The sequence below is a fragment of the Pseudomonas sp. GM17 genome, assembly GCF_000282175.2.
Taxonomy (GTDB): domain Bacteria; phylum Pseudomonadota; class Gammaproteobacteria; order Pseudomonadales; family Pseudomonadaceae; genus Aquipseudomonas; species Aquipseudomonas chlororaphis.
The window spans coordinates 3,029,659-3,143,351 of the sequence record NZ_CP124732.1 but is presented as its reverse complement, the minus strand read 5'-3'; the positions used below and the strand labels follow the sequence as shown (position 1 = coordinate 3,143,351).

Genomic DNA, 113,693 nt, shown 5'->3' with positions numbered 1-113,693 from the left:
TAGGCCCGCGGCGGACGGTCATGGGCCCCGACCGAGAGATAGACCTGCTTGCCGGCGCGTTGCAGTTCATCGGCGATCTGCACCCCTGACGAACCGGCGCCCACTACCAGCACTGCGCCTTCGGGCAGCTGTTGCGGATTGCGGTAGGCCGCCGAGTGCATCTGCAGCACACGCTGATCCTGCGGGGCGATCGGCGGGATCACCGGGCACTGGAACGGACCGGTGGCCACCACCACTTGCCGGGCTTCGATCACCCCGTCGCCGGTGTCCACGGTGAAGCCCGGGCGGGCGGTGTTGCGCACCACCTTCCTGACTTCGACGCCAGTGCGGATCGGTGCGTTGAATTTACGGGCGTAGGTTTCGAAGTAGTCGGCGACCTGGTCCTTGCCGGCGAAGGCATCGGGGTCCAGGCCTTCGAATTCCAGGCCCGGAAAGCGGTCGTGCCAGGCCGGGCCGTTGGCCACCAGCGAATCCCAGCGCCCGCTGCGCCAGGCTTCGGCGATGCGGTTGCGCTCCAGCACCAGGTGCGGCACGCCCAGGCGGCTCAGGTGTTCGCTCATGGCCACGCCGGCTTGGCCGGCGCCCACTACAAGCGTGTCGATTATTGTTTTATGGGTTGTCATATCTGCGCCCTGTTGAGTGATCCCACGTAGGCAGCCGTGGGAGGTGTAGGACGCATTCTGGGAGAAGGCGGGAAATGCCGAAATTATGATTTTTGTGGTTGCTAGAGAGTAAAAAACTGTCTGGCGATCTGGGGGGCTCTGCATCAGCCCTACAACCGAATCAGCCACTGCCCAGCCTCTTGCAGAATCCTCCTGAATCCCTGCCCCAGCATTCCCGGTACGGTTTCCAGCGCCCCTTTCGCTTGAACCAGGACCCGTCATGGCCAGCAACGGACCCGGGCCGATGCCCAATCTTCTACGGCCCGCCAATCCCAACCAGAGCCCCGCCGAAGGCGCCGCCGAAACCGACCAACCGCATTGTCCAGGTCTGGGTAAGAGATGAATGTCATCACCCGATCAAAGTCACTCGCATCCAAGCCGAAGTTGAGCCTTTAGGGCCGAGCCAAGGCAAAACCAATGGCCGTTACGCCTACCCGATCAGTGAAGAGTCCAAACGCTATATAGAGAAGTACGGCATCCCCTATGGCAGTTGGTAATGAAAGCACTCACCTCCCTGCCGGGCAGACCGCAACCAGGACAACAATCCTTGCGATAACGCCTTATGCCGTCACCGCCCTCGCCGCCCGACCCTTGCAATCGCGGAAACAATGAAATTCCATTTAAGTAATTGATAGCACCCTAACGAAAGGTGCATGCTAGAGGGCTTTCATCGCGCTTATATCATTCCGAATGATAGTTACCTTCGGCTCATTCGATTCGTGCGATACAACCCTGCCGAGCATCATCCGCCCATCTCAAATACATTGGCGGATGATCCATGGAACAGTCACTCAAACACTTACGCTTCCCTCTCGCATTATTGGCTGTGCTGGTGATGAGCGCCTGTGGCAAGGCGCCGCAAACGGCCGCCAACATGCCCGCCGCCAAAGTCAGTGTGGCCAAGGTGCTGGAGCAACCGGTCAACGAATGGGACGAGTTCACCGGGCGCCTCGAGGCGCCGGAAACCGTAGAGATCCGCCCACGGGTTTCCGGCCAGATCGACCAGGTGGCCTTCACCGAAGGCGCCCTGGTGAAAAAAGGCGACCTGCTGTTCCAGATCGACCCACGGCCGTTCCAGGCCGAAGTGCGCCGCCTGGAAGCCCAGCTGCAACAAGCCCGCGCCACCGCCACCCGCAGTGCCAATGAAGCCCAGCGCGGCCAGCGCCTGCTGACCAGCAACGCGATCTCCGCCGAGCTGGCCGACACCCGCACCAGCGCCGCCCAGGAAGCCCGTGCCGGGGTCGACGCAATCCAGGCGCAACTGGACGTGGCCAAGCTCAACCTGAGTTTCACCCGGGTCAGCGCGCCCATCAGCGGTCGCGTCAGCCGTGCGCAAATCACCGCCGGCAACCTGGTGACCGCCGATGTCACCCCGCTGACCAGCGTGGTCTCCACCGACAAGGTCTACGCCTACTTCGACGCCGACGAGCGTGTGTACCTCAAGTACACCCAGCTCGCTCGCCAGGGCCAGCGTGGCCAGACCACCCCGGTCTACCTCGGCCTGTCCAATGAAGAAGGCCACCCGCACCTGGGCCAGATGAACTTCGTTGACAACCAGGTCAACCCGCAGACCGGCACCATCCGCGGTCGCGCGGTGTTCGACAACGCCGACGGCAGCTACACCCCGGGTCTCTATGCGCGCCTGAAACTGGTGGGCAGCGGCACCTACTCCGCCGTGCTGATCAACGACGAAGCGGTGGGGACCGACCTGGGCAAGAAGTTCGTGCTGGTGATGGACGCCGACAACAAGCCGGCGTACCGCGCCGTCGAGCTGGGGCCGAAGATCGAAGGCCTGCGCATCGTGCGCAACGGCCTGAACAAGGACGACACCATCATCGTCAAGGGTCTGCAGCGCGCCCGTCCGGGCGCACCGGTCAGCCCTGAAGTGGTGCCGATGGCCAGCAAGGAAACCCTCGCCGCCCTGGCGCAACAAAGAAAGGCCCTGGAAGCCAGCAACCTGCCTCAAGTCGCCCCCGCCAAGGGCGCGTCTGAAGCAGCTGCGAAACTGGCCAGCGCTGCGACTCCACGCGGTTAAGGGAAAAGACTCAAGATGAATTTCTCCCAATTCTTCATTTCACGGCCGATCTTCGCAGCGGTGCTGTCGCTGCTGATCCTGATCGCCGGCTCCATCTCGCTGTTCCAGCTGCCCATCAGCGAATACCCGGAAGTGGTACCGCCGACCGTGGTGGTGCGCGCCAACTTCCCGGGCGCCAACCCGAAAGTCATCGGTGAAACCGTGGCCGCGCCCCTGGAGCAGGCCATCACCGGGGTCGAGAACATGCTCTACATGTCCTCGCAGTCCACCGCCGACGGCAAGATCACCCTGACCATCACCTTCGCCCTGGGCACCGACCTGGACAACACCCAGGTGCAGGTGCAGAACCGCGTGACCCGCACCGAGCCCAAGCTGCCTGAAGAGGTGACGCGCATCGGCATCACCGTGGACAAGGCCTCGCCCGACCTGACCATGGTCGTGCACTTGACCTCGCCGGACAAACGCTACGACATGCTCTACCTGTCCAACTACGCCATCCTCAATATCAAGGATGAGCTGGCGCGCCTGGGCGGCGTCGGCGATGTGCAGCTGTTCGGCATGGGCGACTACTCGCTGCGGGTCTGGCTCGATCCGAACAAGACCGCTTCGCGCAACCTGACCGCCACCGACGTGGTCACCGCCATTCGCGAGCAGAACCGCCAGGTCGCCGCCGGTACCCTGGGCGCCCCGCCCGCGCCGAGCGCCACCAGCTTCCAGCTGTCGGTCAACACCCAGGGCCGCCTGGTGACCGAGGAAGAGTTCGAGAACATCATCATCCGCTCCGGCGACAACGGCGAGATCACCCGCCTGAAAGACATCGCCCGGGTCGAGCTGGGTTCCAACCAGTACGCCCTGCGTTCGCTGCTGAACAACCAGCCGGCGGTGGCGATCCCGATCTTCCAGCGCCCTGGCTCCAACGCCATCGAGATTTCCAACGAAGTGCGGGCCAAGATGGCCGAGCTGAAACAGAGCTTCCCGCAAGGCATGGACTTCAGCATCGTCTACGACCCGACCATCTTCGTGCGTGGCTCCATCGAGGCAGTGGTGCATACCCTGTTCGAAGCGCTGATCCTGGTGGTGCTGGTGGTGATCCTGTTCCTGCAGACCTGGCGCGCCTCGATCATCCCGCTGGTGGCAGTGCCGGTCTCGCTGATCGGTACCTTTGCCGTGATGCACCTGTTCGGCTTCTCGCTCAACGCCCTGTCTCTGTTCGGGCTGGTGCTGGCGATCGGTATCGTGGTGGACGACGCCATCGTGGTGGTGGAAAACGTCGAGCGTAATATCGGCCTCGGCCTGAATCCGGTGGAAGCCACCAAGCGCGCCATGCGCGAAGTGACCGGGCCGATCATCGCCACCGCCCTGGTGCTCTGCGCGGTGTTCGTGCCGGCAGCCTTCATCAGCGGCCTGACCGGGCAGTTCTACAAGCAGTTCGCCCTGACCATCGCGATCTCCACGGTGATCTCGGCCTTCAACTCCCTGACCCTGTCGCCGGCCCTGGCCGCGGTATTGCTCAAGGATCACCACGCACCGAAGGACGGCTTCTCCAAGTTCCTCGACAGGTTGCTGGGTGGCTGGCTGTTCAAACCCTTCAACCGCTTCTTCGACCGCGCAAGTGGTGGCTACGTTGGCACCGTGCGCCGGGTGATTCGTGGCAGCGGCATCGCCCTGTTCCTCTACGCGGGCCTGATGGTGCTGACCTGGTTCGGCTTCGCCCACACGCCGATGGGCTTCGTTCCGGCCCAGGACAAGCAATACCTGGTGGCCTTCGCCCAACTGCCGGACGCCGCGAGCCTGGACCGCACCGAGGACGTGATCAAGCGCATGTCCGACATCGCCCTGAAGCAACCGGGCGTGGAAAGCGCGGTGGCCTTCCCGGGCCTGTCGATCAACGGTTTCACCAACAGCCCGAACAACGGCATCGTGTTCGTGACCCTCAAGCCCTTCGACGAGCGCAAGGACCCGAGCATGTCCGCCGGGGCCATCGCCGGCGCCCTGAACGGCAAGTACGCCGATATCCAGGAAGCCTACATGGCGATCTTCCCGCCGCCGCCGGTACAGGGCCTGGGGACCATCGGCGGGTTCCGCCTGCAGGTCGAGGACCGCAGCGGCATGGGTTACGAAGAGCTGTATAAAGAAGTGCAGAACGTCATCGCCAAGAGTCGCAGCGTGCCGGAACTGGCCGGGCTGTTCACCAGCTATCAGGTCAACGTGCCCCAGGTCGATGCCGCTATCGACCGGGAAAAGGCCAAGACCCACGGCGTGGCCATCAGCGATATCTTCGACACCCTGCAGGTCTACCTGGGCTCGCTGTACGCCAACGACTTCAACCGTTTTGGCCGTACCTACCAGGTCAACGTCCAGGCTGAACAGCAGTTCCGTCTCGAAGCCGAGCAGATCGGCCAGTTGAAAGTACGCAACAACAAGGGCGAGATGATCCCGCTGGCGACCTTCATCAAGGTCAGCGATACCTCGGGGCCGGACCGCGTGATGCACTACAACGGCTTCGTCACCGCGGAAATCAACGGCGCGGCCGCACCGGGCTACAGCTCCGGCCAGGCGGAAGCGGCGATCGAGAAACTGCTCAAGGAAGAACTGCCCAACGGCATGACCTACGAATGGACCGAGCTGACCTACCAGCAGATCCTGGCCGGTAACACCGCGCTGTTCGTCTTCCCGCTCTGCGTGCTGCTGGCCTTCCTGGTACTGGCCGCGCAATACGAGAGCTGGAGCCTGCCGCTGGCGGTGATCCTGATCGTGCCCATGACCCTGCTGTCGGCCATCGCCGGGGTGATCCTGTCCGGTGGCGACAACAACATCTTCACCCAGATCGGTCTGATCGTACTGGTGGGCCTGGCGTGCAAGAACGCGATCCTGATCGTCGAGTTCGCCAAGGACAAGCAGGAAGAAGGCCTCGATCCGCTGGCCGCGGTCCTGGAAGCCTGCCGCCTGCGTCTGCGGCCGATCCTGATGACCTCGTTCGCCTTCATCATGGGTGTGGTGCCCCTGGTGTTCTCCAGCGGCGCCGGCGCGGAAATGCGTCATGCCATGGGTGTCGCGGTGTTCTCCGGGATGCTCGGGGTGACCTTCTTCGGCCTGCTGCTGACCCCGGTGTTCTACGTCCTGATCCGCAACTATGTGGAGCGCAGCGAAGCCCGCAAAGCGACCCGAGCCCTGAAACTGGAGGCGCAACAATGAGCCTGAAAGTCTTCCTGCCGAGCTTGCTGGCACTGGCCCTGAGTGCCTGTGCCGTGGGCCCGGACTACCAGACCCCGACCACCGAGGCGGCCCACATCACGGCCGCCGCCGATGGCGCCGCGGGCCAGAAGAATTTCGACCGCGCGCGCTTCGAAGGCATCTGGTGGCAGCAGTTCGACGACCCGGTGCTCAACCAGTTGGTGACAAAGTCCCTGCAGGGCAACCGTGAATTGCGCGTGGCCTTCGCCCGTCTGCGGGCCGCCCGGGCGATCCGCGACGACGCCAGCAACGATGCGATGCCGACCATCACCAGCCGTGCCAGCAGCGACCTGGCCAAGGGTCAGATCCCCGGCCAGACCACCCGCCGGGTCAACAGCGAACGCTACGACCTGGGCCTGGACATGGCCTGGGAGCTGGACCTGTTCGGCCGCATCCAGCGCAACCTGGAAGCCAGCGAAGCCGACCAGCAGGCCGCCGAGGCCGACCTCTACCAGCTGCAAGTCACCATGATCGCCGAGCTGGTGGACGCCTACGGCCAGCTGCGCGGCGCCCAGCTGCGGGAAAAGATCGCCCTGGCCAACCTGGACAACCAGCAGGAGTCGCGCAAGATCACCGAAAGCCTGCGTGACGCCGGCGTCGGCGACCAGCTCGACGTGGTTCGCGCCGACGCGCGCCTGGCCGCGGTAGAGGCCAGCGTGCCGCAACTGCAGGCCGAACAGGTGCGCCAGCGCAACCGTATCGCCACCCTGCTGGGCGAGCGTCCGGACAAGCTCAGTGTCGATCTCAAGCCCGCGCAGTTGCCGGCGATTGCCAAGGCCCTGCCGATCGGCGACCCGGGCGAACTGCTGCAGCGCCGTCCCGACATCCTCAGCGCCGAACGCCAGCTGGCCGCCGCCACCGCGCGGATCGGCGTGGCCAAGGCCGACCTGTTCCCGCGGGTCAGCCTCAGCGGCTTCCTCGGCTTCACCGCCGGCCGTGGTTCGCAAATCGGCTCCTCGGCCGCCAATGCCTGGGCCCTGGGCCCGAGCATTACCTGGGCGGCCTTCGACCTGGGCAGCGTGCGCGCCCGCCTGCGGGGCGCCAATGCCGACGCCGACGGCGCCCTGGCGACCTACGAACAGCAAGTGCTGCTGGCCCTGGAAGAGTCGGAAAACGCTTTCAGCGACTACGGCAAGCGCCAGCAACGCCTGATCTCGCTGATTCGCCAGAGCGAGTCGAGCCGCGCCGCCGCCGACCTGGCAGAGATCCGCTACCGCGAAGGCACCGTCGATTTCCTGGTACTGCTCGACGCCCAGCGCGAACGCCTGGCCGCCGAAGACTCCCAGGCCCAGGCCGAGGTCGACCTGTACCGTGGCATCGTCGCCATCTACAAGGCCCTGGGTGGCGGCTGGCAGCCTGAGACGGTGGCCAGCAAGTAAGGCTTCAACCGAGCTCCTTTGGTTGGCCGCAACCAACCAAATTTTTGCCCCGTGTTCTCATTCGGTCACGGGGCTTTTTTTCGCCCATAGAACAGCATCGCGAGCAAGCTCGCTCCTACATGAGCGTGCACGGCTCATGTAGGAGCGAGCTTGCTCGCGATAGGCGCCCTCGCCGGCACCGCCATTTCCCGACCTACTCCAACACCGTCACCGTCGCCGTGGTGCCAGCGCGCAACCTGTCCTTGCCCGGGTAATCGGGGTCGATGGCGATCCGCACCGGCACCCGCTGCGCCAGCTTGACCCAGGTGTAGCTGGGGTTGATGTTGGCCAGCAGGCGGCTGCCCTGGGAGTTCTCGCGGTCGGTAATGGCGAAGGCGATGCTCTGCACCTTGCCGCCGAAGCTCTCGCCGCTCATCAGCTGGATGCGCACCGCGCTGCCCTCCTCGATCCGCGGCAGCTTGGTCTCCTCGAAGTAGCCGCTGACATAGAAGGAAGCGCTGTCCACCAGCGCCAGCAAGGCCGCGCCGGCAGCGGCATGGTCGCCCTGGCGGGTCTGCAGGTTGGTCACGTAGCCGCTGACGGGGGCTTCGACCCGGGTGCGCTGCAGGTCCAGTTCGGCCTGCTTCAGCGCGGCCTGGGCCAGGTGCACGTTGGCCTGGGCCAGGCCGAGGTTGGCCTGGTCGCGCAACAGGTCGGCCTGGGCCACCGCCACATCGGTATTGGACTTTTCCCACTCCTCGCCGGAAATCGCAAAGCCCTGCTTCAGGGTCCGCCGCCGGCGCTCTTCGCTTTGCCGCTGCTTGAGCTGCGCCGCGCTGGCGGCAATCGCCGCCTCGGACTGGCCGAGGGTGGCGACCGCCACTTCCACCGAGCGCTTGGCATGTTCCACGGCCAGGGCATATTGCGCCGGATCGATCTCCAGCAACAGCTGGCCCTTGTCCACGTGCTGGTTGTCCTGCACCCGCAGGCTGACAATGCGCCCGGCGACGTCCGCCGACAGGGTCACCACATCGGCCCGCACCCGTGCGTCGCGGGTCCAGGGCGCGCGGGTGTAATGCTCCCAGGCGAACCAGCCCAGCACCAGCGCCAGCACTACCGCCACCAGGGTGATCGAACGGGCCAGGGTGTTTTTCAGATTCATAGGCTTCCCATCAACAGAATGACCGTGGCGCAGACGCAGGCATACAGCGCCCCTTCGAACAACGCTTCGTGCCAGACGAAACGCAATACACCGAGGCGCCGCAGCCCCCAGTCGAGCAGCAGGAAAATCGGCAAGGCCAGCAACAGGGCCTGGGCAATGGGCGGCAGGTAGACGCCGCCGAATTCGAAATCAATGGGCAAGGGCCGGTTCTCCTGTTTCCGTGGGTTGCAGCATGGGGTGGTAGCGCTCCAGGAAGGCGCCGACGATCAGCAGCGAAACGCGCATGCGGAACACCGACCACAGCTGTTCGCGGGCCTGGGGCCGGTCGTCGCCGTGCAGTTGGTCCAGGTGGTCGCCTAGTTCCCGCAGCCGCGCCAGCAGTGGGTCCACATCCAGCCCCGGGCGCCCCGCCACATACCGCCCGACCCACCGCAGCAACTGCTGCAGGTCGGCGTTGGCCGCGCCGCTCAGCCAGGGGTTGTCCAGGCTCTGCTGCTTGAGCTGGTTCATCGCCACGCCCAGGGTCATGCAGGCCAGGCTGGTCTCGAAACGCTCGGCGCAAACCCGGTCGCCGGCGGCGGGCAACAGCCCGAGCATCTGGGTCAGGCGGTCGACCATGCGGCTCTCGAAGACAAACTGCTCCTCATCGCTGGCCGTGGTTTTCTGCAAGGCGTACACCTGCTCGCGGGTGTCGCGGAACAAGCGGCGAATGCGCAGCACCGGGTTGAACGGGAAAATGAACGCATAGACCAGCAACGACAGCACCCCGCCGCTGACATAGGCCCCGGCGAACTCGAACCACTGAGCGGCGTTGTTCTGCCAGGCGCCGATGTTCTGCGGGCCGATCATCAGCAGGCTCGACAGCCCCAAGCCCATGCCGATGCCGGCGGTCATCGGGCTGGCCAGGCCCACCGCGACCGTATACAGCAGCGGCACCAGCAACAGCGCCAGCCATTCGAAATCGCCGATCAAGGGCACCAGGGCGAAGACGTAGACCGCCGAGACCAGCAGCGCCAGGGCCTGGCCGCGCATATAGCTTTGCGCCGCCGCCAAGGGCCGTGGGAAGGTCGCCATCAGCGAACAGAGAATGCCCACCAGGACCATGCTCGAACGCGCACCGTCCCAGGCGGTTTCGATCCAGATCAGCCCGGCGACCAGCAGCGCGGTGAAGGCCCGCAGCGCATTCATCGCCGCCAGCGGCCAGTCCAGGTGCAGTGGGTTTGAGCGGCCCTGGCGGTACAGGCAACTGGCTTGGCGACCGTCCTGGATGGCATCGCTGAATTCGAGAATGTCTTCGAGCTGCTTGAGCATCCGCGCCTGTTCCCAGCGCAGGGCCCAGGCCAGGGAGCGCAGGGTGGCGGGCAAGGCATCGGCCTCGCGCTCGGCGCGCCGCGCTTGTTCGTCGAAACGCTGCTGCAAGTGCGCGAACTGCTGCCGCGAGGCGGCGGGCAAGGCACGCCCGTGCTGCGCCAGTTCATCGAGAAACGCCAGCTCGTCGGCGCGCAGTTGCTGGATCGCCTCCGGCAGCTCGCCGACCCAGCGCGCCCGCAGCAGTTCGCGCTGGTGGCGCAGTACGGTGAGGCGCGAGGTCAGCAGCACCAGCTGGTTGCCCAGCAGTTGCACCAGGCCATCGGCGCTGCGCAAGCGCGGCGCGTCGAAATACAGGTGGCGGCGCAAACCTTCCAGGGCGCTGATCTCGCCCAGCAACTGCATCTGCCGCTTGTGGAAGTCGGCCTCGCTTTCGTCGGTGCGAATCGCCGCCGTGGCGTGGGTCGCCAGCAACTTGAGCACCTGGTCGATCTTGGCGAAGTAACCATCGGCCACGGCCTCGGGCCGCGCCGTCAGCAGGCTGACCACGCAGACGCAGGCCACCGCCAGCAGGGTTTCGGTGACCCGGGTAATGGCCAGCATCAGGGTGTTGCCTTGGTCGGGGATCGCCAGCATCGCCACCACCACCGCAGTGTAGCCACTGAGCACGAACGCCTGGGAGCTGGTGTAGCGCAGCAAGGTGCCGCCGGCGGTGCACAACGCCAGCCACAGGCCCAGGGTGACCAGGAACGGCAGCGGCGCCTGGGGGAAGATCGCCATGATCAGCACCGCCACCGCGGCCCCCAGGGTGGTGCCGACCACCTGGCCGAAACTGCGGGCCAGGGCCATGCCGGCCAGGGGCTGGCTGACAATGATCACCGCCATCAGCGACCACTTGGGCTGGTCGAGGTCGAAGATAAACGCCAAGTACAGGGTCAGCAGGCCGGCGGCGATGGTACGCAGGGCGAAGCGCAGCACCGCGCCCCCCGGCTGGATCACGACCTTGAAGTAATTGATCAGTGGCTGCATGAGTGGGTTCTGGACAAAGGGGCACCTGCGGCTAGCGTAGTCAGTCTGCGGCCGGGAAAGCTTATCGTCCCGGCCTTCCCGGCAGGAAGGCAATTTTTTCCGAACTGTCGATCCTTCGCGCCAATCGCTTGGTCAAGCAGAATGATTGGACCAACCGGCGCCGCTCTTCCAGCCTTGCCCGCCGCAAAAACCCGAGTCGTGCCCGCCGCCCCGCAAGCGGGTTTGACTCCGAGGGGAACCTGACCGAAGCTTGCGCCTTCGTAAAGCCGCCCCCGCCATGGATGCCTGCATGACCAAGCCCCGCCGCACCCTGTTGATCAGCCTCCTCGTCGTATTGGCCCTGGGCCTGGCGTGGCTGTTCCTGCGTACTACGCCACCGGCGGTGCCGGATGCGATCAGGCACGGTTACGGCAAGGCGCTGGAGCAGGCGCGCAACGGCCAGCCCGGCGCGGCGCGGGTGCTGTATCAGCAGCTGGGGCGTCCGGACCTGTCGGACAGCCGCCGCATCCGCCTGCTCGCCGAGCTGCACAACTACCCCAGCCCACAGGCGCTGAAACTGGCCGACGCCGGCCTGCACCACACCGAGCCCGAGGTCCGCGAGGCCGCCATCCAGGCGGTGCTCGGCCTGGTCCCGGCGCGCCAGCGCAGCCTGCTGATCGGCCCGCTGCTGGACGATGAAGTGCAAAGCGTGCGCTTCGCCGCCGTCACCGCCCTGCTCGGCCTGTCGCCGGATGAACAGGGCCTGTATTTCGGGCCGCTGCAGCAAGTGATCGATGAGTACACCCAGGTACTCAAGGCCCAGCCGGAGAACGTCGAGGCACAATACCAGCTGGCGCGCCTGTACCTGCACAACGCCAACCTGGACCAGGCCCAGCAGACGCTGGAGCACGCCTTGAGCCTGCAACCGGACAACCTGCAAGCGGTGATCCTGCAACTGGAGGTGCTCGACCGCCAGGGCCGCAGCGAAGCCGCCCGCCAGTTGCTGGCCAAACAGCTGCAGGCGCAACAGGATTCCGCCTACCTGCAACACGCCCTGGGCATGTGGCTGCTGCACCACGACCAGAGCGAGTTCGCCCTGCTTGGCCTGTCCCGCGCCGTGGAACTGGAGCCGAACAACGCCGACTACCGCTATGACCTGGCCACCACCCTGCACAGCGAAGAAGAGCTGGAAGCGGCGCAGAAACAGCTCGAGGAAATCGTCCAGCGCCAACCCGCCAACCGCAAGGCGCGGGTGCTGCTGATCAAGTACTGGAAGGAAAGCGGCCAGTTGCAGAACGTGCAGATCCTCCTGGCCCAGCTGGAGCAACAGAACCCTGACGATCCGGCCTTGCAGCAAGGCCTGTAAAGGCTATTCCCCTGTAGCCGCTGCCGAGCTTGCGAGGCTGCGATCGACAACGCAGTTGTCGCAAAACCTGATTCTGCGGTGGACCAGGTGGAGTGCGCGGCCTGGATTTACGCCTGCTTTGCAGGCGAGCGCAGCCTCGCAGGCTCGGCAGCGGCTACAGGAGCGCGGCAGACTTCGCGTAGCCGCTGCCGCAGGCGCAAGTCCTGAACATGCATGTTGTCTGATACGCCGCGAGGATCGATTGACGATCTTGCTGGCGGCTACATGCCCGCTGCCGGCCGCGGGATGTCACGCCAGCAGGCGCTGGATCTGCTCTTGCAGGCTGTCGAGGTCGAAGGGTTTGGCCAGGATCGGCGCGCTTCTCGCGATGGGGCTGCCGGATTCGAGAATCTCGGTGGGATAGCCGCTGATGAAAATCACCTTGAGGTCGGGGCGCAGTTTCACCGCGGGCTCGGCGATCATCACCCCGGTAATCCCGCCCGGCAGCCGGTAGTCGGTGATCATCACATCCAGGTGCGGTTTGCTGGCGAGGATCTCGAATGCCTGCTCGCCGTTTTCCGCCTGCAACACCCGATAGCCCAGGCCCGACAGATAGTCGGCGAGCAACATCAGAATCACCGGTTCATCTTCGACGATCAGTACGACGTCTTGTGCATCTTCACTCATGAGAAGCCTTTGTTCGGTCAATAGCTGCTGATACGACCATCCGGTCATCCAGAAGGTTGCGTGGGAGCCGGTGTTTTCCTACAGCGGCAGACAAACGCGAAACAGGGCACCTTCGCCGATCCTGCTGTCGACTTCGATGGTGCCGCCATGGGCGGTGACGATCTGCTCGGAAATGAACAACCCCAGCCCGAGCCCGGCCACCGCATGATTGACAGAGACGCGCTCGAACTGCTGGAAGATACGCGCCTGGTTTTCCTCGCTGATGCCAATCCCGTGATCGCGCACTTCGACCCGCGCCTGCCCGTCCGCGCTGTACACCCGTACTTCGATCGGGCTCTTGGCGCCATAACGCAAGGCATTGGTCAGCAGGTTGGAGATCACCTGTTCGATGCGGAACTCGTCCCACTGGCCGAGTACCGAGTCTTCGGCGCTCAGGGCAATCGACGACTCGGCGGCCTCGACCTGGGGCGCGAAACTCTCCAGCAGGCCGCGCACCAGCTGCACCAGGTCGACCCGGCTCGGGCGGATCGACAGCTTGCCGGTACGGATCCGCGAGATGTCCAGCATGTCCTCGATCAGGCGGATCAGGCTTTTGATCTGGCGCTCGTCGCGGTCGACCATGGCGTGCATCTTGTCCAGGGTGAAGGCGGCGGCGTTGTCGCGGGCCAGGTGCATCTTGCGCAGCTGGGTTTCCAGGATCAGGCCGTTCAGCGGCGTGCGCACCTCGTGGGCGACGATCGACATGAAATCGTCACGCATGCGCACCGCCTGCTCCAGCTCGTTCTGGGTCGCCTGCAACTGCTTGAGCAACGCCTCCTGCTCGCGCCGGCTCTGCTCCAGGGCTTCGACCTGCTGCTTCATGGCCTTGCTCTGCCGGTACAGGTCGACGAACACATTGACCTTGCTCTTCACCGCATGGGTATCCAGCGGCTTGTGTAAAAAGTCCACCGCGCCGCTTTCGTAGCCCTTGAAGGCATAGTCGAGCTCGCGCCCGGCGGCACTGACGAACACGATGGGAATGTTCTTGGTCTTCTCGGTGCCGCGCATCAACTCGGCCAGCTCGAAGCCGTTCATGCCGGGCATCTGCACATCGAGGATGGCCATGGCGAACTCATGCTGGAGCAACAGCGACAATGCCTCGTCCGCTGACAGCGCCTTGTACACCTGGCGATCCTCGCGCTTGATCAGCGCTTCGAGGGCCAACAGGTTCTCTGGCAGATCGTCGACGATCAGCAGCTTGGCTTGGATATTACTTAACATGCGATTCGTTCCAGCTCGACAAGCAGACGGCTGATGCCGTGCAAAGGGAGAATGTAATCCGGTCGGTGCAGCGCGATGGCCGCCTCGGGCATGGTCGCCACCTGGGCCTCGGCCGGGTCCTGGACAATGCTCAGGCCGCCGCGTCGCTTGACCTGGGCCAGGCCTTGCGCGCCGTCCTGGTTGGCCCCGGTCAGCAGCACCGCGGCCAGGCGCGGGCCATAGGCATCGGCGGCGGAGTCGAACAGGTAATCGATGGCGGGACGCGAATGATGCACGCGCTCCTCCTGGCTCAGGGACAGGCTGCGGTCCTGTTCCACCGACAAGTGATAACCGGGCACGGCGAAATACAGGGTGCCGCGCTCGATGGTCTGCTTGTCGCGGGCCTCTTTCACGGGCAGCGCCAGGCGCTGGGCGAACAGCTCGGCCAACTGGCTGCGATGCTCTTCGGGCAGGTGCAGCACCACCACTATCGGCAGGCTGAAGCCCTCGGGAAACGCCGTGAAGATTTTCAGCAACGCCTCGACGCCGCCGGCCGACGCGCCTATCACTATGGCCTCGACCCGCGGCAAGGCGGATTGCCCGTTGGCGTCATCGTTCATGATTTGCGGTAGACCCGTTCTTGTTTGACCAGCGGCTCGAAATGCTCGCCGTAGGTCGAGAAGTCCAGGGTTTCCTTGCTGCCCAGCACCAGGAACCCACGGTGGCAGAGCGACTCGTGGAACAGGCCGAAGGCCCGGTCCTGCAACTTCTTGTTGAAATAGATCAGCACGTTGCGACAGGAAATCAGCTGGGTTTCGGAAAACACGCTGTCGGTCGCCAGGCTGTGATCGGCGAAGGTCACGTTCTCACGCAAGGTCTTGTCGAAGATCGCGTAGTCGTAGGCCGCCGTGTAGTAGTCGGCAAAGGAGCGCAAACCGCCGGCCTGCTGGTAGTTCTGGGTATAGGCGCGGATGTTCTCCAGGGAAAAGATGCCCTGCTTGGCCTTCTCCAGGGAGCTGGGATTGATATCGGTGGCGTAGATGATGGTGCGCTCCAGCAACCCTTCCTCGCGCAACAGGATGGCCATGGAATAGACCTCTTCGCCGGTGCTGCAGCCGGCGATCCAGATCTTGATCGAGGGATAGGTCTTGAGCAGCGGCACCACTTCCTGGCGAATCGCCAAGAAGTGCGACGGGTCGCGAAACATCTCGCTGACCGGGATCGTCAGGAACTGCAGCAGCTGCATGAACGCGCCCGGATCGTGCAGCACCCGCTCCTGCAGGGCGGAAATGGTCTTGCATTCGAACTGGCGCAGCGCATGGTTGATCCGGCGCTTGATCGAGGCGCCGGAGTAATCGCGGAAGTCGTAGCTGTACTTGAGGTAGATAGCTTCGATCAACAGGCGCAGTTCAATCTCGGTATTGCGCTCCACTAGATTCTTTCCATCTTGGGTAACCAGACTCGAATGAGGGAAAACAGCCGGTCGAGGTCGATCGGCTTGGCCAGGTAATCGTTGGCCCCGGCCTGCAGGCAGCGCTCCTGATCGTCCTTCATGGCCTTGGCGGTCACCGCGATGATCGGCAGCTTGCGCCAGCGCGGCTGCTTGCGGATTTCCTGGGTGGCTTCGTAGCCGTCCATCTCGGGCATCATCACGTCCATCAGCACCAGGTCGATGTCCTCGACTTCGTTGAGCTTGGCGATCGCCTCATGGCCGTTGCGGCCGATGACCACGATCGCGCCTTTCTGCTCCAGGGCGCTGGTGAGGGCGAAGATATTGCGCACATCGTCGTCCACCAGCAGGACCTTGCGTCCCTCGAAGACCTTGTCGCGGCTGCGGGCGGCCTTGAGCATCTTCTGCCGCTCGTGGGACAGCTGCGACTCGACCTTGTGCAGGAACAGGGTCACTTCATCCAGCAGGCGCTCTGGCGAGCGCGCGCCCTTGATGATGATCGAGCGCGAATACTTGCGCAGCTCCGCCTCTTCGTCGCGGGTCAGGTTGCGCCCGGTGTAGACGATCACCGGCGGGAACGAGCAGATGTCCTCGGTGGACATGCGCTTGAGCAGGTCGTTGCCGAGCATGTCCGGCAGCTTCAGGTCGATGACCATGCAGTCGTAGAGGTTGTCGCGCAGCAGCTCCAGGGCCTCCTGGGCCAGGCCGACGGCGGTGATCTCGATGTCGTCGTCGCCGATCAGCCGGGCGATGCTGTCGCGCTGCAGGTCGTCGTCCTCCACCAGCAGCACACGCTTGACCTTCTGGGTGAGCTTGGCTTCCAGGCGGGCGAACACGTCCTTGAGCTCTTGCCGAGTGGTGGGCTTGACCGCGTAGCCGATGGCGCCCATGTGCATGGCGGCCTCGACCCGGTCTTCCACGGAGATCACATGCACCGGGATATGCCGGGTGGCGGCATGCGCCTTGAGGCGCTGCAACACCGTCAGCCCGGAATGATCCGGCAGGCGCATGTCCAGCAGGATCGCGTCCGGCACGAACTGCTCGGCCAGGCTGTAGCCCTCGTCGGCGCCGTGGGCCACCAGGCACTGGTAACCCAGCTCGTGGGCCAGGTCATACAGAATGTGGGCAAAGTTCGGTTCGTCCTCCACCACCAGGATGCAGCGGGTGGCGAACGGCACCTTGTCGCGATCGTCGGCGAAACGCGCAATCTCCACCTCGGGCACCGGCGGTGCAGCCGGTTTGCTCGGCGCCGGCGCCACCCGCACGGCGGCGGGCCTGGTCGCCTCTTGCGGCTCTGGTGCGTGCTCGACGTATTGTTCCGGCAGCACCAGGGTGAAGACACTGCCCTGCCCCGGCTCGCTGGCGACCGTGATCGAACCGCCGAGCAATGCCGCCAGGTCGCGGGAAATCGACAACCCCAGGCCCGTGCCGCCATAACGGCGATTGGTGGTGCCATCGGCCTGGCGGAAGGCTTCGAAAATGCTTTCCTGCTGTTCCGGGGCGATGCCTATCCCTGAGTCGCGCACAGCAAAGGCAATGCCCGCCTCGGGCTCGCGCGACACGGTCAGGCTGACCTGGCCCTTCTCGGTGAACTTCACCGCGTTGGACAGCAGGTTCTTGAGAATCTGCTCGACCCGCTGGCAGTCGGTGAACAGCATCGAAGGCGCGCCGGGCTGCAACTCGACACGAAATTCCAGGCCCTTGTCCGCGGTCAGCGGCTGGAACAGCCCGCGCAGGCCTTCCACCAGGCGCGCGACGCTGGCGTTTTCCGGGCGTACTTCGAGCTTGCCGGCTTCGACCTTGGAAATATCGAGAATGTCGTTGATCAGGTTGAGCAGATCGTTACCCGCCGAATAAATCGACTCGGCGAACTGCACCTGTTCGGCAGTGAGGTTTTCCTCGGCGTTTTCCGCCAGCAGCTTGGCCAGGATCAGCGAGCTGTTCAGCGGCGTGCGCAGCTCGTGGGACATATTGGCGAGGAATTCGGACTTGTACTTGCTCGAACGCTGCAGCTCCTCGGCACGCTCCTGCAACTGCACCTGGGCCTGGTTCAGCTCGCCGTTCTTGCGGTCCATGGCGTCGCGCTGCTCCGCCAGCTGCTCGTTGGTCTGCTCCAGTTCCACCTGCTGGGCCTCCAGGTGCACCTGGGACTCCTTGAGCACCCGCGACTGTTCCTCGAGCTCCTCATTGGCGGTCTTCAGTTCTTCCTGTTGCACTTGCAGCTCTTCGTTGAGCTGCTGGGTTTCGGCCAGCACGTCCTGCAGGCGCTGGCGATAACGCGCGCCCTCGATGGCGGTGCCGATATTGCCGGCGATCAGTTCCAGCAGCTCGACATCACGCTCGCTGAGGGCCCGCAGGAAGCCCAGCTCGATCACCCCGTTGACCCGGTCGTCGTCGCTGGTCGGCACCACCAGCACGCTGCGCGGCACGCCTTCGCCCAGGCCGGAGCTGACCTTGAAGTAATCGGCGGGCACCTCGTCCAGGCGGATCAGCCGGTCCTGCTGGGCCGCCTGGCCGACCATGCCTTCACCGAGGAAAATCGACTGTTCGCGCTCTTCCTGCTCGCGGGAGAAGCCGTAGGCGGCCACGCGCTTGAGGCCGCCGTGCTCTTCACGCACGTACAGCGCCGCCACCACGCTGCCCAGGTATTGCGCGCAGAACTGCAGGAGGTTGCGCCCCAGCAGGTTCAGCGTCAGTTGCCCCAGCAACTGCTCGGCCAGTTCGGTCTGGCCACTGCGCAGCCAGGCCTGTTGCGCCAGGCTCCGGGCACTTTGCTGCTGGGCCTCGAGGTTGGCGCTGTAGCTCTTCGACAGGTTGAGCAGGTCGCGGCGCCCGATATAGGCCAGCAGGCCGCTGATCACCACCACGAACAGCAGGTACAGGACCACGCTGAGGATCGTGGTGCGTGTGACATTCTCGTTGCGATCGACCCGCAGTTGCTGCTCCATCGCCACCGCTTCGTCGTATTCCTTGCGCATCTGGTCGGTCAGGCGCTTGCCCCGGCCGGACTGCACCGAGCGGCGATAATCGCCCTCCTGGCGGCGCATCTCAATCATGTTTTTCGCGTGCAGGCCCCACTCTTCCTGCAAGGCTTCCAGGCGCTTGAAGCGGTCCACCTGCTGTGGGTTATCCGCCACCAGCCCGCGCAGCTCGCGCAATTCGCTGAAGATCTGCGGCTTGGCCACTTCATACGGGTCGAGAAAATGCTCGTCGCCGGTGATCAGGAAGCCGCGCATGCCGGTTTCCAGGTCGACCGTCAGCTTGGCGGCCTGGTTGATGCCGTTGATCACCCGATCGCTGTGCTGGACCCACTGGATCGCCGAGAGCAGATAGCTGATCAGGGACACGAAGACCACCGCGCTGAGCACGCCCACGCCCAAGGGAAGCGCGATGTTGCGGCTTAGCAGCTTACGAAAACTCTGTTCATCGACCGAAGACGAAGAGATCATTGAAAGGCCTTGGTAGAGGGTCAAAAACCATGGAGTTTGCCCCAAAGGAGGGCAGCGTATCTATGCTTGCGACAAGCTCGGTGGCAATTTTTCATCCTGCACTGCCCACCCTCGATCAGACAGGTTATTCTGGCACAACTTGTACAGAATTACTTTTTTGTACAGCCTTGGGAACTTGTCATTGCGCGTTATTTACTGATGCAAGAGACAAGCACTTTTTTCCGCTGCCGTCCTTTTTTTCCATTTATTTTCGAGAGCCTTGCCATGTCCCCCACCGATTCCACCATCCTGGTCGTCGAAGACGATGCCATCGTGCGCATGCTGATTGTCGATGTGCTGGAGGAGCTGGAATTCAAGGTGCTGGAAGCCGCGGGCAGCGAAGAGGCCCTGGCCCGGTTGCAGGACCACGCGCTGCGGATCGACCTGATGATGACCGACGTTGGCCTGCCCGGCATGGACGGCAAGGAACTGGCGGCCAGCGCCCGCGCCTTGCGCCCGGAGTTGCCGGTGCTGTTCGCCAGCGGCTACGCGGAAAACATCGAGGTGCCCGCCGGCATGGCGGTGATCGGCAAGCCCTTCTCCATCGACCAGTTGCGCGACAAGGTCCGCGCCATCCTCGGCTGAACCCTCGGTAACCCGCGCCGACCCGACGAGCACCTCGGCCATGGGCGCCAGGGCGGCCGCGCCAGCGCCCTGCTGTGGTTTAATGGCGCCCCCCGCAGACACCCCCGCGCTTTTCAGGAATACCCACTCATGAGTCCGACCGCCGCCACCAAAGTCCTGGTCATTGGTTACGTCTGGCCCGAACCCCGCTCATCGGCGGCCAGCGGGCACCTGATGCAGATCCTCCAGGTCTTGCTCGGGCAAGGCTGGGATATCACCTTCAGCAGCCCGGCCAACCCCGGCGAGCACAAGGAAGACCTGAGCGCCCTGGGCATCCGCGAGTGCCCGATCGAACTGAACAACAGCAGTTTCGACCGCTTCATCGCCGAACTGGCGCCGGATATCGTGCTGTTCGACCAGTTCATGATGGAGGAACAGTTCGGCTGGCGCGTCGAACAACAGTGCCCCGGCGCGCTGCGCGTGCTCGAGACCTCCGACCTGCAGAGCCTGCGCCACGCCCGCCATCAGCGCCTCAAGGAGCACCTCAAGGCCAGCGACGACAACGATGACTTCAGCGCCCTGTTCGCCCCCGCCGCCGCGCAGGAGTTCGCCGCCATGGCCGACACCGACCAGGCCCGGCGCGAAATCGCCGCGCTGTACCGCTGCGACCTGAGCCTGATGATCTCCGAGTTCGAGATCGAGCTGCTGGTCGGGCAATTCGGTTTGCCGCCGGCCTTGCTGCACTGGTGCCCGCTGATGCCCGAGCACATGCCGCACAGCTATGTGCCCTTCGCCGAACGGGCGCACTTCCTGAGCATCGGCAACTTCCGCCACGCGCCGAACTGGGACGCGGTGCTGTGGATGAAGAACGCCGTGTGGCCGCTGATCCGCCAGCAGCTGCCGGGCGCGCAGTTGCATCTCTATGGCGCCTACACCCCGCCCAAGGCCGCGGCCCTGCACAACCCGGCCCAGGGTTTCCTGGTGATGAACTGGGCCGAGGATGCCTTGCAAGTCATGTCCGCCGCGCGGATCTGCCTGGCGCCGCTGCGCTTCGGCGCGGGCATCAAGGGCAAGCTGCTGGACGCCATGCTTTGTGGCACGCCGAGCGTCACCACCCCGGTCGGCGCCGAAGCCATGCACGGTGACGCGCCCTGGCCGGGAGCGATTGCCGAGTCGGCCAGCGCCATCGCCGCGGCGGCGGTGCGCCTGTACCAGGACCAGGCGCTGTGGAGCGCGGCCCAGGAACAGGGGCGCCAACTGTTGCTTGCGCGCTATCGGCAACAGGTCCACGGCCCGGCCCTGATCGAGCGCCTGCAGTACTGCCGGGCGAACCTGGCGCAACTGCGCCGCGATAACTTCACCGGCGGCATGCTGCGTCACCATCACCACAAGAGCACCCAGTACATGGCGCAGTGGATCGAAGCGAAAAACCGCCTGGCCTGAGGCACGCCCGCCGATCCCCCGGACACCCGACCCTGTAGCCGCTGCCGCAGTCTGCGATCGACCCCGAAGGGGGCGCCGCTCTTGCGGGCCCTGAAGGTCCTGCGGACCTTGTCGCAGGCTGCGCCAGCGGCTACAGGTGTTACGGCCGGCACTGGTGCTGAGGGTTTGAAGGAGGCATGATCGGGCGCAACAACGATAAAAGCGCAGCGCCATGAGCCGATCAGCAAGAGTCACCGACCCTTCCTACGAATTGATGGACGACCATAACGGCCTGTCGATCATCTATCGCCAGCACGGCTTCCCCTGCCCCCTGGTGCGCTGGCACTTCCACAAGGAGTACGAGCTGCACCTGATCGTCGCCAGCTCCGGCAAGGTGTTCATCGGCGACTACATCGGCAACTTCTACCCCGAATCGCTGTTCCTCACCGGCCCCAACCTGCCCCACAACTGGATCAGCCAGGTGGCCGAGGACGAAGTGGTGGCCAAGCGCGACATGCTGGTGAACTTCACCGACGAGCTGTTCGAAAGCGGCTATCAGGTGTTCGCCGAACTCAAGAGCCTGACGCCGCTGCTGGAGCGCGCGCAGTACGGCATCGAGTTTCGTTGCAAACGCACCATCGCCCAGGCCATGGAGCTGATGCAGCGCATCGCCGACTCCAGCGGCATCACCCGCCTCGGGCACTTTTTCATCCTGCTGGAACTGCTGGCCGCCTGTGACGATTACCAGTTGCTGTCCGGCGCCACCAACGTGCAACTGGCCGACGAGCACAACGTCGACCGCACCAACCGCGCGGTGGACTACATCTTCGCCCACTACGCCCGCGAACTGCCGCTGGAGGAAGTCGCCGACTACCTGGGCATGAAACCCACCTACTTCTCCCGGGTGTTCAAGCAGGCCACCGGCCGCTGCTTCGTCGAGTTCGTCAACCGCCTGCGCATCAGCAAATCCTGCGAATTGCTGGCCGACGGCGACAAGCCAGTGACCGACGTGTGCTTCGAGTCCGGCTTCAACAACATCTCCAATTTCAACCGGCGCTTCCAGCAACTCAAGGGCATGACCCCTTCCCACTACCGACGCCTGGCCGTGCAGCGCCTGACCGAACAGAACCTGGCCTGACCCCACAAACACCGCCGCCCCCTTCGTAGGAGCGAGGCTTGCCCGCGATGCAGGCACTGTGGTGTGTCAGGCATTGTGCGGCGTGGCTATCGCGGGCAAGTCGGATCGCCGCCCGCTCGCTCCTACAGACACAAACACGCGCCCCGCGAAACGCGCTCCGTTCAGCTGACGTTCAGCAAATAGCAACCATAGTCATTTGCGAATACGTATCAACATGTTACAACTTAGCTCCCTATCTATCTCCCCGCCGGTGCTGAATGCTCGTTCCATTTCTGATCATGCTGCGCGAAGGGATCGAAGCCGCGCTCATCGTTGGCATCATCGCCAGTTACCTGCAACAGACCGGGCGCGGCCAGTGGATGCCGGCCGTGTGGATCGGCGTGTTTCTCGCCGCGGCCCTGGCGCTGCTGGTGGGGGGCGGCCTGGAGCTGATGAGCGCCGAGTTTCCGCAAAAGCAGCAGGAACTCTTCGAAGGCATCGTCGGCCTGGTGGCCGTGGGCATCCTCAGCTCCATGGTGTTCTGGATGCGCAAGGTCGCGCATTCGCTCAAGCATTCCCTGCAAGCCTCGCTGGACCAGGCGCTGACCGGCTCCCGGCACCAGGTCACGGCGCTGATCGCCATGGTGTTCTTCGCCGTGGCCCGCGAAGGCCTGGAAACCGTGTTCTTCCTCCTCGCGGTGTTCCAGCAGAGCCAAGGCCCCGCCGCGCCCATCGGCGCCCTGCTCGGCCTGGTACTGGCGATCGTCGTCGGCTGGCTGATCTACAGCGGCAGCATGCGCCTGAACCTCAGCGCGTTCTTCCGCTGGACCGGCCTGTTCATCCTGGTGGTGGCCGCCGGCATCCTCGCCAACTCGGTGCAGGCCCTGCATGAAGCCGGGGTCTGGAACCACCTGCAGACGGTGCTGTTCGACTTCAGCGCCAGCCTGCCGATGGACGGCCCGCTGGGCTCGGTGCTGGCCGGCATGTTCGGTTACCAGGACGCGCCGACCGTCAGCACCCTGGGCGCCTATCTGATCTACGTGCTGGTGACCCTGGTGCTGTTCTTCATGCCTGGCGCGGCACCCGCCGCCAGCCCATCGTCTTCCGTTTCCAGCCAGTAAGGCCTTTCCATGACCCAGCAAGCCTCCCCACAGCCCCCGACACCGAGCGTCCTGCGCTGGGCACTCGCCGGCTCCGTGATGGTGATGATCGCCGCCGGCGGGCTGTTCTATTACGCCTCGCAGCTGGCCGCCAGCAAGCGCCAGGCGCACCAGGACGAAATCACCGTGACCATCCACCCCCGCAGCTGCGAGCCGAACGCCCTGAGCGTGCCGGCCGGGCCAGCGAGCTTTCGTATCGTCAACCGCTCGGACCGCGCCGTGGAATGGGAAATCCTCGACGGCGTGCTGGTGGTCGAAGAACGGGAAAACATTGCGCCAGGCCTGAGCCAGGTGATCAACGCCAGGCTGCAGCCCGGCGACTACGCCATCACCTGCGGCCTGCTGAGCAACCCGCGCGGCACCCTGCATGTGACCCCGACCGCCGAGTCCGACGCCCAGGCCAAGGCCCGGCCGTCGATGGTCGCCTTTATCGGCCCGCTGTCGGAGTTCCGGGTCTACCTGAGCCGCCAGAGCAGCGCCCTGATCAAGGCCGTGAGCGAGCTGGAGCACGCCATCCAGGCCGGCGACCTGGCCCAGGCCCAGGCCTTGTACCTGCCGGCGCGCGCGGCCTACCAGCGTCTTGCTCCGGCCGCCCAGCGCCTGGGCGAGCTGGACAACAGCATCAACGCCCGCGCCGACTATTTCGAAAAACGCGAGCAGGACCCCGCCTTCGTCGGCTTCCACCGCCTCGAATACGCGCTGTTCCAGCAACGCGACCTGAGCGGCCTGGCGCCGATCGCCCAGCGCCTGCTCAGCGATGTCACCACGCTCAAGCAACAACTGCTGGCCCAGTCGCTGCCACCGGAGCAACTGGTCAGCCTGGTCGCGCGCACCCAGCGCAGCATCGCCGAGGTGCGCGCCGCCAGCGGCGAGGAAGAACGCTACAGCCACAGCGACCTCAACGGCTTTGCCGCCAACCTGGAGACCACGCGCAAGGTCGTAGACCTGCTGCGACCCTTGCTGGCCAAGCCCTCCACCCCGCTGCTGGCGCAGATCGACAGCGCCCTCGGCGCCCTCGACAGCCAGTACGGCGCCTTGCGCAGCACCGAGGGCTATGCCTCCTACGACAGTGTCGGCGCCGATCAGCGCAAGCGGATCGCCGACCAGGCCAAGGTTCTGGCCGATGCACTCGATGGAATCGATCCCGCCCTTGGCCTCTCCGGCCTGTAAGCAGAAGACCTCCGCCCGATGAACGATTCAGACGCTTCCAATCCAGATTTCTCCGCCCAACGCCGTCGCGTGCTGCTGGGCATGGGCGCCGCCGGTGTGGCTCTGGCCGGCAGCAGCCTGAGCTGCCCGGCGCTAGCAGCCCAGACCGGGAAAGCCGCCGCCCAGGTCACGCAAGCACCGAGCAGCGACCAGACCCAGGACCGCCATGACTTCCATGGCCAGCACCAAAGCGGCATCGTCACCCCGCGTCCGGCGGCCGGCATGTTGGTGGCGTTCGACGTGCTGGCCAGCGACCGCGAAGACCTGGAGCGGCTGCTGCGCACCCTCGACCAGCGCATCCGCTTCCTGATGACCGGCGGCCCGGTGCCCCAGGTCGATCCGAAACTGCCGCCGCTGGACTCGGGCATCCTCGGCCCGGTGGTGACCCCGGACAACCTGACCATCACCGTCTCGGTGGGCGCCTCGCTGTTCGACGAGCGCTTCGGCCTGGCCGCGGCCAAACCCAAGCGCCTGATACGCATGGTCGGCTTCCCCAACGATGCGCTGGAACCCGACTGCTGCCACGGCGACCTGAGCCTGCAGTTCTGCGCCAACACCACCGACACCAATATCCACGCCCTGCGCGACATCGTAAAAAACCTGCCAGACCTGCTGCTGGTGCGCTGGAAGCAGGAAGGCAGCGTGCCGCCCCAGGCCCCGGCGCGTCCTGGCGAGCCGGCGCAGAGCGCGCGCAACTTCCTGGGTTTTCGCGACGGCTCGGCCAACCCCGACTCCAACGACCGCAAGGCCATGGAGCGGATCGTCTGGGTCCAGCCCGGCAGCGACGAACCGGCCTGGGCCGCCCACGGCAGCTATCAGGCGGTGCGCATCATCCGCAACTTCGTCGAACGCTGGGACCGCACGCCCTTGCAGGAACAGCAAAGCATCATCGGCCGGGTCAAGGCCTCGGGCGCGCCCATGGACGGCCAGCAGGAACATCAGGTGCCGGACTACCGCAAGGACCCGCACGGCCAGCTGACCAAGCTCGACGCCCACATCCGCCTGGCCAACCCGCGCACCGCCGAGACCCAGCGCAACCTGATCCTGCGCCGGCCGTTCAACTACTCCAATGGGGTGAACAAGAACGGCCAGCTGGACATGGGCCTGCTGTTCATCTGCTACCAGGCCGACCTGGAGCAAGGCTTCATCGCGGTGCAGACCCGCCTCAACGGCGAGCCCCTGGAGGAATACCTCAAGCCGGTGGGCGGCGGTTATTTCTTCAGCCTGCCCGGTGTCAGCGGCGAGCAGGACTTCCTCGGCCGCACGCTGCTCGAGGCCACCCAAGCGAAAACCCGTGCCTGACCACCCTCCATCCCCCCACGGAAACGTCCCATGAAAAAGTCGCCCCTCGCTGTGTTGCTGACCCTTGGCCTGCTGCATGTTCCGCTGTCGGCGGTTGCCGCCACCTCGCCGCTGGAGCTGGTGGGGCCGATTTCCGACTACAAGATCTACGTCACCGAGCAGCTCGACGAGCTGGCCAGCCACACCCAGGCCTTCACCGACGCGGTGAAGAAAGGTGATTTGGCTACGGCTAAAAAACTCTACGCACCGACCCGGGTGTACTACGAGTCGATCGAGCCGATCGCCGAACTGTTCAGCGACCTCGACGCGGCCATCGACTCGCGGGTCGACGACCACGAACAAGGCGTCGAGGCCGAGGACTTCACCGGCTTCCACCGTATCGAGTATTCGCTGTTCGCCCAGAACTCCACCCAGGGCCTGGACGCCCTGGCCGACCGTCTGAACAAGGACGTCAAGGACTTGCAGGCCCGCGTCGCCGGCCTGACCTTCCCACCGGAAAAAGTCGTCGGCGGCGCCGCCGCCCTGCTGGAGGAAGTGGCCGCGACCAAGGTCTCCGGCGAGGAAGACCGCTACAGCCACACCGATCTCTACGACTTCCAGGGCAACATCGACGGGGCGAAGAAAATCGTCGACCTGTTCCGTGCGCAGATCGAGCAGCAGGACCCGGCCTTCGTCGCCAAGGTCGACAAGAACTTCGCCACGGTGAACAAGATCCTGGCCAAGTACAAAACCGCCGACGGCGGCTTCGAGACCTACGACAAGGTCAAGGAGAACGACCGCAAGGCGCTGGTGGGCCCGGTCAATACCCTGGCCGAAGACCTCTCGACCCTGCGCGGCAAGCTGGGGCTGGACTGATCTCCGGGTACCCGGCCCGATCTTGCGTAGGAGCGAAGCTTGCTCGCGATAAGTTCGCCAGGACAACACGGTGAAATTTGACGACCGCCGCTGCGCGGCTATCGCGAGCAAGCTTCGCTCCTACAGGCAAGCGTCCGGCCGGCGTGCCGATGACTCGCCCCGTCACCCGCCCTGCTGGGCTACCATCACCTGCGCCAATAACCCTGGGCGCGGGCGCGTTTTGTCTATAACGTCCCGCGCACTCCCGACTTTCATGGAAGACCCTGCATGTCCACTGCCACGGCCCAATCGCCGCAGACCGCCGCGCCGTTCAAACTGCTGCCGCTGATGCTCGCCTACATGGCCTGCACCATGTCGATGATGGCCTTCGTCTCGCTGATCGGTCCGATCGTGCGCGTGCTCGGCCTGGCCACCTGGCAGGCCGGCGCAGCGGTGACCGTCTCCGGGGTGATCTGGATGCTCCTGGCACGCCCCTGGGGCCAGGCCAGCGACCGCTTCGGGCGCCGTCGGGTGCTGCTGCTCGGCACGGCCGGCTTCACCCTCGCCTACTGGGCGCTGTGCCTGTTTATCGATGTCTCGCTGCACCTGCTGCCGGGCATGTGGCTGGCCTTTATCGGCCTGATGCTCGGGCGCGGCCTGATCGGGGTGTTCTACGCGGCCATCCCGGTGGGCGGTTTTGCCCTGATCGCCGACAACGTCGAGCCCGAGCATCGGGCCCGCGCCATGGCCACCCTGGGCGCCGCCAACGCCGTCGGCCTGGTGTTGGGGCCGGCCGTGGCCGCGCTGCTCGCCCGGGTCAGCCTGAGCCTGCCGCTGTACGCCATGGCCGTGCTGCCGCTGGCGGCGTTCCTGGTGCTGCTGTACAAGCTGCCGCGCCAGGAACTGCACCTCAAGCAGGCGCCGCGCTCGGTACGCCTGAGCGACCCGCGGCTGCGCCGGCCGATGGCGGTGGCCTTCGTCGCCATGCTCTGTGTGTCCATCGCGCAGATCACCGTGAGCTTCTACGCCCTCGACCGCCTGGGCCTGGACAGCGCCGACGCCGCCCAGGCCGCTGGTATCGCCCTGGCCATGGTCGGCGTGGCGCTGATCTGCTCGCAACTGGTGGTGCGCAAACTCGAATGGCCGCCGCTGCGGATGATCCGCGCCGGCGCGCTGCTGGCCGCCAGCGGTTTTGCCGGCTGCATGCTGGTGGAAAGCGCCTGGGGACTGTGGCTGGGGTTCTTCGTCTCGGCGGCGGGCATGGGCGCGATCTTCCCGTCCTTCTCCGCCCTGGCGGCCAACGCCGTGGACGCCTCGGAACAAGGCGCCACCGCCGGTTCGATTGGCGCGGCCCAGGGGTTTGGCGTGGTGATCGGCCCGTTGGCCGGCTCGCTGATCTACGCCGTCGAACCGCGCCTGCCCTACCTGATTGCCACGCTGTTGCTGCTGTTGGTGGCGGTCTGGCCGGCGGCGAAAAGCCCCAGCTGATCCGGCCGCTGATACAGCTGTAGCCACTGCCGCAGGCTGCATACGTCCCGAAGAGGCGCGACGATCTCAAGATCGATGAAGGCCCTGCGGGCCTTGTCGCAGCCTCGCGGGCTCGGCAGCGGCTACAGGATCGGGGCCTGGCTTCGTGTAGCCACTGTCGCAGGCTGCGTACGTCCCGAAGGGGCGCGGCGATCTCGAGACCGATGAAGGCCCTGCGGGCCTTGTCGCAGCCTCGCGGGCTCGGCAGCGGCTACAGGATCGGGGCCTGGCTTCGTGTAGCCGCTGCCGCAGGCTGCGATAAGCCCCGCAGGGGCTTCAGGGCCAGCAAGAACGACCCCATCGTGGATCGTTCGCCGCGGACCTCAGAGGATGCGGTAGAGCAACCGCTCGATGCGCACCCGGCTGACCCGGCGCAGGAACTTGCCGACGGCCGCCGGGTAGTCCACCAGGGTTTCCAGGCGCTGGAAGTGCTCGATGCGCCGGGTGTGGCGGAAGATCGTTTCCAGCTCCTGGCGCCGCGGTTCCAGCAACTCGCCCTTGGGGTCGTCGAGCAGCAAGGCGTTTTCCAGGTCGAGGCGGAAGGCCCGCGGGTTGAGGTTGTTGCCGGTGAGCAAGGTGTAGCGCTGGTCCACCCACATGCCCTTGAGGTGGTAGGTATTGTCGCCATCGCGCCACAGGTGCAGGTTCAGGCGGCCGCTGTCGATGGCCTTCTGATGCCGCTTGGCGAAACGCCGCAGGCTGATCTCATAGAGGTACGGCAGCGCAGCGATGACCTTGAACGGCTCGCTCGGCGGAATGTAGAAGTCGTTGGCGGTCTTGTCGCCGACGATGATGTCGATCTTCACCCCGCGCGCCAGGGCGCGGTTGATTTCCCGGGTCACCGCCAGCGGCAGGTTGAAGTACGGCGTGCAGATCGTCAGTTGCTGCTGGGCGCTGGCGATCAGTTCGCAGATGACCCGGCTCAGCGGGTTGTTCTTGCCCACCCCGAGCAGCGGGCTGACCGACAACTGGTCCTTGAGCACCCCGCCGGCACTGGTGTCGTAGGCCGCGTGCTTGAGGCGGCTGCGCAGGTCGCCGATGTCGTTGCGCAGGCTGCGGGTGGTCGGCAGGTTCGGCAGGTCCAGGCGATGCACCGCCCGCGACGCCACCAGGCCATGCTGGACCAGGTGCTGCATGGAGTCGGCCAGCTCGCGGTTGTGCAACAGGTGATAGCGGTCGAAGCGGTATTTGTCGAACTTGTGCAGGTACACGTTGTTCAGGCTGGCGCCGCTGTAGATCACGCAATCGTCGATCACGAAACCCTTCAGGTGCAGCACGCCGAACAGTTCGCGGGTCTGCACCGGCACGCCGTACACCGGCACTACGCTTTCGTGGGTGCGGGTCATTTCCTGGTACCAGGCCGAGTTGCCCGGCTGCTTGCCGGCGCCGATCAGCCCGCGCTGGGCGCGCAGCCAGTCGACCACGACCACCACGTCCAGCTCCGGACGCGCGGCCTTGGCGGCGTGCAAGGCATCGAGAATTTCCTGGCCGGCCTCGTCCTGTTGCAGGTACAGCGCGACGATATAGATGCGCCGGGTGGCCTGGGCGATCTTCTCCAGCAGGCAACGGCGGAATTCGGCGGCGCCATTGAGGATGGACAGGTCATCGGCAGCCAGCGGGAAGCTGCGCAATTTTGGCAGCAGGGAACGTTTGAAAAGCGACGGCATAGGGCTCGCAGAAGGTCGAATCCAAAAGAGCGCAAGAGCTTACACCAAGGTGCCGGCCCGGGTCTTGCGGGGCGCTGTGAAGATTTGTCGCCTGCCCTCTGGCGCCTGCCGCGCAAGCGCGGGTGACGGGATGGGTCGCGACAATAAATTCATCGATCGAAAATAACTTGTTGACCAAGGAGAACGATCGTTCTACTGTACGTCACATGAACGAAATCACTAGCAACGACACACGCGATATCATTCTGGATGTCACCGAAAAGTTGATCTATAAAAGTGGCATCGCCGCCACGGGCATGGATCTTCTGGTGAAGACCGCCGGCGTCTCCAGAAAGAGCATCTACCGCTACTTCACCACCAAGGACGAACTGGTGGTGGCCGCCCTGCAACGCCGCGACCTGCGCTGGATGCACTGGTTTCGCAGCGAAGTGGACAAGGCCCCGACCGCGGCCGCGCGCCTGCTCAACCTGTTCACGGTGCTGGGCGGCTGGTTCGCCTCGGAGGACTTTCGCGGCTGCGCCTTCATCAATACCAGCGGCGAGACCGGCGACCCGCAGGACCCGGTACGGGTGGTGGCCAGGGCGCACAAACAGAAACTGTTCGACTACGTGTTCGAGCTCTGCAAGGAACACGCCTCGGAAAAACCCGGCACCGAAGATCCGGAGGAGCAAGCCAGACAGCTGCTGATCCTGATTGACGGGGCCATTACCGTTGCACTTGTGATGGGTGATCGCAGTGCCGCCGATAATGCGCAATGCATGGCGCGAAAGTTATTGGACCTGTAATCGTTTAAAACAAGTTCGACACTGCTGAACCTCAACTTTCATTGGAGACTTTAAATGTCATCTAACGCTGAAGTTCGTCCGCCACTTCCCCCTTTCACCCGCGAATCGGCCATTGAAAAGGTCCGCCTGGCCGAAGACGGTTGGAACTCCCGCGACCCGCAGCGGGTGTCCCTGGCCTACACCCTGGACACCCAATGGCGTAACCGCGCCGAGTTCGCCCACAACCGTGAAGAAGCCAAGGGGTTTTTGACCCGCAAATGGGCCAAGGAACTGGACTATCGCCTGATCAAGGAACTCTGGGCCTTTACCGACAACCGCATCGCCGTGCGTTATGCCTACGAATGGCACGACGACTCGGGCAACTGGTTCCGCTCCTACGGCAACGAGAACTGGGAGTTCGACGAGCACGGCCTGATGTCCAACCGCTACGCCTGCATCAACGACATGCCGATCAAGGAAAGCGAGCGCAAGTTCCACTGGCCGCTGGGCCGGCGCCCGGATGACCATCCGGGGCTGTCCGACCTGGGCCTGTAACCCCTTGTAGGAGCGAGCTTGCTCGCGATGCCGGCACTGCGGTCTGTCCGACAGACCGCTATCGCGAGCAAGCTTCGCTCCTACAGTCCACCTCAAGCCGCGGCATCCTCGTGCTTCAGCGCCGCCTTGGCTTCCAGCTCGCGCACCAGTGGCAACACCCGCTTGCCGAAGTACTCCACCTCTTCCTGGAAATGCAGGAACCCCGCCAGCACCAGGTCCACGCCCACGGCCTTCAAGGCGACGATGCGCTCGGCGATCTGCTGCGGCGTGCCGATCAGGTTGGTCTTGAACCCGTCGTTGTACTGCACCAAGTCCTCGAAGGTGGATTTGGCCCAGTTGCCCTCGCCTTCCGGCGAGGCCTTGCCCGCCTGTTTCGCCGCGTCGCCAAAGGCGTTCACCGCTTCCGGATCGGCCTGGTCGATGATCTCGGCCAGCACCGCGTGTGCTTCCTCCTCGGTATCGCGGGCAATCACGAAGGCATTGACCCCGACCTTCACCGAATGCTTGTTCGCCGCGGCCTTGGCACGGATGTCGTCAACCTGGGCCTTGATGCCTTCCGGCGTGTTGCCGTTGGTGAAATACCAGTCGGAGACGCGTGCCGCCATGTCCCGCGCGGCGCGGGAACTGCCGCCCTGGAACACTTCCGGCTGACCCAGCGGCTTGGGCTTGAGGCTGTAGTTGTCGAAGCGATAGAAGTCGCCACGGAAGCTGAAGTTGTCCTGGCTCCAGATGCCCTTGAGGGAACGGATGAATTCTTCGGAACGCCGATAACGCTCGTCGTGCTCCAGCCAGTGTTCACCGATGGCCTGGAATTCGCCCTTGAACCAGCCGCTGACGATATTCACCGCGATCCGGCCATGGGTCAGCTGGTCGATGGTCGCCAGCTGCTTGGCCGCCAGCGCCGGTTGCCAGGGGCCGGGCAGGATCGCCGCGATCACCTTGAGCTTGTCGGTGGCAGCCAGCAGCGCATGGCTGAACGCCACGGACTCATGCTGGAACTCGGCGCCGTAACCGGCGGTGAAGCGGATCTGGGTCAGGGCGTACTCGAACCCGGCGGCCTCGGCCAACTGCGCCAGCTTGCGGTTGTAGTCGATGCCCCAGTGGGTGCGCTGCTCGATCTTGCTGACCACCAGCCCGCCGCTGACGTTCGGTACCCAGTAGGCAAATTTGACGGCTTGCTGACTCATTGGCGTGTCCTCGCGACTGAAGTGTCCGGGGAACAGAGCAGCAACCGTGCCAGCCGGAAAACTCCGGGGCCGCGCGCCCCTGTAGCCGCTGCCGCAGGCTGCGAACGGCTGCGAACGGCTGCGCAGCAGACGCTGCCTGTGCCGACGCAGGAAGGCCCTTCGGGCCTTTTCGCAGCCTGCGGCAGCGGCTACAGGTAGACCGTCGAACCCTGCGTGAACAGGTCGATTTGTTGATGCGCTGTTGGCTGGGCAACAGTTGCCGACCAGCCGCCCTGCGCCCGGCCCGCTGATTACAGCCACCCGCCTCCCGGCACGGACCGTGCAATCCCGTCCGCGCAAACCACGCTTTCACTGCCGACTCAAGGAGCTGTGCCCATGACCGAACACCAGGTGATCAATCCATTGTCCGTAGGCGTCGACTACGAAGCCCTGGCCGGGCGCTTCCGCCCGATCTTCAAGCGGATCGCCGCTGGCGCGGTGGAGCGCGAGCAATCGCGCAGCCTGCCGTACGAGGCGATCCAGTGGCTCAAGGAGGCCGGTTTTGGCGCGGTGCGGGTGCCGGTGGAATACGGTGGCGGCGGCGCCTCCCTGCCGCAGTTGTTCCAGTTGCTGATCGAACTGGCCGAGGCCGACTCCAACGTGCCGCAAGCCTTGCGCGGGCATTTCGCCTTTGCCGAGGACCGCCTCAACGCTGCCCCGGGACCGGCACGGGACCTGTGGTTCAAGCGTTTCGTCGAGGGCGACATCGTCGGTTGCGCCTGGACCGAGATCGGCAGCGTGGCCATTGGCGAGGTGATCACCCAGGTCTCGCCGGCCGGCGACAAGTGGCGGCTCAACGGCGAGAAGTTCTACAGCACCGGGAGCATTTTCTCCGACTGGATCGATGTCTACGCCCGGCGCAGCGACACCGGTGGCGACGTGATCGCCGCGGTGCGCACCCGCCAGCCGGGCATCGTGCAGAGCGACGACTGGGACGGCTTCGGCCAGCGCACCACGGGCAGCGGCACCTCGCACTTTGTCGATGCCGAGGTGGAGGCGGAAAACCTTATCGACTTCGCCACCCGCTTCAAATACCAGACCGCCTTCTACCAGTTGGTGCTGCTGGCGACACTGGCGGGCGTCGGCCGCGCCGCGGTGCGCGATGTGGCTCACGAGGTGCGCACCCGCAAGCGCATCTACAGCCACGGCAACGCGCCCCGGGTCAGCGAGGACGCCCAGGTGCAGCAGGTGGTCGGGGAAATCTCGGCCCTGGTGTACGCCGCCGAGGCCAGCGCGGTGCGCGCGGCGGAACCGGCGCAGCAGGCCTACCTGGCACGTTTTGCCGGTAACGACGAGGCGGAGCGGGCAGCCAATGTCGCGGCGGAAATCCAGTCGGCCACGGCCCAGGTGGTGGTCACCGAGCTGATCCAGCGCGCCACCAGCGAACTGTTCAATGCCCTGGGCGCTTCGGATATCCGCCAGGGCAAGGCCCTCGATCGTCACTGGCGCAACGCCCGTACCCTGTCGTCGCACAACCCGGTGATCTACAAGGCGCGCATCGTCGGCGATTGGCTGATCAATGGCAGCGAACCGCCGTTCGTGTGGCAGATCGGTAACGGGCCGCAGCGCCAATAGCAGCCTCACCGGCTCTCCCGTAGGAGCGTCGACCGGCCGCTCCTACAGAATTGGGACGGTCGCGGTCGTGAAAGGTTATGGGTAAGATACCGACCTTTCGCGCAGCTCTTCTGCGCCCCGCCGAAATAAGTCGATCCCATGCCTTTCGAACTCAGCGTAGATTTGACCACCCTCGCCATTCTGGCTCTCGTCGCCTTCATTGCCGGCTTTATCGATGCCATTGCCGGCGGCGGCGGCCTGCTCACCACCCCGGCGCTGCTCACCGCCGGCCTGCCGCCGCACCTGGTGCTGGGCACCAACAAGCTGAGTTCGACCTTCGGCTCGGCCACCGCCAGCTTCACCTTCTACCGGCGCAAGCTGTTCCACCCGCGACAATGGACCCACGCGATCGTCGGCACCCTGGTGGGTGCGCTGAGCGGCGCGGTGGTGGCCCATTACCTGCCGGCCGAATGGCTGAACAAGATGCTGCCGGTGATCGTCTTCGCCTGTGGCGTGTACCTGCTGTTCGGCGGCACGCCAAAAGCGCCGCTGGACAGCGAAGCGCCGATCAAGAAAAAGTGGCAATCGACCCAGGGCTTCAGCCTCGGTTTCTACGACGGCGTGGCCGGCCCCGGCACTGGCGCCTTCTGGACCGTCAGCAGCCTGCTGCTCTACCCCATCGATCTGGTCAAGGCCAGCGGCGTGGCGCGCAGCATGAACTTCGTCAGCAACGCGGCGGCGCTGTCGATCTTCATTTTCTCCGGCCAGGTGGATTGGGCCATCGGCCTGAGCATGGGCCTGTCGCTGATGGTCGGCGCCTTCTTCGGCGCCCGCACCGCCATCAGCGGTGGCGCGAAATTCATTCGCCCGGTGTTCATCACCGTGGTCCTGGGCCTGACCGTGCGCCTGGCCTGGCAGCACTGGTTCAGCGCCGTTTGACCCACTGAAACGACAGCGGGCGAACCCAGTGGATTCGCCCGCGCTGTTTGTTTCCAGCTCCTTCCAGCTTGCTTCCAGCCGGGGCTCAACCCGGCAATACAGGCGCCGCCAAGCCCAGGCGCCGCGCCACATACAGATCGATCAGGTAACGGGCAATCGAGCGTGACGCCGGCAGCGGCGGCAACGCATGTACGTTGAACCACTGTGCATCCTCGATCTCGTCTTCCTGCGGCACGATCTCGCCGCCGGCGTACTCGGCATGAAAACCCAGCATCATCGAATGCGGGAACGGCCAGCACTGGCTGCCGATGTACTGGATATTCTTGACCTCGATCTGCACCTCTTCACGCACCTCGCGCACCAGGCAGTCCTCGGCCGATTCGCCCGGTTCGGCGAACCCGGCCAGGGTGCTGTAGACCCCGGGGACGAAACGCGGCGACCGCGCCAGCAACACCTCGTCGCCGCGAGTGATCAGCACGATCATGCTCGGCGAAATCCGCGGGTAGCTGCGCAGGTCGCAGGGCTCGCAGTACATCGCCCGCTCGCGCATCACCTGGGTCATGGGCTGGCCGCAGTTGCCGCAGAAGCGGTGCTCGCGGGCCCAGGTGCCGATCTGCGCGGCATAGCCCAGGACCTTGTACAGGGTGTGATCGCCGTCGAGCATGAACGCCCGCAGGCCTTTCCAGTTGCAGCCCGGCACCTCGGAAACGCTCTTGAGCTCCAGCAGGTAGACCGGCTCGCCATCCAGGTGGCCGATGCCGTGCTCGGCGAGGATCGGCAGGTCCTGGCGCTTGAGCCATTCGCGGGGGAACAGCGCGCCGTTGTCGTCGAACAGAAAGCCCTGCGGGCCGCGGGCCACGGCCCAGCCGCCGGGAAGGTCGATATCCAGTACTGCGGTGGTCCAGCGTGAAGTCATGTTCAATCAGTCCAGAAATTCAGGTTTCTGTTTGCTCATATGGGCGGCCATGGCCACGCGCAGGTCGGTGGATTGCAGCATGGCGGCGTTCCAGGTAGCGATGTATTCCAGGCCGTCGTCGATGCGATGGTCGCGCATGTAGCTGATCATTTCCTTGGTACCGCTGACGGCGATCGGCGACTTGCTGGCGATTTCCCGGGCAATGCCCATCACGCCGTCGAGCAGGCTTTCGCTGTCGGCGTAGGTGCGATTGACCAGGCCGATGCTGCGCGCCTCCTCGGCGCCGAAGGTGCGCCCAGTGTAAGCCAGTTCGCGCAGCATGCCGTCACCGATGATACGCGGCAAACGTTGCAACGTGCCGACATCGGCAGCCATGCCGATATCGATTTCCTTGATCGAGAATTGCGCGTCCGCGGCGGCGTAGCGCATGTCGCAGGCGGCGATCAGGTCGATGGCGCCGCCCAGGCAGTAACCCTGGATCGCCGCCAGCACCGGCTTGCGGCAGTTGTCGACGGCATTGAACGATGCCTGCAGCTGCAGGATCTTGCGCCGCAGCAGGCGCGCGTTGCGCCCGACGTCCTTGCCCAGTTCGTTGGCCACGCCGGCCAGCATCATCAGGTCGATGCCGGAAGAAAAGTGCTTGCCGGCGCCGCTCAGCACCACCACGCGGACCGCGTCGGTGTCGTCAATCCAGCGGAAGACCTCGATGATCTCGCTCCAGAACGCGGCGTTCATCGAGTTGATCTTTTCCGGCCGGTTGATCTGCACATGGGCGATGTTGTCAGCAAGTTCGACGCGAAAGGCTTGATATTCGGACATGGCAGCATTCCTTACCGGGCAAAAAAATGAGGCCCGAACTATAGCAAGGGCCTGTGCCGCGCAGTAAGGCAGCGCATCGGCCAAAACCGGGACTGGCCACACAACGGCCTATCTATTCTCTATGGGTTGCGGGCAGGAGGATTGGCGGATCACGGGATTTTATGGGCCCAGAACGCCGCGGTTTCGTAAGGCACGCTGACCACGCATTTATCCCGCAGCTCCGGTTCTTCGGCGATCAAGGCGGCGATCTGCCGGTCGACCTCCGCCCTCTGCGCATCCGGCAAGGCCGCAATAAAGCTGGTGGAGCGCACCCGATCGAAAATCACGTTCTGCGGCGCGCCGCTGTGGCTGTTGCGAAAGTGCTGCTCCTGCAAGGGCGTGAAACTCGGATGGGGAAAGGCCTGGCGCCAGGCCCCGGTGTAATAGCGCGGCGTATCGCCTTGCAGGGCGTTGACGATCCGATCGAGGCGCTGGACCCACGGCACCCGCGCATCGCGCAGGTTCCACACCAGGCCCAGGCGGCCGCCCGGCTTGAGCACCCGGGCGATTTCGCTCAACGCCTCATGGCTGGCGAACCAGTGAAAGGCCTGGGCGCAGACCACGGCGTCCACCGATTCGTCGGCCAGCGCAATAGCAGTGGCGGTGCCGCTCAGGGCTTCGGCCTGGGGATAGCTGGCGGCGAGCCTGGCGCGCATCTGCGCCACCGGCTCCACGGCAATCACCCGCGCCCCGGTGGCCAGCAGGCGCCCGGTGAACTTGCCGGTGCCGGCGCCGAGATCGACCGCCACCTGGCCGGCCTGCAAGCCCAGGCTTGTGCGCAGCCACTGGTCCAGCGCCGGCGGGTAGTCCGGGCGGCCACGCACGTAGGTGTCGGCCGCGCCCTTGTAGCCGTCGGCGGCAGCATGATGGATCGCAGGTTGCGGGTCTTTCATCGGTCGGCTCCAGATCATTGGCCAGTGCTGCCCAGCATAGCCCCGCCCAGGCGACTGACGGCATGAAAAATCTGTCAGTTTAGGCAGCGCGGCCAGGGCGATGGACCTTTAATGGGGGGGGACCGCTATCCGCATGGAGACCGCGCGATGAACCTCCCTCCCCTCGCCTTCGGCGCCCCGCTGCTGCTCGCCGGCAGCCTGCTGACGACCTTGCTGGCGGTCGCCGTCAACTGCCCGGACGGCCAGGTCTGGGACAGCAAGAACCAACGCTGCATCAGCCAGCGCACCACCCGGCTACCGGACGCCGACCGCACCGACCAGGCCAGTGGCCTGCTCCCCCATGACCGCTACGAAGAGGTCATCGCCGCTGGCGGCAAGACCCAAGGTCAGTCGATTCCCACGCCCTGACCGGCGGAACGGCGCCATGGAACGGGCACGCTATGCTCTGGGAGAATGGACTCATTGCTCAACCCAGGGAGCTTGCACATGCCTACTGCCAAAACCGCCAGCAGCCGTCGCTCACGCAAGGCGCTGCTGGTCATCGACGTACAGAACGACTTCATCCCCGGTGGCGCGCTGGCCGTGCCCGGAGGCGACCAGATCGTACCCTTGATCAATCGCCTGGGCAGCCACTTCAAGCAGGTTGTGATCGCCCAGGACTGGCACCCGGCCGGGCATATTTCGTTCGCCTCCAGTCACGACGGCCACGCGCCCAACGACATCATCCAATTGCCCTATGGTCCGCAGATGCTGTGGCCGGACCATTGCGTGCAGGCCAGCCGTGGCGCCGAACTGCACCCCAAGCTCAACCTGCCCCACGCCCAGTTGATCCTGCGCAAGGGCTGCAATCCGGATATCGACAGTTACTCGGCCTTCGTCGAGGCGGACCGCAGCACCACGACCGGCCTGGCCGGCTACCTGAGCCAGCGCGGCATCGACACGGTGTATCTGGTGGGGCTGGCCCTGGACTACTGCGTGGCCTGGTCGGCGCTGGATGCGCGGGCGGCGGGGTTCAATACCTTCGTGATCGTCGATGCCTGCCGGGCCATCGACCTGGACGGCTCGCTGGACAAGGCCACCCGGCAGATGCGCGCGGCGGGGGTAAACCTGATCAAGGCCAGCGAGCTGCAGCCGACCGCATTGTGCTGATGCAACACCTTCCCTAAACGCCGGTTTACCGGGCATTCCCCGTCGCCGGGTGTGCCCGGCAAGGCTCAGGCCGGCATCGGCAGCCACAGGCGGAAACGCGCGCCGCCCAGCGGTGAAGCTTCGACGGTCAGGGTTCCGCCCTGGGCTTCCAGGGCCCGGCGGCTGATGGCCAGGCCGAGGCCGAAGCCGCCGGTGGCGCGATCGCGGCTGCGGTCCAGGCGGTAAAAGGGTTCGAACACCCGCTCGCGCTCGTCGTCGGGAATGCCGATGCCATCGTCGTCGACCCAGATTTCACAGCCGCGCTCGCTGACGTGCACCCCCACCTGGATACGCTTTTCGCAATAGCGCGTGGCGTTGCGCAGCAGGTTCTGGATCGCCCGGGCGGTCAGCCGCGGGTCGAGGCTGAAGCGCTCCAGGCTGCCGTGCAGCAGCACATCGATGACGATGTCCGGGGATTCCAGTTCGTCGTCGACGCTGCCGAGGATGCTGTCGATGAACTCGTCCAGCGACACCTCGACCTGCTCCGGCAACTGCGCCGGGATCTGCAGACGGCTGTAGGACAGCAGCTCGAGCACCAGTTCGTCCAGCTCGCGAATATGCGCCACCAGCCCTTGCAGGCGCTCGCGGCTGGTGGCCGGCAGGTCGTCGGAGAGCGCCAGCGCCAGGCCGAAGTCGAGCCGGGTCAAGGGCGTGCGCAGCTCGTGGGACACCGCGTTGAGCAGGTCGCGTTGCTGGTTCAGCAGGTTCTCGATGTCGCCGGCCATGGTGTCGAAGACATTGGCCAGGCTGCCGATATTGGAGCTCGAGGGGATCTGCGTGCGCTCACTCAAATGACCCTTGCCGAAACGCTCGGCGGCGTGTTTCAGACGCTCCAGGTCGCGCCAGTGCGGCCGCAGCCAGAGCAACAGGCAGGCGAGCATGGTCGCGCCGATCAGCACGTTGATGCTCCAGTACAGCAGGCTGACGTCGATCGGGTCCGGCGGCACCACCATCTGCACTGCCATCTGCTCGTCCAGCGGCGCCACCGCGAGGGTGCGCCAGCCCCAGTCGCCGACCCGCACCACGTTCTCGCCGCGTTGCAGGCGTTCGCGCTCGTACAGGGTGAAATCGGCATCGTCGTTGCGGGTCAGGACGATGTGCAGCGGCTGGAATTCCTGGTCCATTTCCGCGGCCAGGGCCGGCCACTGCTCTGAGGGCACGCCGCGAAACTGCTTGACGATCAGGGTCTGCAGACCCCGGGAATAATCCAGGTTGTAAGTGACGAAACGCTCGTGGAAGACCTTCACCACCAGCTCCGGCACCAGGTAGATCGCCGCGCTGAACGAGACGATGGTCACCAGGTACAGGCGAATCAGGATTCTCAGCATCGACTCAGCATTCCCATTCGGAACGGCTGAACAGGTAACCCTTGCCCCACACGGTCTTGATCTTGCGCGCCTCGCCGGCATGGTCGTCGAACTTGCGCCGCAGCTTGGAAATTGCCACGTCCACCGAGCGATCGGTGCCGTTGAACTCGATGCCCCGCAGGCGTTGCAGGATCTGGTCGCGGCTCAGCACCTCGCCGGCATGCCGGGCCAGCACCACCAGCAGGTTGTATTCGCCGCTGGACAGCTCCACCAGCTGGTCGCGCCAGCTCACGGTGCGCTCCGACAGGTCGATGCACAGGTTGCCCATGAGGATCCGGTCGCTGGCAGTCTGCGGCTCGCCGAGGCTGCTGCGGCGCAACAGGGTGCGCACTCGCGCCAGCAGCACCCGCGGCTCGCAAGGCTTTGTCACATAATCGTCGGCGCCCATTTCCAGACCCAGCACCTGATCATGGCTATCATCACGGGCGGTCAGCATCAGGATCGGCAGCGACGCCGAATCGGCCCGCAGCAGGCGGCAGACCTGCAGGCCGTCCAGGCCGGGCAGCATCAGGTCGAGAATCACCAGATCCGGCGGGTTGACCCGCGCCCGTTCGCGCACCTGGTCGCCGCGGCTGATGACATTGACCTGATAGCCGTTGCGCTCCAGGTAACTGGCGATCAGTTCGGAGAGCGCGGGGTCGTCTTCGACCAGAAGGATGTTGGGCATGGGGATTGAAGTCTTTGAGTGAAGAAAAACACAGCGACAACGTTCCTTAGAGTGTTCCCTGGGAAGCCGTCGCCCGATCAGCGAGGCACAAAGGATATACAACCTCGCGCCCGCCCGAGCATTCGTTTCACACTTTTTCACACAGCACCTACACAGCTTCACAGCGGTCCTGGCGGCATGCCCTTAGCATGCCGCAGTCATCATTGGGGTATCAGCATGTCGAAAAACCTGTTTGCGCCGTTCTGCCTGTTGTTGCTGGCAGCCGCGCTGAGCGCTTGCGACCAGGCCTCCACCGCCGAAGAACAGGCGCCGTTGGCCAAGGTCCGGATCGAAACCGTCGAGACTCGCCCGCTGTCGATCAGCAGCGAACTGAGCGGGCGCATCGCCGCGCCGCGTATTGCCGAGGTGCGCGCACGGGTGGCCGGGGTGGTGCTGCAACGGACCTTCCGCGAAGGCACCGACGTCAAGCAGGGCGACGTGCTGTTTCGCATCGATCCGGCGCCGTTCAAGGCCGACCTCGACAGCGCCCTGGCCAGCCTGCGCAAGGCCGAGGCCAACGCCTTCCAGGCCCGCTTGCAGGAGCAGCGCTACGCCCAGTTGATCGCAGACCAGGCCATCAGCGCCCAGGAATACGACAACGCCCGGGCCAATGCGCGCCAGACCGCCGCCGACGTAGCCGCCAACCAGGCCGCCGTGCAGCGCGCCCGGCTGAACCTGGGCTATGCCACCGTCACCGCGCCGATTTCCGGGCGCGTCGGCCGCGCCCTGGTCACCGAAGGCGCACTGGTGGGCCAGAACGAAACCACGCCGCTGGCGCTGATCCAGCAACTGGACCCGATCCACGCCGACCTCACCCAGTCGACCCGCGAGCTCAACGACCTGCGCCGGGCCTTCCGCGCCGGCCAGTTGCAGCAGGTCGGCCAGGACCAGGCCAAGGCCACGCTGATCCAGGACGACGGCAGCCTCTACCCGCTGCCGGGCAAGCTGCTGTTCGCCGACCTCAGCGTCGACCCGAGCACCGGCCAGATCATCCTGCGCAGCGAGTTCCCCAACCCGGACCTCGACCTGCTGCCCGGCAGCTTCATTCGTGTACGCCTGGAGCAGGCGGTGAACCGCCAGGGCATCAGCGTGCCGCAGCGGGCCATCCAGCGCGACAGCGCCGGCATCGCCCAGGTGCTGCTGGTGGATGCCGAGCAGCGGGTGGTGCAGCGTCCGGTGCAACTGGGCGCCGTGCAACAGGACCGCTGGATCGTCAGCGACGGCCTCAAGGCCGGCGACCGTATCGTCGTCGAGGGCCTGCAGCACGCCCGTCCGGGCGAAAAGGTGCAGATCGACGACAGCCCTCTTCCCCTTGCCCAGACCACTGGACAGTAGGTAGGAACCCTCATGCCGCAATTCTTTATCGACCGTCCGGTGTTCGCCTGGGTGGTCGCCCTGTTTATCCTGCTGGCCGGCGCCCTTTCCATCCCGCAGTTGCCGGTGGCGCAGTACCCCAACGTCGCCCCGCCGAGCATCGAGATCTACGCCGTGTACCCGGGCGCCTCGGCGCAGACCGTGGACGAAAGCGTGGTCAGCCTGATCGAGGAAGAGCTCAACGGCGCCGACCACCTGCTGTACTTCTCGTCCCAGAGCAGCCTGGGCAGCGCCACCATCACCGCCACCTTCCAGCCGGGCACCAACCCGGAAATGGCCCAGGTCGACGTGCAGAACCGCCTCAAGGTGGTCGAGCCGCGCCTGCCGCAAGCGGTGACCCAACAGGGCCTGCAGGTGGAAAAGGTCTCGGCCGGTTTCCTGCTGCTGATCACCCTCACCTCCAGCGACGGCAAGCTCGACGACACCGCGCTCAGCGATTACCTGGCACGCAACGTGATGAACGAGATCCGCCGCCTGGACGGGGTCGGCAAGGCCCAGCTGTACGGCGCCGAGCGCGCCATGCGGGTATGGATCGACCCGCAGAAGCTGATCGGCTTCAACCTGACCCCGGCCGACGTCAATGCGGCGATCGTCGCGCAGAACGCCCAGGTCTCGGCCGGCAGCATCGGCGACCTGCCGAGCCACTCGAACCAGGAAATCACCGCCACGGTATTGGTCAAGGGGCAGCTGTCGACGCCGCAAGAGTTCGCCGACATTGTCCTGCGGGCCAATCCGGACGGCTCCACCGTGCGCATCGGCGACGTCGCCCGGGTGGAAGTCGGCAGCCAGGAATACCAGTTCTCCACGCGCCTCAACGGCAAGCCTTCCACTGCCGTCGGCGTGCAGCTGTCGCCGGGGGCCAACGCCCTGAGCACCGCGACCCTGATCCGGGCGAAGATGGACGAGCTGTCGCGCTACTTCCCGGCCGGCGTGGAATACAAGATCCCCTACGACACCTCGCCCTTCGTCAAGGTCTCGATCACCAAGGTGGTCTACACCCTGGGCGAAGCCATGTTGCTGGTGTTCGCGGTGATGCTCCTGTTCCTGCAGAACATCCGCTATACGCTGATCCCGACCCTGGTGGTGCCCGTGGCACTGATGGGCACCTTCGCCACCATGCTGGCGCTGGGTTTCTCGATCAACGTGCTGACCATGTTCGGCATGGTCCTGGCCATCGGCATCCTGGTGGACGACGCCATTGTGGTGGTGGAGAACGTCGAACGGATCATGGCCAGCGAGGGCCTGTCGCCCAGGGAGGCGACGCGCAAGGCGATGCAACAGATCACCGGCGCCATCGTCGGCATCACCCTGGTACTGGTGGCAGTGTTTCTGCCGATGGCCTTCATGCCGGGTTCGGTGGGCGTCATCTACCAGCAGTTCTCGCTGTCGATGGCCACCTCGATCCTGTTCTCGGCCTTCCTCGCCCTGACCCTGACCCCGGCCCTGTGCGCCACCCTGCTCAAGCCGATCGCCAAGGGCGAGCACCATGAAAAAGGCGGCTTCTTCGGCTGGTTCAACCGACGCTTCGAAAACCTCAGCGACGGCTACCAGCGCTGGGTCGCCTACGCGCTGAAACGCTGCGGCCGCTACCTGCTGGTGTACGGCGTGCTGCTGGTGGGCCTGGGGCTGCTGTTCAGCCGCCTGCCCTCTTCGTTCCTGCCGGTGGAAGACCAGGGCTACACCATCACCGACATCCAGCTGCCACCGGGCGCGAGCAAGAACCGCACGATCCAGGTGGTGGAACAGATCGAGGCGCACAACGCCAGCGAGCCGGGAGTCGGCGACAGCACGGTGATTCTCGGCTTCAGCTTCTCCGGCAGCGGACAGAACGCCGCGCTGACCTTCACCACCCTCAAGGACTGGTCGCAGCGCGGCAGCGACGACTCGGCGCAATCCATCGCCGACCGGGCCAACGCCGCCTTCAGTGAAATCAAGGACGCGGTGTCCTACGCCGTGTTGCCACCGCCGGTGGACGGCCTGGGCACCTCCAGCGGCTTCGAGTTCCGCCTGCAGGACCGCGGCGGCCTCGGCCATGCCGCGCTGATGCAGGCCCGCACCGACTTGCTGGCCGCCGCGGAAAAGAGCCCGATCCTCGTCAACGTGCGCGAAAGCGCCCTGGCCGAGGCGCCGCAGGTGCACCTGGAAGTCGACCGCAAGCAGGCCAACGCCCTGGGCGTGTCCTTTGCCGACATCGGCAATGTGCTGTCCACCGCGGTCGGTTCCAGCTACATCAACGACTTCCCCAACCAGGGGCGGATGCAGCGGGTGGTGGTCCAGGCCGAGGGCGATCGACGCAGCCAGGTGGAAGACCTGCTGAAGATCAACGTGCGCAACAACCTCGGCAAGATGGTGCCGCTGTCGGCCTTTGCCCAGGCGCGCTGGACCCAGGGCCCGACCCAGTTGACCCGCTACAACGGCTACCCGGCCATCAGCATTTCCGGCGAGCCGAGCGCGGGCCACAGCACCGGCGAGGCCATGGCGGAAATCGAGCGCCTGGTCAGCCAGCTGCCCACCGGCCTGGGCCAGGAATGGACCGGCCTGTCGTTGCAGGAACGCCTGTCCGGCAGCCAGGCGCCGCTGTTGCTCGGGCTGTCGCTGCTGATCGTGTTCCTGTGCCTGGCGGCGCTGTACGAGAGCTGGTCGATTCCGACCTCGGTGCTGCTGGTAGTGCCCCTGGGTGTGCTCGGCGCGGTGCTGGCAGTGACCCTGCGCGGCATGCCCAACGACGTGTTCTTCAAGGTCGGGCTGATCACCATCATCGGCCTGTCGGCGAAAAACGCGATCCTGATCATCGAGTTCGCCAAGAGCCTGTACGACGAAGGCCACGACCTGGTGGACGCCACGGTGCAGGCCGCGCGCCTGCGCCTGCGGCCGATCGTCATGACCTCGCTGGCGTTCATCCTCGGCGTGGTGCCCCTGGCCATCGCCAGCGGCGCCAGTTCGGCCAGCCAGCAGGCCATCGGCACCGGGGTGATCGGCGGCATGATCACCGCGACCCTGGCGGTGGTGTTCGTGCCGGTATTCTTCGTGGTGGTGATGAGGCTGGTCCGGCGCAACGGCAAAAAAGCGGTGAGCGTCGCGACGCCAGGAGCGGCCGAATAGTCATGCGGCGACGGGTCTTCAGCGTACCGCGTGATCGTTGAAGACTCGTCAAGTCATCGTTGAAGGCTTATCGAGTGACCGTTGAGGACTCATCGCGAGCAAGCTTCGCTCCTACACAAGAGCCATGTAACCGCAGGGGTGAACTGGCCTAATAATTCTGGACACCTCAATCGGGCGCTATGATGGCGCCCAAATCTGAGGTGTTTGGACATGCGCAACTCTTATTCAAATGAGTTCAAGCTCAAAGCAGCCAGCATGGTGCTGGACGAAGGACAGTCGGTTCCCGAGGTCTGCGCCAGCATAAATATTGGTCCTACGGCCTTGCGGCGCTGGGTCGATCAACTGCGCAAGGAAAGAGAAGGTTTAACTCCGATAGGGGCCAAAGCCATCACTGCTGATCAGCGGGAAATTCAGCGGCTCCAGGCCCTGCTCAAGCAGAAAGACCGGGATATCGAAATCCTAAAAAAGGCCAGTGCTCTCCTGCTTTTGGACGCCAAAGATCACTCGCGCTGATCGATGAGTTGGGCGAGCAGTACGGCGTAAATGAGTGCTGTCGTGTGCTTGAGATCAGCCGCAGCAGCTTCTACAGCTGGCGTCAGCGCCAAGGCCAGCAATGCCCTGAGCGAGAAAGGCTCAAGGCGGAGCTGGTCAAGCATCACAAGGCGTCGAGGGCCTCAGCAGGCTCTCGTACCCTGGCCAAAATGCTGCAGGCCGCTGGGCACCAGATAGGTCGATTCAAGGCTCAAAGCCTGATGCGAGAGGCCGGGATAACCTGCCGGCAGCGCAGGCGTCACAAATACCGGTCATCGGGTGTGGAGGCTTTGACGGCACCGCATGAACTCAAGCGTCAGTTTGATGTGAAGGCACCCAACGAGGTGTGGTGTGGGGACGTTACTTACATCAAGGCTGGCAAGCGCTGGTTGTATTTGGCGGCTGTTTTGGATCTGTTTGCCCGCCGTATCGTGGGCTGGTCGTTCTCGTCGATTTCTGATGCGACGCTGACCTGTGAGGCACTGCGGATGGCGACTGAACTGAGAGGACACCCAAAGGGCGTGCTGTTTCACTCTGACCAGGGCTGCCAGTACACCAGTCACAAATTCAGGCATGAATTGAATGAACAAGGCTATCGCCAGAGCATGAGCCGTAAAGGCGAATGTTGGGACAACGCCCCGATGGAGCGTTTTTTTGGAAGCCTGAAGTCGGAGTGGGTGCCTAAGGGCGGCTACGGCTCGGAACATGAGGCCCGAATGGACGTGCAGCGCTACATCACACGCTACAACACCACTCGGCCTCACAGTTACAACGAATATCGATCACCCGTCGCAGCAGAAAGACTGGCTGCGTAAACCTTAAATGGTGTCCAGGATTACTTGACCAGTTCAGGGCCCCGCCCCTGCGGCGACGGCATGCTAAGGTTTGCGGCAAATCCGCCACTGCGAGCCGCCATGTCCCTTCTTGTACGTACCCACCCTCGCCTGACCATCGGCGCCCTTATCGGCCTGGCCGCGGGCGTCCTGGTGCCGGCCGACACCCTGATCAGCAAGATTCTCATCGGCTGGAACGCCGGGGTCTGGAGCTACCTGGCGCTGATGTGCTGGCTCACCGCGCGCTCCAAGGCCGACGATGTGAAACGCATTGCCGAGGTCGAGGACGAAAACGCCGGGCTGGTGCTGCTCATGGTCTGCATCGCGGCCATCGCCAGCCTCGCCGCCATCACCCTCTCGCTGTCCGGCAGCAAGGACCTGGAAACCGGCCGGCGCCTGCTGCACTACGCCTTTACCGGCCTCACGGTGATCGGTTCCTGGCTGCTGATCGGGGTGATCTTCAGCGTGCACTACGCCCGCCTCTACTACACCTGGAACGGCAAGGACCCAGCCCTGCGCTTTCCCGAAGGCCTGACCACCCCCAATTACTGGGACTTCCTGTACTTCTCCTTCACCATCGGCGTGGCGGTGCAGACTTCCGACGTCGGCGTCGCCACCCGCGAGCTGCGCAAGATCGTCCTGGCCCAGTCGCTGATCGGCTTTCTGTTCAACACCGCGATCCTCGGGTTTTCCATCAACATCGCCGCCGGGCTGTTCGGTTGAAGTCGCACAAATCTTCTAGACCCGCCCTGGCCGGCGGGCGCTAACTGTCACGCTCGCCCTTGCCACGGACACGCCATGAACGCGCACAACTGGATCGATCTGGCCCAGGACGCCGACACCGGCATCGAAACCCTGCGCGCCCATTTCACCGGCCATGCCTACGATCCGCACTGGCATGACAGCTACCTGGTGGGCGTGACCGAAGAAGGCGTGCAGCAATTCCACTGCCGGCGCGAGCGTTTTCACAGCACCCCGGGCAAGGTGTTCCTGCTCGAGCCCGGGGAAATCCACGACGGCGATGCCCCCACCGAAAGCGGCTTCACCTACCGCATGCTGTACCTCGACCCGAACTGGCTGGAGCGTGAGCTGAGCGCGCTGTTCGAAGAGGCGCCGGCTGACAGCCAGCTGAGTTTCGCCACCACCCTGGCCAGCGACCAGCGCCTGGCCCTGGCCACCAGCAATGCCTTCCACAGCCTGCACCACGGCGAGCTGCGCATCGTCCGCCAGAGCGCCATGGACCAGTTGCTCGACCAGCTCACCGGCCACCTGCACTGGCGCAAGCGCTACCACGCAGACCCGCGCCTGCCCCTGGTGGCGCACCAGGCCCGCGACTACCTGCATGCCCACGCCCAGCAGGACATCAGCCTGGACGAGCTGGGCGCGGTCTGCGGCGTCGATCGCTTCCGCCTGACCCGCGCCTTCAAGGCCGCCTATGGCCTGCCACCCCACGCCTACCTGGTGCAGTTGCGCCTGGCCAAGGCCCGACGCCTGCTGGCCCGTGGCGAACAGCCGGCCGAGGTGGCCATGGCCCTGGGGTTCGCCGACCAGAGCCATATGGGCCGCTGGTTCGTCCGCGCCTATGGCCTGACCCCGGCGGCCTACCGCAAGCGCTGCTCAAACCTTCCAGACACCTGAACCCGCACCGGCGAAGATCGCCTCCCTCGATCTTCACTGGAGCCTGCCCACGATGTTCTCCTTCTTACCTTCCCTGCCCAGCCTGCTGCCCTTCCTGCTGTTCGCCTTCGTGGCCTCGATCACCCCGGGGCCGACCAATATCCTGGTGCTGAGCAACAGCGCCCGCTACGGGTTCAAGGCCGCGCTGCCGATCGTTGTCGGCGCCTGCGTGGCCGCCGCCGGCATCGTCATGCTGGTGGGCAGCGGCCTCGGCCGCACGCTGATGGAAGTGCCCGGCCTGCCGAGCGCCATGCGCTGGGCCGGGGTGATCTGGTTGAGCTACCTGGCCTGGCAGATCTTCCGTGCCCCGGCCGCGTCCCTCGACCCACAAGCGGACACCCACCACCGGCGCCTGGGCCTGCTCGGCGGCGCTAGCCTGCAACTGGTCAACCCGAAAACCTGGATGATGGCCCTGGCCGTGATCAGTGTGTTCGCCGGCAACGGCAGCGAACGCCAGGACCAGGTGTTGTACCTGTCGCTGGTGTTTTTCCTGGTGTCCCTGCCCTGCCTCGGCGCCTGGGCGCTGCTTGGTGCCGGCTCCGCCCGGCTGCTGCGTTCGCCGCTGGCCTTGCAGCGTTTCAACCAGGGCATGGCACTGTTGCTGCTGGTCTCGGCCTGGGCGAGCCTGTGGGCCTGAAGAGGCTGACCGCCGTCGCCCCAGTGCAAAAGCCAGTCGCCTCAGGGCGCTTTCATAACGATCAGGGTTACCTAAAGTGGTGGGCACGGCGCAACAAGACGCCGCCCCCGACAATAACGACCTGCCGAACGAGACCCTCCGATGAAAACCCTGTTCAAGCCTTGTCTCCCGCTGCTCTGTGGCGCCCTGCTCCTCAGCGCCAATGCCTGGGCCAGCGAGCCCGCCTCCTGCAAGACCGTGCGCATGGGCGTGGTCAACTGGACCGACGTCATCGCCACCAGCGGCATGGCCGACGTGCTGCTGACCGGCCTGGGTTACGACAGCAAACAGACCAGCGCCGTGCAGCAGATTATCTTCGCCGGCATCCGCGACAAGCGCCTGGATATCTTCCTCGGCTACTGGCAACCGGCGATGGACAAGAACATCGCGCCGTTCCTCGAGGCCGGGCAGGTCAAGGTCCTGGACCAGCCGAGCCTGGCCGACGCCCAGGCCACCCTCGCCGTGCCGGACTATGTCGCCGCCGCGGGCCTGAAGACCTTCGCCGACATCGCCCGCTTCAAGGAGCCACTGGGCGGCAAGATTTATGGCATCGAGCCCGGCAGCGGCGCCAACACCACCATCAAGACGATGATCGACAGCGACCGCTTCGGCCTCAAGGGCTTCAAGCTGGTGGAGTCCGGCGAGGCCGGCATGCTTGCGGCGGTGCAACGGGCGATCAACCGCAAGGAGTTCGTGGTCTTCGTCGGCTGGACCCCGCACCCGATGAACATCAATATGCGCATCGCCTACCTGACCGGCAGCGAAGACGTCTACGGCCCCAACGAAGGCGCGGCCAGCGTGTCCACCGTCACCGCGCCGGACTACGCCGAGCGCTGCCCCAACGTCCAGCGCCTGCTGCAGAACCTGACCTTTACCGCAGCCCAGGAAAGCCAGCTGATGGTGCCGATCATGGAACGCAAGACGCCCCAGGACGTGGCGCGGCAATGGCTGCGCGAGCACCCCGAAGACCTGCAACGCTGGCTGGCCGGGGTCAGCAGCTTCGAGGGCAAGGACGGCGTGGCGGCGGTGCAGGCCAGCCTGAAATAGTGGCGTCCTGCCGGTCTCATCGCGAGCCAGCTCGCGATGGCCCTCTTCCAGACAACGGACACCTCCAGCCATGCGCCACTACCCGCTCTCCCCCCAACTCGCCGCCTTCGTCGAGCGCACCCTGAGCTTCACCAGCCCCGATAACAGCTTCAAGGGCCTGCGCGACAGCTACAGCCGCATGTGCCGCGCCTTCACCCCGCCCCGTCCCGAGGGCCTGCGGGTCAGCGAATTGCAACTGGCCGGGGTGCCGGCGCGCGCCTATTGCCCCGCCCGCCCGATGCCCGCGGACGGCTGGCCTTGCCTGTTGTACCTGCACGGTGGCGGCTGGGTGGTCGGCGACCTGGATTCCCACGACTTCATCACCGCCTACCTGGCGGCGCAGTTGCAGGTGCTGGTGATTGCCGTGGATTACCGCCTGGCGCCCGAGCATCCGTTCCCCGCCGCCTTCGACGATTGCCTGGCAGCCTGGCGCGCCTTGCAGGCCGGCGCCAGCCCCTTTGCCCTGGATGCCCGGCGGCAGTTGGTGATCGGCGACAGCGCCGGCGGCAACCTCGCCGCGGCCTTGTGCCTGGCCCTGCGCGATGCCGGCGAACAGCTGCCCGCCGCCCAGGTGCTGCTGTACCCCGGCCTCGGTGGCGCCGCCGACCTGCCCTCGCGCAGCCAGTGCGCCGACGCGCCGCTGCTCGGCAGCAACGACCTGGACGCCTACCAGGCCCTGTACCTGCCCGGCCCGGAACGGCATTCGCCTTATGCCCGGCCCTTGCTGGCCACGGACTTGCGCGGCCTGCCCGCCGCCTTTATCGCCCTGGCGCAGTTCGACCCGCTGCGCGACGACGGCGAGCTGTATCACCAGCGGCTGCTGGCCGCCGGCGGCCACAGCCAGTTGTACCCGGGCCTCGGCCTGGTGCACGGCTGCCTGCGCGCCCGGGGCCTGGCGCCGGAGGTGGATGCGCTGTATGGCGCCTTGCTCGACTACCTGCGGGGCTGCCTCGGATAGTCTTTCTTCAGCGAAACCGCGCGGCCCTTTTCGCGGGCAAGCCTCGCTCCTACGAAGAGCCCGTCACGCGCATGACTTCCCCCGTAGGAGCGAGGCTTGCCCGCGATCACCTGCAACGCAGGTGCCAGACACCTCCCTCTACCGAAGAAGACCGCCCGCGATCGACTGCATGACATTTTTTTCATGCCGCTGGCACTGATCGCGCTTGACGGCGAAAGCGCTTTGCTGTTTCCTGAAACCGGTTTCAGCGATGCGGCAGAACGTCGCACCTGGAGCGGATACACCCCATAACAAGAACGCCAAAGACAGGTCGCCGCCCGTGAACAGTTTTTCCGCCGCCCAGCGCAGCCGCGTCACCATGCTCGATGTCGCCGAACGCGCCGGGGTCTCCAAGGCCAGCGTGTCGCGCTTTATCGGCGAAGACCGCGCCCTGCTCTCCGATACCATCGCCCTGCGCATCGAACAGGCAATAGCCGAGCTGGGCTACCGCCCGAACCAGATGGCCCGTGGCCTGAAACGCGGGCGCACGCGCCTGATCGGCATGCTGGTGGCCGATATCCGCAACCCCTATTCGATTGCCGTGATGCATGGCGTGGAAACCGCCTGCCGCCAGCACGGCTACAGCCTGGTGGTGTGCAACACCGACCGCGACGACGAGCAGGAGCGCCAGCACCTGGCCAACCTGCGCTCGTACAACATCGAAGGCCTGATCGTGAACACCCTGGGCCATCATCTGGACGAACTGCGCGAACTGCATCGGGAAATGCCCATGGTCCTGGTGGACCGCAAGGTCGAGCAACTGCACAGCGACCTGGTTGGCCTGGACAACCCGCAAGCCGTGCGTAGCGCCATCGAACACCTGCAAGAGCGCGGCTACCGCGACCTGCTGCTGGTCAGCGAACCCCATGACGGCACCAGCTCGCGGATCGAGCGCAGCAACAGTTTCAAGGCGCAGATCGAGCAACGCCCGGCCTTGCAAGGCGCGGCGGTGGAAACCGGCGCCGCGCTGAACCAGCAGCTGCAACAGTTCCTCGCCGCCCCCGGCCCCGGTCCGAAAGCGCTGTTCTGCGCCAACGGCGTCGCCGCCCTGGCCGCGACCCGGGCCTTGCGCGAGCTGGGCTGCCCACTGTTCGACGAGATCGGCCTGATCGCCCTCGACGACCTCGACTGGTATCCGCTGGTGGGCAGCGGCATCACCGCCCTCGCCCAACCCACCGAACGCATCGGCGCCAGCGCCTTCGAGTGCCTGCTCAAGCGTTTGCGCGGCGATGTCGAGCCGCTGCGGGTGCTGGACTTCCCGGCCGAGCTGATCGTCCGTGGCTCCACCCGTCAACGAGGCGACTCGGGAGTCGTGGTGCCGGTGTAGCCGCTGCCGAGCCTGCGAGGCTGCGATCGGCAACGCAGTTGCCGCAAAACCTGCGTCCGCGATCGGCCTGAAAAACGCTTCGGCCGGGTTACCACGGCTACGCCGCCGATCGCAGCCTGCGGCAGCGGCTACAGGGAACGGCGCAGGCATGAAGATAGGGAAATGAGCTTCTTTTTGGGGGCTTTTTTTGAGCAGAAATGAAACCGGTTTCAGAGGCCATGACCATGAATAAATCGCCTGTCTCCATCAGCCTGTCCAGCTACGGCGCCGACCGCGTCCGTGAGCAGGGCCAGGGCAGTTTCATCGAGGTGCTGGCCGCCGCCGGCGCATCGCGCATCGAATGGCGCGAAGAGCTGCTGACCGTCGAAGACCCGTCCCAGCTGGCCCGGGCCACCCGCGAGCGGCAACTGGAAAGCGTGTTTTCTTCGCCGCTGGAACTCTGGGTGGCCGGGCGTTCCCGGGCCAACCCGCTGCTGGAACAGGCGCTGCAACGGGCCGAAGCCTTCGGCGCGAAAAGCCTCAAGGTGTCCCTGGGGTATTTCACCGAGCACAACGACCTGCCCCAGCTGGCCCTGCTGCTGGCGCAGTCCCCGGTGCAGCTGCTGGTGGAAAACGACCAGACCCTGCACGGCGGGCGCATCGAACCCTTCCAGCGCTTCTTCGCCGAGGTCGAGCGCCACCGCCTGCCGGTGCAGATGACCTTCGACATCGGCAACTGGCAGTGGCAGGACCAGTCCGCCTCCGTCGCCGCGCGCCTGCTCGGCCGGCATGTCGGCTACGTGCACTGCAAGGCCGTGGCCCGGCGCGCCGACGGCAAGCTGGTGGCGATACCGCCGGGCATGGCCGACCTGCACCTGTGGGAACAATTGCTGCGGCACATGACTCAAGGTGTGACCCGGGCCGTGGAATACCCGCTGCAAGGCGAAGACCTGGTGCAGCTGACCCGCGAACACGTCGCCACCCTCGCCCGCCTCGGCCAGTCCCGCCTGGAGAACGCCCATGTCTGAGCTCGATATCCTGTCGTTCGGTGAAACCATGGCGATGTTCGTCGCCGAACAGAGCGGCGACCTGGCCCGGGTCGGCCACTTCCACAAACGCATCGCCGGCGCCGACAGCAACGTGGCCATCGGCCTGTCGCGCCTGGGTTTCAAGGTCGGCTGGCTGAGCCGGGTCGGCGCCGACTCCCTGGGGCGCTTTGTCGTCGACAGCCTGCAGGCCGAAGGCGTGGACTGCCGCTACGTCGCCACCGATCGGCAACACCCCACCGGTTTCCAGCTCAAGTCCCTGGAGGAGCACGGCGACGATCCGCGGGTGGAGTACTTCCGCCGCGGTTCGGCGGCCAGCCACCTGAGCGTCGCCGACATCGCCCCCCAGCTGCTGCGCGCCCGGCACCTGCACGCCACCGGCATTCCCCCGGCGCTCTCGACCTCGGCCCGTGACCTGTCCCACAGCCTGATGAGCAAGATGCGCGCGGCCGGCCGCAGCGTGTCCTTCGACCCGAACCTGCGGCCCGGCCTGTGGGGCAGCGAACAACTGATGATCGACGAAATCAACCGCCTGGCCGTGCTCGCCCATTGGGTGCTGCCGGGCTTGAGCGAAGGCCGCCTGCTGACCGGCTATGAAGACCCGGCCGATATCGCGGCGTTTTACCTGGACCAGGGCGTCGAAGTCGTGGCGATCAAGCTCGGTGCCCATGGCGCCTATTACCGCACCCAGCTGCACGAAGGTTTCGTCGAGGCCGTACCGGTGACCCAGGTGGTCGACACCGTGGGTGCCGGCGACGGTTTCGCCGTCGGCCTGATCAGCGCCCTGCTGGAAAACCACAGCGTCGCCGAGGCCGTGCAGCGCGCCAACTGGATCGGCAGCCGCGCGGTGCAGAGCCGCGGCGACATGGAAGGCCTGCCGAGCCGCGATGAATTACCGACGGTCGCTGCGCGACCGATCGCGAGCAAGCTCGCTCCTACAGGGGCTGCGCAAGTTCTGTAGGAGCGAGCTTGCTCGCGATAAAACCGTGAAAACAACACCGCCTGATTGAACCAACGCGTTACCTGTTGCGACAAAAACAACAAGCTCAGGAGCACCCTTATGCAAACGCTGAAACTCGCCACCCGCCGCTGGTGGTACATCATGCCCATCGTGTTCATCACCTACAGCCTGGCGTACCTGGACCGCGCCAACTACGGGTTCGCCGCCGCCTCCGGGATGGCCGCCGACCTGATGATCACCCCGGGCCTGTCGTCCCTGCTCGGCGCCTTGTTCTTCCTCGGTTACTTTTTCTTCCAGGTACCGGGGGCGATCTACGCGCAAAAACACAGCGTCAAGAAGCTGATCTTCGTCAGCCTGATCCTCTGGGGCGGCCTGGCCACCCTCACCGGCGTGGTGTCCAACGCCTATTGGCTGATCGCCATCCGCTTCATGCTCGGGGTGGTCGAAGCCGCGGTGATGCCGGCGATGCTGGTCTACCTGTGCCATTGGTTCACCCGGGCCGAACGCTCGCGGGCCAACACCTTCCTGATCCTCGGCAACCCGGTGACCATGCTCTGGATGTCGGTGGTCTCGGGGTACCTGGTGGAGCATTTCAGCTGGCGCTGGATGTTCATCATCGAAGGCCTGCCGGCGGTGCTCTGGGCCTTTATCTGGTGGCGCCTGGCCGATGACCGCCCAAGCGCGGCGAAGTGGCTCAGCGACCAGGAAAAACACGACCTGGAAAGCGCCCTGGCCGCCGAACAGGTGGGCATCAGGGCGGTGAAGAACTACGCCGAAGCCTTCCGCTCGCCCAAGGTGATCATCCTCGCCCTGCAGTTCTTCTGCTGGAGCATCGGCGTCTACGGCTTCGTGCTGTGGCTGCCGTCGATCCTCAAGCACGGCGCGCAGATGGACATGGTCGAGGCCGGCTGGCTGTCGGCGCTGCCTTACCTGGCCGCGGTGATCGCCATGCTCGGGGTGTCCTGGGGCTCGGACCGGATCCAGAAGCGCAAGCGTTTCGTCTGGCCGCCGCTGCTGATCGCCTCCTTCGCCTTCTACGGCTCCTACCTGCTGGGCGCCGAGCACTTCTGGTGGTCCTACAGCCTGCTGGTGATCGCCGGCGCCTGCATGTACGCGCCTTACGGGCCGTTCTTCGCCATCGTCCCGGAGATCCTCCCGGCCAACGTCGCCGGCGGCGCCATGGCGCTGATCAACAGCATGGGCGCCCTGGGCTCGTTCGGCGGCTCCTACCTGGTGGGCTACCTGAACAGCGCCACCGGCTCGCCCGGCGCCTCCTACCTGCTGATGAGCGGCGCGCTGCTGCTATCGGTGCTGCTGACCCTCTTTCTCAACCCGGGCGCCAGCGACCGCCAGCGCAGCGCGCTGCCGGTACGTCGCCGCCTGGCGCATTCCTGAATCGAACAAGGTGAACCCCATGAAAAAACAGGTCGTGCTGTACAAGAAACTCTCGCCGCCGCTGATGGCCCGCCTGCACGAGCAGGCCCAGGTGACCCTGATCGAGGACCTCGGCGCCCAGGGCCTGGCCAAACTGCGCAGCGCCCTGCCCGCTGCCCAGGGCCTGCTCGGCGCCAGCCTGCGCCTGGACGCCGAACTGCTGGACCTGGCGCCACGCCTGGAAGCGGTGGCCAGCGTGTCGGTGGGCGTCGACAACTACGACATCGACTACCTGACCCGCCGCGACATCCTGCTCAGCAACACCCCGGATGTGCTCACCGAAACCACCGCCGACACCGGTTTCGCCCTGATCCTGGCCAGCGCCCGGCGCGTGGTGGAGCTGGCCAACCTGGTGCGCGCCGGCCAGTGGAACCGCAATATCGGCCCGCTGCATTTCGGCAGCGACGTGCACGGCAAGACCCTGGGCATCATCGGCATGGGGCGGATCGGCGAAGCCCTGGCCCAGCGCGGTCATTTCGGCTTCGGCATGCCGGTGATCTACCACAGCAACAGCCCGAAACCGGCGGTGGAACAGCGTTTCGGCGCCCGCTACTGCAGCCTGCCGGAACTGCTGCAACAGGCCGACTTCATCTGCCTGACCCTGCCGCTGACGGACCAGACCCTGGGCCTGATCGGCCGCGAAGAGTTCGCCCTGATGCGTCCGGAAAGCATCTTCATCAATATTTCCCGGGGCAAGGTGGTGGACGAACAGGCGCTGATCGAAGCCTTGCAGCAACGGCGGATTCGCGCGGCCGGGCTGGATGTGTTCGAGCGCGAACCCCTGGGCCACGACTCGCCGCTGTTGCAGTTGAACAATGTGGTGGCCACCCCGCACATCGGCTCGGCGACCTTCGAGACCCGCGAGGCCATGGCCCGCTGCGCGGTCGACAACCTGCTGGCGGCCCTGGCCGGTCAGCGTCCGGCCAACCTGGTCAACCCCCAGGCCTGGGAGCGCCGCAAGGCTGCGGTGTGACGCTGTAGCTGCCCGACCGTCCGATCCACCCTGTAGCCGCTGCCGCAGGCTGCGATAGGTCCGCAGGACCTCGGCGTCCTGAAGATCGCCACGACCGTTCCGGTCGATCGCAGCCTACGGCAGCGGCTACAGGGGCAGCGGCGTTTCGACGATCGCCACGACCGTTCCGGTCGCTCGCAGCCTGCGGCAGCGGCTACAGGCTCAGCGGCGTTTTGAGGTTCGGCCTTCGAGCAGGTCCTGGGTGCAACGCACGATCCGCTGGCAGGCGTCCGCCAGACGCTGTTGATCCACCACCAGGCCGATACGGATATGCCCCGCCGCGCTGGGGCCGAAGGCCTCGCCGGCGAGCACCGAGACGCCGTGCCCTTCCAGCAGCAGCTCGGCGAATTGCTGGGCGCCCAGGCCGGTTTCCCGCACATCGACCATGACGAACATGCCGCCATCGGGCTTGACCGGCTTCAACCCCGGGCATTGGCTCAGTTGCGCACACACCAGGTCGCGGCGCTGGCGATATTCCTCACGCATCTGTTCCAGTTCCGGCAGGTCGGCGTCCAGCGCCACCACCGCGGCGTTCTGCACGAAGTCCGGCAACCCGTACAACATGCACAGCGCCAGATGGCTCAGGTGCCCGGCCAGGGCCTGGGGCGCCACCACCCAGCCGACCCGCCAGCCGGTCATGGCATGGGACTTGGACAGGCTGTTGATGGTCGCCGTGCGTTCGGCCATGCCCGGCAGGCTGCCGGGGCTGATGTGTTCGCCGTCGAACAGCAGGTCGCTGTAGACCTCGTCGGAAATCAGCCACAGGTCATGCTCGACGCACAGTCGCGCCAGGGCCTGCCAGGTTTCCCGGGACAGGCTGGCGCCGGAGGGATTGTTCGGGCTGTTGAGCATCAGCGCGCGGGTCTTCGGTGTGATGCGCGCGGCGACCGCGGAGGGCTCGACGCGAAAGCCGTTCTCCGGGCGCACCGGAATCGGCAGCACCTTGGCCCCGCAGGCACCGAACACCCCTTCGTAGGTGACGTACATCGGCTCGGCCACCAGCACCTCGTCGCCGGGGTCGAGCAGGCACTGGGCCACGGAGAACACCGCGCATTGCGCCCCCGGCAACACCACCACATGCTCGGCGCCCACCGCCTGGCCGCTGCGGGTGGCATGGCGGTGGGCGATGCGGGTGCGCAGCGAACGATTGCCGCGCACCTCCGAATAGTGGGTGTCGCCCGCCAGCAGGCTATCGATGGCGGCCTGGACGATCGGCCGCGGGGTGTCGAAATCCGGGTCGCCGATGGTCAGCAGCAGCACATCGACGCCCTGCTCGCGCAGTTCCAGGGCGCGGTAGTGAATCTGCCAGGCCGCGGCACCTTCGCCGGCGATCCGTTGGGTCAAGGCTGAATAGCGCATCTCGCTCTCCTTGGGCACGCATTCCAACAACCCTAACTCAAATCACAAAGCGCGCCACCATCGCATTCAAATCCACCGCCAGGCGCGACAGCTCATGGCTGGCGGCGCTGGTCTGGTTGGCCCCGGCGGCCGACTGGGTGGCCAGGTCGCGGATATTCACCAGGTTGCGATCGACCTCGCGGGACACCTGGGCCTGCTCTTCCGAAGCGCTGGCGATCACCAGGTTGCGCTCGTTGATCAGGTTGATCGATTCGGCGATCTGCTCCAGGGCCACGCCGGCGGCGCGGGCCATTTCCAGGGTGTTCTGGGTGCGCTGATTGCTTTGCTGCATCGACTGCACCGCCTCGCCCGTGCCGTTCTGGATGCCGGCGACCATCTTTTCGATTTCCTGGGTCGATTGCGCGGTGCGATGGGCCAGGGCCCGCACCTCGTCGGCCACCACCGCGAACCCGCGCCCGGCCTCGCCGGCGCGGGCCGCCTCGATGGCTGCGTTGAGGGCCAGCAGGTTGGTCTGCTCGGCGATGGCGCGGATCACGTCGAGCACCTTGCCGATGTCGCGGCCCTGGGTGGCCAGGCCTTCGATCATCACCGAAGTGCTCTGCACGTCGTGGGTCATGGTCTGGATCGCGTCGACGGTTTCCACCACCCGATCGCGGCCTTCGCGGGCGGCCTGGGTCGACTGGTGCGAGGCTTCGGAAGTCGACACCGCGTTGCGCGCCACCTCTTCCACGGCGGCGGTCATTTCATTGACCGCAGTGGCCGCCTGTTCGATTTCGTTGTTCTGCTGCTGCAAGCCACGGGAGGCTTCCTCGGTGACCGCGCTGAGTTCTTCCGAGGCCGAGGCCAGCTGGGTGGCCGAGCCGGAGATTTGCTCGATGGTCTTGCGCAGGTTGCCCTGCATCTCGTTCAGCGCCACCAACAGGCGGGCCGGCTCGTCCTTGCCGTCGACCTCGATGGCCTTGGTCAGGTTGCCCGAGGCGATGGTCTGCGCGGCCAGCAGCGCGCGGTTCAACGGGGTGACGATGCTGCGGGTCAGCAGCAGGGCCAGCACCACCGTGAGCAGGGCCGCGACCACCGCCACGGCGATGATGCCGGTGATGGCGCCGTGGTAATGCTCACCGGCCAGGTCAGACGCCTGGGTGGCCCCGGCCTTGTTGATCGCCACCAGTTTGTTCAGCTGTTCGCCCATCTGGTCGGTGCCGTCCTTGATCCGCGTATTGATCAGGGTGCGCAGCTCCTCGAGCTTGTTCTGTCGCGACAGCTCCAGCATGTCGTTCTGCGCTTGCAGGTACTTTTCCAGGGTGGCCGCGAAGGTCTTGTACAGGGCCACTTCCTCTTCCCCCGCCGGCAAGGCGGCGTAACTGGCCTGGGCCTGCTTGAGCTTGTCCACCAGCACGCCAATGCGCGTCTGCGCTTCCTGCAAGCCGGCCGGCTCGCGGTTGACCAGTACCCGGAACGAGAGAATCCGCAGGCGCAGCACGTTTTCGGTGACGTTGCCGAGGAACCCTACGCTGGGCAGCTGGTTGCTTTCCATTTCCAGGGAGGCCTGTCGGATGATCGACATGCGGTTGACGGCAAACACACCCAGCGCGATGACCAGCAACGCGATGAACGCAAAACCGAGGAAAGCTCGAGGCGCGATATTCATATTACGTAGGGACATAGGATGACTCTCGGGATATTGAGGACTGCGAGCATCCATGCACTGAACCCTGTCGCCAGCGGCGGCTGGCGGCCTGACAGGTGGGCGCCACTGTTGTAGTTGGTCTGTGGGCCTAATAGCGATATCGGCCGGGCTTTAGTTTTTTTGCAGGCCCCGGCGAAAATATTTTTCGTCGCCGCGAAAGTGTTTCAACGATAAAACGGACGGCCTGCCGGATCGGTTCCGCGTCCATGACCTGCTCCATGACCAGCCCCATGAAAAGTGCAATTCATTCGCCGGAAAAGCCATTCAGTCGCCGCCCCGTCCTGCCCATCATGGGCCCCAGCTCGCAATGGCAATTCATAACAACAACGACTGGAGTGGATGATGAAACCCGAAGACTTCCGTGCCGAGACCAACCGCCCGCTGACCGGCGCCGAATACCTGGCCAGCCTGCGCGATGATCGCGAAATCTACATTTATGGCGACCGGGTCAAGGATGTGACCCGCCACCCGGCGTTCCGCAACTCCGCCGCCTCCATGGCGCGCCTCTATGACGCCCTGCACGACCCCGAGACCAAGGACAAGCTGTGCTGGGCCACCGACACCGGCAACGGCGGCTACACCCACAAGTTCTTCCGCTCGGCGAAAAGCGCCGACGACCTGCGCCAGCAGCGCGACGCCATCGCCGAGTGGTCGCGCCTGACCTACGGCTGGATGGGCCGCAGCCCGGACTACAAGGCCGCCTTCGGCAGCGCCCTGGGCGCCAACCCGGAGTTCTATGGCAAGTTCGCGGACAACGCCCGCACCTGGTACAAGCGCATCCAGGAAGCCTGCCTGTACCTCAACCACGCCATCGTCAACCCGCCGATCGACCGCGACAAGCCGGTGGACCAGGTCAAGGACGTGTTCATCTCGGTGGACGAGGAAGTCGAAGGCGGGATCATCGTCAGCGGCGCCAAGGTGGTGGCCACCAACTCGGCCCTGACCCACTACAACTTCGTCGGCCAGGGTTCGGCGCAGCTGTTGGGGGACAACACCGACTTCGCCCTGATGTTCATCGCACCGATGAACACCCGCGGCATGAAGCTGATCTGCCGCCCGTCCTATGAACTGCAGGCCGGCATGACCGGTTCGCCGTTCGACTACCCGCTGTCCAGCCGCTTCGACGAGAACGACGCGATCCTGATCATGGACAAGGTGTTCATCCCCTGGGAAAACGTGCTGATCTACCGCGACTTCGAACGCTGCCGGCAGTGGTTCCCGCAAGGCGGTTTCGGCCGGCTGTTCCCGATGCAGGGCTGCACCCGGCTGGCGGTCAAGCTCGACTTCATCACCGGGCTGCTGGTCAAGGCCTTGCAGTGCACCGGTTCCCTGGAGTTTCGCGGGGTGCAGGCGCAGGTTGGCGAGGTGGTGGCCTGGCGCAACCTGTTCTGGTCGCTGACCGACGCCATGCACGGCAACGCCAGCGAATGGCTCAATGGCGCCTTCCTGCCCAGCGCCCAGGCCTTGCAGGCCTACCGGGTCCTGGCGCCCCAGGCCTACACCGACATCAAGAAGATCATCGAACAGGTGGTGGCCAGCGGCCTGATCTACCTGCCGTCCGGCTCCCGCGACCTCAAGGACCCGATGCTCAACCAGTACCTGAGCACCTATTGCCGGGGTTCGGCGGGCATGGGCCACGAGGAGCGGATCAAGATCCTCAAGCTGCTGTGGGATGCCATCGGCACCGAGTTCGGCGGCCGCCACGAGCTGTACGAAATCAACTACGCCGGCAGCCAGGACGAAATCCGCATGCAGTGCCTGCGCCATGCCCAGGCCACCGGCTCGATGAAAGCCATGACCGACCTGGTGGACCAATGCCTGGGCGACTACGACCTCGACGGCTGGACGGTGCCGCACCTGACCAATCCGGACGACATCAATATGCTCGACCGCATCCGCCAGTAAGCACCGCCGACCTGAATGACCCGCGGGGCGCCCCCCGATTGCCGGCGCCCACGGGTTCACCCGAGGAATCTGTCATGACTCAACTCGATCCCAAGCAACAGGCTTTTCGCGATGCCATGGCGCACATGACCGCGGCGGTCAACGTCATCACCAGCAACGGTCCGGCCGGACGCTGCGGCATCACCGCCACCGCGGTCTGCTCGGTCACCGACAGCCCGCCCAGCCTGATGGTCTGCGTCAACCGCAACAGCGCCCTGAACCCGGTGTTCAAGCGCAACGGCCAGCTCTGCGTCAACGTGCTCTGCGGCGAACACGAAGAGGTCGCCCGGCACTTCGCCGGCATGACCGGAGTGGAGATGGAGCAGCGCTTCAGCCTGCACCCCTGGCGCGACGGCCAGGGCGCCCTGCCGGTGCTCGACGGTGCCCTGGCCAGCCTGCAGGGACGCATCACCGAGGTGCAGGAGGTCGGCACCCATTCGGTGATGCTGGTGCAGCTGGATGAAATCTGCGTGCGCGAACACGGCGACTCGCTGGTGTATTTCAGCCGTGGTTTCCATCGTTTGCAGCGGGCCGTCCAGGCGGCGTGATCTACAGCTCTTCTGATCTTCTGTAGGAGCGGCCGGTCGACGCTCGATTGCTCGCGATAAATCTACAACGATAACGCGCGTTGTCAGGTCCATCGCCGCTGCGCGGCTATCGCGGGCAAGCCTCGCTCCTACAGAAGCCAATATCCCCGCCAGGCCTCCCCTTCATCCTGCATCTGTAGGATAGCGATCCCCCGCCAACCCGACGATACTCGTGCCCAGGCCCTGCCCACGTCCCTGGACGTTCCGGTCCCTACTGACTCCGTGACGAAAACAATAAGAACGTCGCACAGAGGAACACCCGATGAGCCGTCATGATCATGCTCACGCCAGCCTGCTGGAAGCCTTCAGCTCGCTGACCCTGGAGTTGCAGCGCCTGGCGCAGCACAAGGACATCGAACATTTCCATGGCCATGCGCTGAACCGCATCGGCCAGTTGCTGCCCTTCGACAGCGCCTGGTGGGGCCGCGCCGCGCTGATCGACGGCCTGCCGGAAGAACACAGCTCCTACCTCCATCACTTGCCCCCCAGCTACCTGCCGGACTGGCAGTCGATCAAGCATGTCGACGTCACCGTCGGCCGGGTCCATGCGCACCCGGGCCAGGCGGTGATCGTCGACATGCGCGACCCGGCCAACGGCCCCGGTCTGAACTGGCTGGGCACGACCTATGGCATCGGCGAGCTGTTGTGCGTGGTGTACATCGACCCACAGACCCACCTCAGCGACCACCTGGCGCTGTACCGCGCCCCCGGCGCCAAACGCTTCGACGCCGACGACTGCCTGCTGCTGAACAACCTGATGCTGCACCTGGTGGCCGCGGTGTCGGCCAACCAGATCCGCACCCTGGTGGCCATGCGCGAAACCCTCACCAGCCCGCGCAACCTGGCGCTGGCGGTGTGCGACCAGCGCGGCACCCTGCACTGCGCCGAACGCGGCTTCGTCGACCTGCTGCTCGGCGAGTGGCCGGACTGGAGCGGTCCCTGCCTGCCCGTGCCCATGGCCGATGGCGGTTACGAAGGCCGGCACCTGCAGTTCGAGGCCTCGCCGGTGGGCGACCTGTTCCTGCTCGCCGCCCGCGGCCGCACGCTGCTGACCCAGCTGAGCCCACGGGAAAACGACGTGGCCCTGGGCTTCGGCGAAGGCAAGACCTACAAGGAAATCGCCCGCGAGCTGGGCCTGTCGCCGAACACCGTGCGCCATCACATCCGCGCCATCTACAACAAGCTCGGGGTCAAGGACAAGACCCGCATCGCCCATCTGCTGCATGCCCCACCCGACTGACGCTTACCTCCCTCGCTGACTGACTTTCGCGCTGTCGTTTTGACGGCCACGGGCCGCTTTTGCCCTTTTTCCAGCCACTGCCGCGTACCGGCGAGCACTTCGCCGCACAACAACTCAAAGAAGAGACGTTACGCCCATGACCAGAACGCTTGCGCACCACACCGCCCTGGCCGTCACCGGCGCCCTGCTGAGCCTGAACGTCAGCGCCGCCGACCTCAACGCCCGCGACTTCTTCGGCGCGCCCTCGGGCACCAGCCTGGGCGTGCTGTACCTGCCGGCGACCCGCGCCGACGACTTCCACGGTCCTGCCGACAGCACCGGCAAGGCCGAGCTGATGGTCAACGCCCTGGCCTATCGCCAGGTATTTTTCACCGACATCTGCGGCACCCTGTGCACCCCGCAATTCATCGTGCCTTTCGCCGATATCGACGCGCGCCTGCCCGGCGCCAATCGCCACACCGGGGAAAGCGGCTTCGGCGACCCGCAGGTCGGCGGCACCCTGTTTTTCATCAACGACCCAGCCAGCCGAACCTACAGCGGCCTGCTGACCCTGATCACCCTGCCGGTGGGCGAATACCACGGCGACAACCCGGATGTCTCGCCGGGCGCCAACCGCTGGGGCGCGACCTTCGTTTACAACTACACCCAGGGCGTCGGCGAGAAGTGGGTGCTGGAAGCCAACCTCGAAGCCCAGCTCTACGCCAAGAACGACGATTACTTCGGCAGCGACCTGAAGCAGGACCCGCTGTACCGCCTGCAAGCCTTCGCCTCCTATGACTTCACCAGCAGTACCTATGGCGCCCTGCGGCTGATCCACGCCGACGGTGGCGAGCTGCGGATCAACGACCAGCGCATCGACGACACCCACAAGCGCTACACCCAGGTCGGCTTCGAGGTCGGCCACTGGCTGGACCAGCAGAACCAGCTGATGTTCGGCCTCTCGCAAAACGTCGCCACCCGTAACGGCTACCACGGCACCGACGCCTTGCTGCGCCTGGTCCACGTGTTCTGAAGCGTTTTTCCGGAGCTACCCACCATGACGACCCCCATGATCGACAAGAGCCAGGCGCTCACCGGCGAGCAGCCGCACACAGCCTCATCCCTGGCTTTGCTGGCGGCCATCGTGCTGTTCGCCGCCATCACCCCGACCATCCTCATGACCGCTCCGGCGGTGGCCGCGCAACTGGCCAGCCAATGGCAACTGAGCCCGTCGCAGATCGGCGACCTGTTCTCCACTGAACTGGGGGCCATGAGCCTGGCCACCCTGCCCGCCTTCTGGTGGCTGAAGCGTGTCGACTGGCGCCGCGCGGCGCTGCTGGCCGGGGCGCTGTTCATAGTCGCCAACCTGCTGTCGATCTGGGCCCAGGGTTATGGCGCGCTGCTGGCCCTGCGTTTCTGCAGTGCCCTGGCCGGCGGTTCGCTGATGATCATCTGCCTGTCCAGCGCCGCCTCCACCGCCAACCCCAGCCGGACCTACGGCCTGTGGGTCATGGGCCAACTGGTGGTCGGGGCAATCGGCCTGAGCATTCTGCCGCGGTTGTTCGAGCATTACGGCCTGGCGGCCTGCTACCTGCTGCTGGCGCTGCTGATGAGCCTGTGCCTGCCCCTGGCGCGCTACTTTCCCCAGGGCGCGCCGCCCCCGGAAAAAACCGCGGGGCAGGCAGCCGCCGTGCCGAAGTGGAAGGCCCTGTGCGGCATTCTCGGCATCCTTGGCTTCTATATCAGCCTCAGCGGGGTCTGGACCTTTATCGGTTCGATCAGCGCCAAGGCCGGCATCTCCGCGCAAGCCAGCGGCGAGCTGCTGGCCGTCGCCACGGTCATGGGCATCGTCGGCGCCGGCTGCGCCTCGCTGATCGGCAATCGCCTGCCGCGCCTGCTGTTGCTGCTGTTCGGCTACAGCCTGATGGCCGGCTCGGTGCTGTTGCTGCTGGGCACGCCGCCCCTGGCGCGCTTCGCCCTCGCCGCCCTGGTCTTCAAGTTCACCTGGACCTTCATCCTGCCGCTGATCCTCGCCTGCCTGGCCGACCTCGACCGCTCCGGCAAGCTGATGAACGCCTCCAACCTGGTGATCGGCGGCGGCCTGGCCATCGGCCCCGCGCTGGCCGGGCGGTTGATCGAAAGCACCGGTGGCTTCCAGCCCCTGCTGATCGGCGGGGCCGGCCTGACCCTGCTGTCGCTGGCGCTCATCCTCGGCTGCCGGCGCAATCCCTGAATCCCCTGAACCCCTGTAGCCGCTGCCGAAGGCTGCGATAGGTCCGAAGGACCTCTGCGCCCGGAAGATCCCAGCGACCGTTCCGGTCGATCGCAGCCTGCGGCAGCGGCTACAGATTCCCTCATAGATGGAGATGCCCATGACCCGTAAAACCGCGTTTTTCTTCGATGAACTCAGCCTCTGGCACAGCGCCGGGCTGCATGCGCTGACGCTGCCGGTGGGCGGCTGGGTGCAACCGCCCGCCGCGGCCGGGCACGCCGAATCGCCGGAAACCAAGCGCCGCCTGAAAAGCCTGCTGGACGTCTCCGGCCTGACCCGCCAACTGCAGGTGCGCAGCGCCACGGCCGCCACCGAGGAGGACCTGCTGCGGGTGCACAGCGCCGAGTACCTGCAACGCTTCAAGGCCCTGAGCGAGGCCGGTGGCGGCGAACTCGGCCCGCAAGCGCCGATCGGCCCGGGCAGCTACGAAATCGCCCGGCTCTCCGCCGGCCTGGCCATCGCCGCGGTGGACGCGGTGCTCGGCGGCGAAGCCGACAACGCCTACTCGCTGTCGCGTCCGCCGGGGCACCATTGCCTGGCCGACGGCGCCATGGGCTTCTGCTTCCTGGCCAATATCGCCATCGCCATCGAGGCGGCCAAGGCCAGGCGCGGCCTGGGCAAGGTCGCGGTGATCGACTGGGACGTGCACCACGGCAACGGCACCCAGTCGATCTTCGAGGAGCGCGGCGACGTGCTGACCCTTTCCCTGCATCAGGACGGCTGCTTCCCGCCCGGCTACAGCGGCGAACAGGACCGTGGCCGCGGCGCCGGGCTGGGGGCCAACCTCAATATCCCGCTGCTGCCCGGCAGCGGCCACGACGCCTACCTGCATGCCCTGCAACGCATCGTGATCCCGGCCCTGGAGCGCTTCGAGCCGGAGCTGATCATTGTTGCCTGCGGCTACGACGCCAACGCGGTCGACCCGCTGGCGCGGATGCTGCTGCACAGCGACTCGTTCCGCGCCATGACCCGCCAGTTGCGCGAAGCCGCCGAGCGCCTGTGCCAGGGCCGCCTGGTGCTGGTGCATGAGGGCGGTTATTCCGAAGCCTATGTGCCCTTCTGCGGGCTGGCGACGGTCGAGGAGCTGGCCGGCGTCAGGACCGCGGTGACCGACCCGATGCTGGAATTCGTGCAGCTGCAGCAGCCCAATCCCCGGTTCCAGGCGTTTCAGCGCCAGCTGATCGATGATCTGGCACAAACCTTCCTCAACGACCACTGACCTGTAGCCGCTGCCGCAGGCTGCGATCGACCGGAACGGGCGTAGCGATCTCCCGACCGCAGGAGGTCCTTCGGACCTATCGCAGCCTGCGGCAGCGGCTACATGGGTTTGCGAATCTCGCTCGAGGCTGGCCGTAACGGGGCTTAAATGCCGCGAAATACGTCTGGCTGGCCACCGACCTGTAGCCGCTGCCGAAGGCTGCGATCGACCGGAACGGGCGCTGCGATCTCTCGGACGCTGGAGGTCCTTCGGACCTATCGCAGCCTGCGGCAGCGGCTACAGGGTTTTGCGGACTTCGCTTGGGGTCTGGCCGTAATGGGCCTTGAACGCCCGGGCGAAGTGGGCCTGGCTGGTGAAGCCATGACGGTAGGCGATTTCGCCGATATCCAGGCCGCCTCCCCGTGGGCTGCTCAGCAGGTCATGGGCCTGTTGCAGGCGTTTTTCCAGGATAAAACGGCTGGGCTGGCTGTCTTCCAGGGCGAACAGGCGGCTCAGGTGCCGTGGGGAAATGCCGGTCTGCGCGGCCACCCGCTCGCAACTCAGGCCAGGATCGGCCAGCTGTTCGCTGATGCACTGCTTGGCCGCCAGCAGATAGGACGCGCTCAGGGCATTGATCCGCCGCTCTCCCGCCTGCCCGGCGATCAGGCTCCCCAACAGCTCCAGCGCCTGGTTCTTATAACTCTCGGCATCCTCGCTCAGCGGCTGCTGGAAAAAGCCTCCGGTGCGCTCGCCCAGGGTGCGCAGCAACAGGCGCTGCACGCCACTTTGCCCGCCGATCTTCAGCGGACGGTCGAAACGCTTGAGGCAGCGCTCGGCGAACAGTGCCTGGGGAATGTCGTAAATGAACTGGCGCATCGGCCCGGAGAACCCGAACAGATAGGGTTTGTCGGTGCGGTAGACGATCAGCTCGCCCGGTTCGAGCAACTGGCAGGCGCCATCCTGATAGAAGAACGAGCCGCTGCCGGTGACGAAGGACACGAACACCGACTCCTTGGGCACCGCGCGGATCATCGAGTTGTCACGCTCGACCACGTGCTCGTTGCCCTCGATCCGCGCCAGGCGCATGCCCTCCAGCTGCAGGTTGTCCTGGCTGGCGGCAAAACCGCTCTCACAAAAGGAAGTGCATTTGAGGCCGACCAGGGTGGAGGCGTTGTAGTCCTCCCAGAAGGCCAGCCGCTGATCCAGGGCGATGCTCTGGGTGCAGGCATGCCGGGTTTCGAGCAAGGCGCATGGAGACATTTTTATTCTTCTCATGGCTAGGAAGCATTCCCGGTCGGCAAGGCAGTGACCGGATCCCGAGGCCGCGGCAGGTGGCGCTCGCGGCGATTCATTAATATATGAAGCTTATGCCCTGTCAACGTGAAACGCAGTGGGCACAAGTCGATTGCCAGGGTAAACGGCGTCCCTGAAGCCTGTAGGAAAAGTCTCGTCCGATCCAGTCAACAATCCCGTCCGATTGGATAAAACCCCTCCCGCGCGCGGCGCCTAAAGTCGCCTCGACTCCCACAACGAATAGAGGCCGACCATGCCCGAAGCCGCCCGCCGTGAATTCTGGAAAGACCTGCAACCGATCGCCAATTGCTTCAAGCCGGACGCCAAGCCCGAGGTCTACCTACCCAATGCCGCCAGCGACGACCTGAAGCTGTATGTGCCCTTCACCGAAACCGTGTCCTCGCGGCCGCTGTGGATCTCGCCGAGCGAGAACCGCTGGTGCGACATCCTCATGGCCAGCAGCGCCGGCCTGGTGAACCGGCATTACCACCCCCACGAAGTGTTCGCCTACACCCTGTCCGGCAAGTGGGGCTACCTGGAGCACGACTGGACCGCCACCGCCGGCGACTTCGTCTACGAGACCCCGGGCGAAGGCCACACCCTGGTGGCCTACGAGCACGAGCAACCGATGCGCGCGTTTTTCATCGTCAAGGGCCCGCTGATCTGGCTCGACGAACAGGGCGAGCCGGACGGTTACTTCGACGTGCACTCCTACATCGCCCTGTGCCGCGCGCACTACGAAAAGATCGGCCTCGGCGCGGCCTATATCGACACGCTGTTTCGCTGAAGTCTCGACTTCACCTGTCCCTCCCGCGGAGAACGACCATGGCTTACAACAACAATAAAGCCGGTTACGAGAACATCCTGCTGGGCGTGCTGTTCCTGACGTTCGGCTTCGTCTTTTTCGATCGCCTGGCCCTGTCCTTCCTGTTCCCCTTCATGGCCGACGAGCTGCAACTGAGCAACAGCCACCTGGGCATGCTGTCGTCGATCCTGGCCCTGGCCTGGGCGGTGTCCGGCGCGCTGGTCGGGGCCTGGTCGGACCGGCGTGGCAAGCGCAAGCCGCTGCTGATCATCGCGGTGATCCTGTTTTCCCTGTGCTCGGCGCTGTCGGGGCTGGTCACCGGTTTTCTCAGCCTGCTGCTGTTCCGCGGCATCATGGGCCTGGCCGAAGGGCCGATCCTGCCGCTCTCGCAATCGCTGATGGTGGAGGCCTCCTCGCCCCATCGCCGGGGCCTGAACATGGGCCTGCTGCAAGGCTCGGCGGCCGGGCTGCTGGGCGCGGTGATCGGCCCGCCGGTACTGATCGCCCTGGCCGAGGCCTACGGCTGGCGCCATGCCTTTATCGTCTCGCTGATCCCCGGATTGCTGATCGCCCTGCTGATCTGGCGCTATGTGCGCAACGACGCGCCGCCGGCACCGATCACGGACAACGCTCCTGCTGCTCCGGTCAACCGCCTGGCCCTGCTGAAAAGCCGCAACATCGTGCTCTGCACCCTGATCAGCTGCGTGTTCCTCACCTGGTTCGTGATCCTCATCTCCTTCACCCCGACCTTCCTGGTCAAGGTCCGTGGCTACAGCCCGGCGAGCATGGGCACGGTGATGAGTTGCCTGGGCGGCGCCTGGGTGCTGTGGGGCTTCGGCGTGGCGGCGATTTCCGACCGTTTCGGCCGTCGCCCGACCCTGGTGCTGTTCTCGCTGATCGCCGCCTGCTGCCCGATCGCCCTGCTCTACGCCAACAGCCCGCTGCTGATGGGCGTGCTGATGCTGCTGACCTACACGGGCCTGGGCTGCTTCACCCTGTTCATGGCGACCATCCCGGCGGAAACCGTGCCCCGTGAGGTCATGGCCACCGCCCTGGGCATGATCATGGGCATCGGCGAGCTGGTGGGCGGTTTTGTCTCGCCGACCATCGCCGGCTTTGCCGCCGACCGTTTCGGCCTGTCCATCGTCATGTGGATCTCCTGCGGCGGCGCCCTGCTGGCGGCGCTGCTGGCGCTGTTCCTCAAGGAAACCGCGCCGGCGGTCCTGGCGCGCGGCCGCCGCGCCGAACCTTCCCCCTCTCCTGTCCTGCAAGGAAACCAGCCATGAAAGCATTGCGTTGGCATGCCGCCCGCGACCTGCGCCTGAGCGATCTGCAACTGCCACAGCCCGGCCCGGGCGAGGTACTGGTCCAGGTGGCCTACTGCGGCATCTGCGGCAGTGACCTGCACGAATACGCCGACGGCCCGCACTCGATTCCACAACAGGTGCCCCACCCGCTGTCCGGTTGCCGCGCGCCGCTGACCCTCGGCCACGAGTTCTGCGGCCAGGTCCTGGCGGTGGGCGCGGGCGTCGACCGGGTCCGGGTCGGCAGCCGGGTGGCGGTGGAGCCGGAGTATCGCTGCGGCGATTGCCAGTACTGCCGCGTCGGCCAGTACAACCTCTGCCAGTCCATGGGGTTCATCGGCCTGATGGGCGACGGCGGTTTCGCCGAACAGGTGCTGGTGCCGGCCTACATGCTGCACCCGCTGCCGGACTCGGTGAGCTTCAAGCAGGCCGCAGTGCTGGAGCCGGCGGCGGTGGCCTTTCACGCGCTGAACCAGAGCAGCCTGCTGGCCGGCGACAGCTGCGTGGTGTTCGGCCTCGGTCCTATAGGCCTGCTCTTGATCCTGCTGGCGCGCCTGCGCGGCGTGGAGCGGATCTTTGCCGTGGACATCAGCCCGGAACGTCGGCGGCTGGCCCGCGACTTCGGCGCCCAGGAAGTGCTCGATGGCCACGCCGCCGACCTGTCGCAACGCCTGCACGAACTGAGTGGTGGCGGCTTCGACACGGCCTTCGAGGCCGCCGGCAGCCAGCAGACCCTGAGCCTGGCCCTGCACTCGCTGCGCAAGGGCGGCGAGGTGGTGCTGGTGGGCCTGATGGGCGAGGTCAGCGTCGATGCCTTCCACCTGGTCAACCACGAACTGCGCCTGCTCGGCAGCGTGGGCTATCGCAACGCCTACCCGCCGCTGATCGAGCTGCTGGCCAGCGGCCGCCTGGACCTGACCCGCGCCGTGACCCGCTGCGTGACCCTGGACCAGGCCGTGGAGCACGGCTTCGAGGCACTGCTGCGGGACAAGAGCCAGATCAAGGTGCTGGTCAATCCCAACCCCGAACTGGCCAAGGCATGACCTGTAGCCGCTGCCGCAGGCTGCGATCGAGGACGCAGTCCTCGCCAGCGCAATCGGCAGCACCCTGGTAACCCGTTGGCGAACGCTGCGCGTCCGATCGCAGCCTTCGGCAGCGGCTACTCACAAAAACAACAAGAAACGAGTATCGACCATGAAAAGCACTCTCCTGCTGTGCCCGCTGCTGGCGGCGGTCCTGTTCACCCCGTTGTGCCACGCCGAGACTCCAGCACCCAACCGCGAAGGCCCGCTGGCCGGGCTCGGCGAGCAACTGGCCGGCTACGGCATCCGACCCCATGTGCAGTTCTGGAGCCTGTCGATGAAGAATCTCGACACCGGTCCGCGTGAACACAGCTTCGGCAACAGCGGCGACCTGTTCGTCGGCGCCGACTTCGACCTCGATACCCTCGCCGGCCTTACAGGCGCGGCCGTTCATTTCGAAGAAACCTTCTTCATCCTCGACACCGCCACCGGCCAGCCGACCTCGCGCAACTGGCAAGGCGCCGCCGGCAGCTATTTCGCCGGCGCGCCGATCCACAACGACATCACCAGCAACCAGCTGAGCCTGCTGACCTACCAGCAGACCTGGCTCGACGGCCAGCTCGACATGAGCCTGGGGCGCACCAACGCGCGGCGCTACTTCTATATCTACAACTGCGAAACCGTGGTCACCTGCAACGACCCGATCATCGATTCGTCCACCGGCATCCTGCCGCCGCCCTACGGCAGCTGGGGCGGCTACCTGAAGTACCAGGTGACGCCGGGGTTCTATGTGCATGCCGGTGCCTTCGAATCGAACCCGGTGGACTACCTGAAAAAACGCAAGGGCCTGGACTTCAGCACCGACGACGCCAGCGGCACCAGCCTGTTGCTGGGCATCGGCAGCAAGCACGACGGCGCCTACAGCGCCCACTATGAACTCAATGGCTACTACAACACCGCCAACCAGCACGACCCGCTGACCGGCGCCAGCGAGCACGGCACCGGCGGCGCCTTCTTCAAGTTCCAGCAAGGCTTCTGGCGGGCCGACGGAGGCCAGCGCACCGCGCCCCAGGCGCTGCTGGCGTTCGGTTCGCTGTCCCTGGCGGCCGACGACAAGCAGCCCTTCAGCCATTTCGCCGAGATCGGCCTGACTTACCTGGCGCCCTTCGACCGCGCCCAGGACAAGCTCAACCTCAAGGCCAGCTACCTGCGCCTCAACGACCACCAACTGCGCTTCCAGCAACAGGCGCGGATCGCCAACGGCGGCGACCACCGCCTGGGCGAACGCAACGTGTACGCCATCGAGGCCAACGGCCACTTCGCCCTGACCCGGCACCTGGCGCTCGAACCCAGCGTGCAGTACCTGATCAACCCGGACAACTTCTACAACCCCGAGGCCCGCGAGCTCAGCGGCAACGGTTTTGTCGTCGGCCTGCAAGTCATGTACGACGTCGGCGCGGCGCTGGGGCTGTAAACCTGCTTTTCACTGCCAACGAGGTATCTCCCATGACTGACTCTGCCCCGCGTTCGTTCGACTACATCGTGGTCGGGGCCGGCTCGGCCGGTTGCGTGCTGGCCAACCGGCTGTCCGCCGACCCGCAGCTCAGCGTCTGCCTGATCGAAGCCGGCCCCAGCGACCGCAGCCTGTTTCCCGGCGCCTATGTGCGCACCCCGGCGGGCATCATCCGCCTGATCGCCAACCCGAAGTGGAACTGGATGCATCAGTTCAGCGCCCAGGCCGCCAGCGGCGAGCGCCCGATCCCCTGTCCCCGCGGCCGGCTCTGGGGCGGCTCCAGCGCGATCAACGGCATGATCTACATCCGCGGCCACCGCAACGACTACGACCGCTGGGCGGCGGCCGGCAACCAAGGCTGGAGCTACGACGAACTGCTGCCGTACTTCCTGCGCTCGGAGCATTTCGAGCCCGGCGCCTCGCCCTGGCACGGCCAGGGCGGCGAACTCAACGTCGCCGCGCAACGCAGCCCGAGCCCTATCAATGAGGTGTTCTACCAGGCCGCCCAGGAACTGGGCTGGCGCTACAACCCGGACTTCAACGGCGAGGAACAGGAAGGCTACGGCCCCTTCCACGTCACCCAGATCAACGGCGAGCGTTGCAGCGCCGCGCGGGCCTTCCTGTACCCGGCGCTGTCGCGGCCCAACCTCACCGTCCTGAGCTCGACCCTGACCCACCGCGTGTTGCTGGAGGGCAATCGCGCCTTTGGCGTCGAGGTCAGCCAGGATGGCGCGGTGTTCCGGCTGCAGGCCCGGCGCGAAGTGATCCTCAGCGCCGGGGCGATCAACTCGCCGCAGCTGCTGTTGCTCTCCGGCATCGGCCCGGCCGAGGAACTGGCGCGCCATGGCATCGCCCAGCGCCATGAACTGCCGGGAGTCGGCCACAACCTGCAGGACCATCAGGACGTGGTGCTGATGTACCGCTGCGACAGCGAGCTGACCTACGGCGTGTCGGCCAAAGGCCTGCTGCCCCTGGCCCGTTCGCCCTGGCAGTACCTGAGCCGGCGCAGCGGCCCGCTGACCTCCAATACCGTGGAGTCCGGCGGTTTCCTGCGCCTGCATCCCGAGGACGCCGCCCCGGAGCTGGGCCTGATCGTCGCCCCGGCGCTGAAGAACCAGCCCCAGCGCCTGGTGCCGCTGGGCCATGGGGTCAGCCTGCACATCGCGGTGATGCACCCGCACAGCCGTGGCCAGGTCCGGCTCAATTGCGCCGATCCCCATGACAAGCCGATCATCGACAGCAACTTCCTCAGTCACCCGGAAGACCTGCGCAAGTTGGTGGCGGGCGTGCGCCTGGTGCGCCAGCTGGCGGCGAGCCAGGCCTTCTCCCGGCGCCTCAAGGGCGAGCTGGTGCCCGGCCCGCAGGTGGAAAGCCAGGAGCAGATCGAGCAGTGGATTCGCGACAGCCTGGGCACCGTGTTCCACCCGGTCGGCACCTGCAAGATGGGCCATGACGCCCAGGCGGTGGTCGACGACCAGTTGCGGGTCCACGGCGTGCAGGGCCTGCGGGTGGCCGACGCGTCGATCATGCCGAGCCTGACCACCGGCAACACCAACGCGGCGGCGATCATGATCGGCGAAAAGGCCGCGGACTTGCTGCTGGGTAAAGCGCCACCGAGCCTTCAGGTTCCCGCTCGCCTGGAACAACAGATACCCGCGCCTGTCATTGGCTGAAAAACGGCCAACCGCAGACGCGGGTGGGCCAAGGGCTAATGCCAATCGATCAAACGCCGGTGATCCATTGTAGGAGCGAGCTTGCTCGCGATGGTCGTTAACGATAACGCGTACTAATCGGATGAACGCGGCGCGCTCAGGTCCATCGCGAGCAAGCTCGCTCCTACAGTTTTGATCGGTATCTCCCAAAAGGAGTCCGCGTTTATAGGTGTATGGATTTTGCCGTACCCCAAGGCATATAGTTGCACCGAACAACTATATCGAGAACCACGCCATGTCCTCGTCTTCGCCGCTGGTGGATCAGATCCGCAATGAATCGCGCAAACTGGTGCGCGAGCTGGGCTTTATGGGCGCTACCCTGGCCGGCTCCGATCTGCCGCCCTCGGCGGTGCATGCGCTGATCGAACTCGACCTGCACGCCCCGCTCACCGCCGCCCAGTTGGGCAAGACCCTGAATTTGGAAAAGTCCTCGGTCAGCCGCCTGCTGGGCAAGCTCATCGAGCGCGGCGATATCCAGGAAAGCCCCAGCCCCACCGATGCCCGGGAAAAGCACCTGGGCCTGACCGCCAGCGGGCGCAAACAGGTCGCCGCGCTCCATGCCTTCGGCAGCGCCCAGGTGCAACAGGCGCTGCGCCTGCTGGCGCCACGCGAGCAAAGCCAAGTGGTCGCCGGACTGCGCAGTTATGGCCAGGCGCTGCAGGCCTGCCGCCTGGGCCATGCGCAGATCGCCGCGGCCACCCCGACCGTGCAGCCTGGCTATCGGCCGGGCATGATCGGCCGCATCACCGAACTGCACGCGCACTACTACTCACGCCTGGTGGGTTTCGGGCAGTTCTTTGAACAGCGCGTCGCGGCGGGCCTGGCGGAGTTCAGCGAGCGCCTGGACAACCCCGATAACGGCGTCTGGCTGGCGGTGCTGGACGAGCAGATCGTCGGCTCGATCGCCATCGACCTCGGCGACACCGCGGATCGCCCTCAGGCCGACAGAGTCGCCCATCTGCGCTGGTTTATCCTCGACGAGGCGGCCCGTGGCACCGGCACCGGCCGCCTGCTGCTCAAGGCGGCGCTGGAGCATTGCGACCGGGTGCGGGCAACCTCCTGCTATCTATGGACCTTCAGCGGCCTGGACGCCGCCCGGCACCTGTACGAAGCCTTCGGCTTCCAGCTGGTGGAGGAACAGCCGGCGGCGCAATGGGGCAAGACCGTGCTGGAGCAGAAGTTCGCGCGCCGCCATCCAGGCCTGGCCTGAAACGCCTCAGCGGTTGGCCGGCGGCGCGATGTTCCACAGCCGCGGCCAGTCTTCGGAGGACAAGCCATTGCAGGTCGGCATCTGCCGGTAATCGCTGAGCTGGAAGCTTTCGCCGTCGAACAGCCAGCGCCCGGTTTCACCGCAGTCGCCGATGCCGCGCGCCAGATAGAAGGTGGTCAGCACCCCGGTCTTGGGGTCGTAGTGGGCGCCGCCCGAGCCGTCCGCGTTGTTCATGGGCAAGGCTTGCCGGCGCAACTCCTCAAGCTGCGGCGGGTTGCCGCGCGACCAGCTGCTGATCAGGTAGTCGCAGTTGTAGGCCGCGCAGTCGCTCAGCACCACCGTCAACGCCCGCTGCGCGGTCAGCGGATAGACCTCGACCTGGGGCTCGGCCACAAAGTCTTCATCGTCGTTGGGCGTGCCTGGCGCGGCGAATTTCATCGCGGCCGCCGAGATCCGCGTGCGTTGCGCCGCCGTCAGTTCCGGTGCCCCCGGATAAGCCCGCAGCTGAGCCGGCAGCGGCCGCGCCGGCACCTCGCTGGCCGGACGCTGACCTGGCCGCCACAACGCCGTCACGCCATCGACCCGGCCCTGTACCGAGTCCATCAGCAGCAGCGCCGCCGACAACCCGGACAATGGCACCCGGGCTTCGTCGTTCCCCTCCAGCTTTAGTTCCTCGGCATTGCGCAGGCGTTCCAGCCACTGGCGGGCCCGAGCCGGGTCGGCGATTTCATAGCGGGTGACCTGGATCTGCGCGCCCTTCTTCTCCGGCAACAGCACCAGGGCATCCAGCAGCTGCGGCTCCAGTGGTTGGCCGTCGAGGCGCAAGGCCATCAGCTCGGCGGGGTCGCCGCGCTGGTCCAGGCGTATTTCCAGCAGGCCGTCGGGGCCGGCGCGACGCTGGATATGCAGGGTCAGGCTGCTGTACTGCACACCGTGCTCACCGTTGGGCGCGCTCAGGGCGTGGCAACTGCGCAGGTTGTCGCAGCCGGTGATCCATTCCTTGGTCTGGCGCAGCAACGGCACCTTTTCCGCGGCGCTCTGCGCCAGCGCCTGGGCGGCGCTGGCGGTCAGCAAAAGAACCATCAGGGTGCGCTGCAACATGGGACTTTCCTTGTCGGGTAAAAGCGCCGATTGTCCCACGCAGCGCGCTGGCGCTCCCAGCTTTTTTGCCCTCAGGACGAGGGTTTCGCCGCGCCCTGGCGCGCCCGGTATTCCCCCGGCGTCATCTTCGCATAGCGCTGGAAGAACCGGCTGAAATACGCCGGGTCCTTGAACCCCAGCTGGTAGCAGATTTCGTTCACCAAACTGGCGGTGAACAGCAGCAGGCGCTTGGACTCCTGCATCAGGCGCTCGTACACCAGGCGTTTCGACGGCAGGTCGGCGATGCGCCGGCAGACATCGTTGAGACGCGCCTCGGTGACGCCAATCTGCCCGGCATAGCGCGACAGCGGCCAATGCTCCAGGTAGCGGGCTTCGATCAGTTCGTTGAAGCGATGGAAGATGTGCAGGTCTTCATGCCGCGCCGGGCGGGCCTTGAGGGAATTGGCCGAAAGCCTGAGCAGGCTGATCAGGATCAACCGGGTCAGGGCTTCCAGCGCCGGCGCATGCCCGGCGCCCTGCCCGGCGACTTCCTCCTGCAACTCATCGAACAGCAGCGCCAGGCGCCGCGCCTCGCCGGCGAACCCCGGGTCCAGGCGCGCCAGGGCCACGCAGGCCGGCGCCACCTGGGGGCCGCTGGCGAGGCGGCTGTCGGCTTCGATCAGCTCCCACACCAGCTGCTGGCGCACGGTCAGTACGTGGCCTTCGCTGTCGGCCTCGGTGACGAAGGAATGGGCAATGGTCGGCGGCGTGAGGAAAAACATCGGCCCCGATTCCAGGTATTGCTGGTCGTCGAGGTAGACCCGCACCGCGCCGCTTTTCACGTAGTGCACCTGGAAAAACCGGTCGTGGCGGTGCACCGGCATGTTGCGGCCGAAGAAGCCGGCCAGGTTGCTCAGCTTGTCGTAATGCACCTGCGAGTCGGCGTAGCGCTGGTCGTAGACCTGGCCGATGTTGATATTGGGGATCGGCTGGCGATCGCTCATGGTGGCATGTCTCTTTTTTCGCTCGCGGTGCTTTTTATTTTCGCCCGCGGCGCTTTTATTTTTTCCTGCGGCAAGCGCCCACATCCTGCGTGATTCGCGACCTGTTCACCAGTACGGGGCAGACAGTTGGTGATCGGCTCCTGGCCGGCGCTTGACGATCATTAACATATTAAATATAACGTTAACACATTAACGAAATCACCTCGTCTTCCGCGATGCTCAGGAGAAAACCACAATGAGCCGTGCACTGCATGAAGTCGCCACCGGCACCCTGTTCGGCGTCGCGCTGAACTACCAGGGCCTGTTGCGCAGCCACCTGGAATCCTTCACCCAGCCGCCCTACCAGAAGCCACCGGTCAAGCCGGTGCTGTTCATCAAGACCCCCAATACGCGCAATGTCCACGGCGGCGCCGTGATCTATCCGCAAGGCGTCGAGCGCCTGCAACCCGGCCCGGCGCTGGGCGTGGTGATCGGCAAGAGCACCAGCCGGGTCAGCGTGGAAAACGCCCTGCAGCACGTGGCCGGCTACACCATCGTCAACGAGTTCAGCCTGCCGGAAGACAGCTACTACCGCCCCGCCGTCAAGGCCAAGTGCCGTGACGGTTTCTGTGCCTTCGGCCCGGAACTGGTGCCGGCGGCCCAGGTACGCGATCCCCATGAGCTGGAACTGAAGCTGTGGGTCAACGGTGAACTGCGGCAACGCAACAGCACCGCCAACCTGGTGCGCGGTATTCCCCAACTGATCGCCGAAATCAGCGAGTTCATGACCCTGCACGAGGGCGACGTGCTGATCACCGGCACCCCCGAAGGCCGCGTCGACGTCAAGCCCGGCGACCGCATCGAAGTGGAGATCAGCGGCCTGGGCCGTCTCGCCAATCACGTTGTCGCTGAAGAAATAGCCGCCGAAATTGCCGCCGAATAAGGAGCCGCCATGAAACACGCCCGCATCCGTTATCAAGGCCAGGTCCACGAGGTCGTGGTCAACGCGCCCAACAGCGTGAAACTGGCCGATGGCCGCGTGCTCGCCGAGGATCAGGTCGAGTGGCTGCCACCGGCCACCGGCAGCATGTTCGCCCTGGGCCTGAACTACGCCGACCACGCCGCCGAACTGGCCTTCAAGCCGCCAACCGAGCCGCTGGTGTTCATCAAGTCCCCCGGCACCTACACCGGCCACAACCAGGTCACCTGGCGCCCGGACAACGTCGCCTACATGCACTACGAGTGCGAACTGGTGGCGGTGATCGGCAAGACCGCGCGCAACGTCAAACGCGAGGACGCCCTGGATTACCTGGCCGGCTACACGGTGTGCAACGACTACGCGATCCGCGACTACCTGGAAAACTACTACCGGCCCAACCTGCGGGTGAAGAACCGCGACGCCACCACCCCGGTCGGGCCGTGGATAGTCGACGTCGCCGACGTGCCCGAGCCGAACCGGCTGAAGCTGCGCACCTGGGTCAACGGTGAGTTGCGCCAGGAAGGCAGCACCTGCGACATGATCTTCGACATCCCCTACCTGATCGAATACCTGTCCAGCTTCATGACCCTGCAACCGGGCGACATGATCGCTACCGGCACCCCGGAAGGCCTGTCCGACGTGGTGCCCGGCGACGAAGTGGTAGTGGAAGTCGAAGGCGTCGGCCGGCTGGTCAACCGCATCGTCAGCGAGGCGGAGTTCTTCAGGATCAAGGCGCAACACGACACGCAACTGGCGGCCAAGGAGCACGCATAAATGATCAAACACTGGATCAACGGCCGCGAGGTCGAAAGCCAAGACACCTTCGTCAACTACAACCCGGCCACCGGCGAGGCCATCGGTGAAGTGGCCAGCGGCGGCGCCGGGGAAATCGCCCAGGCGGTCGCGGCGGCCAAGGAAGCCTTTCCGAAATGGGCCAACACCCCGGCCAAGGAACGGGCGCGGCTGATGCGCAAGCTGGGCGAACTGATCGACCAGAACGTGCCGCACCTGGCGGAACTGGAAACCCTCGACACCGGCCTGCCGATCCACCAGACCAAGAACGTGCTGATCCCGCGCGCCTCGCACAACTTCGACTTCTTCGCCGAGGTCTGCACCCGCATGGATGGCCACAGCTATCCGGTGGACGACCAGATGCTCAACTACACCCTGTACCAGCCGGTCGGCGTCTGCGCCCTGGTGTCGCCGTGGAACGTGCCGTTCATGACCGCCACCTGGAAGACCGCGCCGTGCCTGGCGCTGGGCAACACGGCGGTGCTGAAGATGTCCGAGCTGTCGCCGCTGACCGCCAACGAACTGGGGCGCCTGGCGGTCGAAGCCGGCATTCCCAATGGAGTGCTGAACATCGTCCAGGGCTACGGCGCCACCGCCGGCGATGCCCTGGTGCGCCACCCGGACGTGCGGGCAATCTCCTTCACCGGCGGCACCGCCACCGGCAAGAAGATCATGCAGACCGCGGGGCTGAAAAAGTACTCCATGGAACTGGGCGGCAAGTCGCCGGTGCTGATCTTCGAAGACGCCGACCTGGAGCGCGCCCTGGATGCGGCGCTGTTCACCATCTTCTCGCTCAACGGCGAACGCTGCACCGCCGGCAGCCGGATCTTCGTCCAGGAAAGCGTGTACCCGCAGTTCGTCGCCGAGTTCGCCGCCCGCGCCAAGCGCCTGATTGTCGGTGACCCGCAGGACCCGAAGACCCAGGTCGGTTCGATGATCACCCAGGCCCACTACGACAAGGTCACCGGCTATATCCGCATCGGCATCGAAGAAGGCGCCACCCTGCTCGCCGGTGGCCTGGAGCGCCCGGCCAACCTGCCGGCGCACCTGGGCCGTGGCCAGTTCATCCAGCCGACGGTGTTCGCCGACGTCGATAACAAGATGCGCATCGCCCAGGAAGAGATCTTCGGCCCGGTGGTCTGCCTGATCCCGTTCAAGGACGAGTCCGAGGCCCTGCGACTGGCCAACGACACCGAGTACGGCCTGGCCTCCTATATCTGGACCCAGGACATCGGCAAGGCCCATCGCCTGGCCCGTGGCATCGAGGCCGGCATGGTGTTCATCAACAGCCAGAACGTGCGCGACCTGCGCCAGCCGTTCGGTGGGGTCAAGGGCTCCGGCACCGGCCGCGAAGGCGGCGAGTACAGCTTCGAGGTGTTTGCCGAGATCAAGAACATCTGTATCTCCATGGGCAGCCACCACATCCCGCGCTGGGGCGTGTAAGGTTTTGAAATCCTGTAGCCGCTGCCGAAGGCTGCGCTCGTCTCGGAACGAGACGCCGCTCTTTGAAGTCCCTGCGGGACTTATCGCAGCCTGCGGCAGCGGCTACGGGCCGAACAATAAGATGTTTCAGGAGAAGCACCATGGGCGAAGTCGTCATGGCCGCCAAGGTCTGCCACGTTCCATCGATGTACCTGTCCGAACTGCCGGGCAAGCACCACGGCTGTCGTGAAGCAGCGATCGCCGGGCACAAGGAAATCGCCCGCCGCGCTCGTGAGCTGGGGGCCGACACCGCGGTGGTGTTCGACGTGCACTGGCTGGTCAACAGCGGTTACCACATCAACTGCGGCGAGCACTTCAAGGGCACCTACACCAGCAACGAACTGCCGCACTTCATCAAGAACATGGACTACGACTACCACGGCTGCCCGGAACTGGGCGAGCTGATTGCCGCCCAAGCCAATGCCGCCGATGTGCGCACCCTCGCCCACAACATCCCCAGCCTGGAGCTGGAATACGGCACCCTGGTGCCGATGCGCTACATGCACATGGACGTACCGCCGGAGCAGCATTTCAAGGTGATTTCCATCGCCGCCTGGTGTGCCTGGCACAAGCTCGAAGACAGCTTCACCTTCGGCGCCGCGGTGCGCCGGGCCATCGAGAAGAGCGACCGCAAGGTCCTGGTGCTGGCCTCAGGCTCCTTGTCGCACCGTTTCTCCGACGACCGCGAGGCCGAAGCCAACATCCACAACTGGACCCGCGAGTTCGACAAACAGATGGACCTGCGAGTGGTCGAGCTGTGGCAACAGGGGCGCTTCCGCGAGTTCTGCTCGATGCTCCCGGACTATGCCGAGCACTGCTTCGGCGAAGGCCGGATGCACGACACCGCCATGCTCCTGGGCCTGCTCGGCGGCCCCGAATACAACCGGCCGGCGGAAATCGTCACCGCGCCTTTCGGCAGCTCCGGCACCGGCCAGATCAACGCCATTTTCCCGCTCTAGGAGCCGCGCCAGCCTCGCCAACCCGGCCCTGGATTTCCAGGGCTGGCCGCCGAAGGTTCACCCGCAAGGAGGATCACATGCCGCATTTCATCGCTGAATACACCGACAACATCGAGCAAGCCGCCGACCTGCCAGGGCTGTTCGAGAAGGTCCATGACTGCCTCGGGGCCAGCGGCGTGTTTCCGCTGGGTGGTATCCGCAGCCGCGGCGTGCGCCTGGACACCTGGCGCATGGCCGACGGCAAGCACGACTATGCCTTCGTCCATATGCGCCTGCAGGTCGGCGCCGGGCGCGACCTGGCGACAAGACGCAAGGTCGCCGAGGAACTGTTCGAGATCATCAAGGCGCACTTCGCCGAGCTCCAGGCCCAGCGCCTGCTGGCGCTGTCGTTCGAGATGAGCGAGCTGGATGCCGAGCTGAACTTCAAGCACAACAACGTGCATGAGTTTCTCAAGCGGCAAGCCTGACCTGTAGCCGCTGCCGCAGGCTGCGATAAGGCCGAAGGCCTTCAGCGAGCTTGAAGTCGCTGCGGCCGTCCCGGCCGATCGCAGCCTTCGGCAACGGCTACAGAGTCCGTGCCCTATCGACAAGAACAATAAAAGAGACCCGCCCATGTCCAGCTCGACCCTTGCCCTGCCCAGCGCGGTGGAGACCAACGACACCTATCGCCGGATCACCTGGCGGCTGATGCCCCTGCTGTTCACCTGCTACATCTTCGCCCACCTGGATCGCATCAACATCGGCTTCGCCAAGTTGCAGATGACCCAGGACCTGGGCTTCAGCGACAGCGTCTACGGCTTCGGCGCCGGCCTGTTCTTCATCGCCTATGCGCTGTTCGGCGTGCCCAGCAACCTGGCTTTGGACCGGATCGGGCCGCGCCGCTGGATCGCCACCCTGATGGTGGTCTGGGGCCTGCTGTCCAGCGCCATGCTACTGGTGGACAGCGCCGCCGGCTTCTACCTGTTGCGCTTTCTGCTGGGGGTGGCCGAGGCCGGGTTTTTTCCCGGCATCCTGGTGCTGCTCAACCGCTGGTTCCCAGCCAGCCGCCGCGGCCAGGTGACCGCGTTGTTCGCCATTGCCGTGCCCATGGCCGGGGTGATCGGCGGGCCGCTGTCGGGCTGGATTCTCGAAAGCTTTCACGACCTGGGCGGGATGCGCGGCTGGCAATGGATGTTCCTGATCGAAGGCCTGCCGGTGGTCCTGCTCGGCCTGGTGGTGCTCAAGGCGCTGCCGGAAAGCATCGACAGCGTCGGCTGGCTGAGCGCCCCACAAAAGCAGCAACTGCACGCGGCCCTGAGTGAGGAGGAACAGCACAAGCCGATCACCCGCTTCGCCGGCATCCTCCAGGACAAACATATCTGGCTGCTGGTGTGCATCTATTTCGCAGTGATGCTGGCGGTCAACACCATCGCCTTCTGGATGCCGACCCTGATCCACCACGCCGGCATCGCCCGCGACAGTCGCGTCGGCATGCTCAGCGCCCTGCCGTACCTGGCCGGCTGCCTGTTCATGATCGGTGTCGGCCGTTCCTCCGACCGCCTGCGCGAACGGCGCTGGCACCTCGGCGTGCCGCTGCTGATGTCCAGCCTCGGCCTGATCGTCGCAGGCGTCGCCCCGGACAACGCCTGGCTGGTGATGACCGGGCTGCTGGTGGCCGGCATGGGCGCCAGCGCCGCGCTGCCGATGTTCTGGCAACTGCCACCGGCCTTTCTCGCCAGCAACACCCAGGCCGCGGGGATCGCCCTGATCAGTTCCTTCGGCAGCATCGCCGCCTTTCTCGCGCCCTACCTGATCGGCGTGGTCCGCGACGCCACCCAGAGCGCCAGCCTCGCCCTGTATGCCCTGGCCCTGCTGATCGCCCTCGGCGCCTGGCTGGTATTGCGGGTGCCAGCCCTTATCGTCAATCCCCAGGAGAAATAACCATGCTCAGCCTTTCGGACATCCAGCAGGCCGCCGCCCGCCTCGACGCCGCCGAACGCAACCGGGAACAGATCGCCCAGCTGTCGCTGGAGTTTCCCGGCATCACCATCGAGGACGCCTACGCCATCCAGCGCAGTTGGGTGGAACACAAGATCCGAGCCGGGCGCAAGCTGGTCGGGCACAAGATCGGCCTGACCTCGCGGGCCATGCAGGTGTCGTCGAACATCACAGAACCGGACTTCGGCGCCCTGCTGGACGACATGCTGTTCGAGGAAGGCAGCGACATTGCGTTCCAGCGCTTTATCGTGCCGCGGGTCGAGGTGGAACTGGCGTTCATCCTCGGCAAGCCGCTCAAGGGCCCGAACTGCACGCTGTTCGATGTGCTCGACGCCACCGAATGGGTGATCCCGGCCCTGGAGATCATCGACGCGCGCATCCAGCAGGTCGATCCGCAAACCCAGGTCACGCGCAAGGTGTTCGACACCATCTCCGACAACGCCGCCAACGCCGGGGTAGTCATGGGCGGCCGCGCGGTGCGCCCCAACGATATCGACCTGCGCAAGGTGCCGGCGGTGCTCTATCGCAACGGCGTGATCGAGGAGTCCGGGGTGTCCGCCGCGGTACTCAACCATCCGGCCAAGGGCGTGGCCTGGCTGGCCAACAAACTGGCGGCCTACGACGTCGGCCTGGAGGCCGGGCAGATCATCCTCGGCGGCTCCTTCACCCGCCCGGTGGCGGCCCGCCCCGGCGATACCTTCCACGTCGACTACGATCAGCTCGGCAGCATCGCCTGCCGTTTTGTCTGAGGAGAACGCTCATGCAACTGCCGATCAATCATTTCAAGCAACGCCTGCGCCAGGACGCGCCGCAGATCGGCCTGTGGCTGGGCCTGGCCAATGCCTATTGCGCGGAGCTGGCGGCCAACGCCGGTTTCGACTGGCTGCTGCTGGACGGCGAACACGCGCCCAATGACCTCAACAGCCTGCTCGGCCAGTTGCAGGCCATCGCGCCCTACCCGGTGCAAGGCATCATTCGCCCGCCGGTGGGCGACACCGCGCTGATCAAGCAACTGCTGGACATCGGCGCCCAGACCCTGCTGATCCCCATGGTCGAAAGCGCCGAGCAGGCCCGGCAACTGGTGCGCGCCATGCGTTATCCGCCCGCGGGCATTCGTGGTGTCGGCAGTGCCCTGGCCCGGGCCTCGCGCTGGAACAGCATTCCCGGTTACCTGGACCAGGCCGACGAGCAGATGTGCCTGCTGCTGCAGATCGAGAACCTCGAAGGCCTGGCCAACCTGGATGCCATCGCCGCCCTGGACGGGGTCGATGGCCTGTTTATCGGCCCGGCCGACCTCTCGGCGTCCATGAGCCATCGCGGCAACCCGGGGCATCCCGAGGTGGTCGCGGCGATCGAGGACGCCATCGCGCGCATCCGCAAAGCCGGCAAGGCGGCCGGGATCCTCAGCGCCGACCGGACATTGGCGCAGCGCTATATCGAGCTGGGAGCGAACTTCGTCGCCGTGGGAGTGGATACCACGGTGCTGATGAAGGGCTTGCAGGGCTTGCTGGGGCAGTACAAGGAGGTGGCGACGCCTACCTCGGGTGGCGGGGTCTACTAACCCCTGTAGCCGCTGCCGAGCTCGCGAGGCTGCGATCGGTCGCGTAGCGGCCGCAACGGGGCCAACGCGGTTATCCAGACCCAAAGCAATCACAGGTTTTGCGCCTTGTAGGAGCGAGGCTTGCCCGCGATGGCGTCAGCCCTGGCGCGCCGCCAGGCGCCAGACCCGGGCGATGTCCGCAGCCCTGTCGCGCAACAGGCGCGGGGCCTCGGCACAGGCCTGCTCCAGGGTCATGGGGCCGCTGGCCAGGGCAAAGGCCGCATCCACCCCGTGCTCATACATCTGCTCGTAGCCCTCGCCCAGGGTCCCGGCGATCACGATCACCGGCACCTGGTGCTGCTTGGCGATGCGCGCCACGCCAAAGGGGGTCTTGCCGCGCAGGGTCTGGGCGTCGAAGCGACCTTCGCCGGTAATCACCAGGTCCGCGCCCTGCACGGCCTCGGCCAGCCCCACCAGCTCGGCCACCACGTCCACCCCTGGACGAAACCGCGCGCCGAGGAACGCCTTGGCGGCGAACCCCAGGCCACCGGCGGCGCCGCTGCCCGGTTCGTCGCGCACGTCCTTGCCCAGCACCCGCGCGGCCTGGTCGGCGAACTGGCCGAGGGCGCGGTCCAGTTGTTCGACCTGCTGCGGCGACGCGCCCTTCTGCGGGCCGAAAATCGCCGAGGCGCCGTGAGGACCACAGAGCGGGTTGTCGACGTCGGCGGCGATCTCGAAACGCACCTCGGCCAGGCGTGGATCGAGGTGGCTCAGGTCGACCCGCGCGACCCGCGCCAGGGCCAGGCCGCCCAGGGGCAAGACCTGGCCATCGCGATCCAGCAGGCGCACGCCCAGCGCCTGCAAGGCACCGCTGCCGGCGTCGTTGGTGGCGCTGCCGCCGATGGCCAGGATCACCCGCCGCGCGCCGGCATCCAGGGCCGCGCGGATCAGCTCGCCGGTGCCGAGGGTGCTGCTGGTACAGGCATCGCGCTGGCCCGGCGGCACCAGTTGCAGGCCACTGGCCTCGGCCATTTCGATGATCGCGGTGTGACTCTGCGGCAGCCAGCCCCAGCGCGCCTCCACCGGCGCGCCCAGCGGTCCCTGGACCCGGGTGGTGCGCAACTGGCCCTCGCAGGCATCGAGGATCGACTCCACGGTGCCTTCGCCGCCGTCCGCCATCGGGCACTGGATCAGCTGCGCGTCCGGCCACACCCGCGCCAGCCCGTCGGCGATGGCGCTGGCCACGCCAGAGGCACTCAGGCTGTCCTTGAAGGAGTCGGGGGCGATGATGATTTTCATGGGCTATCTCCGGTTCTTATGGCGCCCATGCTGCCAGTTGGCCGCGACCTTGACCCCGGTCCGCTGCACAAGTGTGGGGCGGCTTTATTGTTCATTTTCACAATCATAGGAGCCAGACGCAGTCCTGTAGGAGCGAGGCTTGCCCGCGATCAAGGCGCCGCGGTGTATCAGGCCCACCGCGGCGAGGCCATCGCGGGCAAGCCTCGCTCCTACAGGGGTGGGCGCAACGTTTTAAGCCTTGGTGGCGGGTGCATCGGTCTGCGGCAACAGTTGCACCCCCAGGTACAGCGCCAGCATGCCGTCGAGCTTGAGCGGGTCGACGCCGCTGAGCTCGGCGATGCGTTCCATGCGATAGCGCAGGCTGTTGCGGTGGATGCCCAGGGCGTCGGCGCAGGCCTGGCTCTGGCCGTCGTGGTCGCACCAGCTGCGCAGGGTCGCCAGCAGCTGGCCATTGCTGTCCTTGGCGATGACCTTGCGCAAAGGGCTGAGCAACTCGTCCAGGGCATCGTCATTGCGGTGGCGCCAGAGCATCACCGGCAGGCGGAAACGATTGAGGGTCAGCAAGCGCGACTGGGGCAGCACATCACGGCCATAGGCGAGCAAGTCGCCGACCCGCCGGTAGCAACGGCGCAGCCCCGCCAGCCCGTCGGCCTGGCCGCCCACGGCGATGCGCAGGATGTTCCAGCCCAGGCTGTCGAGCTTTTCCAGCAGTCGCGGGTTATCGACACTCAGGGTCGCCGGCCGGCACCACAGCAACGAGGACTTGGCCGAGCTGACACACCAGCTGTCCGGGTAACGGGACATCAGCCAGGCACTCAGGGCCTCGACGGTCTGCGCCCCGCCCTCCTGGGGCTGGCCCAGTTCGAACAGATAAGGCGTGCGCGGCAACTGCGGCTTGAGGCCCATCTGCTGCGCCTCGTCCACCAGCCGCGGCGAATCCCCACTGTCACTGAGCAACAGCGCCAGCAAGTCGTCGCAACGCTGGCGGCGCCATTGCTGTTCGGCCTGCTGGTGGCGCTGGCCCACCAGCATCTCGGCGGTCATGCGCACCAGCTCGGCATAGGTGCGCAGCAGTTCCGGCTCGCCGGTGATGCCCAGCACGCCGATCAGCCGCTGGTCGTGCAGCAGCGGCAGGTTGATCCCCGGCTGCACGCCCTTGAGGTGCTTGGCGGTCTGCGCGTCGATCTCCACCACCCGGCCGTTGGCCAGCACCAGTTGCGCGCCTTCGTGGCGGGTATTGATGCGCTCGGGCTCGCCGCTGCCAAGGATCAGGCCCTGGCTGTCCATGACGTTGACGTTGTAGGGCAGGATGGCCATCGTCCGGTCGACGATATCCTGCGCCAGGTCGTGATCCAGTTCGAACATAGCGGCGTGATCCTAGGCTCTCTACGAAAAGTGGCTGCACTCGGCCATGCTGCGTTAAAAACAGGCTCGGAATGCTCATTTAGGCCCCTAAACTCCGCTTCCTCGCCTGTTTTTGCCTTGCCTGACCTTCGCTCGCCGACTTTTCGTACAGACCCAACGAAAGCGGGCTCGGGTGCGATGGCGAAGGCTTGTTCACCGGCACAGGGGATGCCGGCAAAGCCTGTGCGCCGGCACAAAGACAGCGGCCCATGGGGTGACCGAGACTCTCGGGGCGATCAACGTTAACCTCGCATCGCAAAAAATCATAATAAAGAGAGACACGCCATGTCACAGAGCGCCGCTGCCACCCTGGCCACCGATGACGATAAAAACGCCGTCTACAAGCGCATCACCCTGCGCCTGATCCCCTTCATCTTCATCTGCTACCTGTTCAACTACCTGGACCGGGTGAACGTCGGCTTTGCCAAGCTGCAGATGCTCGATGCCCTGAAATTCAGCGAAACCGTCTACGGCCTGGGTGCCGGGATCTTCTTCATCGGCTACGTGCTGTGCGGCGTGCCGAGCAACCTGGCGCTGAACAAGTTCGGCCCGCGGCGCTGGATCGCGCTGATGATGATCGCCTGGGGCACGTTGTCGACCTGCCTGCTGTTCGTCACCACCCCGACCCAGTTCTACAGCCTGCGCCTGCTCACCGGCGCCGCCGAAGCCGGCTTCTTCCCCGGCGTGGTGCTGTACCTCTCGCAGTGGTTCCCGAGCTTTCGCCGCGGGCGCATCATGGCCCTGTTCATGTCGGCGATCCCGGTATCCGGCCTGCTCGGCAGCCCGTTCTCCGGCTGGATCCTCAACCACTTCGCCGCGGGCCAGGGCGGCATGGCCGGCTGGCAGTGGATGTTCCTGCTGCAGGGTATCCCCACGGTGATCCTCGGCGCCCTGGCGTACTTCCTGCTCAATGACAACTTCGCCCACGCCAAGTGGCTGAACCCGCAGGAACGCGCGCTGCTGGAAGCCGACCAGGCCGAAGACGCCGCGAGCAAGCCACGCACCAGCGGCGACTCCCTGGCGGCGGTGTTCAAGAACCCGGCCATCTGGGCGTTCGGCCTGATCTACTTCTGCATCCAGAGTGGCGTGTACGCCATCAACTTCTGGCTGCCGTCGATCATCAAGAACCTCGGCTTCAGCGACAACCTGGTGATCGGCTGGCTCAGCGCCATTCCCTATCTGCTGGCGGCGCTGTTCATGCTGATGGTCGGTCGCTCGGCCGACCTGCGCCAGGAACGCCGCTGGCATTTGGTGGTACCGATGCTGATGGGCGCCATCGGCCTGCTGATCGCGGTCAACTTCGCCGCCAACCCGACCCTCGCCATCCTCGGCCTGACCATTGCCACCATGGGCGCCCTCACCGGCCTGCCGATGTTCTGGCCGGTGCCGACCGCGCTGCTCAGCGCCGGCGCCGCCGCGGGGGGCCTGGCGCTGATCAACTCCATGGGCCAGATGGCCGGCTTCCTCAGCCCCTACATCGTCGGCTGGGTCAAGGACAGCACCGGCTCCACCGACGCCGCGCTGTACCTGCTGGCCGGGGTCATTGTCGCGGGCAGCCTGCTGGCGCTGCGCATGACCCGCACGCTGAAACGCTGAGCCATACCTCCGAGCCTGCCACCGGGCCTGCCCTCTGGCGGGCCCGGCTTCCCGGGACAAGCCGCGGGTTTGTCACCGCCTCGCTACAAAAAGCAACAGCCGACCTCAGCGCCCCCGTGGTATATCGGACAGACGTCCGGCCGCGGCAGTTTTCCATTGGCTGGATCGATTGATGACTCCCTCGCAGACCTTACCGAAGGAAGACCCACACGATCATGACCGCGCCCATCTCCCTCGCCCGCCTCGGCGATATCCAAGCCCTCGAACAACAGCAGCCCCTGGCCCAGCGCAATCTTCCCGCCAGCACCTATGAACTGTTGCAACGCTCGGCCAGCCGTTTCGGCGAGCGCACCGCCCTGACCTTCCTGCCCCAGGGCAGCATTCAGGACCAGCCCTGGAACATCAGCTACGCCGAGTTGTTCGCCCAGGTCACCCGCACCGCCAACGCCCTGCACCGGCTGGGCATCCGCCCGGGCAAGGCGGTGTCGTTCCTGCTGCCCAACCTGCCGCAGACCCATTACGTGATCTGGGGCGGCGAGGCCGCCGGGATCGTCAACGCCATCAACCCGCTGCTGGAGCCTGCGCACATCGCCGAACTGGTCCGCGCCTCGCACACCACGGTGCTGGTGACCCTGGCGCCCTTCCCCGGCACCGACCTCTGGCAAAAGGTCGCCAACCTGCGCGAACGCCTGCCGGAGCTGGAGGCCATCGTCACCATCGACCTGGCCAACCTGCTGCCCGAGCCGCAACGCAGCGCGATCCAGAGCCAGCGCCCGGCGATGCCGGAGGGCGTGCTGGACTTCGACAGCCTGCTCGCAGCCTGCCCCGCCGACCACCTGGAAAGCGGCCGGGTGATCCAGCCGGACGACATCGCCTCGTACTTCCACACTGGCGGCACCACCGGCACACCAAAACTGGCGCCCCACAGCCACCTCAATGAAGTGGCGATGGCCGAGATCATCAGCCTGCACGGCGACTACGACAGCAACGATGTGCTGCTCTGCGGGCTGCCGCTGTTCCATGTCAATGGGGTGATGGTCACCGGCCTGTCCGCCTTCCACCGCGGCGCCCGGGTGCTGCTGGCCGGCCCCCAGGGCTACCGCAACCCGACCCTGATCAAGGATTTCTGGCAGTTGGTGGAGCGTTATCGGGTCAGCTGTTTCAGCGGCGTACCGACCATCTATGCCGCGTTGCTGCAAGTGCCCAATGACGGCATCGATGTCTCCAGCCTGCGTTTTGCCGTGTGTGGCGCCGCGCCCATGCCGGTGGAACTGATCCGTCAGTTCGAAGCGCGTTCGGGGCTGAAGATCATCGAGGGCTACGGCCTCACCGAAGGCACCTGCGCCACCAGTTGCAACCCCCAGGACGGCGAGCGCCGCCCCGGCTCCATCGGCCTGCGCCTGCCGTACTGCGAGGTCAAGATCGCCGTGCTCGACAGCGGCGGCCATTACCTGCGCGACGCCGCCACCGACGAACCCGGCAACGTCTGCCTACGCGGGCCGACAGTGTTCAAGGGTTATCTGCAGGCCGACAAGAACCAGGGCCTGTGGCTCGACGGCGGCTGGTTCAACACCGGTGACCTGGGGCGCATCGACCGGGACGGCTACATCTGGCTGACCGGACGCAGCAAGGACCTGATCATCCGCGGCGGCCACAACATCGACCCGCAGATGATCGAAGAAGCCCTGCACCGCCATCCGGCCGTGGCCATGGCCGCGGCGGTGGGCAAGCCGGACATCAAGGCCGGCGAGCTGCCGGTGGTGTACGTCCAGCTCAAGGCCGGCGCCAGCGCCGACCCGGCCGAATTGCTGGAGCACGCCGCGCGGCATATCCATGAACGGGCCGCGCTGCCCAAGGACGTCTGGCTGCTCGAGCAGATCCCCTTGACGGCCGTGGGCAAGACCTTCAAGCCGGCCCTGCGCCTGGACGCCATTCGCCGGGTGTTCGAAGACGAGGTGCGCCAGGTTGCCGAGGGCATCCGCGTCGAAGCCCTCAGCGACGAGCGCCATGGACAACGGGTGGATATCCATGTGCCCGGCCTGGATGCCACCCGCCGTGCGGCTCTGGAGCAGCGCCTGAGCGGTTATGCGGTGCGCTACCAGTTGCATTCGGCCTGAATTGCCGGCGGCCCCGGCCATCGGGGTCGCCGCGCTTCAAGGCATTCACCTGTAGCCGCTGCCGCAGGCCGCGATCGGTTTGGGCGGCACTTCGTGCGAAGCAGCCGTGACCGGAGAGAAGCCGTTTTGCTGACAGACCGCGTCATGGCTGATGGCGAGTCCTGCGGCCTCGATCGCAGCCTGCGGCAGCGGCTACAGTTTCGGCTTCTGCGCTGACGGATGCTTGCGCCCCCCGTATTGGCGTGGCCATGTTTCAGGCCGGCGCGCCGCCATCCGCCGCATAGCGATACCCCGGATGCAGGTCGGGGCTCGCCGGTGCATCCAGTTCCAGCACCAGGCCACCCGGTATCCGCACGAAAATCTGCCAGGTGCCGTCCTGCGGTACTTGCGCCACCTGATGCGGCAGGCCGCTGGCCTGGACCCTCTGCAATACCTGAGCGGCATCCTCCTCGGTCCTGAAGGCGATATGGCTGAGCGCGGTCTCGGCGAAGGTCGGTTGTTCGATCACATGCACCAGCGCCTGCCCGTCCTGGTACAACCAGCGTCCGGGAAAGGGAAACGGCGGGCGCCGTCCAGCCTGCAGCCCGAGCAGGGCCTGGAATGCCTGCTGCAAGGCATCGCCCTCGGCGGTGTTGAAGGCCAGATGGTCGAAGTGCCAGGTCATGACACACCTCCGCCACCGATGACGGCGGTGCGATCCGGCAAGAACGTACTGAGCGTTTTCATGGGGTCACCCTGGTGCGATGGAAGTGACTGCATATTCTCAGCTTGATAATCGAGGAAAAATCCCGGTAAAACGCAAAGATCTTTAAAGGATTTTTAGCAATGAGCTCGATTCTCGACCTTGAAGTCTTCGTCCGTACCGCCGATTCCGGCAGCATTTCCGCCGCCGCCCGCAGCCTGGAATTGACCCCCGCCGCCGCCAGCATCGCCCTCAAGCGCCTGGAAACCCGCCTGGGCATGCGCTTGCTGGCGCGTTCGACCCGCAGCATGCGCCTTACCGAAGAAGGCCGGCGCTACCTGGACAGCGTGCGCGTGGCGCTGGCGGCCCTGGCGGAGGGCGAACAGGCGCTGAAGCAACAGAGCCAGGGCCTCAGCGGCGTGCTGCAACTGGCGGCGCCGTCGGACTTCGGGCGCAACCTGCTGCTGCCCTGGCTGGACGACTTCAAGCGCGAACACCCGCATATCCGCCTGCAACTGTTGCTCAACGACCGGCACAGCGACCTGTTCCGCGAGACCGTCGACGTCGCCCTGCGCTTCGGCGTACCCAGCGATTCCAGCCTGGTGGCCCTGCCGATCCTGCCCCGGCATCACCGGCTGGCTTGTGCCAGCCCCGATTACCTGGCGCGCCACGGCACCCCGCAGACGCCCGCCGAACTGGGCGAGCACAGTGCCCTGATCTATCTGCGCAACGGTCGCCCCTACAACAGCTGGCATTTCAGCCGCGACGGCGAGGTGCAGGAGGTCCAGGTGCGCGGCGACTACCTCAGCGACGACGGCGAAGTGGCGCGGCGCTGGGCCCTGGCCGGCCATGGCATCGCTTACAAGGCCTGGCTGGATGTGGCCAGCGATATCCGCGCCGGGCGCCTGGTGCCCCTGCTCGGCGACTGGCAAGGCGAAAGCGTGCCGCTCAACCTGCTGTGCCCGCACCGTTTGCAGGTCTCGGAACGGGTGAAGGTGCTGCAACGCTTTTTGCAGGCCCGCTGCCAGCTGCTGGCCGGATAATTCAGATTGCCCCCTACGCCCGTTCTGGTATTTGATGGGCGTCCCATGACCGGTCGCTGGCCGTTGTCGCGCCGGCCTTACCTCACGCACAAGGATTTCGTACATGAGCTATCGCATCCTCGGCCATTCCGGGCTGCACGTGTCCCCCCTGACCCTCGGCACCATGATGTTCGGCGAACAGACCAGTACCGAGGACTCCCTGCGCATCATCGACAAGGCCTGGGACCAGGGCATCAATTTCATCGACACCGCCGACGTCTACACCAGCGGCCGCTCCGAAGAGATCGTCGGCGAAGCCATCGCCAGCCAGCGTGACCAATGGGTGCTGGCGACCAAGGTCGGCTTCGGCCCCGTCGATGGCGTGCCCAACCGCAGCGGCCTGAGCCGCAAGCACATATTCAATGGCATCGACGCCAGCCTGACCCGCCTGGGCACCGATTACATCGACATCTACTACCTGCACCGCGAAGACCACAACACGCCGCTGGAAGTCACGGTGTCGGCCATCGGCGACCTGCTGCGCCAGGGCAAGATCCGCTACTGGGGCCTGTCCAACTACCGCGGCTGGCGCATCGCCGAGGTGATCCGCGTCGCCGACCGGCTCGGCGTCGACCGGCCGGTGATCAGCCAACCGCTGTACAACATCGTCAACCGCCAGGCCGAGACCGAACAGATCACCGCGGCCCAGGCCTACGGGCTCGGCGTGGTGCCCTACAGCCCGCTGGCCCGTGGCGTGCTCAGCGGCAAGTACGCGCCGGATGTCGCCCCCGACAGCAACAGCCGCGCCGGGCGCCAGGACAAACGCATCCTGGAAACCGAATGGCGCGTCGAGTCGCTGCGCATCGCCCAGCAGATCCAGCAGTACACCCAGGGCCGCGGGGTCGGCATGGTCGAGTTCGCCATCGCCTGGGTGCTGAACAATGCCGCGGTCAGCTCAGCAATCGTCGGCCCGCGCACCGAGGAACAGTGGGACGCCTACACCAAGGCGCTGGACGTGAAGATCAGCGCCGAGGATGAAGCCTTCATCGACTCGCTGGTCACCCCGGGGCATGCCTCGACCCCGGGCTTCAACGACGTCAGCCACTTCGTCTCCGGACGCACGCCACGCTGACCTCCCCCACAGCGGTGGCCCCTTCCGCGGGCCACCTGCTGCCGCGCTGCCGGTCAGTGGCGGCAAACGGGATATTTTCCCGTAACTTGCGATAAATCCGAGTAAACGTCTCGCGCCAAACCCTCTATATTCCCCGCAGTTTTTCCCTCCATCCCATTTGCCTGGTTCAGGTCACACGAGGACAGCTTGTCTAAAGGTATTGCTCTATCGGTCTTGGCGTCGGTGCTGTTTGCCGTCATGTATTTCTACACCTCCTTGCTGGCCCCGCTGACCGGGGTGGAGATTTTCGGCTGGCGCATGCTGCTTACCGCCCCATGCATGACGGTATTCATGCTGGTGAGCGGCGAATGGCGGCATGTCGGCGCGATCCTCAAGAGACTGCTGGGCCAACCGCTTCTGCTGCTGGCGCTGCCGCTGTCCGCGGCGCTGCTCGGGGTGCAGCTGTGGCTGTTCATGTGGGCACCGTTGAATGGCTACAGCCTGGATGTGTCGCTGGGGTATTTTTTGTTGCCGCTGACCATGGTCCTGACCGGGCGCATCGTCTATGGCGAACAGCTGTCGCGGCTGCAAAAGATCGCCGCCGGCCTGGCGACCCTGGGGGTGCTCAACGAGCTATATCAGGTGGGCAGTTTTTCCTGGGCGACCTTATTGGTGGCCATCGGTTATCCCGTCTATTTCGTGCTGCGCAAACGCCTGGCCGCCGACAACCTGGGCGGCCTGTGGCTCGATATGGCCCTGCTGCTGCCGATCGCGCTGTGGTTCGTGCAAGGCGGCGAGCAGGGTTTTGCCGTGGTCGATCAACACCCCTGGCTGTACCTGCTGATTCCGTTGCTGGGGTTGATCAGTGCTTCGGCGCTGGTGGCCTATATCATCGCCAGCCGCCTGCTGCCCTTCAGCCTGTTCGGCTTGTTGAGCTATGTCGAACCGGTGTTGCTGCTGGCCGTGGCCCTGCTGCTGGGGGAAAGCATCAAGGCCGGGGAATGGCTGACCTACCTGCCGATCTGGCTGGCGGTGCTGGTGCTGGTGTACGAGGGGTTCAAGCACTTGATGCGTCAGCGCAGAAGCTGACGCGGCTGTTGCTGTTGTAGGAGCGAAGCTTACTCGCGATGAATGCGACCCGGATCACCTGTTGCTCCGAGTTGTCGGCATCGCGGGCAAGCCTCGCTCCTACGGAAGATGGGTCAGGGTTTGATCTGCTTCAGTTCGTTGAGCAGGGCCAGCAAGGCCTGCATCTTCTCCTCGCCGAACTGCTGCTGGATGCGCTGGTAGTTGATTTCCATGTCGCCGCTCATGGACTCGAAACAGGCCTCGCCCTTTTCCGTCAGGGTGATGAACAGCCGGCGCTGGTCCTCGGGGGATTTGCGCCGGCTGACGTATTCGTCGCGCTCCAGGCGGGTCAGCACGCCCGTCATGCTCGGCGGCAGGATGCAGGCCATTTTCGCCAGTTGATGACTTTCCAGTTCGCCGTTCTGGCGCAGGATGCGGATCACCCGCCACTGCTGCTCGGTCAGGTCGTGCTGGTTGAGGGATGGGCGAAAAAACGCCATGGCCGCTTCGCGGGCCTGGAGCAGGGTCAATGTCAGGGAAGGTCTTGGGTTGGTCATGTGCGGGTCGTTCACAGGGCTGGATGGCGACGCGGAGCGTCACAAAGGCCGAACATTAACACATTCACAATCGCCAACCGACAGGCAAGAAAAAGCCCGGTCGAGAATTCCCCGACCGGGCTCGATTGTCAGGCAGGCCGCGACTTAGTCGGTGGACAGCACGCCACGACGGACCTGGTCGCGCTCGATCGATTCGAACAGTGCCTTGAAGTTGCCTTCGCCGAAACCATCGTCGCCTTTACGCTGGATGAATTCGAAGAACACCGGGCCCATCAGGGTTTCCGAGAAGATCTGCAGCAGCAGGCGCTTGTCGCCCTCTTCCGAGGAACCGTCCAGCAGGATGCCCCGCGACTGCAGCTCGTTCACCGGCTCGCCGTGGTTCGGCAGGCGGCCTTCGAGCATTTCGTAGTAGGTATCCGGTGGCGCGGTCATGAAGCGCATGCCGATCTTCTTCAACTGATCCCAGGTCTTGATCAGGTCGTCGGTAAGGAAGGCCACGTGCTGGATGCCCTCGCCGTTGAACTGCATCAGGAACTCTTCGATCTGTCCGGCGCCCTTGGACGACTCTTCGTTCAGCGGGATGCGGATCATGCCATCGGGCGCGGTCATGGCCTTGGAGGTCAGGCCGGTGTATTCGCCCTTGATGTCGAAGTAACGGATCTCGCGGAAGTTGAACAACTTCTCGTAGAAGCCGGCCCAGTAAGCCATGCGCCCGCGGTACACGTTGTGGGTCAGGTGGTCGATGATCTTCAGGCCGGCGCCTTTTGGATGACGGTCGACGCCTTCCAGGAACACGAAGTCGATGTCATAGATCGAGCTGCCTTCGCCGAAGCGGTCGATCAGGTACAGCGGCGCGCCGCCGATGCCTTTGATCGCCGGCAGGTTCAGCTCCATCGGGCCGGTTTCGATGTGGATCGGCTGGGCGCCGAGCTCCAGGGCACGCTTGTAGGCCTTTTGCGAATCCTTGACGCGGAACGCCATGCCGCACACCGACGGACCGTGCTCGGCGGCGAAGTACGAAGCGACGCTGTGAGGCTCGTTGTTGAGGATCAGGTTGATCGCGCCCTGGCGATACAGGTGCACGTCTTTGGAGCGGTGGGTCGCGACTTTGCTGAAACCCATGATCTCGAAGATCGGCTCGAGGGTATTGGGAGTAGGCGATGCGAATTCGATGAATTCAAAGCCCATCAGGCCCATCGGGTTTTCGAAGATATCTGCCATGGTTGGCGCCTCATCATGCTTTTAGAATCAATAGCTTGGAATTAACGGATCGTTAGTTGCTAGCAATGCTGAGGCAGGCAGGTGGCGCGCAAGAGATGCCCCGCACGCTGCGCGCGAGGAAGTCACCGTAAATCAGTTGAAACCCGAGAATCTTCATGTCGACCCTTGTCTTACCGGCTGGGGGGCGAGGCTTCTGCTGCCAGAAGACTTTATTATTGTATGCGTAACCAGATTCTACACAGCGTAAAACTATTTGTCCGCACTCTCTATAAAATCCGCTTTTTTTCCAGGCTCGCAAGGGGTTTGTTGCACTGGTAAATGCCCCACAGGATCAACCCGCCGCCCAGGCACATGGCCAGGCTCAGACGCTCGTCCAGCAGCAGCGCGCCAAGGATCACCGCGGTCAGCGGATTGAGCGCGATAAACACCCCCGAGCGGGTCGCGCCGATCTTGCGCAGGCCGTCGTAATACCAGATATACGCCAGGGCCGAGCCCAGCACGCCGAGGTACAGCAGGCTCAGGCCCTGCTCCAGGGTCAGGCTCGACAGCGCTTCGAACCGTACCTCGCCGCGCAGGGCCGCGGTGCTGCAGAGCATTGCCGTGCCCAGCAGGATCGAATAGGTCACGGTCTGCAAGGGGCCCAGGGTCTGGTTCAGGGTGCGCGAAAACAACGAATAGACGCCCCAGCCCAGCACGCAGCCGAAAATCAGCAGGTCCCCGCGCCAACTGCCCGGCCCGCTGGAGAAGGCCCCCGGGTCGCGGCTAAGGATCACCACCCCCGCTCCCCCCAGGCACAAGGCAATGCCGAACAGCTTGGCGCCACTCAAGCGCTCCTTGAACAGCGCCCAGGATGCCAGGGCGATCACCGCCGGATTGAGGGCGACGATCAACGAGGCACGCGAGGCATTGATCGACTGCAGGCCCTCGAAGAAACACAGGTTGTAGAAAAAGATCCCGAAAAAACCCAGCAGTGCCAGCTGGGCGAACTGCGCCAGGCTCGGGCGCACCATGGCAATCCGGGCGATCGCCATGAACAGTAGCAAGGCCAGGCTGGCCAGGAGAAAACGCAGGCTGGCGGCCAGCAAAGGCTCCAGGGTGCCGGCCAGCAGGCGCCCGGCGACGAAGGTGCCGCCCCAGATCATGGTGACCGCCGCCAGTTTGCAATACACCGGCCAATCGGAAGGCCCGGCACAGGTTTGATCGACAGTTTTCATAAGGCCCCGAGGCGCGGATAAAGGAAGGTTCGGGTATTCTTCGGCTAATGCCCGATCATCGTAAAATGAGCTTTTACTCATGACCCTGAGCCAACTGCAGATCTTCTCCCTGGTGGCCGAGCTCCGCGGTTTCACCAGCGCCGCCAGCCGGCTGGGCATCAGCCAATCCGCGGTGTCCCACGCGCTCAAGTCCCTGGAGCAGGAGTTGGGGGTCGAGCTGATCCGCCGACATCAGTCGCTGGTGGAGCTCACCGATATCGGCCAGCAATTGTTGCTGCGGGCCCGCGCCATCCTCGGCCTGGCCGCCACCATGGAACAGGAAGCCGCCGATGCCCGCGGCATGAAACGCGGCACCTTGCGCATCGGCTCGTTCGGCCCGACTTCGTCGATGAAACTGCTGCCGGCAATCCTCCAGCGTTACCGCCAGGCCCATCCCGGTATCGAGGTGCACATCGACGAGGGGCCCGACCGCCAGGTACTGCAATGGCTGGAGGAACGGCGCATTGATGTCGGTTTCGTGGTACTGCCCCAGGAACGCTTCGATTGCTTCGCCCTGGTGGAAGACCAGATGGTGGCGCTGATCCCCAGCCAGCATGGGCTGGCCAGCAAGGACTCGGTGAGTCTCGCCGAGCTGTGCGACGACCCGTTCATCCTCACCGAGGCCGGTTCCGCCGAACTGGTTTCCCGGCTGTTCCTCGCGGCCAGGCTCAGCCCCAACATCCGCTATCGCAGCTCGCAACTGCTCAGCACCCTGGAGACCGTGGCCCGCGGCGAGGCCCTGACCCTGGTCGCACAATTGTCGCTGCCCGAGGCCAGCGACCCACGCTACCTGATCAAGCCGCTGTCACCTCCCGCCCGGCGCCAGGTAGGGCTGGCGGTGCTGGACCGGCGGCAATCGTCACCAGCGACCCTGGCCTTTATCGAGCAGGCACGGAGTCTGTATCGCGGTGACTGAGCGCAACCCGGAGGCGCCGTCTATCATGCCCATGGACCGGATGCCGCCGGACCTGCCGCCATACCGCCCAGCGGCTTTTGAGCGTTCTCTGGCCCCCACTTCGCCACAGGTTTTTCCTCCATGCCATTGACCGCCAAAGGCCCGTTGAAACGCTCCACCCGCAACCTGCGAACCCTGCTGATCGGCTTGCTGCCGGTGGTGCTGGGCGTGGCGATCCTTTATATGCAGGCCGAACGCGCGCTGACTCACAGCAGCCAGCAGACTGCCGAGGAAGCGATCCGCCAGTTCGACCTGATGCTCGATAACGCCGACCTCGCCGCCCGGGCACTGATGGCGCAAGTCGGCCAGCCCTGCGACGACTTCCGGCAACTGGCCCTGCGCGAACAGGTGACCCGCCGCCCGTTCGTGCGCTCGACCAATCTGGTGTGGCGCAATGACAATTACTGCAGCTCGCTGCTCGGCCCATCCTCGTTCCTACTGGACCCGGCGGACTATGTCGACGGCAAGTTGTGGTTGATGGACGGCAACCAGGTCACGCCCAACACCGCGCTGCTGGTCTATCGCCTGCAAGAGGGTGAACGCGCGGTCCTGGCCACCATCGACGGCTATCACCTGAGCAACGCCTTGCGCCTGATCAGCCGCTTTGCCGAACTGCAACTGCAAGTCGGCCCCTACTGGCTGGCCGACGATGGCCAGGTCCATGAATCCATCGCTCCGCCGCCTCCGGTCACCCCTTATCAGATGGCCTCTTCGCGCTACCCCTACAGCGTCAATGTGGGGTTCCCCGAAGGCGATATCTGGCTCTACATGAAGTCCCAGTACCCTGCCCTGTTCAGCCTGCTGATCTTCTTCGGGGTGCTGGCGGCGGCCCTTGGCCACTGGCTGCAAAAACGCTCGTCGTCGCCCAGCCATGAACTGCAGCGTGCCCTGGAAGCGGCGGAGTTCATCCCGTACTTCCAGCCCGTGGTGCGCGGCGACACGAAACAGTGGGCCGGCATCGAAGTGCTGATGCGCTGGAAACATCCCCGGGAAGGCCTGGTGCGTCCGGACCTGTTCATTCCCTTCGCCGAGCACTCCGGTCTGATCGTGCCCATGACCCGTTCGCTGATGCAGCAGACCGCCCTGCTGCTGGCGCCTCACGCCCATACCTTCATCGACGACTTTCATATCGGCATCAATATCACCGCCAGCCATTGCCAGGACCTGGAGTTGCTGGAGGATTGCCGGCAGTTTCTCGGCATGTTCCCACCGGGCAAGGTGAAGCTGGTCCTGGAACTGACCGAACGCGAACTGATAGAACCGACCGCGATCACCCACAGCCTGTTCGAGGAACTGCACAAGTTGAGGGTAATGATCGCCATCGACGACTTCGGTACCGGCCATTCAAGCCTGGGTTACTTGCGCAAGTTCAATGTCGATTACCTGAAGATCGATCAGAGCTTCGTGGCCATGATTGGAGTCGACGCCCTGTCCCGGCACATACTCGACAGCATCATCGAACTCTCGGGCAAGCTCGAACTGGGGATAGTCGCCGAGGGCGTGGAAACAGTGGAACAACAGGACTATCTGGCCGCCCACGGCGTCGACTTCCTGCAGGGCTACTTATTCGGCAGGCCAATGCCCGGGGAAGAATTCCTACAAGCACTGGCGCGCCACTAAATAGCCATTTTTCATGAAGATTTATTGAACTCGGTAATTGTTTCGCGCACCAATTTGAATCAGAAGATGACAAATTGCGTGCATCAACAACGACGTGATTTACTTGCGCCAGATTAACTACTACAATTTTTCAAGCCTGTACAAGATTCACAGGTGGGCCATTATAATCGAGTCGTTCTAAGGCTCTTGGCTTATAGCTTTGTTTGCGGTTGGTATCAGCCAAATACACTATTGGAGTAAAGATATTGTCCAGACTCGCTGAATTTCGTGCAGCAGAAAAGGCCCTTCAAGAACAGCTCGCCCAGCTGGAATCCCTGAAGAACGACGCCGGACTCAAGAAAGAAATCGAGTTCGAAGAAAAGCTCCAGGGCCTGATGAAGACCTACGGCAAAAGCCTGCGCGACATTATCGCCATTCTCGATCCTAATCCGGGCAAATCCGCTCTGCCGCTCTCGGGCGCGCCGAAAACCCGTCGTGCACGCGTGGTCAAGGTTTACCAGAACCCGCACACCGGCGAGTTGATCGAAACCAAGGGCGGCAATCACCGTGGCCTTAAAGCCTGGAAAGAACAGTACGGCGCCGCCACTGTAGATTCCTGGCTGCGCGGTTAAGCAACCGATGTATATAAAAGACCCTGCCAATGCAGGGTCTTTACCTTTAAGCCAAGGCTCTTTGTTTCGAAATCGAATAAGTTGCAGCCCATAGATTGCCTGAGCGGCCATAAACACCCAGTCGGAACTGCACCTGCCTACCAATCCCCCTGCTTGATCCTACAACTTTGTACTTAGTTCAAAGGCGCGAACCACGCCGATCGACGTAGGACAATCGCCCCCCTCCACTAAAGTTTCAGGCTACTTCTCACCCCGCGGATTTCCTCCTGACTTTCGGCATAAACCGCAGCCTGTCCGGCATAAGACAATACATAGGCCTTATCGCCATCGACAGCCGCCACCAGTGTTTGCGACAACACATGACGGCCGTTTTCGGTAATGGTGCAAGTGGTTTCCAGCGCCACCAGACGACTCAATGTCGTGTCATGAATACGCGTGCATACACTTTGATAACCGCCGCGCCCGAAGTCCTTCTGCACCGACTTGCGCATTTCCAGCAAGACCGCCTGCAGATTGACCTGATGTCCGCTTTCAACTTGAGTCATGGTCAACTCCATGACCATCAGCGGCGTGCCGCCGGCATCGTTCTTCACCGCGCGCTGGCGGAATACCTTGGCCGGTTGTTCTTGCGCCTGTGGCAACTCTTCGATCTGCCAGCCGCTGGGCCAGGTGATCACCGGGTCCGCCGCCTCGGCCAGGGCCGGAACCAGAAGCCAGGGTGCAAGCAGACACAGGGTTTTGAACGATAAGCGCATGGTCATGAACACGTAAGGGACGAGCCTTGAAGTCTGAGGCTGGCACGAGTATCGAGCAACAGATTCGTAGCTTTGTGTTTGGTGCGCCTTGCCGCTCTTGCGTATCATTACCCGACCGCAAGGACGCCCGAAGCCCTGCAAGCCAAGGGGCTCATTAGCATGAGTGTTCTTGCCCACTTCTTTTCCGGAGGGCCCATGAGCCTGCACGAACTCAATACTTTCCCCGGCGTAACCGCCCAGCCTGACACCGCCACCGCCAACTTCGTGTTCAACCACACCATGCTGCGGGTCAAGGACATCACCAGGTCCCTGGACTTCTACACCCGGGTCCTGGGTTTCTCGCTGGTGGAAAAACGCGACTTCCCCGAAGCCGAATTCAGCCTGTACTTCCTCGCCCTGGTGGACAAGGCGCAGATCCCGGCCGACGCCGCGGCCCGTACCGAGTGGATGAAGTCGATCCCCGGCATCCTCGAGTTGACCCACAACCACGGCACCGAGAACGATGCGGACTTCGCCTATCACAACGGCAACACCGACCCACGCGGCTTTGGCCATATCTGCATTTCGGTGCCGGATATCGTCGCCGCCTGCGAGCGCTTCGAAGCCCTGGGCTGCGATTTCCAGAAGCGCCTGAACGACGGCCGCATGAAGAGCCTGGCCTTTATCAAGGACCCGGACGGCTACTGGGTGGAAATCATCCAGCCGGCACCGCTGTAACTCGCGCTTCCTGCGGGAGCGGGACGCGCCCACGGTAGGCAGCGACTTGGCTGATCCAGCGCGTCATCCTTGATCGTGAGCAAGCTTCGCTCCTACAGAAGCCACCAACAAAAAAACCCATGAGCCAAGGCTCATGGGGTTTTGTTTTTTCCGCGGTCGGCTCAGGCCGGCGCGGAGGTGCGGATCAGGTGGTCGAAGGCGCTCAGCGAGGCCTTGGCGCCCTCGCCTACCGCGATCACGATCTGCTTGTACGGCACGGTGGTCACGTCACCGGCGGCAAACACGCCGGGCAGCGAAGTCTCGCCACGGGCATCGACAATGATCTCGCCACGGGGCGACAGCTCGACGGTGCCCTTGAGCCAGTCGGTGTTCGGCAGCAAACCGATCTGCACGAAGATGCCTTCCAGGTCGACGGTGTTGAACTCGCCCGAATCGCGGTCCTTGTACACCAGGCCGGTGACCTTCTGGCCGTCACCCTTGACTTCGCTGGTCAGCGCACTGGTGATCACGTTGACGTTCGCCAGGCTGTACAGCTTGCGTTGCAGCACGGCATCGGCGCGCAACTTGCTGTCGAACTCCAGCAGGGTCACGTGGCTGACGATACCCGCCAGGTCGATGGCCGCTTCGACGCCGGAGTTACCGCCACCGATCACCGCCACGCGCTTGCCCTTGAACAGCGGACCGTCGCAGTGCGGGCAGAAGCACACGCCCTTGGCCTTGTATTCCTGCTCGCCGGGCACACCCATTTCGCGCCAACGGGCACCGGTGGCCAGGATCAGCGACTTGGCCTTGAGGCTCGCGCCGCTTTCGAAACGCACTTCGTGCAGGCCGCCGACTTCCTTGGCCGGCACCAGCGCGCTGGCACGCTGCAGGTTCATGATGTCGACGTCGTACTGGCGAACGTGCTCTTCCAGGGCGCTGGCCAGTTTCGGCCCTTCGGTTTCCTGGACCGAGACGAAGTTCTCGATGGCCATGGTGTCCAACACCTGGCCGCCGAAACGCTCGGCCGCGACACCGGTACGGATGCCTTTGCGGGCCGCGTAGATCGCCGCCGACGCACCGGCCGGGCCACCGCCGACCACCAGGACGTCGAAGGCGTCCTTGGCACTGATTTTTTCCGCCTGTTTCTCGCTGGCCCCGGTGTCGAGCTTGCCGAGGATCTCTTCCAGGCCCATGCGGCCCTGGCCGAAGTTCACGCCATTGAGGTAGACACTGGGGACCGCCATGATCTTGCGATCGTTGACTTCGTCCTGGAACAACGCGCCGTCGATGGCGACGTGACGGATGTTCGGGTTCAGCACCGCCATCAGGTTCAGCGCCTGGACCACGTCCGGGCAGTTCTGGCAGGACAGCGAGAAGTAAGTCTCGAAGTTGAACTCGCCTTTGAGGGCGCGGATCTGTTCGATCACTTCGACACTGGCTTTCGAGGGGTGGCCGCCGACTTGCAGCAAGGCCAGCACCAGAGAAGTGAATTCGTGGCCCATGGGGATGCCGGCGAAACGCAGGCTGATGTCGCTTCCCGGGCGATTGATCGAGAACGATGGTTTACGAACATCGCTACCGTTGTCGAGCAAGGTAATCTGGCTGGAAAGACTGGCAACGTCTTTCAGCAATTCGAGCATTTCCTGGGATTTCGCACCGTCGTCGAGAGAGGCAACGATCTCGATCGGCTGGGTGACCCGTTCCAGGTATGACTTCAACTGGGCTTTAAGATTGGCGTCCAACATACGGGCGATTTCCTTTTATTCAGATCGAAAAAAAACGCCCGAGCGAATCTCGCCCGGGCGTTCTTGAGGGCGGTGCAGCTGACTTAGGTGCGGCGGTCCGCCCTGCTGTAGCGAGTCACAGGCTTAGATCTTGCCGACCAGGTCCAGGGAAGGAGCCAGGGTAGCCTCGCCTTCTTTCCACTTGGCTGGGCAGACTTCGCCTGGGTGGGCAGCGACGTATTGAGCGGCCTTGATCTTGCGCAGCAGCTCGGAAGCGTCACGACCGACACCGCCGTCGTTGATTTCAACGATCTTGATCTGGCCTTCAGGGTTGATCACGAAGGTGCCACGGTCAGCCAGACCGGCTTCTTCGATCAGCACGTCGAAGTTGCGCGAGATGGCCAGGGTCGGGTCGCCGATCATGGTGTAGCGGATCTTGCCGATGGCTGGCGAAGTGTTGTGCCAGGCAGCGTGAGCAAAGTGGGTATCAGTCGAAACGCTGTAGATTTCCACACCCAGTTTCTGGAATTCGGCGTAGTTGTCTGCCAGGTCTTCCAGCTCGGTTGGGCAAACGAAGGTGAAGTCAGCCGGGTAGAAGAACACGACGGACCATTTGCCTTTCAGGGTGGCGTCCGACACTTCGATGAACTCGCCATTCTTGAAGGCGGTTGCTTTGAACGGTTTGACTTGGCTGTTGATGATAGGCATCGGTGATTCTCCATCAGTGGGTAAAAACTTGGGTTGAAAACTTGATGGGGAGAATCCTAACCAATGCTCCCAGCCAAGGCTCATTGGCAAAGCTGATGCTGCTGATTAGGTTTGGCTATTAGCGCGCAGTATTAATAGAAGAAATGCGTATTTACTCGCCGACCGGCTTTTCCTGGGTCAGGGCCATGCCGAGAAACGGGCTGGCCTCGACGTAACGCATGGCTGACTTGATGTCCTTCCAGCCGACATAGCTCATCAGCGACTTGAGGTCCCAGCCGCTGCGATGGGCCCAGGTGGCAAAACCGCGGCGCAGGGAGTGGCTGGTGTATTGCTCGGCGGCGACCCCGGCGCGCTCCAGCGCCTGGCGCAATAACGGAATCACACTGTTGGCGTGCAGGCCCTCCTCGCTCAGATGGCCCCAGCGGTCGATGCCACGAAACACCGGGCCACGCACCAGGGCGGCGACGTTGATCCACTCGATATAGGCCTGGACCGGGCACAGCCGGCGCAACGCCGGGGTGTGCCAGGTCTTGCCGAGGTTGTCGCGGTCGCTCTTGCTGCGGGGCAGATACAGGCTGATGCCGGAGCCCGCCACCGCCTGCACATGCTCGATCCGTAGCCGGCACAACTCGTCGCTGCGAAAGCCGCGCCAGAACCCCAGGAGAATCAGCGCGCTGTCACGCCGCGCCCGCAGCAACGCCGGCAGGTTGTCATCGAGGCGGGCCTGGGTGGCTTCCTGCTCCAGCCAGGCGATTACCTGCTCCAGATGCTGCAACTGCAAAGGCTCGGCCTGTTTCTCCTGCGCCGGGTGCAGCGCACGAATGCCCTTGAACACCTGGCGCACCACCGGGGCCTTGGTCGGGTCGGCGAAACCCTGGCTGTTGTGCCACTGCGCCAGGGCCGAGAGCCGCAACTTCAGGGTGTTGATCGACAGCTCCCCCGCATACGCCACCAGATAACGCGCCACGCTGTCGCTGGTCGCCGGCAGGAACCCGCCCCAGGTCACCTCGAAATGCTCGATGGCCGCCCGGTAACTGCGTCGGGTGTTGTCGCGGGTCGCGGCGTGTAGATAACGATCCAGATCACTCATGGCTTGCTCGACTCGTCTTGCGTACGGAAATGGCGGGGTGCAACAGGGCGTTCTGGTCATGACACGGGGTAATACCAATATATCCCATGTCAATAATTCGAATATTTATCTTTTGTTTTATTGTACAATTACACTTTATACATACCACGTAAAAAAGTACGTAATCGTAGGAGATCCCATGGCTCGTGGCGGCGTTAACAAGGCGGTGGTGCAAATCGCCCGTTCGGCAATCCTCGCTCGCGGCGAACACCCCAGCATCGATGCGGTGCGCATCGAAATGGGCAATACCGGCTCGAAAACCACCATTCACCGCTACCTGAAGGAACTGGAGCAAAGCGAAGCCCGCCGCGCCGCGCCACAGGAAGTCCTGGAAGAAGAACTGACGGAACTGATCCAGCGCATGGCCCAGCGCCTGCGCGAACAGGCTCAGGAGCCCGTGGCGCAGGCCCAGGCGCAAGTGGAGGAAATGAATCAGGAACTGGCGGCGCAGCAGGCCGCGTCCGAGCAGGCACAGGCCCAGTTGCGGCAGCAACTGCAGACCCAGGCTGCAGCCCTGGCCAGCGAAAGCACGCTGCTGCAGGAAACCCGCTCCATCCTGCAGAGCGAACAGACGCGCAATGCCGGACTGAACCAGGCCCTGGCCGACTTCGAATTGCGCCTGAAAGACAAGGACGAGCAGATTCGTTCACTGGAAGAAAAGCACCTGCACGCCCGGGACGCCCTCGAGCATTACCGCAGCGCGGTCAAGGAGCAGCGCGAGCAGGACCAGCGCCGCCATGAAGGCCAGCTGCAGCAAGCGCAACAGGAACTGCGCCAGGCCCAGCAAAGCGCATTGGTGCGCCAGGACGAGATCACCCAACTGCACCGCGACAACGAACGCCTGACCAGCGAGCAACGCGCCACACAGAAAGAGTTGCGCCAGGCACAGGAGCAGGTGCAGAAAACCGACAGCAAGCTTGGCCAGTTGCTGGAGCAATCCACTCGCCTGAACAGCGAACACACCCTCCTCCAGGAACGTCTGCGCGTCGCCTTGCTGGAAAGTCATGAGTTCAAGCAGAACCTGGAGCAGCAGCTGCAGGACAATCGACAACTGGAACTGCGCGCCGCCAAGGCCGAGGCCAGCCTGGAGGCCCTGCAACTGGCTGCCGCCGCGAAGACCGAGGCGCAGCCAGAAACAGAAGAGCAGCGGCCGGAGCCGCCAGAGCAAGCTTAACCGGCGACCGGCGTGCGCATGGTGACGAACTCTTCAGCGGCCGTCGGGTGCACCCCGATGGTTTCGTCGAAGTCACGCTTGGTGGCGCCGGCCTTCAAGGCAATCGCCAGGCCCTGGACAATCTCGCCGGCGTCGGGGCCGACCATATGGCAGCCCAGCACCTTGTCGGTCTCGGCATCCACCACCAGCTTCATCAGCGTGCGCTCCTGGCACTCGGTCAGGGTCAGCTTCATCGGCCGGAAGCGGCTTTCGAAGATCTGCACCTTGTGCCCGGCTTCCCGCGCCTGCTCTTCGGTCAGACCAACGGTGCCGATATTCGGCAGGCTGAACACCGCGGTCGGGATCATGTTGTAGTCCACCGGGCGATACTGTTCCGGTTTGAACAAACGCCGCGCCACGGCCATGCCTTCGGCCAGGGCCACCGGAGTCAACTGCACGCGCCCGATCACATCGCCAATCGCCAGGATCGACGGCTCGGCGCTCTGGTACTGCTCATCGACCTCGATGAAGCCACGCTTGTCGAGCTTCACCCCGGTATTTTCCAGCCCCAGGTTGTCGAGCATCGGCCGCCGGCCGGTGGCGTAGAACACGCAATCGGTGGCCAGCTCGCGACCATCCTTGAGCGTGACCTTCAGGCTCCCGTCGGCCTGCTTTTCGATGCGCTCGATATCGGCATTGAACTGCAGGTCGAGCCCACGCTTGGTCAGCTCTTCCTGCAAGTGCTTGCGCACCGCACCATCGAAACCACGCAGGAACAGCTCGCCGCGATACAGCAACTTGGTGTCCGCGCCCAGGCCGTGGAAAATCCCGGCGAACTCCACCGCGATATAACCGCCGCCCACCACCAGGATGCGCTTGGGCAGTTCCTTGAGGAAAAACGCCTCGTTGGAGCTGATGGCGTGTTCGCGCCCCGGAATGTCCGGGATCTGCGGCCAGCCGCCGGTGGCGATCAGGATGTGCCTGGCTGTGTAGCGCTGGCCATTGACCTCCACCTGATGCGGGTCGATCAGCCTGGCGTGGCCTTCGTGCAGGGTCACGCCACTGTTGAGCAGCAGATTGCGATAGATGCCGTTCAGGCGATTGATCTCGCGATCCTTGTTGGCGATCAGCGTGGCCCAGTCGAAATCGGCCTCGCCCAAGGTCCAGCCGAAGCCTGCGGACTGCTCGAAGTCTTCGGCGAAGTGGGCGCCGTACACCAGCAGTTTTTTCGGCACGCAGCCGACGTTGACACAGGTGCCGCCCAGATAGCGGCTTTCGGCGACCGCGACTTTCGCGCCAAAACCCGCGGCGAACCGCGCCGAACGCACACCGCCGGAACCGGCGCCAATTACATAAAGATCAAAATCGTAGGCCATTTCACTCTCCCAGGCAGGCTGACAGCATAACCGCAGATGCGTATCCGGTCAGCGCTAGAGGATTTACATAGGGGCATAAAACGAAAAAGCCACCCGAAGGTGGCTTTTCAGTACAAGGATCAAGCGGGCTATCAGTAAGCCTTGCCAGTCTTGTAGAAGTTCTCGAAGCAGAAGTTGGTCGCGTCGATGTAGCCTTCGGCGCCACCGCAGTCGAAACGCTTGCCCTTGAACTTGTAGGCAATCACGCAACCGTCCTGGGCCTGCTTCATCAGGGCGTCGGTGATCTGGATCTCGCCACCCTTGCCCGGCTCGGTTTCTTCGATCAGCTTGAAGATGTCCGGGGTCATGATGTAGCGACCGATGATCGCCAGGTTCGACGGCGCATCTTCCGGCTTCGGCTTCTCAACCATGTTGCGTACGCGGTACAGGTCGTCGCCGATCAGGTCGCCGGCAATCACCCCGTACTTGCTGGTTTCTTGCGGGTCGACTTCCATGATTGCGACGATGGTGCAGCGGTACTGCTTGTACAGCTTGACCATCTGCTTCAGCACGCCGTCACCTTCGAGGTTGACGCACAGGTCGTCCGCCAGCACCACGGCGAACGGCTCGTCACCGATCAGCGGACGGCCGGTCAGGATCGCGTGACCCAGGCCTTTCATTTCGGTCTGGCGGGTGTAGGAGAACGAGCACTCGTCCAGCAGACGGCGGATACCGACCAGGTATTTTTCCTTGTCGGTGCCCTTGATCTGGTTTTCCAGCTCGTAGCTGATGTCGAAGTGGTCTTCCAGGGCGCGTTTGCCGCGACCGGTGACGATGGAGATTTCGTTCAGACCGGCATCCAGTGCTTCTTCAACGCCGTACTGGATCAGTGGCTTGTTCACCACCGGCAGCATTTCTTTAGGCATGGCTTTAGTCGCTGGCAGGAAGCGAGTACCGTAACCGGCTGCTGGGAACAAGCATTTCTTGATCATATGAGTCCTTAAAAGGGCTGTACGTACGAATTTCGGCGCAGTCTAATCAGGCCGCGTGCGCCTTACAATGGGTCGCAGTGGCTAACCGCTGCCATCTAAGAGAAATATTGCCGCGGATAGTTCCCCACATAGCTCCCCACCTTGTTCTGCACGCTCCGCACATAGTTTCGAACAGGCTTGCAGACACAGCTTCGCAGCATCGTACAGATAGCCCGCGCCGTAAACCGCCATCTGGCTGCAAAGCCTGAATTTTCTGCGCCCCGCCCTTGTCCACCCTCTTACAGGAACTCGTTTACCGCTATCATGGCGCCCTTGAATCCCGCCAACGAGGCAGATAGATGTCGGCAACAAAAAGCGTAAACGGTTACCAGATCAAGCAGTTGAAAGACGGCCAGTGGTGGTTGGTCAGCGCCCAGGGCGAGAACGTCGCCGGACCTTTCGCCAGCGAGGCGATGGCGGTCGAAGTGGCATCGGTGTTCGAAGATTCCGCAGGTCACGCCTCGGCGCGTCGCAGCCCCAAGTCCTGAGACCGCCTCCGCACCGAAGAGCCCTGCCCCGCGCAGGGCTTTTTCATGCCGATCTATACCGCAGTGGCGGTTCGCTATAGCATCTCGTCCCAGACGCTCGCCAAGGGTGTCCAGCCCTCCCCCGGGGCTCAAACTTCTCGACGACGACCACACCCATGCACAAACTTCTGGCACTGACCGCGGTACTGGCCCTGAGCGGATGCGCCACCGTTTCCGATACCTACCTGGAAAACGGCGAGCAAGGCCTGAGCATCGATTGCTCCGGCGAAGCCAGCTCCTGGGCCAGCTGCTATGAAAAGGCCGACGCCTCCTGTGCCGGCACCGGCTATCGGATCATTGGCACCGACGGCACGCCGTCGCTCAAGGAAAGCGACAAGACCCTGGGGGCGGACGTTGGCAACTACAAAAGCCGCAGCGTGGTGGTGGTCTGCAAATAGCAGGCGCACGGCCTACATATGAATCTCGGCAAACTTGATGCCCAGGTTGCGAATGGTTTCGATCAGGTCGTCCAGTCGGTCGAATGACTCGACTTCATCGTTGTCATCCACCAGAAAATAGCTGCGCCCCGCGCTTTTCTTGAAGAATACGATCCATTCCCCGGAATTCGCCGGATTCTGAATCACATGGGTCGCAGAGATATGCCCCTCTGCATGCCTCTCCCGGACTGTTTCGCGCTTCATGCTTTCTCCCAAAAAACGATGCCGCCGAAACCTGGGTTTCGACGGCATCTTTGACAATGGCCGACAGTTTATCGGATGCCCTGGCCAATCAGCACGCCATCTACCGTCTGGCCATACAGATTGACCCCGTCGTTGGCGTGGAACTTGAGCCGGGTCTTCTCGATGGAGCCCTCCACCAGGCGTGGGTCCTGTGGTCGTTCATGGCGGTTGACGAACGCCGCCACGTCCCAGGCCTGCTGGTCGCTCAAGCTGCCGGCCTTGCCCAGGGGCATGTTGTATTTGATAAAGGACGCGGCCGTGTTGATCCGGTGCATGCCCGCGCCCCAGTTATAGGAGTCCTTGCCCCAGAGCGGCGGCATGACATAGTCCGCGCCGACCTTCTGGCCCTGGCCGTTATCGCCATGGCAAACCGCGCATTGCGCCCGGTATACCTGCTCGCCACGGGCCAGGTCGTAGCCCTGGGCCGGCTGCGGCACCTCGGGGTAACCCCGCCCGGGCAACTCGACAGCGATCGGCGCCTTGCTCGCCAGCCAGTAGGAATACACCGACAACGCAGTGATCTCGTAGCTGTCGGCGGCCGGCGGCGTGCCGTTCATGCTGAACTGGAAGCAGCCCTGCAAACGTTCGGCGTAGGTGTTCACCTTGTTGTTCTTCTTGCGGTACGCCGGGTACATCGGATAGGCGCCCCACAGCGGCGCGGAGTTGGCCAGCCGCCCCTGATCCAGGTGGCAGTTGCTGCAATTGAGCCCATTGCCGACGAACTTCGGCGCCAGGCGCTTGGTATCGACGAACAGCGCATAACCGTCGCGGACCATCTTGCCGTAGGCATTGTCCGGTAGCTCGCTCTCCGCCGGTGGCTGGAAATACCCGGGATGGGCAGCGTTCACCGCCGGCTCCCGCAACTGTGATTGGTCCTCCATGGCGACCGCGGCGCCATAAGCCTGGGCCGTCAGCAAGGCGAGGGAAAAGCCCAATAGAAGATCACGCTTCATGGCTTGGACTCCTGGTTATCGGCCTTGGCCAACTGACTGCCGACCTTGGCGAAATAATCGGCCACCGCCGTGATTTCCTCGGGGCTCAGGGCCTTGGCGATGTGTCCCATCAGGTCGTTCGGATCGTTGCGGCGCGTGCCGTCGCGCCAGGCATTCAATTGCCCGGCGAGGTACGCCGCGGGTTGCCCGGCCAACGGCGGAAAGGCGTCTCCCACGCCCACGCCACCCGGCCCATGACAGGTCACGCACTCCGGAACCTGCCGCTCCCAGGCGCCGCGCAAGGCCAGCCTCGCACCCACGCCTTCAGCCAGGGAACTGCGGTTGATCGGCGCTGGCGTCGCAGCCGGCATGGCCGCCAGGGTCTGGCTGACCGCGTCTATCTCGTCATCGCTCAGGGCCTTGGCCAGTGGCTGCATGACCGGGTTGCTGCGCGCACCGCTGCGAAAATCTTCCAGCTGCTTGCGCAGGTAACCCGCCGACAATCCCGCCAGGCGCGGAAACCCGGCGGCCGCCAGGCCCAGGCCATCGCCACCATGACAGGCCAGGCACGCCGTGGCACCGGGCTGCGCTCCACCCTGGGTAAAGACTTTCTGCCCATCCACGGCCTGGGCATTGGCGACAAAAAACAGCATCAGGCTGCTCAGCAGTATTCGATCCACGGGGATCATGGCGAACTCCATTTTTCTAGTTATATTCTTAGGCTTATTTTATATAAGCCTACAAAGAGTAGGCCAATAGACCTTTGGCTACAACGCGAAACCAGCCGG

Annotated in this window: 100 protein-coding genes and 2 pseudogenes (1 of these 102 running past the window's edge); 65 read left to right on the top strand and 37 right to left on the bottom strand. The window is 64.8% G+C overall.

Annotated features, from left to right (window positions below; translation table 11 throughout):
* Positions 1-623, bottom strand: partial view of a flavin-containing monooxygenase gene (locus PMI20_RS14360; RefSeq protein WP_007924835.1) — the 5' portion only. 694 nt of this gene lie to the left of the window's left edge; the window shows 623 of its 1,317 coding nt (coding positions 1-623); its start codon is at positions 621-623; its stop codon lies beyond the left edge, outside the window.
* A gap of 356 nt (positions 624-979) precedes the next feature.
* Here PMI20_RS14360 and PMI20_RS14355 point away from each other — a divergent pair.
* The 4 genes and pseudogenes from PMI20_RS14355 to PMI20_RS14340 form a co-directional block, all read left to right on the top strand.
* A pseudogene (locus PMI20_RS14355) lies at positions 980-1,159 on the top strand (DUF2931 family protein); the annotation flags it as partial.
* A 281-nt stretch (positions 1,160-1,440) separates the two neighbouring features.
* Entirely contained in the window at positions 1,441-2,697 is a 1,257-nt protein-coding gene (mexE, locus tag PMI20_RS14350) for a multidrug efflux RND transporter periplasmic adaptor subunit MexE (RefSeq protein WP_007924837.1), read from the top strand.
* Positions 2,698-2,712: 15 nt separating this feature from the next.
* A complete protein-coding gene (locus tag PMI20_RS14345; RefSeq protein ID WP_284173100.1) occupies positions 2,713-5,892 on the top strand; it encodes an efflux RND transporter permease subunit in 3,180 nt (1,059 codons plus the stop codon).
* Positions 5,889-7,310, top strand: a complete 1,422-nt coding sequence (locus tag PMI20_RS14340; protein ID WP_007924841.1) for an efflux transporter outer membrane subunit — start codon at positions 5,889-5,891, stop codon at positions 7,308-7,310. The genes PMI20_RS14345 and PMI20_RS14340 overlap by 4 nt, the downstream gene beginning before the upstream one ends.
* Before the next feature lie 193 nt (positions 7,311-7,503).
* Here PMI20_RS14340 and PMI20_RS14335 read toward each other — a convergent pair whose 3' ends face one another.
* From PMI20_RS14335 to PMI20_RS14325, 3 genes are read right to left on the bottom strand one after another with little or no spacing between them, the layout of a single operon-like run.
* A complete protein-coding gene (locus PMI20_RS14335) occupies positions 7,504-8,451 on the bottom strand; it encodes an HlyD family secretion protein (protein ID WP_007924843.1) in 948 nt (315 codons plus the stop codon).
* Positions 8,448-8,651, bottom strand: a complete 204-nt coding sequence (locus PMI20_RS14330) for a DUF1656 domain-containing protein (RefSeq protein WP_007924845.1) — start codon at positions 8,649-8,651, stop codon at positions 8,448-8,450. Before PMI20_RS14330 ends, PMI20_RS14335 begins: the two co-directional genes overlap by 4 nt.
* Positions 8,641-10,788 (bottom strand): FUSC family protein, encoded by a 2,148-nt coding sequence (locus PMI20_RS14325; protein WP_007924847.1) that lies wholly within the window; start codon positions 10,786-10,788, stop codon positions 8,641-8,643. The genes PMI20_RS14330 and PMI20_RS14325 overlap by 11 nt, the downstream gene beginning before the upstream one ends.
* A 289-nt stretch (positions 10,789-11,077) precedes the next feature.
* Here PMI20_RS14325 and PMI20_RS14320 point away from each other — a divergent pair, with 289 nt between their 5' ends.
* A complete protein-coding gene (locus tag PMI20_RS14320; protein ID WP_007924848.1) occupies positions 11,078-12,133 on the top strand; it encodes a tetratricopeptide repeat protein in 1,056 nt (351 codons plus the stop codon).
* A 288-nt stretch (positions 12,134-12,421) separates the two neighbouring features.
* On the opposite strand, the gene PMI20_RS14315 is transcribed toward PMI20_RS14320, so the two are convergent.
* From PMI20_RS14315 to PMI20_RS14295, 5 genes are all read right to left on the bottom strand, one after another.
* The gene (locus tag PMI20_RS14315) at positions 12,422-12,799 is read right to left on the bottom strand and encodes a response regulator (RefSeq protein ID WP_007924849.1); all 378 of its coding nucleotides are present in this window, start codon (positions 12,797-12,799) and stop codon (positions 12,422-12,424) included.
* A 78-nt stretch (positions 12,800-12,877) separates the two neighbouring features.
* On the bottom strand, positions 12,878-14,059 hold the full coding sequence (locus PMI20_RS14310; protein ID WP_007924853.1) for a hybrid sensor histidine kinase/response regulator: 1,182 nt from the start codon (positions 14,057-14,059) through the stop codon (positions 12,878-12,880).
* On the bottom strand, positions 14,053-14,658 hold the full coding sequence (locus PMI20_RS14305; RefSeq protein ID WP_007924855.1) for a chemotaxis protein CheB: 606 nt from the start codon (positions 14,656-14,658) through the stop codon (positions 14,053-14,055). The genes PMI20_RS14310 and PMI20_RS14305 overlap by 7 nt, the downstream gene beginning before the upstream one ends.
* The gene (locus PMI20_RS14300; protein ID WP_007924856.1) at positions 14,655-15,470 is read right to left on the bottom strand and encodes a CheR family methyltransferase; all 816 of its coding nucleotides are present in this window, start codon (positions 15,468-15,470) and stop codon (positions 14,655-14,657) included. The genes PMI20_RS14305 and PMI20_RS14300 overlap by 4 nt, the downstream gene beginning before the upstream one ends.
* Complete coding sequence (locus tag PMI20_RS14295; RefSeq protein WP_007924858.1) at positions 15,470-18,937, bottom strand: response regulator; 3,468 nt, start codon at positions 18,935-18,937, stop codon at positions 15,470-15,472. The genes PMI20_RS14300 and PMI20_RS14295 overlap by 1 nt, the downstream gene beginning before the upstream one ends.
* Positions 18,938-19,201: 264 nt before the next feature.
* Between PMI20_RS14295 and PMI20_RS14290 the strand changes: the two genes are divergently transcribed.
* The 8 genes from PMI20_RS14290 (at position 19,202) to PMI20_RS14255 (ending at position 28,072) form a co-directional block, all read left to right on the top strand.
* A complete protein-coding gene (locus PMI20_RS14290) occupies positions 19,202-19,561 on the top strand; it encodes a response regulator (protein ID WP_007924859.1) in 360 nt (119 codons plus the stop codon).
* 129 nt (positions 19,562-19,690) lie between these two features.
* The gene (locus PMI20_RS14285; protein WP_007924860.1) at positions 19,691-20,983 is read left to right on the top strand and encodes a glycosyltransferase; all 1,293 of its coding nucleotides are present in this window, start codon (positions 19,691-19,693) and stop codon (positions 20,981-20,983) included.
* 211 nt (positions 20,984-21,194) lie between these two features.
* The gene (locus tag PMI20_RS14280; RefSeq protein WP_037036290.1) at positions 21,195-22,100 is read left to right on the top strand and encodes an AraC family transcriptional regulator; all 906 of its coding nucleotides are present in this window, start codon (positions 21,195-21,197) and stop codon (positions 22,098-22,100) included.
* 257 nt (positions 22,101-22,357) lie between these two features.
* A complete protein-coding gene (gene efeU, locus PMI20_RS14275; RefSeq protein WP_007932775.1) occupies positions 22,358-23,200 on the top strand; it encodes an iron uptake transporter permease EfeU in 843 nt (280 codons plus the stop codon).
* 9 nt (positions 23,201-23,209) lie between these two features.
* Positions 23,210-24,409 (top strand): iron uptake system protein EfeO, encoded by a 1,200-nt coding sequence (efeO, locus tag PMI20_RS14270; protein ID WP_007932776.1) that lies wholly within the window; start codon positions 23,210-23,212, stop codon positions 24,407-24,409.
* A gap of 18 nt (positions 24,410-24,427) precedes the next feature.
* A complete protein-coding gene (gene efeB, locus PMI20_RS14265; protein WP_007932779.1) occupies positions 24,428-25,750 on the top strand; it encodes an iron uptake transporter deferrochelatase/peroxidase subunit in 1,323 nt (440 codons plus the stop codon).
* A gap of 30 nt (positions 25,751-25,780) precedes the next feature.
* Positions 25,781-26,605: an iron uptake system protein EfeO gene (gene efeO / locus PMI20_RS14260; RefSeq protein WP_007932780.1), complete on the top strand. Its 825-nt coding sequence runs from the start codon at positions 25,781-25,783 to the stop codon at positions 26,603-26,605.
* 267 nt (positions 26,606-26,872) lie between these two features.
* On the top strand, positions 26,873-28,072 hold the full coding sequence (locus tag PMI20_RS14255; RefSeq protein WP_007932782.1) for an MFS transporter: 1,200 nt from the start codon (positions 26,873-26,875) through the stop codon (positions 28,070-28,072).
* 362 nt (positions 28,073-28,434) lie between these two features.
* Here the strand turns inward: PMI20_RS14255 and pssA are convergent, their stop codons facing one another.
* Positions 28,435-29,778, bottom strand: a complete 1,344-nt coding sequence (gene pssA / locus PMI20_RS14250) for a CDP-diacylglycerol--serine O-phosphatidyltransferase (RefSeq protein ID WP_007932925.1) — start codon at positions 29,776-29,778, stop codon at positions 28,435-28,437.
* A 206-nt stretch (positions 29,779-29,984) separates the two neighbouring features.
* Here pssA and PMI20_RS14245 point away from each other — a divergent pair, with 206 nt between their 5' ends.
* Together PMI20_RS14245 and PMI20_RS14240 are read left to right on the top strand one after the other, a co-directional pair.
* A complete protein-coding gene (locus PMI20_RS14245) occupies positions 29,985-30,563 on the top strand; it encodes a TetR/AcrR family transcriptional regulator (protein ID WP_007932924.1) in 579 nt (192 codons plus the stop codon).
* Positions 30,564-30,617: 54 nt separating this feature from the next.
* A complete protein-coding gene (locus tag PMI20_RS14240; protein ID WP_007932923.1) occupies positions 30,618-31,097 on the top strand; it encodes a nuclear transport factor 2 family protein in 480 nt (159 codons plus the stop codon).
* Positions 31,098-31,189: 92 nt separating this feature from the next.
* Here PMI20_RS14240 and sfnG read toward each other — a convergent pair whose 3' ends face one another.
* Entirely contained in the window at positions 31,190-32,284 is a 1,095-nt protein-coding gene (gene sfnG / locus PMI20_RS14235) for a dimethylsulfone monooxygenase SfnG (protein ID WP_007932921.1), read from the bottom strand.
* A 375-nt stretch (positions 32,285-32,659) separates the two neighbouring features.
* Between sfnG and PMI20_RS14230 the strand changes: the two genes are divergently transcribed.
* A complete protein-coding gene (locus PMI20_RS14230; RefSeq protein WP_007926542.1) occupies positions 32,660-33,898 on the top strand; it encodes an acyl-CoA dehydrogenase family protein in 1,239 nt (412 codons plus the stop codon).
* Between the two features lie 138 nt (positions 33,899-34,036).
* The gene (locus tag PMI20_RS14225) at positions 34,037-34,816 is read left to right on the top strand and encodes a TSUP family transporter (protein ID WP_007926540.1); all 780 of its coding nucleotides are present in this window, start codon (positions 34,037-34,039) and stop codon (positions 34,814-34,816) included.
* Positions 34,817-34,901: 85 nt separating this feature from the next.
* Here the strand turns inward: PMI20_RS14225 and nudC are convergent, their stop codons facing one another.
* The 3 genes from nudC to PMI20_RS14210 all read right to left on the bottom strand — a co-directional run bounded on the left by nudC (position 34,902) and on the right by PMI20_RS14210 (position 37,483).
* Positions 34,902-35,732 carry an NAD(+) diphosphatase gene (gene nudC / locus PMI20_RS14220; RefSeq protein ID WP_007926538.1) on the bottom strand — a complete coding sequence of 277 codons (831 nt, stop codon included), beginning with the start codon at positions 35,730-35,732 and terminating at the stop codon, positions 34,902-34,904.
* 6 nt (positions 35,733-35,738) lie between these two features.
* Positions 35,739-36,551: a crotonase/enoyl-CoA hydratase family protein gene (locus PMI20_RS14215; RefSeq protein WP_007926535.1), complete on the bottom strand. Its 813-nt coding sequence runs from the start codon at positions 36,549-36,551 to the stop codon at positions 35,739-35,741.
* Positions 36,552-36,700: 149 nt separating this feature from the next.
* Positions 36,701-37,483: a class I SAM-dependent methyltransferase gene (locus tag PMI20_RS14210; RefSeq protein WP_007926533.1), complete on the bottom strand. Its 783-nt coding sequence runs from the start codon at positions 37,481-37,483 to the stop codon at positions 36,701-36,703.
* A 147-nt stretch (positions 37,484-37,630) separates the two neighbouring features.
* Here PMI20_RS14210 and PMI20_RS14205 point away from each other — a divergent pair, with 147 nt between their 5' ends.
* Positions 37,631-37,891 (top strand): hypothetical protein, encoded by a 261-nt coding sequence (locus PMI20_RS14205; protein WP_007926531.1) that lies wholly within the window; start codon positions 37,631-37,633, stop codon positions 37,889-37,891.
* 78 nt (positions 37,892-37,969) lie between these two features.
* Positions 37,970-38,632 carry a bifunctional nicotinamidase/pyrazinamidase gene (pncA, locus tag PMI20_RS14200; RefSeq protein WP_007926530.1) on the top strand — a complete coding sequence of 221 codons (663 nt, stop codon included), beginning with the start codon at positions 37,970-37,972 and terminating at the stop codon, positions 38,630-38,632.
* Between the two features lie 65 nt (positions 38,633-38,697).
* On the opposite strand, the gene PMI20_RS14195 is transcribed toward pncA, so the two are convergent.
* The gene (locus PMI20_RS14195) at positions 38,698-39,999 is read right to left on the bottom strand and encodes an ATP-binding protein (RefSeq protein WP_007926529.1); all 1,302 of its coding nucleotides are present in this window, start codon (positions 39,997-39,999) and stop codon (positions 38,698-38,700) included.
* 4 nt (positions 40,000-40,003) lie between these two features.
* A complete protein-coding gene (locus PMI20_RS14190; RefSeq protein WP_007926528.1) occupies positions 40,004-40,705 on the bottom strand; it encodes a response regulator in 702 nt (233 codons plus the stop codon).
* Positions 40,706-40,921: 216 nt separating this feature from the next.
* Between PMI20_RS14190 and PMI20_RS14185 the strand changes: the two genes are divergently transcribed.
* The 14 genes from PMI20_RS14185 (at position 40,922) to PMI20_RS14120 (ending at position 56,740) form a co-directional block, all read left to right on the top strand.
* Positions 40,922-42,079: an efflux RND transporter periplasmic adaptor subunit gene (locus PMI20_RS14185; RefSeq protein WP_037034818.1), complete on the top strand. Its 1,158-nt coding sequence runs from the start codon at positions 40,922-40,924 to the stop codon at positions 42,077-42,079.
* Positions 42,080-42,091: 12 nt separating this feature from the next.
* Positions 42,092-45,220 carry a multidrug efflux RND transporter permease subunit gene (locus PMI20_RS14180; RefSeq protein ID WP_007926526.1) on the top strand — a complete coding sequence of 1,043 codons (3,129 nt, stop codon included), beginning with the start codon at positions 42,092-42,094 and terminating at the stop codon, positions 45,218-45,220.
* A gap of 210 nt (positions 45,221-45,430) precedes the next feature.
* Positions 45,431-46,566 (top strand): IS3 family transposase gene (locus PMI20_RS14175; protein WP_238543459.1). Its coding sequence is split into 2 segments (ribosomal slippage): positions 45,431-45,680 and positions 45,680-46,566, totalling 1,137 coding nucleotides; the frame shifts between segments, so codons are not numbered across the junction.
* A gap of 99 nt (positions 46,567-46,665) precedes the next feature.
* A complete protein-coding gene (locus PMI20_RS14170) occupies positions 46,666-47,307 on the top strand; it encodes a DUF1345 domain-containing protein (protein WP_007923170.1) in 642 nt (213 codons plus the stop codon).
* A gap of 75 nt (positions 47,308-47,382) precedes the next feature.
* Positions 47,383-48,222 (top strand): AraC family transcriptional regulator, encoded by an 840-nt coding sequence (locus PMI20_RS14165; protein WP_007923169.1) that lies wholly within the window; start codon positions 47,383-47,385, stop codon positions 48,220-48,222.
* Positions 48,223-48,274: 52 nt separating this feature from the next.
* The gene (locus tag PMI20_RS14160) at positions 48,275-48,898 is read left to right on the top strand and encodes a LysE family translocator (RefSeq protein ID WP_007923166.1); all 624 of its coding nucleotides are present in this window, start codon (positions 48,275-48,277) and stop codon (positions 48,896-48,898) included.
* A 141-nt stretch (positions 48,899-49,039) separates the two neighbouring features.
* The gene (locus PMI20_RS14155) at positions 49,040-49,984 is read left to right on the top strand and encodes a choline ABC transporter substrate-binding protein (protein ID WP_007923164.1); all 945 of its coding nucleotides are present in this window, start codon (positions 49,040-49,042) and stop codon (positions 49,982-49,984) included.
* Between the two features lie 70 nt (positions 49,985-50,054).
* Positions 50,055-50,981 (top strand): alpha/beta hydrolase, encoded by a 927-nt coding sequence (locus tag PMI20_RS14150; RefSeq protein ID WP_284173096.1) that lies wholly within the window; start codon positions 50,055-50,057, stop codon positions 50,979-50,981.
* 96 nt (positions 50,982-51,077) lie between these two features.
* Positions 51,078-51,272, top strand: a complete 195-nt coding sequence (locus PMI20_RS14145; RefSeq protein ID WP_157173163.1) for a hypothetical protein — start codon at positions 51,078-51,080, stop codon at positions 51,270-51,272.
* A gap of 28 nt (positions 51,273-51,300) precedes the next feature.
* Positions 51,301-52,347 (top strand): LacI family DNA-binding transcriptional regulator, encoded by a 1,047-nt coding sequence (locus PMI20_RS14140; RefSeq protein WP_007927453.1) that lies wholly within the window; start codon positions 51,301-51,303, stop codon positions 52,345-52,347.
* A gap of 224 nt (positions 52,348-52,571) precedes the next feature.
* Positions 52,572-53,354 (top strand): sugar phosphate isomerase/epimerase family protein, encoded by a 783-nt coding sequence (locus PMI20_RS14135; RefSeq protein ID WP_007927454.1) that lies wholly within the window; start codon positions 52,572-52,574, stop codon positions 53,352-53,354.
* Positions 53,347-54,333 (top strand): sugar kinase, encoded by a 987-nt coding sequence (locus PMI20_RS14130; protein WP_007927455.1) that lies wholly within the window; start codon positions 53,347-53,349, stop codon positions 54,331-54,333. The genes PMI20_RS14135 and PMI20_RS14130 overlap by 8 nt, the downstream gene beginning before the upstream one ends.
* A gap of 99 nt (positions 54,334-54,432) precedes the next feature.
* Entirely contained in the window at positions 54,433-55,728 is a 1,296-nt protein-coding gene (locus PMI20_RS14125) for an MFS transporter (RefSeq protein ID WP_007927456.1), read from the top strand.
* Positions 55,729-55,747: 19 nt separating this feature from the next.
* Positions 55,748-56,740: a 2-hydroxyacid dehydrogenase gene (locus PMI20_RS14120; protein ID WP_007927457.1), complete on the top strand. Its 993-nt coding sequence runs from the start codon at positions 55,748-55,750 to the stop codon at positions 56,738-56,740.
* A gap of 201 nt (positions 56,741-56,941) precedes the next feature.
* Here PMI20_RS14120 and PMI20_RS14115 read toward each other — a convergent pair whose 3' ends face one another.
* The 3 genes and pseudogenes from PMI20_RS14115 to PMI20_RS30955 all read right to left on the bottom strand — a co-directional run.
* On the bottom strand, positions 56,942-58,138 hold the full coding sequence (locus PMI20_RS14115; protein WP_007930905.1) for a pyridoxal phosphate-dependent aminotransferase: 1,197 nt from the start codon (positions 58,136-58,138) through the stop codon (positions 56,942-56,944).
* A gap of 37 nt (positions 58,139-58,175) precedes the next feature.
* On the bottom strand, positions 58,176-59,039 hold the full coding sequence (locus PMI20_RS30960; RefSeq protein ID WP_371919074.1) for a methyl-accepting chemotaxis protein: 864 nt from the start codon (positions 59,037-59,039) through the stop codon (positions 58,176-58,178).
* A pseudogene (locus PMI20_RS30955) lies at positions 59,034-59,786 on the bottom strand (MCP four helix bundle domain-containing protein); the annotation flags it as partial. The gene PMI20_RS30960 and the pseudogene PMI20_RS30955, both read right to left, overlap by 6 nt.
* Before the next feature lie 381 nt (positions 59,787-60,167).
* Between PMI20_RS30955 and hpaB the strand changes: the two are divergent.
* The 6 genes from hpaB to PMI20_RS14080 all read left to right on the top strand — a co-directional run bounded on the left by hpaB (position 60,168) and on the right by PMI20_RS14080 (position 67,066).
* A complete protein-coding gene (gene hpaB, locus PMI20_RS14105) occupies positions 60,168-61,730 on the top strand; it encodes a 4-hydroxyphenylacetate 3-monooxygenase, oxygenase component (protein WP_007930908.1) in 1,563 nt (520 codons plus the stop codon).
* Between the two features lie 74 nt (positions 61,731-61,804).
* Positions 61,805-62,317, top strand: coding sequence for a 4-hydroxyphenylacetate 3-monooxygenase, reductase component (hpaC, locus tag PMI20_RS14100; RefSeq protein ID WP_007930913.1), 513 nt, complete (start codon positions 61,805-61,807; stop codon positions 62,315-62,317).
* Positions 62,318-62,618: 301 nt separating this feature from the next.
* On the top strand, positions 62,619-63,596 hold the full coding sequence (locus PMI20_RS14095) for a helix-turn-helix transcriptional regulator (RefSeq protein ID WP_007930914.1): 978 nt from the start codon (positions 62,619-62,621) through the stop codon (positions 63,594-63,596).
* A gap of 136 nt (positions 63,597-63,732) precedes the next feature.
* Positions 63,733-64,608 (top strand): transporter, encoded by an 876-nt coding sequence (locus PMI20_RS14090; RefSeq protein WP_007930915.1) that lies wholly within the window; start codon positions 63,733-63,735, stop codon positions 64,606-64,608.
* A gap of 36 nt (positions 64,609-64,644) precedes the next feature.
* Positions 64,645-65,808, top strand: coding sequence for an MFS transporter (locus tag PMI20_RS14085; RefSeq protein WP_037035788.1), 1,164 nt, complete (start codon positions 64,645-64,647; stop codon positions 65,806-65,808).
* A gap of 139 nt (positions 65,809-65,947) precedes the next feature.
* On the top strand, positions 65,948-67,066 hold the full coding sequence (locus PMI20_RS14080; protein WP_007930880.1) for a histone deacetylase-like amidohydrolase: 1,119 nt from the start codon (positions 65,948-65,950) through the stop codon (positions 67,064-67,066).
* A gap of 276 nt (positions 67,067-67,342) precedes the next feature.
* Here the strand turns inward: PMI20_RS14080 and PMI20_RS14075 are convergent, their stop codons facing one another.
* Positions 67,343-68,305 carry a helix-turn-helix domain-containing protein gene (locus tag PMI20_RS14075; protein ID WP_007927293.1) on the bottom strand — a complete coding sequence of 321 codons (963 nt, stop codon included), beginning with the start codon at positions 68,303-68,305 and terminating at the stop codon, positions 67,343-67,345.
* 286 nt (positions 68,306-68,591) lie between these two features.
* On the opposite strand from PMI20_RS14075, the gene PMI20_RS14070 reads away from it, so the two are divergent.
* The 6 genes from PMI20_RS14070 to PMI20_RS14045 all read left to right on the top strand — a co-directional run bounded on the left by PMI20_RS14070 (position 68,592) and on the right by PMI20_RS14045 (position 75,904).
* Complete coding sequence (locus PMI20_RS14070; protein ID WP_007927291.1) at positions 68,592-69,125, top strand: 2,4'-dihydroxyacetophenone dioxygenase family protein; 534 nt, start codon at positions 68,592-68,594, stop codon at positions 69,123-69,125.
* A gap of 38 nt (positions 69,126-69,163) precedes the next feature.
* A complete protein-coding gene (locus PMI20_RS14065; RefSeq protein WP_007927289.1) occupies positions 69,164-70,429 on the top strand; it encodes an MFS transporter in 1,266 nt (421 codons plus the stop codon).
* Positions 70,426-71,490, top strand: a complete 1,065-nt coding sequence (locus PMI20_RS14060) for a 2,3-butanediol dehydrogenase (RefSeq protein WP_007927287.1) — start codon at positions 70,426-70,428, stop codon at positions 71,488-71,490. Before PMI20_RS14065 ends, PMI20_RS14060 begins: the two co-directional genes overlap by 4 nt.
* 151 nt (positions 71,491-71,641) lie before the next feature.
* A complete protein-coding gene (locus PMI20_RS14055; RefSeq protein ID WP_007927285.1) occupies positions 71,642-72,943 on the top strand; it encodes a carbohydrate porin in 1,302 nt (433 codons plus the stop codon).
* Between the two features lie 32 nt (positions 72,944-72,975).
* Positions 72,976-74,655 (top strand): GMC family oxidoreductase, encoded by a 1,680-nt coding sequence (locus tag PMI20_RS14050; protein ID WP_007927282.1) that lies wholly within the window; start codon positions 72,976-72,978, stop codon positions 74,653-74,655.
* Between the two features lie 274 nt (positions 74,656-74,929).
* Positions 74,930-75,904 carry a bifunctional helix-turn-helix transcriptional regulator/GNAT family N-acetyltransferase gene (locus PMI20_RS14045; RefSeq protein ID WP_007927281.1) on the top strand — a complete coding sequence of 325 codons (975 nt, stop codon included), beginning with the start codon at positions 74,930-74,932 and terminating at the stop codon, positions 75,902-75,904.
* 6 nt (positions 75,905-75,910) lie between these two features.
* On the opposite strand, the gene PMI20_RS14040 is transcribed toward PMI20_RS14045, so the two are convergent.
* Positions 75,911-77,005 (bottom strand): DUF1176 domain-containing protein, encoded by a 1,095-nt coding sequence (locus PMI20_RS14040; protein WP_284173095.1) that lies wholly within the window; start codon positions 77,003-77,005, stop codon positions 75,911-75,913.
* 71 nt (positions 77,006-77,076) lie between these two features.
* A complete protein-coding gene (gene hpaA, locus PMI20_RS14035; protein WP_007923537.1) occupies positions 77,077-77,988 on the bottom strand; it encodes a 4-hydroxyphenylacetate catabolism regulatory protein HpaA in 912 nt (303 codons plus the stop codon).
* A gap of 235 nt (positions 77,989-78,223) precedes the next feature.
* Here hpaA and PMI20_RS14030 point away from each other — a divergent pair, with 235 nt between their 5' ends.
* The 8 genes from PMI20_RS14030 to hpaI all read left to right on the top strand — a co-directional run bounded on the left by PMI20_RS14030 (position 78,224) and on the right by hpaI (position 85,717).
* Positions 78,224-78,910, top strand: coding sequence for a fumarylacetoacetate hydrolase family protein (locus PMI20_RS14030; RefSeq protein ID WP_007923539.1), 687 nt, complete (start codon positions 78,224-78,226; stop codon positions 78,908-78,910).
* Between the two features lie 9 nt (positions 78,911-78,919).
* Complete coding sequence (locus tag PMI20_RS14025) at positions 78,920-79,720, top strand: fumarylacetoacetate hydrolase family protein (protein WP_007923540.1); 801 nt, start codon at positions 78,920-78,922, stop codon at positions 79,718-79,720.
* Positions 79,721-81,181: a 5-carboxymethyl-2-hydroxymuconate semialdehyde dehydrogenase gene (gene hpaE, locus PMI20_RS14020; protein ID WP_007923542.1), complete on the top strand. Its 1,461-nt coding sequence runs from the start codon at positions 79,721-79,723 to the stop codon at positions 81,179-81,181.
* A gap of 140 nt (positions 81,182-81,321) precedes the next feature.
* Positions 81,322-82,179 (top strand): 3,4-dihydroxyphenylacetate 2,3-dioxygenase, encoded by an 858-nt coding sequence (hpaD, locus tag PMI20_RS14015; protein WP_007923544.1) that lies wholly within the window; start codon positions 81,322-81,324, stop codon positions 82,177-82,179.
* Positions 82,180-82,256: 77 nt separating this feature from the next.
* The gene (locus PMI20_RS14010; protein ID WP_007923547.1) at positions 82,257-82,646 is read left to right on the top strand and encodes a 5-carboxymethyl-2-hydroxymuconate Delta-isomerase; all 390 of its coding nucleotides are present in this window, start codon (positions 82,257-82,259) and stop codon (positions 82,644-82,646) included.
* Positions 82,647-82,791: 145 nt separating this feature from the next.
* On the top strand, positions 82,792-84,099 hold the full coding sequence (locus tag PMI20_RS14005) for an MFS transporter (protein WP_007930760.1): 1,308 nt from the start codon (positions 82,792-82,794) through the stop codon (positions 84,097-84,099).
* A 2-nt stretch (positions 84,100-84,101) separates the two neighbouring features.
* Positions 84,102-84,905 carry a 2-oxo-hept-4-ene-1,7-dioate hydratase gene (hpaH, locus tag PMI20_RS14000; RefSeq protein ID WP_007930762.1) on the top strand — a complete coding sequence of 268 codons (804 nt, stop codon included), beginning with the start codon at positions 84,102-84,104 and terminating at the stop codon, positions 84,903-84,905.
* Positions 84,906-84,916: 11 nt separating this feature from the next.
* Positions 84,917-85,717, top strand: coding sequence for a 4-hydroxy-2-oxoheptanedioate aldolase (gene hpaI, locus PMI20_RS13995; protein WP_007930763.1), 801 nt, complete (start codon positions 84,917-84,919; stop codon positions 85,715-85,717).
* A 135-nt stretch (positions 85,718-85,852) separates the two neighbouring features.
* Here the strand turns inward: hpaI and PMI20_RS13990 are convergent, their stop codons facing one another.
* Complete coding sequence (locus PMI20_RS13990) at positions 85,853-86,995, bottom strand: glycerate kinase (protein ID WP_007930764.1); 1,143 nt, start codon at positions 86,993-86,995, stop codon at positions 85,853-85,855.
* A gap of 231 nt (positions 86,996-87,226) precedes the next feature.
* Complete coding sequence (locus PMI20_RS13985) at positions 87,227-88,360, bottom strand: sugar diacid recognition domain-containing protein (protein WP_007930765.1); 1,134 nt, start codon at positions 88,358-88,360, stop codon at positions 87,227-87,229.
* Positions 88,361-88,684: 324 nt separating this feature from the next.
* Here PMI20_RS13985 and PMI20_RS13980 point away from each other — a divergent pair, with 324 nt between their 5' ends.
* Together PMI20_RS13980 and PMI20_RS13975 are read left to right on the top strand one after the other, a co-directional pair.
* The gene (locus PMI20_RS13980) at positions 88,685-89,995 is read left to right on the top strand and encodes an MFS transporter (protein ID WP_007930944.1); all 1,311 of its coding nucleotides are present in this window, start codon (positions 88,685-88,687) and stop codon (positions 89,993-89,995) included.
* Between the two features lie 215 nt (positions 89,996-90,210).
* The gene (locus PMI20_RS13975) at positions 90,211-92,112 is read left to right on the top strand and encodes an acyl-CoA synthetase (protein WP_007930942.1); all 1,902 of its coding nucleotides are present in this window, start codon (positions 90,211-90,213) and stop codon (positions 92,110-92,112) included.
* A gap of 253 nt (positions 92,113-92,365) precedes the next feature.
* Here PMI20_RS13975 and PMI20_RS13970 read toward each other — a convergent pair whose 3' ends face one another.
* Entirely contained in the window at positions 92,366-92,776 is a 411-nt protein-coding gene (locus PMI20_RS13970) for a VOC family protein (RefSeq protein ID WP_007921777.1), read from the bottom strand.
* Positions 92,777-92,937: 161 nt separating this feature from the next.
* On the opposite strand from PMI20_RS13970, the gene PMI20_RS13965 reads away from it, so the two are divergent.
* The 3 genes from PMI20_RS13965 to rarD all read left to right on the top strand — a co-directional run bounded on the left by PMI20_RS13965 (position 92,938) and on the right by rarD (position 96,016).
* Entirely contained in the window at positions 92,938-93,837 is a 900-nt protein-coding gene (locus PMI20_RS13965) for a LysR family transcriptional regulator (RefSeq protein WP_007921776.1), read from the top strand.
* 103 nt (positions 93,838-93,940) lie between these two features.
* Positions 93,941-94,948, top strand: a complete 1,008-nt coding sequence (locus tag PMI20_RS13960) for an aldo/keto reductase (RefSeq protein ID WP_007921775.1) — start codon at positions 93,941-93,943, stop codon at positions 94,946-94,948.
* Between the two features lie 186 nt (positions 94,949-95,134).
* Positions 95,135-96,016, top strand: coding sequence for an EamA family transporter RarD (gene rarD / locus PMI20_RS13955; protein ID WP_007921774.1), 882 nt, complete (start codon positions 95,135-95,137; stop codon positions 96,014-96,016).
* Positions 96,017-96,129: 113 nt separating this feature from the next.
* Here rarD and hpaR read toward each other — a convergent pair whose 3' ends face one another.
* The 3 genes from hpaR to PMI20_RS13940 all read right to left on the bottom strand — a co-directional run bounded on the left by hpaR (position 96,130) and on the right by PMI20_RS13940 (position 98,987).
* Entirely contained in the window at positions 96,130-96,552 is a 423-nt protein-coding gene (gene hpaR / locus PMI20_RS13950; protein ID WP_007921772.1) for a homoprotocatechuate degradation operon regulator HpaR, read from the bottom strand.
* Positions 96,553-96,696: 144 nt separating this feature from the next.
* On the bottom strand, positions 96,697-97,773 hold the full coding sequence (hppD, locus tag PMI20_RS13945) for a 4-hydroxyphenylpyruvate dioxygenase (protein WP_007921770.1): 1,077 nt from the start codon (positions 97,771-97,773) through the stop codon (positions 96,697-96,699).
* A gap of 266 nt (positions 97,774-98,039) precedes the next feature.
* Entirely contained in the window at positions 98,040-98,987 is a 948-nt protein-coding gene (locus PMI20_RS13940) for a DMT family transporter (RefSeq protein ID WP_007921768.1), read from the bottom strand.
* Positions 98,988-99,066: 79 nt separating this feature from the next.
* On the opposite strand from PMI20_RS13940, the gene PMI20_RS13935 reads away from it, so the two are divergent.
* The 3 genes from PMI20_RS13935 (at position 99,067) to PMI20_RS13925 (ending at position 102,212) form a co-directional block, all read left to right on the top strand.
* Positions 99,067-99,942 (top strand): LysR family transcriptional regulator, encoded by an 876-nt coding sequence (locus PMI20_RS13935; protein WP_007921766.1) that lies wholly within the window; start codon positions 99,067-99,069, stop codon positions 99,940-99,942.
* A gap of 120 nt (positions 99,943-100,062) precedes the next feature.
* On the top strand, positions 100,063-101,601 hold the full coding sequence (locus PMI20_RS13930; RefSeq protein WP_007921763.1) for an EAL domain-containing protein: 1,539 nt from the start codon (positions 100,063-100,065) through the stop codon (positions 101,599-101,601).
* A gap of 245 nt (positions 101,602-101,846) precedes the next feature.
* A complete protein-coding gene (locus tag PMI20_RS13925; protein ID WP_007921761.1) occupies positions 101,847-102,212 on the top strand; it encodes a histone-like nucleoid-structuring protein, MvaT/MvaU family in 366 nt (121 codons plus the stop codon).
* Positions 102,213-102,439: 227 nt separating this feature from the next.
* Here PMI20_RS13925 and PMI20_RS13920 read toward each other — a convergent pair whose 3' ends face one another.
* Entirely contained in the window at positions 102,440-102,967 is a 528-nt protein-coding gene (locus tag PMI20_RS13920; RefSeq protein ID WP_037033835.1) for a DUF4946 domain-containing protein, read from the bottom strand.
* Positions 102,968-103,162: 195 nt separating this feature from the next.
* Between PMI20_RS13920 and gloA the strand changes: the two genes are divergently transcribed.
* On the top strand, positions 103,163-103,684 hold the full coding sequence (gene gloA / locus PMI20_RS13915; RefSeq protein ID WP_007921757.1) for a lactoylglutathione lyase: 522 nt from the start codon (positions 103,163-103,165) through the stop codon (positions 103,682-103,684).
* A 161-nt stretch (positions 103,685-103,845) separates the two neighbouring features.
* Here gloA and ahpF read toward each other — a convergent pair whose 3' ends face one another.
* From ahpF to PMI20_RS13900, 3 genes are all read right to left on the bottom strand, one after another.
* On the bottom strand, positions 103,846-105,411 hold the full coding sequence (ahpF, locus tag PMI20_RS13910) for an alkyl hydroperoxide reductase subunit F (protein WP_007921755.1): 1,566 nt from the start codon (positions 105,409-105,411) through the stop codon (positions 103,846-103,848).
* Between the two features lie 123 nt (positions 105,412-105,534).
* Entirely contained in the window at positions 105,535-106,098 is a 564-nt protein-coding gene (ahpC, locus tag PMI20_RS13905) for an alkyl hydroperoxide reductase subunit C (RefSeq protein ID WP_007921754.1), read from the bottom strand.
* Positions 106,099-106,249: 151 nt separating this feature from the next.
* Complete coding sequence (locus PMI20_RS13900; RefSeq protein WP_007921746.1) at positions 106,250-107,188, bottom strand: site-specific integrase; 939 nt, start codon at positions 107,186-107,188, stop codon at positions 106,250-106,252.
* A gap of 178 nt (positions 107,189-107,366) precedes the next feature.
* Here PMI20_RS13900 and PMI20_RS13895 point away from each other — a divergent pair, with 178 nt between their 5' ends.
* Entirely contained in the window at positions 107,367-108,401 is a 1,035-nt protein-coding gene (locus PMI20_RS13895; RefSeq protein WP_007921745.1) for a DNA-binding protein, read from the top strand.
* Here PMI20_RS13895 and gorA read toward each other — a convergent pair.
* Together gorA and galU are read right to left on the bottom strand one after the other, a co-directional pair.
* On the bottom strand, positions 108,398-109,756 hold the full coding sequence (gene gorA, locus PMI20_RS13890; protein ID WP_007921744.1) for a glutathione-disulfide reductase: 1,359 nt from the start codon (positions 109,754-109,756) through the stop codon (positions 108,398-108,400). The two genes, PMI20_RS13895 and gorA, sit on opposite strands and share 4 nt — an antisense overlap.
* Positions 109,757-109,887: 131 nt before the next feature.
* Positions 109,888-110,727 carry a UTP--glucose-1-phosphate uridylyltransferase GalU gene (galU, locus tag PMI20_RS13885; protein ID WP_007921743.1) on the bottom strand — a complete coding sequence of 280 codons (840 nt, stop codon included), beginning with the start codon at positions 110,725-110,727 and terminating at the stop codon, positions 109,888-109,890.
* 338 nt (positions 110,728-111,065) lie between these two features.
* On the opposite strand from galU, the gene PMI20_RS13880 reads away from it, so the two are divergent.
* Complete coding sequence (locus tag PMI20_RS13880; protein WP_007921742.1) at positions 111,066-111,254, top strand: hypothetical protein; 189 nt, start codon at positions 111,066-111,068, stop codon at positions 111,252-111,254.
* A 155-nt stretch (positions 111,255-111,409) separates the two neighbouring features.
* Positions 111,410-111,691, top strand: coding sequence for a hypothetical protein (locus PMI20_RS13875; RefSeq protein ID WP_007921741.1), 282 nt, complete (start codon positions 111,410-111,412; stop codon positions 111,689-111,691).
* Between the two features lie 12 nt (positions 111,692-111,703).
* On the opposite strand, the gene PMI20_RS13870 is transcribed toward PMI20_RS13875, so the two are convergent.
* The 3 genes from PMI20_RS13870 to PMI20_RS13860 all read right to left on the bottom strand — a co-directional run bounded on the left by PMI20_RS13870 (position 111,704) and on the right by PMI20_RS13860 (position 113,594).
* A complete protein-coding gene (locus PMI20_RS13870) occupies positions 111,704-111,934 on the bottom strand; it encodes a hypothetical protein (RefSeq protein WP_007921740.1) in 231 nt (76 codons plus the stop codon).
* 68 nt (positions 111,935-112,002) lie between these two features.
* Positions 112,003-112,926 (bottom strand): c-type cytochrome, encoded by a 924-nt coding sequence (locus PMI20_RS13865; RefSeq protein WP_007921738.1) that lies wholly within the window; start codon positions 112,924-112,926, stop codon positions 112,003-112,005.
* Complete coding sequence (locus PMI20_RS13860; protein ID WP_007921737.1) at positions 112,923-113,594, bottom strand: c-type cytochrome; 672 nt, start codon at positions 113,592-113,594, stop codon at positions 112,923-112,925. The genes PMI20_RS13865 and PMI20_RS13860 overlap by 4 nt, the downstream gene beginning before the upstream one ends.
* Positions 113,595-113,693: the final 99 nt, after the last annotated feature.

Excerpts from the sequence above, each read along its gene's own strand:
- PMI20_RS14150 (WP_284173096.1), top strand. The coding sequence starts at position 50,055 with ATGCGCCACTACCCGCTCTCCCCCCAACTCGCCGCCTTCGTCGAGCGC.
- pssA (WP_007932925.1), bottom strand. The coding sequence starts at position 29,778 with ATGCCGTCGCTTTTCAAACGTTCCCTGCTGCCAAAATTGCGCAGCTTC.
- PMI20_RS14075 (WP_007927293.1), bottom strand. The coding sequence starts at position 68,305 with ATGTCTCCATGCGCCTTGCTCGAAACCCGGCATGCCTGCACCCAGAGC.
- PMI20_RS14115 (WP_007930905.1), bottom strand. The coding sequence starts at position 58,138 with ATGCGCTATTCAGCCTTGACCCAACGGATCGCCGGCGAAGGTGCCGCG.
- PMI20_RS14185 (WP_037034818.1), top strand. The coding sequence starts at position 40,922 with ATGTCGAAAAACCTGTTTGCGCCGTTCTGCCTGTTGTTGCTGGCAGCC.
- PMI20_RS14050 (WP_007927282.1), top strand. The coding sequence starts at position 72,976 with ATGACTGACTCTGCCCCGCGTTCGTTCGACTACATCGTGGTCGGGGCC.
- PMI20_RS14335 (WP_007924843.1), bottom strand. The coding sequence starts at position 8,451 with ATGAATCTGAAAAACACCCTGGCCCGTTCGATCACCCTGGTGGCGGTA.
- PMI20_RS13960 (WP_007921775.1), top strand. The coding sequence starts at position 93,941 with ATGAGCTATCGCATCCTCGGCCATTCCGGGCTGCACGTGTCCCCCCTG.
- PMI20_RS13870 (WP_007921740.1), bottom strand. The coding sequence starts at position 111,934 with ATGAAGCGCGAAACAGTCCGGGAGAGGCATGCAGAGGGGCATATCTCT.
- hpaC (WP_007930913.1), top strand. The coding sequence starts at position 61,805 with ATGACTCAACTCGATCCCAAGCAACAGGCTTTTCGCGATGCCATGGCG.
- PMI20_RS14280 (WP_037036290.1), top strand. The coding sequence starts at position 21,195 with ATGAGCCGATCAGCAAGAGTCACCGACCCTTCCTACGAATTGATGGAC.
- PMI20_RS14060 (WP_007927287.1), top strand. The coding sequence starts at position 70,426 with ATGAAAGCATTGCGTTGGCATGCCGCCCGCGACCTGCGCCTGAGCGAT.
- PMI20_RS14180 (WP_007926526.1), top strand. The coding sequence starts at position 42,092 with ATGCCGCAATTCTTTATCGACCGTCCGGTGTTCGCCTGGGTGGTCGCC.
- efeU (WP_007932775.1), top strand. The coding sequence starts at position 22,358 with ATGCTCGTTCCATTTCTGATCATGCTGCGCGAAGGGATCGAAGCCGCG.
- ahpC (WP_007921754.1), bottom strand. The coding sequence starts at position 106,098 with ATGCCTATCATCAACAGCCAAGTCAAACCGTTCAAAGCAACCGCCTTC.
- PMI20_RS14340 (WP_007924841.1), top strand. The coding sequence starts at position 5,889 with ATGAGCCTGAAAGTCTTCCTGCCGAGCTTGCTGGCACTGGCCCTGAGT.
- PMI20_RS13965 (WP_007921776.1), top strand. The coding sequence starts at position 92,938 with ATGAGCTCGATTCTCGACCTTGAAGTCTTCGTCCGTACCGCCGATTCC.
- hpaI (WP_007930763.1), top strand. The coding sequence starts at position 84,917 with ATGCAACTGCCGATCAATCATTTCAAGCAACGCCTGCGCCAGGACGCG.
- PMI20_RS14030 (WP_007923539.1), top strand. The coding sequence starts at position 78,224 with ATGAGCCGTGCACTGCATGAAGTCGCCACCGGCACCCTGTTCGGCGTC.
- hppD (WP_007921770.1), bottom strand. The coding sequence starts at position 97,773 with ATGGCAGATATCTTCGAAAACCCGATGGGCCTGATGGGCTTTGAATTC.
- PMI20_RS14095 (WP_007930914.1), top strand. The coding sequence starts at position 62,619 with ATGAGCCGTCATGATCATGCTCACGCCAGCCTGCTGGAAGCCTTCAGC.
- efeO (WP_007932776.1), top strand. The coding sequence starts at position 23,210 with ATGACCCAGCAAGCCTCCCCACAGCCCCCGACACCGAGCGTCCTGCGC.
- PMI20_RS14255 (WP_007932782.1), top strand. The coding sequence starts at position 26,873 with ATGTCCACTGCCACGGCCCAATCGCCGCAGACCGCCGCGCCGTTCAAA.
- PMI20_RS14045 (WP_007927281.1), top strand. The coding sequence starts at position 74,930 with ATGTCCTCGTCTTCGCCGCTGGTGGATCAGATCCGCAATGAATCGCGC.
- galU (WP_007921743.1), bottom strand. The coding sequence starts at position 110,727 with ATGATCAAGAAATGCTTGTTCCCAGCAGCCGGTTACGGTACTCGCTTC.
- PMI20_RS14070 (WP_007927291.1), top strand. The coding sequence starts at position 68,592 with ATGCCCGAAGCCGCCCGCCGTGAATTCTGGAAAGACCTGCAACCGATC.
- PMI20_RS14320 (WP_007924848.1), top strand. The coding sequence starts at position 11,078 with ATGACCAAGCCCCGCCGCACCCTGTTGATCAGCCTCCTCGTCGTATTG.
- PMI20_RS14080 (WP_007930880.1), top strand. The coding sequence starts at position 65,948 with ATGACCCGTAAAACCGCGTTTTTCTTCGATGAACTCAGCCTCTGGCAC.
- PMI20_RS14210 (WP_007926533.1), bottom strand. The coding sequence starts at position 37,483 with ATGAAAGACCCGCAACCTGCGATCCATCATGCTGCCGCCGACGGCTAC.
- ahpF (WP_007921755.1), bottom strand. The coding sequence starts at position 105,411 with ATGTTGGACGCCAATCTTAAAGCCCAGTTGAAGTCATACCTGGAACGG.
- PMI20_RS14170 (WP_007923170.1), top strand. The coding sequence starts at position 46,666 with ATGTCCCTTCTTGTACGTACCCACCCTCGCCTGACCATCGGCGCCCTT.
- PMI20_RS14305 (WP_007924855.1), bottom strand. The coding sequence starts at position 14,658 with ATGAACGATGACGCCAACGGGCAATCCGCCTTGCCGCGGGTCGAGGCC.
- hpaB (WP_007930908.1), top strand. The coding sequence starts at position 60,168 with ATGAAACCCGAAGACTTCCGTGCCGAGACCAACCGCCCGCTGACCGGC.
- PMI20_RS14295 (WP_007924858.1), bottom strand. The coding sequence starts at position 18,937 with ATGATCTCTTCGTCTTCGGTCGATGAACAGAGTTTTCGTAAGCTGCTA.
- PMI20_RS14010 (WP_007923547.1), top strand. The coding sequence starts at position 82,257 with ATGCCGCATTTCATCGCTGAATACACCGACAACATCGAGCAAGCCGCC.
- PMI20_RS14285 (WP_007924860.1), top strand. The coding sequence starts at position 19,691 with ATGAGTCCGACCGCCGCCACCAAAGTCCTGGTCATTGGTTACGTCTGG.
- PMI20_RS14125 (WP_007927456.1), top strand. The coding sequence starts at position 54,433 with ATGCAAACGCTGAAACTCGCCACCCGCCGCTGGTGGTACATCATGCCC.
- PMI20_RS14155 (WP_007923164.1), top strand. The coding sequence starts at position 49,040 with ATGAAAACCCTGTTCAAGCCTTGTCTCCCGCTGCTCTGTGGCGCCCTG.
- PMI20_RS14025 (WP_007923540.1), top strand. The coding sequence starts at position 78,920 with ATGAAACACGCCCGCATCCGTTATCAAGGCCAGGTCCACGAGGTCGTG.
- hpaD (WP_007923544.1), top strand. The coding sequence starts at position 81,322 with ATGGGCGAAGTCGTCATGGCCGCCAAGGTCTGCCACGTTCCATCGATG.
- hpaE (WP_007923542.1), top strand. The coding sequence starts at position 79,721 with ATGATCAAACACTGGATCAACGGCCGCGAGGTCGAAAGCCAAGACACC.
- PMI20_RS14055 (WP_007927285.1), top strand. The coding sequence starts at position 71,642 with ATGAAAAGCACTCTCCTGCTGTGCCCGCTGCTGGCGGCGGTCCTGTTC.
- nudC (WP_007926538.1), bottom strand. The coding sequence starts at position 35,732 with ATGACTTCACGCTGGACCACCGCAGTACTGGATATCGACCTTCCCGGC.
- PMI20_RS14245 (WP_007932924.1), top strand. The coding sequence starts at position 29,985 with ATGAACGAAATCACTAGCAACGACACACGCGATATCATTCTGGATGTC.
- PMI20_RS14040 (WP_284173095.1), bottom strand. The coding sequence starts at position 77,005 with ATGTTGCAGCGCACCCTGATGGTTCTTTTGCTGACCGCCAGCGCCGCC.
- PMI20_RS13860 (WP_007921737.1), bottom strand. The coding sequence starts at position 113,594 with ATGATCCCCGTGGATCGAATACTGCTGAGCAGCCTGATGCTGTTTTTT.
- pncA (WP_007926530.1), top strand. The coding sequence starts at position 37,970 with ATGCCTACTGCCAAAACCGCCAGCAGCCGTCGCTCACGCAAGGCGCTG.
- hpaA (WP_007923537.1), bottom strand. The coding sequence starts at position 77,988 with ATGAGCGATCGCCAGCCGATCCCCAATATCAACATCGGCCAGGTCTAC.
- hpaH (WP_007930762.1), top strand. The coding sequence starts at position 84,102 with ATGCTCAGCCTTTCGGACATCCAGCAGGCCGCCGCCCGCCTCGACGCC.
- PMI20_RS13980 (WP_007930944.1), top strand. The coding sequence starts at position 88,685 with ATGTCACAGAGCGCCGCTGCCACCCTGGCCACCGATGACGATAAAAAC.
- PMI20_RS13875 (WP_007921741.1), top strand. The coding sequence starts at position 111,410 with ATGCACAAACTTCTGGCACTGACCGCGGTACTGGCCCTGAGCGGATGC.
- PMI20_RS13985 (WP_007930765.1), bottom strand. The coding sequence starts at position 88,360 with ATGTTCGAACTGGATCACGACCTGGCGCAGGATATCGTCGACCGGACG.
- PMI20_RS14205 (WP_007926531.1), top strand. The coding sequence starts at position 37,631 with ATGAACCTCCCTCCCCTCGCCTTCGGCGCCCCGCTGCTGCTCGCCGGC.
- PMI20_RS13990 (WP_007930764.1), bottom strand. The coding sequence starts at position 86,995 with ATGAAAATCATCATCGCCCCCGACTCCTTCAAGGACAGCCTGAGTGCC.
- PMI20_RS14225 (WP_007926540.1), top strand. The coding sequence starts at position 34,037 with ATGCCTTTCGAACTCAGCGTAGATTTGACCACCCTCGCCATTCTGGCT.
- PMI20_RS14090 (WP_007930915.1), top strand. The coding sequence starts at position 63,733 with ATGACCAGAACGCTTGCGCACCACACCGCCCTGGCCGTCACCGGCGCC.
- gloA (WP_007921757.1), top strand. The coding sequence starts at position 103,163 with ATGAGCCTGCACGAACTCAATACTTTCCCCGGCGTAACCGCCCAGCCT.
- PMI20_RS13940 (WP_007921768.1), bottom strand. The coding sequence starts at position 98,987 with ATGAAAACTGTCGATCAAACCTGTGCCGGGCCTTCCGATTGGCCGGTG.
- PMI20_RS13930 (WP_007921763.1), top strand. The coding sequence starts at position 100,063 with ATGCCATTGACCGCCAAAGGCCCGTTGAAACGCTCCACCCGCAACCTG.
- PMI20_RS13935 (WP_007921766.1), top strand. The coding sequence starts at position 99,067 with ATGACCCTGAGCCAACTGCAGATCTTCTCCCTGGTGGCCGAGCTCCGC.
- PMI20_RS14310 (WP_007924853.1), bottom strand. The coding sequence starts at position 14,059 with ATGTTAAGTAATATCCAAGCCAAGCTGCTGATCGTCGACGATCTGCCA.
- PMI20_RS14290 (WP_007924859.1), top strand. The coding sequence starts at position 19,202 with ATGTCCCCCACCGATTCCACCATCCTGGTCGTCGAAGACGATGCCATC.
- sfnG (WP_007932921.1), bottom strand. The coding sequence starts at position 32,284 with ATGAGTCAGCAAGCCGTCAAATTTGCCTACTGGGTACCGAACGTCAGC.
- PMI20_RS14160 (WP_007923166.1), top strand. The coding sequence starts at position 48,275 with ATGTTCTCCTTCTTACCTTCCCTGCCCAGCCTGCTGCCCTTCCTGCTG.
- PMI20_RS30960 (WP_371919074.1), bottom strand. The coding sequence starts at position 59,039 with ATGCAGGGCAACCTGCGCAAGACCATCGAGCAAATCTCCGGCTCGGCC.
- PMI20_RS14190 (WP_007926528.1), bottom strand. The coding sequence starts at position 40,705 with ATGCCCAACATCCTTCTGGTCGAAGACGACCCCGCGCTCTCCGAACTG.
- PMI20_RS13895 (WP_007921745.1), top strand. The coding sequence starts at position 107,367 with ATGGCTCGTGGCGGCGTTAACAAGGCGGTGGTGCAAATCGCCCGTTCG.
- gorA (WP_007921744.1), bottom strand. The coding sequence starts at position 109,756 with ATGGCCTACGATTTTGATCTTTATGTAATTGGCGCCGGTTCCGGCGGT.
- PMI20_RS14315 (WP_007924849.1), bottom strand. The coding sequence starts at position 12,799 with ATGAGTGAAGATGCACAAGACGTCGTACTGATCGTCGAAGATGAACCG.
- PMI20_RS14240 (WP_007932923.1), top strand. The coding sequence starts at position 30,618 with ATGTCATCTAACGCTGAAGTTCGTCCGCCACTTCCCCCTTTCACCCGC.
- PMI20_RS13970 (WP_007921777.1), bottom strand. The coding sequence starts at position 92,776 with ATGACCTGGCACTTCGACCATCTGGCCTTCAACACCGCCGAGGGCGAT.
- PMI20_RS13865 (WP_007921738.1), bottom strand. The coding sequence starts at position 112,926 with ATGAAGCGTGATCTTCTATTGGGCTTTTCCCTCGCCTTGCTGACGGCC.
- PMI20_RS14005 (WP_007930760.1), top strand. The coding sequence starts at position 82,792 with ATGTCCAGCTCGACCCTTGCCCTGCCCAGCGCGGTGGAGACCAACGAC.
- PMI20_RS13920 (WP_037033835.1), bottom strand. The coding sequence starts at position 102,967 with ATGCGCTTATCGTTCAAAACCCTGTGTCTGCTTGCACCCTGGCTTCTG.
- PMI20_RS14120 (WP_007927457.1), top strand. The coding sequence starts at position 55,748 with ATGAAAAAACAGGTCGTGCTGTACAAGAAACTCTCGCCGCCGCTGATG.
- PMI20_RS14065 (WP_007927289.1), top strand. The coding sequence starts at position 69,164 with ATGGCTTACAACAACAATAAAGCCGGTTACGAGAACATCCTGCTGGGC.
- PMI20_RS13975 (WP_007930942.1), top strand. The coding sequence starts at position 90,211 with ATGACCGCGCCCATCTCCCTCGCCCGCCTCGGCGATATCCAAGCCCTC.
- PMI20_RS13880 (WP_007921742.1), top strand. The coding sequence starts at position 111,066 with ATGTCGGCAACAAAAAGCGTAAACGGTTACCAGATCAAGCAGTTGAAA.
- PMI20_RS14195 (WP_007926529.1), bottom strand. The coding sequence starts at position 39,999 with ATGCTGAGAATCCTGATTCGCCTGTACCTGGTGACCATCGTCTCGTTC.
- efeO (WP_007932780.1), top strand. The coding sequence starts at position 25,781 with ATGAAAAAGTCGCCCCTCGCTGTGTTGCTGACCCTTGGCCTGCTGCAT.
- efeB (WP_007932779.1), top strand. The coding sequence starts at position 24,428 with ATGAACGATTCAGACGCTTCCAATCCAGATTTCTCCGCCCAACGCCGT.
- PMI20_RS14165 (WP_007923169.1), top strand. The coding sequence starts at position 47,383 with ATGAACGCGCACAACTGGATCGATCTGGCCCAGGACGCCGACACCGGC.
- mexE (WP_007924837.1), top strand. The coding sequence starts at position 1,441 with ATGGAACAGTCACTCAAACACTTACGCTTCCCTCTCGCATTATTGGCT.
- PMI20_RS14230 (WP_007926542.1), top strand. The coding sequence starts at position 32,660 with ATGACCGAACACCAGGTGATCAATCCATTGTCCGTAGGCGTCGACTAC.
- PMI20_RS14215 (WP_007926535.1), bottom strand. The coding sequence starts at position 36,551 with ATGTCCGAATATCAAGCCTTTCGCGTCGAACTTGCTGACAACATCGCC.
- PMI20_RS14345 (WP_284173100.1), top strand. The coding sequence starts at position 2,713 with ATGAATTTCTCCCAATTCTTCATTTCACGGCCGATCTTCGCAGCGGTG.
- PMI20_RS14135 (WP_007927454.1), top strand. The coding sequence starts at position 52,572 with ATGAATAAATCGCCTGTCTCCATCAGCCTGTCCAGCTACGGCGCCGAC.
- PMI20_RS14130 (WP_007927455.1), top strand. The coding sequence starts at position 53,347 with ATGTCTGAGCTCGATATCCTGTCGTTCGGTGAAACCATGGCGATGTTC.
- hpaR (WP_007921772.1), bottom strand. The coding sequence starts at position 96,552 with ATGACCAACCCAAGACCTTCCCTGACATTGACCCTGCTCCAGGCCCGC.
- PMI20_RS13900 (WP_007921746.1), bottom strand. The coding sequence starts at position 107,188 with ATGAGTGATCTGGATCGTTATCTACACGCCGCGACCCGCGACAACACC.
- PMI20_RS14325 (WP_007924847.1), bottom strand. The coding sequence starts at position 10,788 with ATGCAGCCACTGATCAATTACTTCAAGGTCGTGATCCAGCCGGGGGGC.
- PMI20_RS14085 (WP_037035788.1), top strand. The coding sequence starts at position 64,645 with ATGATCGACAAGAGCCAGGCGCTCACCGGCGAGCAGCCGCACACAGCC.